General features: G+C 49.2%; 110 protein-coding genes, 2 tRNA genes, 1 pseudogene and 1 CRISPR repeat array (2 of these 114 running past the window's edge). Of the genes and pseudogenes, 83 read left to right on the top strand and 30 right to left on the bottom strand.

The features are described from left to right. From METTU_RS18430 to hypF, 19 genes and pseudogenes are all read left to right on the top strand, one after another. Positions 1-1,765: the 3' portion of a nickel-dependent hydrogenase large subunit gene (locus METTU_RS18430; protein WP_006893459.1), read on the top strand. 32 nt of this gene lie to the left of the window's left edge; the window shows 1,765 of its 1,797 coding nt (coding positions 33-1,797); the start codon falls outside the window, past its left edge; its stop codon occupies positions 1,763-1,765. Positions 1,766-1,776: 11 nt separating this feature from the next. Then, positions 1,777-2,469, top strand: coding sequence for a HupE/UreJ family protein (locus METTU_RS18425; RefSeq protein WP_006893458.1), 693 nt, complete (start codon positions 1,777-1,779; stop codon positions 2,467-2,469). Positions 2,470-2,478: 9 nt separating this feature from the next. Further along, positions 2,479-3,363 carry a Ni/Fe-hydrogenase, b-type cytochrome subunit gene (gene cybH / locus METTU_RS18420; protein WP_006893457.1) on the top strand — a complete coding sequence of 295 codons (885 nt, stop codon included), beginning with the start codon at positions 2,479-2,481 and terminating at the stop codon, positions 3,361-3,363. Positions 3,364-3,642: 279 nt separating this feature from the next. Further along, entirely contained in the window at positions 3,643-4,314 is a 672-nt protein-coding gene (locus METTU_RS18415; protein ID WP_006893456.1) for a HyaD/HybD family hydrogenase maturation endopeptidase, read from the top strand. Continuing rightward, on the top strand, positions 4,314-4,610 hold the full coding sequence (locus tag METTU_RS18410; RefSeq protein ID WP_006893452.1) for a HypC/HybG/HupF family hydrogenase formation chaperone: 297 nt from the start codon (positions 4,314-4,316) through the stop codon (positions 4,608-4,610). Before METTU_RS18415 ends, METTU_RS18410 begins: the two co-directional genes overlap by 1 nt. Further along, positions 4,607-5,026 (top strand): thioredoxin domain-containing protein, encoded by a 420-nt coding sequence (locus METTU_RS18405; protein WP_006893451.1) that lies wholly within the window; start codon positions 4,607-4,609, stop codon positions 5,024-5,026. The genes METTU_RS18410 and METTU_RS18405 overlap by 4 nt, the downstream gene beginning before the upstream one ends. 103 nt (positions 5,027-5,129) lie before the next feature. After that, positions 5,130-5,978 carry a hydrogenase expression/formation protein gene (locus tag METTU_RS18400; RefSeq protein ID WP_006893449.1) on the top strand — a complete coding sequence of 283 codons (849 nt, stop codon included), beginning with the start codon at positions 5,130-5,132 and terminating at the stop codon, positions 5,976-5,978. Then, positions 5,975-6,196: a rubredoxin gene (locus tag METTU_RS18395; protein ID WP_006893447.1), complete on the top strand. Its 222-nt coding sequence runs from the start codon at positions 5,975-5,977 to the stop codon at positions 6,194-6,196. Before METTU_RS18400 ends, METTU_RS18395 begins: the two co-directional genes overlap by 4 nt. A 269-nt stretch (positions 6,197-6,465) precedes the next feature. Continuing rightward, positions 6,466-6,933: a [NiFe]-hydrogenase assembly chaperone HybE gene (gene hybE / locus METTU_RS18385; RefSeq protein WP_006893446.1), complete on the top strand. Its 468-nt coding sequence runs from the start codon at positions 6,466-6,468 to the stop codon at positions 6,931-6,933. Next, a complete protein-coding gene (locus METTU_RS18380) occupies positions 6,934-8,139 on the top strand; it encodes a nickel-dependent hydrogenase large subunit (RefSeq protein ID WP_006893445.1) in 1,206 nt (401 codons plus the stop codon). Between the two features lie 183 nt (positions 8,140-8,322). Further along, complete coding sequence (gene hypA / locus METTU_RS18375; RefSeq protein WP_006893444.1) at positions 8,323-8,664, top strand: hydrogenase maturation nickel metallochaperone HypA; 342 nt, start codon at positions 8,323-8,325, stop codon at positions 8,662-8,664. Continuing rightward, positions 8,664-8,885, top strand: a complete 222-nt coding sequence (locus METTU_RS24675) for a hypothetical protein (protein ID WP_006893443.1) — start codon at positions 8,664-8,666, stop codon at positions 8,883-8,885. Before hypA ends, METTU_RS24675 begins: the two co-directional genes overlap by 1 nt. Further along, positions 8,870-9,559 (top strand): annotated as a pseudogene (hypB, locus tag METTU_RS18370) (hydrogenase nickel incorporation protein HypB); the annotation flags it as partial. The gene METTU_RS24675 and the pseudogene hypB, both read left to right, overlap by 16 nt. Positions 9,560-9,613: 54 nt before the next feature. Further along, positions 9,614-9,817, top strand: a complete 204-nt coding sequence (locus METTU_RS18365) for an addiction module protein (RefSeq protein ID WP_006893440.1) — start codon at positions 9,614-9,616, stop codon at positions 9,815-9,817. A gap of 254 nt (positions 9,818-10,071) precedes the next feature. Next, positions 10,072-10,302 (top strand): HypC/HybG/HupF family hydrogenase formation chaperone, encoded by a 231-nt coding sequence (locus METTU_RS18360; RefSeq protein ID WP_006893434.1) that lies wholly within the window; start codon positions 10,072-10,074, stop codon positions 10,300-10,302. Continuing rightward, the gene (gene hypD / locus METTU_RS18355; RefSeq protein ID WP_006893433.1) at positions 10,299-11,405 is read left to right on the top strand and encodes a hydrogenase formation protein HypD; all 1,107 of its coding nucleotides are present in this window, start codon (positions 10,299-10,301) and stop codon (positions 11,403-11,405) included. The genes METTU_RS18360 and hypD overlap by 4 nt, the downstream gene beginning before the upstream one ends. 221 nt (positions 11,406-11,626) lie before the next feature. Continuing rightward, entirely contained in the window at positions 11,627-12,238 is a 612-nt protein-coding gene (locus METTU_RS18350; protein ID WP_006893432.1) for a Uma2 family endonuclease, read from the top strand. Positions 12,239-12,302: 64 nt separating this feature from the next. Further along, complete coding sequence (hypE, locus tag METTU_RS18345) at positions 12,303-13,346, top strand: hydrogenase expression/formation protein HypE (RefSeq protein ID WP_006893431.1); 1,044 nt, start codon at positions 12,303-12,305, stop codon at positions 13,344-13,346. After that, positions 13,346-15,658 carry a carbamoyltransferase HypF gene (hypF, locus tag METTU_RS18340; protein ID WP_006893430.1) on the top strand — a complete coding sequence of 771 codons (2,313 nt, stop codon included), beginning with the start codon at positions 13,346-13,348 and terminating at the stop codon, positions 15,656-15,658. Before hypE ends, hypF begins: the two co-directional genes overlap by 1 nt. 24 nt (positions 15,659-15,682) lie before the next feature. Here the strand turns inward: hypF and METTU_RS18335 are convergent, their stop codons facing one another. From METTU_RS18335 to METTU_RS18325, 3 genes are all read right to left on the bottom strand, one after another. Further along, on the bottom strand, positions 15,683-17,212 hold the full coding sequence (locus tag METTU_RS18335; protein WP_006893429.1) for a carbon-nitrogen hydrolase family protein: 1,530 nt from the start codon (positions 17,210-17,212) through the stop codon (positions 15,683-15,685). Between the two features lie 55 nt (positions 17,213-17,267). After that, on the bottom strand, positions 17,268-17,705 hold the full coding sequence (locus METTU_RS18330; RefSeq protein WP_254258037.1) for a hypothetical protein: 438 nt from the start codon (positions 17,703-17,705) through the stop codon (positions 17,268-17,270). Between the two features lie 149 nt (positions 17,706-17,854). Then, on the bottom strand, positions 17,855-18,184 hold the full coding sequence (locus METTU_RS18325; RefSeq protein ID WP_006893425.1) for a cupin domain-containing protein: 330 nt from the start codon (positions 18,182-18,184) through the stop codon (positions 17,855-17,857). A 148-nt stretch (positions 18,185-18,332) separates the two neighbouring features. Here METTU_RS18325 and METTU_RS18320 point away from each other — a divergent pair, with 148 nt between their 5' ends. The 5 genes from METTU_RS18320 to METTU_RS18300 all read left to right on the top strand — a co-directional run bounded on the left by METTU_RS18320 (position 18,333) and on the right by METTU_RS18300 (position 21,602). After that, positions 18,333-19,610, top strand: coding sequence for a TIGR03862 family flavoprotein (locus METTU_RS18320; RefSeq protein ID WP_006893424.1), 1,278 nt, complete (start codon positions 18,333-18,335; stop codon positions 19,608-19,610). Between the two features lie 105 nt (positions 19,611-19,715). After that, positions 19,716-20,558 (top strand): PA4780 family RIO1-like protein kinase, encoded by an 843-nt coding sequence (locus tag METTU_RS18315; RefSeq protein ID WP_006893423.1) that lies wholly within the window; start codon positions 19,716-19,718, stop codon positions 20,556-20,558. Between the two features lie 3 nt (positions 20,559-20,561). Next, positions 20,562-20,783 (top strand): VF530 family protein, encoded by a 222-nt coding sequence (locus METTU_RS18310; protein ID WP_006893421.1) that lies wholly within the window; start codon positions 20,562-20,564, stop codon positions 20,781-20,783. Positions 20,784-21,024: 241 nt separating this feature from the next. Next, positions 21,025-21,306: a CopG family ribbon-helix-helix protein gene (locus METTU_RS21935; RefSeq protein ID WP_006893419.1), complete on the top strand. Its 282-nt coding sequence runs from the start codon at positions 21,025-21,027 to the stop codon at positions 21,304-21,306. A gap of 2 nt (positions 21,307-21,308) precedes the next feature. Next, positions 21,309-21,602 (top strand): type II toxin-antitoxin system RelE/ParE family toxin, encoded by a 294-nt coding sequence (locus tag METTU_RS18300; RefSeq protein WP_006893418.1) that lies wholly within the window; start codon positions 21,309-21,311, stop codon positions 21,600-21,602. A gap of 189 nt (positions 21,603-21,791) precedes the next feature. Here METTU_RS18300 and METTU_RS18295 read toward each other — a convergent pair whose 3' ends face one another. Continuing rightward, positions 21,792-24,080, bottom strand: a complete 2,289-nt coding sequence (locus METTU_RS18295) for an nSTAND3 domain-containing NTPase (RefSeq protein ID WP_006893414.1) — start codon at positions 24,078-24,080, stop codon at positions 21,792-21,794. Between the two features lie 347 nt (positions 24,081-24,427). On the opposite strand from METTU_RS18295, the gene msrP reads away from it, so the two are divergent. Both msrP and msrQ read left to right on the top strand, forming a co-directional pair. After that, a complete protein-coding gene (msrP, locus tag METTU_RS18290; protein WP_006893413.1) occupies positions 24,428-25,372 on the top strand; it encodes a protein-methionine-sulfoxide reductase catalytic subunit MsrP in 945 nt (314 codons plus the stop codon). Continuing rightward, positions 25,372-25,983 (top strand): protein-methionine-sulfoxide reductase heme-binding subunit MsrQ, encoded by a 612-nt coding sequence (gene msrQ / locus METTU_RS18285; protein ID WP_006893411.1) that lies wholly within the window; start codon positions 25,372-25,374, stop codon positions 25,981-25,983. The genes msrP and msrQ overlap by 1 nt, the downstream gene beginning before the upstream one ends. Positions 25,984-25,988: 5 nt before the next feature. On the opposite strand, the gene METTU_RS18280 is transcribed toward msrQ, so the two are convergent. From METTU_RS18280 to METTU_RS18265, 4 genes are all read right to left on the bottom strand, one after another. After that, a complete protein-coding gene (locus METTU_RS18280) occupies positions 25,989-26,258 on the bottom strand; it encodes an acylphosphatase (RefSeq protein ID WP_006893409.1) in 270 nt (89 codons plus the stop codon). Beyond that, a complete protein-coding gene (rlmKL, locus tag METTU_RS18275) occupies positions 26,258-28,582 on the bottom strand; it encodes a bifunctional 23S rRNA (guanine(2069)-N(7))-methyltransferase RlmK/23S rRNA (guanine(2445)-N(2))-methyltransferase RlmL (RefSeq protein ID WP_006893407.1) in 2,325 nt (774 codons plus the stop codon). Before rlmKL ends, METTU_RS18280 begins: the two co-directional genes overlap by 1 nt. A gap of 180 nt (positions 28,583-28,762) precedes the next feature. After that, positions 28,763-29,185 (bottom strand): BamJ family beta-barrel-assembly machinery protein, encoded by a 423-nt coding sequence (bamJ, locus tag METTU_RS18270; protein ID WP_302050598.1) that lies wholly within the window; start codon positions 29,183-29,185, stop codon positions 28,763-28,765. A 98-nt stretch (positions 29,186-29,283) separates the two neighbouring features. Further along, positions 29,284-29,880, bottom strand: coding sequence for a transglycosylase SLT domain-containing protein (locus METTU_RS18265; protein WP_006893405.1), 597 nt, complete (start codon positions 29,878-29,880; stop codon positions 29,284-29,286). Positions 29,881-30,023: 143 nt separating this feature from the next. On the opposite strand from METTU_RS18265, the gene METTU_RS18260 reads away from it, so the two are divergent. The 5 genes from METTU_RS18260 to METTU_RS18240 all read left to right on the top strand — a co-directional run bounded on the left by METTU_RS18260 (position 30,024) and on the right by METTU_RS18240 (position 35,989). Continuing rightward, positions 30,024-30,644, top strand: coding sequence for a PilZ domain-containing protein (locus tag METTU_RS18260; protein WP_006893404.1), 621 nt, complete (start codon positions 30,024-30,026; stop codon positions 30,642-30,644). 727 nt (positions 30,645-31,371) lie between these two features. After that, complete coding sequence (locus METTU_RS18255) at positions 31,372-31,845, top strand: (2Fe-2S)-binding protein (protein WP_006893402.1); 474 nt, start codon at positions 31,372-31,374, stop codon at positions 31,843-31,845. Next, positions 31,842-34,094, top strand: a complete 2,253-nt coding sequence (locus METTU_RS18250) for a xanthine dehydrogenase family protein molybdopterin-binding subunit (protein WP_006893400.1) — start codon at positions 31,842-31,844, stop codon at positions 34,092-34,094. Before METTU_RS18255 ends, METTU_RS18250 begins: the two co-directional genes overlap by 4 nt. Before the next feature lie 193 nt (positions 34,095-34,287). Further along, on the top strand, positions 34,288-35,400 hold the full coding sequence (locus METTU_RS18245) for an XdhC family protein (RefSeq protein ID WP_006893398.1): 1,113 nt from the start codon (positions 34,288-34,290) through the stop codon (positions 35,398-35,400). Next, positions 35,381-35,989 carry a nucleotidyltransferase family protein gene (locus tag METTU_RS18240; RefSeq protein WP_006893397.1) on the top strand — a complete coding sequence of 203 codons (609 nt, stop codon included), beginning with the start codon at positions 35,381-35,383 and terminating at the stop codon, positions 35,987-35,989. Before METTU_RS18245 ends, METTU_RS18240 begins: the two co-directional genes overlap by 20 nt. An 89-nt stretch (positions 35,990-36,078) precedes the next feature. On the opposite strand, the gene METTU_RS18235 is transcribed toward METTU_RS18240, so the two are convergent. From METTU_RS18235 to METTU_RS18220, 5 genes are all read right to left on the bottom strand, one after another. Then, positions 36,079-36,882: an alpha/beta hydrolase gene (locus METTU_RS18235; RefSeq protein WP_006893396.1), complete on the bottom strand. Its 804-nt coding sequence runs from the start codon at positions 36,880-36,882 to the stop codon at positions 36,079-36,081. A gap of 161 nt (positions 36,883-37,043) precedes the next feature. Next, entirely contained in the window at positions 37,044-37,346 is a 303-nt protein-coding gene (locus METTU_RS18230; RefSeq protein WP_006893395.1) for a type II toxin-antitoxin system RelE/ParE family toxin, read from the bottom strand. Then, positions 37,336-37,521: a hypothetical protein gene (locus METTU_RS18225; RefSeq protein ID WP_006893394.1), complete on the bottom strand. Its 186-nt coding sequence runs from the start codon at positions 37,519-37,521 to the stop codon at positions 37,336-37,338. Before METTU_RS18225 ends, METTU_RS18230 begins: the two co-directional genes overlap by 11 nt. A gap of 70 nt (positions 37,522-37,591) precedes the next feature. After that, the gene (locus tag METTU_RS23790) at positions 37,592-37,729 is read right to left on the bottom strand and encodes a hypothetical protein (protein WP_006893393.1); all 138 of its coding nucleotides are present in this window, start codon (positions 37,727-37,729) and stop codon (positions 37,592-37,594) included. Between the two features lie 72 nt (positions 37,730-37,801). After that, complete coding sequence (locus METTU_RS18220; protein WP_006893392.1) at positions 37,802-38,272, bottom strand: hypothetical protein; 471 nt, start codon at positions 38,270-38,272, stop codon at positions 37,802-37,804. 149 nt (positions 38,273-38,421) lie between these two features. Between METTU_RS18220 and METTU_RS18215 the strand changes: the two genes are divergently transcribed. The 3 genes from METTU_RS18215 to METTU_RS24665 all read left to right on the top strand — a co-directional run bounded on the left by METTU_RS18215 (position 38,422) and on the right by METTU_RS24665 (position 41,167). Beyond that, positions 38,422-39,780, top strand: a complete 1,359-nt coding sequence (locus METTU_RS18215; protein WP_006893391.1) for an IS1182 family transposase — start codon at positions 38,422-38,424, stop codon at positions 39,778-39,780. A 317-nt stretch (positions 39,781-40,097) separates the two neighbouring features. Beyond that, positions 40,098-40,571: a helix-turn-helix domain-containing protein gene (locus METTU_RS24670; RefSeq protein ID WP_006893918.1), complete on the top strand. Its 474-nt coding sequence runs from the start codon at positions 40,098-40,100 to the stop codon at positions 40,569-40,571. Beyond that, positions 40,568-41,167, top strand: a complete 600-nt coding sequence (locus tag METTU_RS24665; protein WP_006893919.1) for an IS630 family transposase — start codon at positions 40,568-40,570, stop codon at positions 41,165-41,167. The genes METTU_RS24670 and METTU_RS24665 overlap by 4 nt, the downstream gene beginning before the upstream one ends. Here the strand turns inward: METTU_RS24665 and METTU_RS18200 are convergent, their stop codons facing one another. From METTU_RS18200 to cyoE, 4 genes are all read right to left on the bottom strand, one after another. Next, positions 41,168-41,452: a helix-turn-helix domain-containing protein gene (locus tag METTU_RS18200; protein ID WP_006893390.1), complete on the bottom strand. Its 285-nt coding sequence runs from the start codon at positions 41,450-41,452 to the stop codon at positions 41,168-41,170. It abuts the gene before it with no gap. Beyond that, positions 41,449-41,796, bottom strand: a complete 348-nt coding sequence (locus METTU_RS18195) for a type II toxin-antitoxin system RelE/ParE family toxin (RefSeq protein WP_006893389.1) — start codon at positions 41,794-41,796, stop codon at positions 41,449-41,451. Before METTU_RS18195 ends, METTU_RS18200 begins: the two co-directional genes overlap by 4 nt. Before the next feature lie 108 nt (positions 41,797-41,904). Further along, positions 41,905-42,933 carry a glycosyl transferase family protein gene (locus METTU_RS18190; RefSeq protein WP_006893388.1) on the bottom strand — a complete coding sequence of 343 codons (1,029 nt, stop codon included), beginning with the start codon at positions 42,931-42,933 and terminating at the stop codon, positions 41,905-41,907. After that, positions 42,930-43,820: a heme o synthase gene (cyoE, locus tag METTU_RS18185; RefSeq protein WP_040581001.1), complete on the bottom strand. Its 891-nt coding sequence runs from the start codon at positions 43,818-43,820 to the stop codon at positions 42,930-42,932. Before cyoE ends, METTU_RS18190 begins: the two co-directional genes overlap by 4 nt. Before the next feature lie 442 nt (positions 43,821-44,262). Between cyoE and recA the strand changes: the two genes are divergently transcribed. The 17 genes from recA to mtaB all read left to right on the top strand — a co-directional run bounded on the left by recA (position 44,263) and on the right by mtaB (position 60,934). Then, entirely contained in the window at positions 44,263-45,300 is a 1,038-nt protein-coding gene (gene recA / locus METTU_RS18180) for a recombinase RecA (RefSeq protein WP_006893385.1), read from the top strand. A gap of 6 nt (positions 45,301-45,306) precedes the next feature. Then, positions 45,307-45,777 carry a regulatory protein RecX gene (locus METTU_RS18175; RefSeq protein ID WP_006893384.1) on the top strand — a complete coding sequence of 157 codons (471 nt, stop codon included), beginning with the start codon at positions 45,307-45,309 and terminating at the stop codon, positions 45,775-45,777. Positions 45,778-45,828: 51 nt separating this feature from the next. Beyond that, the gene (gene alaS, locus METTU_RS18170) at positions 45,829-48,441 is read left to right on the top strand and encodes an alanine--tRNA ligase (RefSeq protein WP_006893383.1); all 2,613 of its coding nucleotides are present in this window, start codon (positions 45,829-45,831) and stop codon (positions 48,439-48,441) included. Position 48,442: 1 nt separating this feature from the next. After that, complete coding sequence (locus METTU_RS18165) at positions 48,443-48,982, top strand: hypothetical protein (protein ID WP_006893382.1); 540 nt, start codon at positions 48,443-48,445, stop codon at positions 48,980-48,982. A 2-nt stretch (positions 48,983-48,984) separates the two neighbouring features. Beyond that, a complete protein-coding gene (locus METTU_RS18160; RefSeq protein ID WP_006893381.1) occupies positions 48,985-49,542 on the top strand; it encodes an ImmA/IrrE family metallo-endopeptidase in 558 nt (185 codons plus the stop codon). A 268-nt stretch (positions 49,543-49,810) separates the two neighbouring features. After that, on the top strand, positions 49,811-51,037 hold the full coding sequence (locus METTU_RS18150; protein WP_006893379.1) for an aspartate kinase: 1,227 nt from the start codon (positions 49,811-49,813) through the stop codon (positions 51,035-51,037). 92 nt (positions 51,038-51,129) lie between these two features. Continuing rightward, the gene (gene csrA / locus METTU_RS18145) at positions 51,130-51,330 is read left to right on the top strand and encodes a carbon storage regulator CsrA (RefSeq protein ID WP_006893378.1); all 201 of its coding nucleotides are present in this window, start codon (positions 51,130-51,132) and stop codon (positions 51,328-51,330) included. 226 nt (positions 51,331-51,556) lie between these two features. Continuing rightward, positions 51,557-51,648 (top strand) — tRNA-Ser (locus tag METTU_RS18140). A gap of 855 nt (positions 51,649-52,503) precedes the next feature. After that, complete coding sequence (locus METTU_RS18135; protein WP_006893377.1) at positions 52,504-53,481, top strand: hypothetical protein; 978 nt, start codon at positions 52,504-52,506, stop codon at positions 53,479-53,481. A gap of 539 nt (positions 53,482-54,020) precedes the next feature. Next, positions 54,021-54,392, top strand: a complete 372-nt coding sequence (locus METTU_RS18130) for an exosortase system-associated protein, TIGR04073 family (protein WP_254258034.1) — start codon at positions 54,021-54,023, stop codon at positions 54,390-54,392. Positions 54,393-54,552: 160 nt separating this feature from the next. After that, a complete protein-coding gene (locus tag METTU_RS18125) occupies positions 54,553-55,332 on the top strand; it encodes a Mut7-C RNAse domain-containing protein (protein ID WP_006893374.1) in 780 nt (259 codons plus the stop codon). Positions 55,333-55,573: 241 nt separating this feature from the next. After that, positions 55,574-56,167 (top strand): PilZ domain-containing protein, encoded by a 594-nt coding sequence (locus METTU_RS18120; protein WP_040581467.1) that lies wholly within the window; start codon positions 55,574-55,576, stop codon positions 56,165-56,167. A gap of 6 nt (positions 56,168-56,173) precedes the next feature. Then, positions 56,174-57,172: a bifunctional biotin--[acetyl-CoA-carboxylase] ligase/biotin operon repressor BirA gene (gene birA / locus METTU_RS18115; RefSeq protein ID WP_006893372.1), complete on the top strand. Its 999-nt coding sequence runs from the start codon at positions 56,174-56,176 to the stop codon at positions 57,170-57,172. Next, positions 57,169-57,900 (top strand): type III pantothenate kinase, encoded by a 732-nt coding sequence (locus METTU_RS18110; protein ID WP_006893371.1) that lies wholly within the window; start codon positions 57,169-57,171, stop codon positions 57,898-57,900. The genes birA and METTU_RS18110 overlap by 4 nt, the downstream gene beginning before the upstream one ends. Beyond that, positions 57,897-58,148, top strand: a complete 252-nt coding sequence (locus METTU_RS18105; RefSeq protein ID WP_006893370.1) for a hypothetical protein — start codon at positions 57,897-57,899, stop codon at positions 58,146-58,148. The genes METTU_RS18110 and METTU_RS18105 overlap by 4 nt, the downstream gene beginning before the upstream one ends. 153 nt (positions 58,149-58,301) lie before the next feature. Continuing rightward, entirely contained in the window at positions 58,302-59,531 is a 1,230-nt protein-coding gene (locus METTU_RS18100; protein WP_006893368.1) for a nucleoside recognition domain-containing protein, read from the top strand. 113 nt (positions 59,532-59,644) lie between these two features. Then, positions 59,645-60,934, top strand: coding sequence for a tRNA (N(6)-L-threonylcarbamoyladenosine(37)-C(2))-methylthiotransferase MtaB (gene mtaB / locus METTU_RS18095; protein WP_006893367.1), 1,290 nt, complete (start codon positions 59,645-59,647; stop codon positions 60,932-60,934). Positions 60,935-61,008: 74 nt separating this feature from the next. Here mtaB and METTU_RS18090 read toward each other — a convergent pair whose 3' ends face one another. Beyond that, entirely contained in the window at positions 61,009-61,326 is a 318-nt protein-coding gene (locus METTU_RS18090) for a hypothetical protein (RefSeq protein ID WP_006893366.1), read from the bottom strand. A gap of 360 nt (positions 61,327-61,686) precedes the next feature. Here METTU_RS18090 and METTU_RS18085 point away from each other — a divergent pair, with 360 nt between their 5' ends. The 3 genes from METTU_RS18085 to METTU_RS18075 are packed head-to-tail and all read left to right on the top strand — an operon-like array spanning position 61,687 to position 65,099. After that, positions 61,687-63,237: an ABC1 kinase family protein gene (locus METTU_RS18085; RefSeq protein ID WP_006893363.1), complete on the top strand. Its 1,551-nt coding sequence runs from the start codon at positions 61,687-61,689 to the stop codon at positions 63,235-63,237. 20 nt (positions 63,238-63,257) lie between these two features. Next, positions 63,258-64,742 carry a glycerol kinase GlpK gene (gene glpK / locus METTU_RS18080; RefSeq protein WP_006893361.1) on the top strand — a complete coding sequence of 495 codons (1,485 nt, stop codon included), beginning with the start codon at positions 63,258-63,260 and terminating at the stop codon, positions 64,740-64,742. 9 nt (positions 64,743-64,751) lie between these two features. Further along, positions 64,752-65,099 carry a hypothetical protein gene (locus METTU_RS18075; RefSeq protein ID WP_006893360.1) on the top strand — a complete coding sequence of 116 codons (348 nt, stop codon included), beginning with the start codon at positions 64,752-64,754 and terminating at the stop codon, positions 65,097-65,099. A 117-nt stretch (positions 65,100-65,216) separates the two neighbouring features. After that, positions 65,217-67,197: a CRISPR direct-repeat array (repeat unit 29 nt; unit sequence GTGTTCCCCACACCCGTGGGGATGAACCG). 775 nt (positions 67,198-67,972) lie between these two features. Here METTU_RS18075 and METTU_RS18070 read toward each other — a convergent pair. Further along, positions 67,973-69,322 (bottom strand): TolC family outer membrane protein, encoded by a 1,350-nt coding sequence (locus METTU_RS18070; RefSeq protein WP_006893358.1) that lies wholly within the window; start codon positions 69,320-69,322, stop codon positions 67,973-67,975. Positions 69,323-70,023: 701 nt separating this feature from the next. Here METTU_RS18070 and METTU_RS18065 point away from each other — a divergent pair. From METTU_RS18065 to METTU_RS18050, 4 genes are all read left to right on the top strand, one after another. Next, positions 70,024-71,754, top strand: coding sequence for a di-heme-cytochrome C peroxidase (locus METTU_RS18065; RefSeq protein WP_217182923.1), 1,731 nt, complete (start codon positions 70,024-70,026; stop codon positions 71,752-71,754). A 142-nt stretch (positions 71,755-71,896) separates the two neighbouring features. After that, positions 71,897-73,225, top strand: coding sequence for a cytochrome P450 (locus METTU_RS18060; protein WP_006893356.1), 1,329 nt, complete (start codon positions 71,897-71,899; stop codon positions 73,223-73,225). Positions 73,226-73,371: 146 nt separating this feature from the next. Next, positions 73,372-74,298, top strand: a complete 927-nt coding sequence (locus METTU_RS18055; protein WP_006893355.1) for a zinc dependent phospholipase C family protein — start codon at positions 73,372-73,374, stop codon at positions 74,296-74,298. A 4-nt stretch (positions 74,299-74,302) separates the two neighbouring features. Beyond that, positions 74,303-74,737, top strand: a complete 435-nt coding sequence (locus tag METTU_RS18050) for a hypothetical protein (RefSeq protein ID WP_006893352.1) — start codon at positions 74,303-74,305, stop codon at positions 74,735-74,737. Between the two features lie 568 nt (positions 74,738-75,305). On the opposite strand, the gene METTU_RS18045 is transcribed toward METTU_RS18050, so the two are convergent. Beyond that, a tRNA-Leu gene (locus METTU_RS18045) sits at positions 75,306-75,392 on the bottom strand. An 89-nt stretch (positions 75,393-75,481) separates the two neighbouring features. On the opposite strand from METTU_RS18045, the gene queA reads away from it, so the two are divergent. Next, positions 75,482-76,501 (top strand): tRNA preQ1(34) S-adenosylmethionine ribosyltransferase-isomerase QueA, encoded by a 1,020-nt coding sequence (queA, locus tag METTU_RS18040; protein ID WP_006893350.1) that lies wholly within the window; start codon positions 75,482-75,484, stop codon positions 76,499-76,501. 358 nt (positions 76,502-76,859) lie between these two features. Here the strand turns inward: queA and METTU_RS18035 are convergent, their stop codons facing one another. The 7 genes from METTU_RS18035 to METTU_RS18005 form a co-directional block, all read right to left on the bottom strand. Next, positions 76,860-77,267 (bottom strand): ketosteroid isomerase-related protein, encoded by a 408-nt coding sequence (locus tag METTU_RS18035; protein WP_006893348.1) that lies wholly within the window; start codon positions 77,265-77,267, stop codon positions 76,860-76,862. Positions 77,268-77,401: 134 nt separating this feature from the next. Then, positions 77,402-79,066, bottom strand: a complete 1,665-nt coding sequence (locus METTU_RS18030) for a glutamine--tRNA ligase/YqeY domain fusion protein (RefSeq protein ID WP_006893346.1) — start codon at positions 79,064-79,066, stop codon at positions 77,402-77,404. Positions 79,067-79,185: 119 nt separating this feature from the next. Continuing rightward, positions 79,186-80,031 carry a 23S rRNA (adenine(2030)-N(6))-methyltransferase RlmJ gene (locus tag METTU_RS18025; RefSeq protein WP_006893345.1) on the bottom strand — a complete coding sequence of 282 codons (846 nt, stop codon included), beginning with the start codon at positions 80,029-80,031 and terminating at the stop codon, positions 79,186-79,188. Between the two features lie 15 nt (positions 80,032-80,046). Beyond that, the gene (locus tag METTU_RS18020) at positions 80,047-80,841 is read right to left on the bottom strand and encodes an RMD1 family protein (RefSeq protein WP_006893343.1); all 795 of its coding nucleotides are present in this window, start codon (positions 80,839-80,841) and stop codon (positions 80,047-80,049) included. A gap of 79 nt (positions 80,842-80,920) precedes the next feature. Next, entirely contained in the window at positions 80,921-81,337 is a 417-nt protein-coding gene (locus METTU_RS18015; protein ID WP_006893341.1) for a hypothetical protein, read from the bottom strand. A 129-nt stretch (positions 81,338-81,466) separates the two neighbouring features. Further along, entirely contained in the window at positions 81,467-82,759 is a 1,293-nt protein-coding gene (locus METTU_RS18010) for a flavohemoglobin expression-modulating QEGLA motif protein (protein WP_006893339.1), read from the bottom strand. A gap of 161 nt (positions 82,760-82,920) precedes the next feature. Then, the gene (locus METTU_RS18005) at positions 82,921-84,162 is read right to left on the bottom strand and encodes an ArsB/NhaD family transporter (protein ID WP_006893337.1); all 1,242 of its coding nucleotides are present in this window, start codon (positions 84,160-84,162) and stop codon (positions 82,921-82,923) included. Between the two features lie 232 nt (positions 84,163-84,394). Between METTU_RS18005 and mepK the strand changes: the two genes are divergently transcribed. Further along, positions 84,395-85,051 (top strand): peptidoglycan L,D-endopeptidase MepK, encoded by a 657-nt coding sequence (gene mepK, locus METTU_RS18000; RefSeq protein ID WP_254258032.1) that lies wholly within the window; start codon positions 84,395-84,397, stop codon positions 85,049-85,051. A 476-nt stretch (positions 85,052-85,527) separates the two neighbouring features. Here mepK and METTU_RS17995 read toward each other — a convergent pair whose 3' ends face one another. After that, the gene (locus tag METTU_RS17995) at positions 85,528-87,252 is read right to left on the bottom strand and encodes a L,D-transpeptidase family protein (RefSeq protein WP_006893333.1); all 1,725 of its coding nucleotides are present in this window, start codon (positions 87,250-87,252) and stop codon (positions 85,528-85,530) included. Between the two features lie 241 nt (positions 87,253-87,493). On the opposite strand from METTU_RS17995, the gene METTU_RS17990 reads away from it, so the two are divergent. From METTU_RS17990 to METTU_RS17955, 8 genes are all read left to right on the top strand, one after another. Next, positions 87,494-88,894, top strand: coding sequence for an MBL fold metallo-hydrolase RNA specificity domain-containing protein (locus METTU_RS17990; protein WP_006893332.1), 1,401 nt, complete (start codon positions 87,494-87,496; stop codon positions 88,892-88,894). 363 nt (positions 88,895-89,257) lie between these two features. Further along, on the top strand, positions 89,258-89,557 hold the full coding sequence (locus METTU_RS17985; RefSeq protein ID WP_006893331.1) for a nucleotidyltransferase domain-containing protein: 300 nt from the start codon (positions 89,258-89,260) through the stop codon (positions 89,555-89,557). Next, positions 89,554-90,045, top strand: coding sequence for a hypothetical protein (locus METTU_RS17980; RefSeq protein ID WP_006893330.1), 492 nt, complete (start codon positions 89,554-89,556; stop codon positions 90,043-90,045). The genes METTU_RS17985 and METTU_RS17980 overlap by 4 nt, the downstream gene beginning before the upstream one ends. Positions 90,046-90,109: 64 nt before the next feature. Further along, entirely contained in the window at positions 90,110-91,060 is a 951-nt protein-coding gene (locus tag METTU_RS17975; RefSeq protein ID WP_006893329.1) for a DUF808 domain-containing protein, read from the top strand. 533 nt (positions 91,061-91,593) lie between these two features. Next, positions 91,594-95,004, top strand: coding sequence for a mechanosensitive ion channel domain-containing protein (locus METTU_RS17970; RefSeq protein WP_006893328.1), 3,411 nt, complete (start codon positions 91,594-91,596; stop codon positions 95,002-95,004). Between the two features lie 137 nt (positions 95,005-95,141). Then, on the top strand, positions 95,142-95,480 hold the full coding sequence (locus tag METTU_RS17965) for an STAS domain-containing protein (protein ID WP_006893323.1): 339 nt from the start codon (positions 95,142-95,144) through the stop codon (positions 95,478-95,480). A gap of 9 nt (positions 95,481-95,489) precedes the next feature. After that, entirely contained in the window at positions 95,490-95,915 is a 426-nt protein-coding gene (locus METTU_RS17960) for an ATP-binding protein (protein WP_006893322.1), read from the top strand. Positions 95,916-95,972: 57 nt separating this feature from the next. Next, complete coding sequence (locus METTU_RS17955) at positions 95,973-99,338, top strand: NAD-glutamate dehydrogenase domain-containing protein (RefSeq protein WP_006893321.1); 3,366 nt, start codon at positions 95,973-95,975, stop codon at positions 99,336-99,338. Positions 99,339-99,458: 120 nt separating this feature from the next. On the opposite strand, the gene METTU_RS17950 is transcribed toward METTU_RS17955, so the two are convergent. Both METTU_RS17950 and METTU_RS17945 read right to left on the bottom strand, forming a co-directional pair. Then, positions 99,459-100,505, bottom strand: a complete 1,047-nt coding sequence (locus METTU_RS17950; protein ID WP_006893320.1) for a DUF2278 family protein — start codon at positions 100,503-100,505, stop codon at positions 99,459-99,461. A gap of 262 nt (positions 100,506-100,767) precedes the next feature. Further along, the gene (locus tag METTU_RS17945) at positions 100,768-101,793 is read right to left on the bottom strand and encodes a zinc-dependent alcohol dehydrogenase family protein (protein WP_006893319.1); all 1,026 of its coding nucleotides are present in this window, start codon (positions 101,791-101,793) and stop codon (positions 100,768-100,770) included. Between the two features lie 198 nt (positions 101,794-101,991). Here METTU_RS17945 and METTU_RS17940 point away from each other — a divergent pair, with 198 nt between their 5' ends. The 15 genes from METTU_RS17940 to METTU_RS17865 all read left to right on the top strand — a co-directional run. Continuing rightward, positions 101,992-102,684: a protein-L-isoaspartate(D-aspartate) O-methyltransferase gene (locus METTU_RS17940; RefSeq protein WP_006893317.1), complete on the top strand. Its 693-nt coding sequence runs from the start codon at positions 101,992-101,994 to the stop codon at positions 102,682-102,684. Further along, entirely contained in the window at positions 102,677-103,939 is a 1,263-nt protein-coding gene (gene ahcY / locus METTU_RS17935) for an adenosylhomocysteinase (protein WP_006893316.1), read from the top strand. The genes METTU_RS17940 and ahcY overlap by 8 nt, the downstream gene beginning before the upstream one ends. Positions 103,940-104,101: 162 nt before the next feature. Then, positions 104,102-105,079, top strand: a complete 978-nt coding sequence (locus METTU_RS17930; protein WP_006893313.1) for a hypothetical protein — start codon at positions 104,102-104,104, stop codon at positions 105,077-105,079. A gap of 383 nt (positions 105,080-105,462) precedes the next feature. Then, positions 105,463-106,095, top strand: coding sequence for a DUF6781 family protein (locus METTU_RS17925; protein ID WP_006893312.1), 633 nt, complete (start codon positions 105,463-105,465; stop codon positions 106,093-106,095). A 3-nt stretch (positions 106,096-106,098) separates the two neighbouring features. Further along, positions 106,099-107,775, top strand: a complete 1,677-nt coding sequence (locus METTU_RS17920; RefSeq protein WP_040580991.1) for an ABC1 kinase family protein — start codon at positions 106,099-106,101, stop codon at positions 107,773-107,775. 66 nt (positions 107,776-107,841) lie between these two features. After that, complete coding sequence (locus METTU_RS17915; protein WP_006893309.1) at positions 107,842-108,336, top strand: macro domain-containing protein; 495 nt, start codon at positions 107,842-107,844, stop codon at positions 108,334-108,336. A 275-nt stretch (positions 108,337-108,611) separates the two neighbouring features. Then, positions 108,612-108,878 carry a hypothetical protein gene (locus tag METTU_RS17910; RefSeq protein WP_006893308.1) on the top strand — a complete coding sequence of 89 codons (267 nt, stop codon included), beginning with the start codon at positions 108,612-108,614 and terminating at the stop codon, positions 108,876-108,878. Between the two features lie 423 nt (positions 108,879-109,301). Beyond that, positions 109,302-110,234, top strand: a complete 933-nt coding sequence (locus METTU_RS17900) for a TIR domain-containing protein (RefSeq protein ID WP_150107889.1) — start codon at positions 109,302-109,304, stop codon at positions 110,232-110,234. A 393-nt stretch (positions 110,235-110,627) separates the two neighbouring features. Then, on the top strand, positions 110,628-111,059 hold the full coding sequence (locus tag METTU_RS17895; RefSeq protein ID WP_006893305.1) for a hypothetical protein: 432 nt from the start codon (positions 110,628-110,630) through the stop codon (positions 111,057-111,059). 142 nt (positions 111,060-111,201) lie between these two features. After that, complete coding sequence (locus tag METTU_RS17890; RefSeq protein WP_006893304.1) at positions 111,202-111,690, top strand: protein tyrosine phosphatase family protein; 489 nt, start codon at positions 111,202-111,204, stop codon at positions 111,688-111,690. A 423-nt stretch (positions 111,691-112,113) separates the two neighbouring features. Next, positions 112,114-112,416, top strand: coding sequence for a hypothetical protein (locus METTU_RS17885; RefSeq protein ID WP_006893303.1), 303 nt, complete (start codon positions 112,114-112,116; stop codon positions 112,414-112,416). Next, on the top strand, positions 112,413-112,949 hold the full coding sequence (locus METTU_RS17880) for a DUF4760 domain-containing protein (protein WP_006893302.1): 537 nt from the start codon (positions 112,413-112,415) through the stop codon (positions 112,947-112,949). The genes METTU_RS17885 and METTU_RS17880 overlap by 4 nt, the downstream gene beginning before the upstream one ends. A gap of 111 nt (positions 112,950-113,060) precedes the next feature. Continuing rightward, positions 113,061-113,843, top strand: coding sequence for a class I SAM-dependent methyltransferase (locus METTU_RS21930; RefSeq protein WP_006893301.1), 783 nt, complete (start codon positions 113,061-113,063; stop codon positions 113,841-113,843). Positions 113,844-113,922: 79 nt separating this feature from the next. Then, positions 113,923-114,483 (top strand): hypothetical protein, encoded by a 561-nt coding sequence (locus tag METTU_RS17870; RefSeq protein ID WP_006893298.1) that lies wholly within the window; start codon positions 113,923-113,925, stop codon positions 114,481-114,483. 535 nt (positions 114,484-115,018) lie between these two features. Continuing rightward, positions 115,019-115,343 carry the 5' portion of a glycine zipper family protein gene (locus METTU_RS17865; RefSeq protein WP_006893297.1) on the top strand. It continues 65 nt past the right edge of the window, so 325 of the gene's 390 nt are visible here — the first part of the coding sequence; it begins with the start codon at positions 115,019-115,021; its stop codon lies beyond the right edge, outside the window.

The raw sequence follows: 115,343 nt of genomic DNA, 5'->3' as shown, positions 1-115,343 counted from the left end.
CCTGAATGACGCAGGCCGCCGCGTCATCGTCGACCCGGTCACCCGTATCGAAGGCCACATGCGTTGCGAAGTCAATATCGACGAAGACAACATCATCCGTAACGCTATCTCCAGCGGCACCATGTGGCGTGGCCTTGAAGTCATCTTAAAAGGCCGCGACCCGCGCGATGCGTGGGCTTTCGTGCAACGCATCTGCGGCGTCTGCACCGGCACTCATGCGTTGACTTCGGTGCGCGCGGTCGAGGATGCGCTAAAAATCAAGATTCCTGAAAACGCCAATTCGATCCGCAACCTGATGCAGTTAAGCTTGCAGGTGCAGGATCACCTGGTGCATTTTTATCATTTGCATGCGCTGGACTGGGTTAATCCGGTCAATGCGCTGAAAGCCGATCCGGTCGCGACTTCGGCGTTGCAACAATCGATTTCGCCGCATAATCCCAAGTCGTCGCCCGGCTATTTTCGCGATACCCAAAACCGTTTAAAGAAATTTGTCGAGTCCGGCCAATTAGGCCCGTTCAAGAACGGCTATTGGACCAACCCGGCTTATTTATTACCGCCGGAAGCCGATCTGATGGCGGTGACCCATTACCTGGAAGCGCTGGATTTTCAAAAAGACATCATGAAAATACGTACTGTTTTCGGCGGCAAAGACCCGCATCCGAACTGGCTGGTCGGCGGCGTGCCATGCGCGATCAATATCGACGGCGTCGGCGCTAACGGTGCGATTAACATGGAGCGGCTGAACCTGGTATCGTCGATTATCGACCGCACCATCGATTTTATCGACCAAGTCTACATCCCCGATTTGCTGGCTATCGCCGGATTCTACAAAGGCTGGATGTACGGCGGCGGCATTTCCGGGCAAAGCCTGTTGTCTTACGGCGACATACCGGATAAAGCCAACGATTATTCGCCGTCGAATTTGCTGATGCCGCGCGGCGCGATTATCAACGGCGATTTGACTAAAGTGCATGAAGTCGACTTGACCGACCCTGAGCAAATCAAGGAATTCATCCCGCACTCCTGGTACAAATACCCGGACGAATCGTTGGGCTTGCATCCTTGGGACGGTGTTACCGAACCGAACTACAAGCTGGGGCCGAACACCAAAGGCGACCGCACCCACATCAAAGAACTGGACGAAGCGGCCAAATATTCATGGATCAAAGCCCCGCGTTGGCGCGGCCATGCAATGGAAGTGGGCCCGTTGGCTCGCTATGTGATCGGCTATGCGCAAGGCAACAAGGAAATTACCGAGCAAATCAATTTCGTGTTGAAGACGCTGGACGTTCCGGTCACCGCGTTGTTCTCGACCTTGGGCAGGACGGCTGCCAGAGGCTTGGAAGCGCAATGGGCGGCAGGCAAGATGCGCTATTTCATGGACAAGATGGTTGCCAATATCAAGTCAGGCGACTTGGCGACGGCGAATGTCGCCAAATGGGATCCGGAAACCTGGCCGAACAGCGTCAAAGGCGTCGGTTTTACCGAAGCGCCGCGCGGCGCGCTGGGGCATTGGCTGAAAATCGAAAATACCAAAATCGCCAATTATCAATGCGTGGTGCCGACAACCTGGAACGGTTCGCCACGTGACGAGCAAGGCAATATCGGCGCGTTCGAAGCCGCATTGATGAATACCAAGGTCGAACGCCCAGAAGAGCCGGTGGAAATTTTGCGCACCCTGCACAGCTTCGACCCTTGTCTGGCGTGTTCGACGCATATCATCAGCCCGGACGGCACCGAATTAACCCAAGTCAAAGTTCGCTGAGGAGCAGGTTTATGAAAAAAATTATAGTGGTTGCCGGTCTTATCGCGTTTTCCCAGGCCGCATTGGCCCATACCGGCTTGTTGCCTACCGATGGCTTCGGCCACGGTTTTCAGCATCCGTTTTTAGGTCTGGATCATTTTTTGGTGATGCTGGGTTTGGGCTTATGGGCGAGCAGCCAAAGCCGTTTGCTTGCCCAGCAGGCGATTGGCGTATTTTTGTTATTCATGACGGCTGGGGCTCTGCTCGGCTTAGCCGGGATTGGTTTCGCTTATGTCGAAACGGCAATTCTGGTCTCATTGTTGTTCGTCGGCATGGCGCTTAGCTTCGGTATGACTTCAATAGTTCCCACGCTCCGGCGTGGAAATTCAGTTTGCAACGCTCCAGCGTTGCGGTGGGACGCTGGAGCGTCTGACACTGCATTCCCATTTATGCCCCAGAGGGTACGCCGGAGCGTGGGAACGATAATTATCTTAACGTCTATTGCAGCTTTTGCTGCAATGCACGGACTGGCGCACGGCAGCGAAATGCCGCTTGATGCTTCGGCATACGCTTACACTGCAGGGATTATATCGGGCACTGCGGTTTTGCATTGTTCCGGTTTGGCTTTGGGCCTGATCGCACGGCGCATCAATGCAGCTGGTTTGCTCCGCGTTTACGGAACCCTGACCGGCGTAATCGGCGCTTGGTTGCTGTTCGCCGCATAAGGAGCCGACATGACTGAGCCAACTTTAATATCCAATGCCGTGGACGCAAGCAGTACAAAGCCCTCTCCAGAGGGAGAGGGTTGGGTGAGGGGAAATAAGAATTTATTTACTCCCCCTTATCCTGACCTAATCATGCCGGACTCTCCTGTCCGGCACCCTGCGGGCGAGTGCAAATCCGCTCCCGGCGAATTTGTCCCTGAGGGAGAAGGAGCACATGCCGTTTACGTCTACGAAAAACCGGTACGGCTCTGGCACAGCCTGAATGCCTTGGTCATCGTCGCCTTGACCGTAACCGGCTATTTAATCGCCTCGCCATTGGCCACGGTGGGCGGTGAAGCGTCCGATCATTTCGTAATGGGCTACGTCAGATTCCTGCATTTCGCCGCCGGATACCTATTGGCGATAGGCCTGCTGTTTCGGGCCTACTGGGCGTATGCCGGTAACGAGCATGCCCGGCAAATCTTCCTGCCGCCGTTATTATCGCGGGATTTTTGGCAAGGCGTCGGCCATGAAATACTGTGGTATGCCTTTCTGGTCAAAGAGCCCAAAAAATACATCGGCCATAATCCTTTGGCGGTGCTGTTTATGCATTTTGTGTTCGTTTGGGGCATGGTGTTCATGATCGTCACCGGCTTTGCGTTGTACGGAGAAGGCACAGGGCAGGGCAGCTGGCAACATGCACTGTTCAGCAGTTGGGTGCTGCCTATTTTCGGCGACAGCCAAAACCTGCACAGCTGGCATCACTTGATTATGTGGCTGATCGTTTGTTTTGTGCTGGCTCACATTTATGTCGCGGTGCGCGAGGATAAATTGTCCAGGCAAAGTATTTTGTCGTCGATAGTGACCGGTTGGCGCACTTTCAAGGATGATAAACCGGTAGACGACGTGCATTGATTTTGTCCACGAAAAGCACGAAAGCCAAAAGTAGGCGCCTCTAGGCGACACGAAAAAAAGCGTAATGATTTTGCGCGGAAAAGTGCAAGAAGTTTCCGCTAGTTCCCAAGCTCCAGCTTGGGAACTCAGTGCGGGAAGCTCCAGCTTCCCGTCTCGCGAAGCTGGAGCTTCGTTGACTGGGTTCCCAAGCGGGAGCTTGGGAACCAGCGTGACCAGTGTTCCATTTATGTTTCGTGATTTTCGTGCCTTTCGTGGACAAATAACTATCCAGGATCAACCATGAATATTTTACTGTTAGGCATAGGCAACGTACTTTGGGCTGACGAAGGCTTCGGCGTTCGCGTGATCGAACGCCTGCAAAAAAGCTACCGTTTCCCCGATCAGGTCAAAGTCATGGACGGCGGTACTCAAGGCGTTTATCTGGTCGAGCATGTTCAGGCGGCTGAGGTGTTGATCGTGTTCGATGCAATCGATTACGGTCTGCCGCCCGGAACATTAAAACGGATCGAAAACGATGACGTGCCGAATTTCCTCGGCGCAAAAAAAATGAGTCTGCATCAAACCGGGTTTCAGGAAGTGCTGGCAATGGCGCAAATGCTGGGCAGTTATCCGCAACATTTGCTGTTGATCGGCGTACAGCCCGAGGAGTTGGACGATTACGGCGGCAGCTTGCGGCCAATCGTTAAGGCGCAAATTCAACCGGCTATAGATATGGCAATCGATTATCTGCAAGTTTTCGGCATTAAAGCGGAAGCAATCAATAGGGATGGCGACTTGGCCGACCCGGTGCTGAACATACAGCGTTACGAACAGGAACGGCCCACTGCCGACGCGGCCTGCCGTATCGGAGACGACCGGGTTTTGCAGGTTGAGGGCTTTGAGTTGCGCCCACCGCAATCTTCTGACGAGCGCACCGTGCAAGTCGATGTCGATTACCGGGGCAAATACTGATGTGCATCGGCATCCCTATGCAAATTGTCGAGCAGCACGATGAATCGGCGCGCTGTCTTTATCGCGGTCAGGAAAGCCTGGTCGACACGATGCTGGTCGGCCCGCAACCGGTCGGCACTTGGCTGCTGGTTTTTCTGGACACTGCCCGAGAAGTGCTCAGCGAACAAAAAGCCCGGCAAATCGTCGATGCGCTGGAAGCCATGCGGCTGGCGATGCACGGAGATAATCGAATAGACCATTTGTTTGCCGACTTGGTCGGCAGGGAACCGACACTACCGGAGTTTTTAAAATCATGACATCACCGCTGCTCGAGCAATTGCAAACCCGCCACGGTTATCCGTTGTTGGATACGGACAGTTACGATCATTTTGTTTACGGCAATGAAACTGTCGTGCTGTTCTTCTGTAACGATCCCGTCCAGTTTCCTGAAAGCAACGATGTGGCAGTGATTTTACCGGAATTGAGCAAAGCGTTTAGCGGTCGGTTGCAAGCGGCAGTCATCGCCAAACCTATCGAACGCGAATTGCAGGCCCGGTTTCGCTTTACCGGCTGGCCGTCGCTGGTGTTTCTGCGTAACGGCGAGTATTTGGGCGTCATCACCGGCATCCGTAACTGGTATGAATACATACAGGAAACCGCCGAAATTTTGGCCGCCGCGCCCAGACAACCGCCCGGTTTCGATTTGGATAAAGTATGCGGCGGTGCGCATTGAATAATGTAGGGCGCGCCGCGCGCGCCAGAGATGCACAAAAAACCTTCAAACCTTGCAAAAGGCGCGCATGGCACGCCCTACTAAAATATAACCCACGACCATTATGACCTCTATATCACTCCCGATTTTCGGACAAGGCAGCCAACCGGCGGAACAAGACGGCGTCGCGTTGGAATACCTGCAAATGCCGCAGGAAATGACCACCTATGCGATGCCACAGATTTCGACCGATTTAAACGCGCAGGATTTGGCGCAGGCTAACAGTATCTTGCAGCAATTACAGCAGAATCTGGCCGCGTTTCCGTCGATTTCAGCGCCCATCGAATTGACGCAATTGGACGCAGGTAACCGGCGCTTTATCGACGAGCTGCTCGGCGAAGGCGAAGTCAGCGTGATTTGTTCCGGCGAACAAAACATCCGTATTCAGGAATCGGTGCTGGCCGGCGTTTGGCGTTTGCAAAAACTCAATGCCCGGCGGCAGATAATCAACGATACACTGGAAGTCGGCATTATCCCGCAACAGCTCTCGCAATCGGCTTTTAACGGCGCGGCCGGGCAAATCGATACCCATTGGACTGTTGTGCCGCCGGGCGTGATGAATGCACCGCCGCTGCTAACCGAACTCAACGCCAAAATCGCCGGATACCGGCCGGGCGGCGAGGCGCATACCATCAATTTGAGCCTGTTGCCGCAGACCGAACAGGATCTGGCGTTTTTGGCGAAACGCCTGGGCGGCGGCTCGGTGACGATATTGTCCCGTGGCTACGGCAACTGTCGGATCACCGCTACCGGCACCACCTTTGTTTGGTGGGTGCAGTATTTCAATTCGGAAGATACCTTGATCCTTAATACGCTGGAAGTCAGCGACGTGCCCAGCGTGGCCTGCGCCTCGCCGGAAGACATTATCGACAGTTGCGAGCGTTTGCAGGAGATACTTAAGGTGTATTTATGAATGACTCCTTTTTTGCCGGAGCCTTCGGCGGCGATGCTTCGAAGTTGCCGCCGCAAACCCGGCTGGAGTGCAAGATTTGTTGGTATGTATACGATCCGGCCGTTGGCGATGAAGTCTGGCAAATGCCGCCCGGCACGGCTTTTTCGCAGTTGCCGGAGCACTGGAGCTGCCCGGAGTGCGACAGCAAAAAACAGGATTTTTTGGTGCTGGATGACTGATTATGTTCCAGCTATCGAGTAGGGCGCGCCGTGCGCGCCTTTTTCGCAATTTGAGATTAAATCGGTGCATTCTCGTTCCTACGCAGCATGCCCATCGTTATGCTCAAGTATCTGAGGAATTCCGAGAGCTATGTTCATGAAAACGGCTTTATTGCAACGGGAGTGCAAGCTTTGCTTGCTCTTGCAGGCGAAGCCTGCACTCCAGCTATCAGCAAACGCCTGGGCCGCCTTCGACCTGTTGGCGCGCATGGCGCGCCCTACGCTAAATCATGATGTGGCTGGATAACAAACAGATCAAATATACGCTGGAAGCGACATTCAATGAAATACTGGACAAACGTATGCGCGATTTGCCGGTAGTCAACGCCTCGCTTTCGGTGCAGGCCGTCGGCTTCAATCGTTTTGGCGAAGATTGGCTGGGCGTATTAATTACGCCCTGGTTCATGAATCTGATGCTGTTACCGAGGCCGAATAGCCATTGGCGCACGCAACAACCCGGCACAAAAATAGAAAAGCATTTCCCGTATGGCGCATTCGAATTCACGCTGGGTAACGAACCTCAGCTAGGCACCTACGCGCTTTGTTCGCTGTTCTCGCCGATGTTCCAGTTCGAGAATCAAGCTGCCGCGCTTGCCGCGGCTCAATCCGCGTTACAAGGTTTGCTGGCCGAAGCAGCGCCGCGTAATGTCAGCCGCCGGGACTTGCTGCGCGGCGCTATAGGCAAAGGAAACCGTTGAATGACACCGGCCGGTTCTATCCTCATCGATCTGCATCACCGCTTCGGCAACGCAACCGGGGTGCAAATCGCATCCAGCCGACCTGATACAGTTGCACAAGTATTAATCGGCAAAACGCCGGAACAGGCACTCGACACCGTTCCGCTATTGTTTACGCTGTGCGGCAATGCCCAAGCCTATGCCGCGTTGCTGGCCTGCCGAGCGGCGCTGGGCATGGCAACCGAGCCTGACATTGATTCGGCCCGCGAGCTGCTGGTGCAACTGGAAACTTTGCGCGAGCATGCGTGGCGTATTCTGCTGGACTGGCCGCTTTTTATAGGACTTGCCCAGGATAAAACAGCCCTGGCGACGCTGCTTAAATTCGATGCGTTGTTCAAACGACATTTATTCCGGCACGGCGAGGCGTTCAAGCTCGACAGCCGTCTTGACGTCGACGCCGCGCAGCTAACAAAGCTGATCGACGCATTGGAAGCCCTGATCGACGTCTCGATTTTTAACGGTCGGCTTGCCGATTTTCAGGCGTTAACCTGTGAAGCACAGTTGCTTGATTGGTTATGGCGAAACGATGCATTACCAGCCAAGTTGCTGAACTACTTATATAGTCAAGATTGGGGGATGACCGGGCAAAACGATATTGCCTGCCTGCCCAAACTGGATGCCGAAGCATTGAACCGACAGATACTGCGGGAAGACTTAACAACGTTCACCCGAATACCACGCTGGCAAGGCCGCTGCTTTGAAGTAACGCTGTTGAACCGCCAATGGTCGCAACCTTTAATCTCCGAGATGCGCCGCCATTACGGCAACGGCCTGATCGTCCGAATGCTGGCCCGCTTGCTGGAAGTAGCCTTAATACCGTTCCAACTAAGACAGCTTTTAGCGCAGATAAAAAACGACGCGGCTTTACCGATAAATAACACCGCGAGCAACGGCATCGGTCTTGCCCAGGTCCAAGCGGCGCGAGGCCTATTGATTCATCGTCTGGCGTTACGGCAAGGACGGGTCCATGATTACCGCATCATCGCGCCCACCGAATGGAATTTTCATCCCGAAGGCGTCGTTGCCCAAGGCTTGAAACAATTGACAGCCCAAAGCCTAAACGATCTGCAACGGCAGGCGGAACTTTATATCAACGCGGTAGACCCTTGCGTACAATACGCGTTAAACTTGACGGACAGTCGAAACGAGATAGAAGCCCATGCATGACAAATTGGTTTGGAACAAATTTGCACTGGTCCGAAGGGTGCGTGGCAGGGATAGTCAGCATGACAAATCCGCCTGGAGCAGATTTGCACTGGCCCGAAGGGTGCATGGCAGGGATAGCCATGCATGACAAATCTGCCTGGAGCGGATTTGCACTAGCCCGAAGGGTGCATGGCAGGGACAGCCATGCATGAAATGTCGCTCTGCGAAAGCATTTTGCAGGTATTGGAACAGCAAGCCGAAGCCCAGCAATACAGCAAAGTCAAAACGGTTTGGCTGGAAATCGGCGCGTTGGCCAGCGTCGAGACTGAGGCGCTACGGTTCAGTTTCGATGTCGTGATGCAAGGCTCGCTGGCCGATCATGCCCAGCTTGAAATCATCGAAGTACCGGGCCAAGCCTGGTGCATGCCGTGCAGCCGCAATGTGGTTGTGCAGCAGTTATACGATCTATGCCCGCACTGCGGCAGCCATCAATTACAGGTCAACAGCGGAGATCAAATGCGAATCAAAGAACTGGAGGTAGAATAATGTGTGGCGTATGCGGCTGCGGCGAGGGCCATTCCCACTCGCACGATCATGACCACGAACATCCGCATGATCATGAACATCATGAACATGAACATGAACACGAACACGAACACGAACACGAACACGAACACGAACACGAACACGAACACGAACACGAACACGAACACGAACACGAACACGAACACGACGCGACGCGACGCATTCTCATGCGCCGGGTCTGAGCCAAAAGCGGATGGTGCAAATCGAACAGGATATTCTGGCCAAGAATAACCGTTATGCCGCCGAAAACCGCCGCTATTTCGGCGAGCGCGGCATGCTGGCGTTAAATCTGGTGTCCAGTCCCGGTTCCGGCAAGACCACGCTGCTGACCGAAACCATCGCCCGGTTGAAAGACGACTTCGACATCGCGGTCATCGAAGGCGACCAGCAAACCGCCCGCGACGCCGAGCGCATCCGCGCCACCGGCGTACCGGCATTGCAGATCAATACCGGCAAAGGTTGTCATCTTGATGCGCACCGGGTCGGTCACGCGCTGGAAACCCTGCAACCGAAAAATCACAGCCTGTTGTTCATCGAAAACGTCGGCAACCTGGTTTGCCCTTCGGCGTTCGATCTCGGCGAAGCGCATAAAGTGGTGATTTTGTCGGTCACCGAAGGCGAGGACAAACCGATTAAATACCCCGACATGTTCCATGCCGCCGACTTGATGATTTTGAACAAGACCGACCTGTTGCCGTACCTGGATTTCGACAGCGAGCAATGCATACAGTACGCAAAACAGGTTAATCCGCGCATCAAGATCTTGTCGTTGTCGGCCAAAACCGGCGAAGGGATGGACAGCTGGCTGCGCTGGCTGAAGGCCGAATTGGAGTTGCAGCGCATTGATTATGCGTAGCGACGTGCTGTAAAACGGTGCGCACAGCGCACCCTACAACCAAAAGGTAAGCCAATGACGATTACAGAAATAAAATCCCTGCCGGTTTCCGAACGGATCATGTTGATGGAAGAAATTTGGGATAGTCTTTGTCATGAACATGAGCCGGTAAAATCACCACTGTGGCAGCAGGATATACTGAATGACAGATTGGAACTGATCAATTCAAAGCAAGCAACCTTGATTTCTTTGCAAGAACTAAAAAACACTAACCGATGACAGCTAAAGAGCGGGTTGTCTTAGAGCATGTCTTAGAGCAAGTGGCTTTCGATTTGCGGCAAGGAAAGCTATTTTAACAGAGCCGGACTGGGCATGTTGCCCCGTCCGAAACGTTTAGCGTAACCACTTTGCTTTGGTATATAGCGGAAACGTTAGGAGCGGGGTTGCAAACCCCCGCCCCGCATAGTCCGCCCTTATAAACGAAAATAAGGTGCGCACAGAGCACCCTACAACACAACCGAGAATTAAAGTTTATGTGCCTAGCTCTTCCCGCCAAAATCGTCGCCCTCGATCCCGCCACCAACATGGCAACCGCATCGGTCGGCAATGTCAAAGTCGAAGTGTCGCTGGCCCTGGTCGATGATGTTGCGCTCGGCGATTACGTTCTGGTGCATGTCGGTTACGCGCTGAATAAAATCGACGAGGACGAAGCCTTAAAAACCCTGGCCTTGTTTGCCGAAGCCGGATTAATGTCAAACGCATGAAATACATCAGTGAATTCAGGCAGCAAGACCTTGCCCAGCAGTTATCCAGGGCGATTGTGCAAACCGTCGATCCCGACCGCCATTATCGGCTGATGGAGTTTTGCGGCGGCCATACCCATGCCATTTTTCGCTACGGCGTTCAGGATTTAATGCCGGACAATGTCGAATTCATTCACGGCCCAGGCTGCCCGGTCTGCGTATTACCGACCGGCCGCATCGACAATGCGATACAACTGGCCGAACGCCCGGATGTAATTCTTTGCACCTATGCCGACTTAATGCGGGTTCCAGCCACCGGTCGCAACAGCTTGTTGAAAGCCAAGGCAGGCGGCAGCGATATTCGGATGATTTATTCAACGCAAGACGCGTTGAAAATCGCCAGGGAAAATCCCGATAAACAGGTGGTGTTTTTCGCTATCGGCTTTGAAACGACCACGCCGCCGACCGCCGTCGCCATCAAGCAGGCACAGGCCGAAGGATTGGCTAATTTTTCGGTGTTCTGCAACCATGTGCTGACGCCCGCTGCGATGCAGGCGATACTGGATGCGCCGCAACCGGTCGCGATTGATGCTTTTCTCGGGCCCTCCCATGTCAGCACGGTAATCGGCAGCTGGCCTTATGAAATATTTGCCGAGCGTTATGCCAAACCGATAGTCATCGCCGGTTTCGAACCGCTGGACGTGATGCAGTCGGCCTTGATGCTGATCCGCCAACTCAACGAAGGCCGCCACGAAGTCGAAAACGAATACAGCCGCGCCGTCACCCGGCAAGGCAACCAGAAAGCGCAAGCTCTGGTGAATGAAGTGTTCGAATTGCGGCCGCAATTCGAATGGCGCGGCTTAGGGCTAATTGCCGACAGCGCATTAAAACTGAAAGCCGGTTATGCCGACTTTGACGCCGAACAACGCTTTAATATGCCTGCCATCCAGGCATCCGATGTCAAAGGCTGCGAATGCCCGGCCATCCTGCGCGGCGCGAAAAAGCCGCAGGATTGCAAGTTGCTCGGCACGGTTTGCACGCCGGAAAATCCGATGGGATCTTGTATGGTGTCTTCGGAGGGGGCTTGTGCTGCATATTGGTCTTATGGACGGGTGCGGGGTTGATTTTGAGTCGCTGCCGCGACGCCTTTTTAAGGTTCAGACTTTATTTGATTGAATAGCGTTTAACTCATGCAAGCTATCGAATTAGAAGCGACAATACCATAACAGTATCTTGTCGAGGGGGACGGTTAAGCCGTTCATGGTTCGTGAGCTCACCACGAACGGTTTTACCTTAAACGGCCTCGCCAAGTTGGTAGCTTTGAATAAACAGAGGATTAAACAAAATGCCTAAAATCACCCGATTATCGCAATTAGATTTAACCCAAACCTACAGTTATGCCGATTACTTGACCTGGCAACTGGATGAAGCCATTGAGTTAATTAAAGGCAAAATCATGCTGATGTCGCCTGCGCCGACTGTAAGGCATCAACGCATTGCAGGTAATTTATACGGCATATTTTATAACTCCTTCCGTCATAAAAAATGCCAATTTTTTCCTGCACCGTTTGATGTGCGCCTATACGACCGTAAAAAATCCATTTTAGCCAGTCAAGACATCCATACCGTTGTCCAGCCTGATTTGTCAGTTATTTGCAGCCCTGACATTTTGGACGAGCAAGGCTGCAATGGTGCGCCCGATTGGATTATTGAGATTTTATCCAAAGGCAATTCCAAGCGGGAGATGCAAATCAAATATGAACTCTATCGAGAAAGCGGCGTACAGGAATACTGGATTGTTTATCCCAATGACCAAGCGATTCATCAATTTGTCCTGGATGACAACGGGCATTATCAACTTAAGCACATGTACACGGACGATGACATCGCCACACCGCACTTATTCCCTGAGTTGGCTGTTGACTTGACTGAGGTGTTTGAAACTTGGCAAAAGTAGTAAATCATCGTGTATCAAATATTGACAGTCAGCATTTGCTGAGCAGTTACCAAAAATCATTCCTATGCCCAACTCTTATACAACCAAATTAAATACAGCTACCGGCAAAGTCGACCTAAGCCACGGTGGCGGCGGTCGCGCGATGGCTCAGCTGATCGACGAATTGTTTATCAAGCATTTCGACAACGATTTGCTGCGGCAGCGTAACGACCAAGCGCTGTTTACCGTGCCCGCCGGACGGCTGGTGATCAGCACCGACGGCCATGTCATTTCGCCGCTGTTTTTTCCGGGCGGCGACATCGGCTCGCTGGCGGTACATGGCACCGTCAATGATGTCGCGATGTCCGGCGCAAAGCCGCTTTATCTGGCGGCGGGCTTCATTCTGGAAGAAGGCTTTCCGCTGGCCGATCTGGAAAAAATCGTCATCAGCATGGCAGCGGCCGCCAAACGTAGCGGTACGCCTGTCGTCACCGGCGATACCAAGGTCGTGGAGCGCGGCAAGGGCGACGGGGTGTTCATTACCACTACCGGCGTCGGTATCGTGCCGGAGGGCGTCAATATCTCCGGCGACCGCGCGCAACCGGGCTGTGCGATTTTGCTCAGCGGCTCGATCGGCGATCACGGCGTCGCGATCATGGCCGGGCGGGAAAACCTGCAATTCGACACGACGATTGTTTCCGATTCCGCCGCGCTGAATTCGCTGGTCGCCGATATGGTCGCCGCTGCACCGGCCGACATCCATTGTTTGCGCGACCCGACCCGAGGCGGCTTGGCGACGGCGTTGAACGAGCTGGCTCAGCAATCCGGCGTCGGCATGATCATCGACGAGACGCAAATTCCGATCAAATCGGAAGTCAAAGCCGCCTGCGAAATTCTGGGATTAGACCCGCTGTATGTCGCCAACGAAGGCAAGCTGGTGTGCATTTGCACTGCTGATGCCGCCGAATCCCTGCTGGCGGTGATGCGGCAACATCCGTTGGGTCGCGATGCCGCGATTATCGGCGAAGTGATTAGCGATGAGCATGGATTTGTGCAAATGACCACGGCATTCGGCGGTCGCCGTATCGTCGACTGGCCGGTCGGCGAGCAGTTGCCTCGTATCTGCTGATGCCCGGCAGGGCGATTCGGGTTCGCGGCATTGTCCAAGGCGTAGGCTTCAGGCCGACGATCTGGCGCCTCGCTAGGCAACACCGGCTGACCGGGGAGGTCTGGAACGACGGACTGGGCGTGATGATTCATGCCTTCGGTAGCGACGAAGACCTTGAGGCGTTTATTGAGCAAATACCTCTGCAACTGCCGCCGCTGGCTCGGCTCGACAGTCTGGAGGCGCAATCGCTGGACGAGCAGTTACGGAGCGACGAATTTCGCATCGTCGCCAGCCGCCATAATGGCGTAGAGACGCCTGTCGCCGCCGATGCCGCCACTTGCGCCGATTGTCTTGCCGACATCGCCGCCCCCGGCAACCGCCGTTACCGCTATCCGTTCACCAACTGTACGCACTGCGGGCCGCGATTGTCGATCATCCGTAAAGTGCCTTACGATCGCTGCCATACCAGCATGGCGGAATTTGCGATGTGCTCGCAGTGCCAACGAGAATACGACAATCCCGCCGACCGCCGCTTCCACGCCCAGGCTAATTGTTGCCCGGACTGCGGGCCTAAGCTGTGGCTGGAAGATCGGCACCGAGTGCAACTGGATTGCGCCGATCCGCTAAAACATGCCGCCGAGCTGATCCGGCAAGGCTACATCATCGCTATCAAAGGCTTGGGCGGTTTTCATCTGGCCTGCAATGCGACCGATGCCGACGCTGTCAATCGGCTACGTGAGCGTAAACGTCGTTATGCCAAACCGTTGGCGTTAATGGCCGACGCAATCACGATCACCCGTTACGCGCTGATGGACGAAGAGGAAACGCGCGCCCTACACGACAAAGCTGCACCGATTGTGCTGCTGACAGCGCAGGGTGAAACGCTTGCACCCGGCGTCGCGCCGGATGATGACAAGCTCGGCTTCATGCTGCCCTACACACCGTTGCACACACTGTTGCTGCAAGAGTTGGATGAGCCGATCGTGCTGACCTCCGGCAATATCAGCGACGAACCGCAATGCACGGACAACGATGAGGCGCGGGAAAAGCTAACAGGCATTGCCGATTACCTGCTGCTGCATGACCGGGCCATCGTCAACCGGCTGGATGATTCGGTGGCGCGGTTGATGGACGGAAAAATACGTGTGCTGCGCCGGGCGCGAGGTTACAGCCCTGAGGCACTGTTATTGCCGCCCGGTTTCGAGCAAACCGACAGCATCCTGGCGATGGGCGCGGAGCTTAAGAACAGTTTTTGTTTGCTGAAAAACGGCCAGGCTGTCGTTTCCCAGCATATCGGCGATCTGGAAAATGCCGCTGTTCAGCGCGATTACCGCAATGCTATCGACCTGTACAAGAATCTTTACGGCTTCAAACCCCAGTGCACCGCCGTCGATAATCATCCGGGCTATTTATCGACGCAATACGGCCAAACTCTGGCCGAAACCGACGCGGCGGTTTTAGCACCGGTGCAGCATCATCATGCGCATCTGGCGGCTTGTCTGGCCGAGCACGGCGTCGCTTTGAATGCACCGCCGGTGTTGGCTGCCATCTTCGACGGTTTAGGACTGGGCGACGACGGCGCATTATGGGGCGGCGAATTTCTGTTGGGCGATTATAGAGGCTACACCCGGCTCGGCCATTTTCAGCCCATCGCCTTGCCCGGCGGCACACAGGCCATGCGCGAACCTTGGCGCAATACGTATGCGCAATTCTCGTATTATTTCGATTGGGAAACGCTGCAACGGGACTTTGCCGATCTGGACATCATCAAATTTCTGGCAAGCAAGCCGCTTGCGATGCTGACGACGATGATCTCCAAAAACCTCAATTCCCCGCCCAGTACCAGTTGCGGTCGCTGGTTCGATGCCTTCGCCGCTACGCTCGGCTTGCACAGCGAACAGGTTCATTACGAGGGCCAGGCTGCGATTGCGCTGGAAATTCTGGCTACGCCGTTGTTTGCGGATGAGCAAGCGTATCCGCAAGCCTGGGCAATCGACCGTAGCGGCGAGTTGTCGGTATTAAGTTGGCAAGGATTATGGCTGGCCGTACTGGCCGATCTTAAGCGCGGTGCCGATAAAGCCCGCATTGCCGCCCGCATTCATCATAGCTTGATTGCCGCGACAGTCGAGCTTCTGAGCGAGCTTAGCCGCCAAACCGGTATCGACAGGATAGTGCTTAGCGGCGGCGTCTTTCAAAACCGCTTGTTGCTGGAAGGGGTGTCGGGGGAGTTACGGCGGTACGGTAAAACGGTGCTGTCGCCGCAACGCTATCCGATGAACGACGGTGGATTGGCATTAGGGCAGGCGGTGATTGCCGCTGCGCGTAGTATTTGAGGAAGGACCGCTGTTAGTTGCGGTTTAAAACCACTCCAGGCGATACAAATCAGGACGCCGATTGGCAAGATTACGAGCGGCGCCGCGCGTACGGACTTGTTTTAATAAATCCAGGTTAACATCGGCAATCAAGGTCATTTCGGTGTTTGGCGTCGCTTCCGCTAAGATCGCATCATGCGGAAATGAAAAATCGCTGGGACTGAAAATGGCCGCTTGCGCGTATTGGATGTCCATATTCTCCGCATACGGTAAATTGCCGACACTACCGGTAATCGCTACAAAACATTCATTTTCAATGGCGCGGGCATGAGAGCAATAGCGTACCCGTTGGTAGGCATTCTTGGTGTCGGTCCAGAAGGGGACAAAAATGATTTGCGCGCCCTGAATGGTTGCCAAGCGGGCAAGTTCGGGGAATTCGGAATCGTAACAGATTAATACCGCGATTTTGCCGCAATCGGTATCGAACACCTTTAACGCATCGCCGCCTTTAACGCCCCAACAACTGACTTCGTCAATCGTGACATGGATTTTGTATTGGGCTTCAAAAGTGCCGTCGCGTCTGAGCAGCCACGACACGTTATAGAGTTCGTGGGCGCTATACTCCGGCATGGAGCCGGCAATAATATTGATATTGTAAGACATGGCCATTTCCAATAAGCCATTGCGGATTTCACTGGTAAAACCCGCCAAGGCGCGAATGGCATCGGGAGGGCTTTTATCATTAAACAAGCCCATCAGCGGTGCGCTCATATACTCGGGAAAGAGTACAAAGTCGGCGTGGTAACCCGCTACCGCATCAATGAAAAATTCGGCATGCTTGAGCAATTCTTCGACGCTGGTCAAGGTCCGCATCTGCCATTGTACAACGCCTAAGCGGATGACATTTTTGGAGCTGCCTAGCGATGGCGTTTTATCGACATAATCAAGATTGACCCATTCAAGCAGGGTAGCATAGCCCTTCGAATCGAGATCCACAGGAAGATAGCCGGTTAACAGCTTGCGTACATGGAAACCGTTAAACAGCTGAAACGAAAGTACCGGGTCATAAATTTCCCGATTCTTGACCTCTTCGATATAACGCACCGGCGTTAGCGTATCGGCGTATTTGGCATAGCCGGGAATTCGTCCACCGGCAATAAATCGACGTAAATTCAGGTTGCGGCATAACTCTTTGCGCGCATCGTACAACCGTCGGCCCAAGCGCAGGCCGCGATATTTTGGATGGACAAAAATATCGACGCCGTACAAGGTGTCGCCGTGCGGGTCGTGATGGGTCAGGTAACCATTGCTGGTAATTTGAGCGTAGGTGTGGACATCGCCAAAGCGGGCATAATCAACGACCATGCTTAATGCCGCGGCCACTAACAGGCCATTATCTTCAATGACAATCTGCCCTTGAGGGAAACGGGTAATTTGGGACGTATACTGGTCTTTCTTCCAGGCTCCGCCCAAATTACCGTAGACATGCTCCATTAAAACCGCAATATTATCGTAATCGTCAAGGGTCAGATGCCGAAGTAAAAGCTTATGTTTTTTGATCTTGTCTTTTTTCATAGTCAAAAAGTATAACTTTGCTTTTTGACGGCTTTATTACAATGTGATTAATCCATTATTTTTTTGAAGAATTCGGACGGCCTGTTTTAACTTTTTCAACCTGTTCGACGGCTTGTTTGAGTTCGGCAAGGCTCAATTGGGTAAGTAACTGGAGTCCCGCACGAAGAAGTTCGCCTTTTTTAACATGGATTCCCTCTGCCAGGCAGGTTTGCTTGAGTTCTGAAATTTTCAGGTAATCATGTTCCGGAAAAGAAAAACTATCCCTGATCACTTTTTCTTTAATGGATTTTCTTTTTTTAACCGACGTTTCCGCTTCTTTTTCAGGTATCTCAACGGCTTCTTTGACTTCAGCAGTATTGCCGGTTTTTACTGTTGATGGCTTTCTTAAGGGTTTTTGGGTTACTTTATGCTCTGTTAATGATTCGGTAATCGGTTGATTTTCCGGCTGTTCAGTTGCGGTTTTTTGGGATTTAGGTTGTCTTGGGGTCATCATTGTTCTCAATCATACTTAAATAAAAAAACAGTATATACCGTTTATACTGTTTTTATGATTGTATTTTGTTAAATGAATCTTGGTTGAGACAATGCCGGATCAGTGTTGCGCGGTGTGCCGAAAGTTCGAATGAGGCTGCTAATGTTACCTCAGCGCAGATGAGCTGCCAGCCAGATGGTGTGAAGGCCGGGCGGAGTCCATTCAACCCGATGTCGGGTATGTGCAGGAATCAACAGATAATCACCGGCAATTAAATGAAAGGTTTGACGGTCTTTTTCGTAAAGGAGTGTTGCCTCTCCTTGAAGCAGCATTATCCATTCATCCCAATCCTGATCGTACCATTGTCCTGCCGGGGTAATATGGCCCTGGGATATAATGCGTTCAATTTGAATGTTATCCCGCTTGAAAATGCATTCAATGAGCTCTTCCGGTAATTGATCCGGTATGTTTTTAAAAATGTTGGCGTTAACAGGATTCATCTGCTTTTTGGGGCGATAGTGGGGTTTATTTTATGAATTCAATGACAAAATGGTATTGTATAATAGTTGTTTTAGATACTCTGTAAGTAATGGAAACTTCGAGCTATGAATCAATTTAATTGTAGAGAGCAAGGCAATCAGTAATACATTGATAAGCCTAACGGTAGGGAACCAGGGTAACCACGGGACCGTTGCGATTATCGGCGGCGGCCCGGCCGGATTGATGGCAGCGGAAGTTTTAAGCCAAGCGGGTGTGAAGGTTGATCTTTACGATGCCATGCCTTCCGTGGGACGGAAGTTTTTGATGGCAGGGAAGGGCGGAATGAATATTACCCACTCCGAGCCGTTCGATAAGTTTTTGTCCCGCTACGGCTCCCGTCAATCCTATATTAAACCGATGCTTGATAGGTTTGGACCCGAGGCTTTAAGAGCATGGGTACAGGGTTTGGGCATTGCGACTTTCATCGGTTCGTCAGGAAAGGTGTTTCCTGTCGATATGAAAGCCGCGCCTTTGTTACGTGCATGGTTGCATCGATTGCGTGCAAACGGTGTCAATTTTTATATGCGCCATCAATGGTTAGGCTGGGATGATGATGGGATGCTGCGTTTTTTAACGCCGGAGGGTGAGAAGAAAGTCAGCGACGATGCCGTGGTTCTGGCTTTGGGCGGCGGTAGCTGGGCGCGACTGGGTTCTACAGGCGCGTGGGTGCCGCTGCTGGCACGGCGAGGAATTTCGGTTGAGCCGCTGCAGCCCTCGAATTGCGGGTTTGACGTGGTTTGGAGCGAGTTTTTTCGCAGTCGTTTTGCCGGACAGCCTTTGAAGTCAGTGCAAGCGTCTTTTTCCAATTCGACCGGCGCTGAATTTTGTCAGTTGGGCGAGTTGGTCGTCACTGCGGATGGTGTTGAGGGGAGTTTGATTTACAAGATGTCTGCACTGCTGCGTGAACAGATTGCGGTATCGGGAACGGCGTTGATTTATCTTGATCTCGCTCCCGGCAGGGATAAACAGTTTCTTATCGACAGGATTTCGCAGCCGCGCGGCAAGCACAGCATGGCAAATCACCTTCGTAAGCGAATCGGCATCGATAGCTTAAAGGCCGGCTTGCTGAGGGAAGCTTTATCGAAGGAGGATTTCGATGATCCGGTTCGTCTTTGCGAAGCTATCAAGGCGCTGCCGGTTAAACTGCTTGCCGCAAGGCCGATTGATGAGGCGATCAGTAGTGCGGGCGGCGTTACCTTTGAGGCGCTCGACGAGCGTTTAATGGTACGTTCCGCGCCGGGTGTATTCTGCGCCGGTGAAATGCTGGACTGGGAAGCGCCGACCGGCGGGTATTTGTTAACTGCCTGTTTTGCCGGCGGGCGTGTTGCAGGGGAGGGCGTGTTGGCTTGGTTGCAGAGCGAAGGCAAATCGCTGTCAGCATCATAAAATAAACTAAAATACTAACAAAAGAATTACCGGATCAAAGTCTATGTCGAAGAAAAAGGTCGCAAGTGTTTTTAACTTTTACCAGGGTAGCGTACAAGGGCGGCTATGAAAACTCCAAAAAGTATTGAACCGCTGGTGCGGGACGGCCTCGTTGATGAGGTACTTCGTCCGTTAAAGAGCGGTAAAGAGGCAGCTGTCTACGTGGTACTCTCCGAAGGCGAGATACGTTGCGCTAAAGTCTATAAAGATGTTAATCAACGCGGTTTCCACAAGCAGGCCCAGTACCAGGAAGGGCGCAAGGTGAGAAACAGCCGTCAGGCGCGCGCGATGGAGAAAAACAGCCGGTTTGGGCGGCAGCAGCAGGAAGAGGTGTGGCAAAACGCCGAAGTGGATGCGTTATACCGTCTCGCCGCCGCCGGTGTGCGCGTTCCGCAGCCCTACAATTTCGTCGAAGGCGTGTTGTTGATGGAATTGGTTACGGATGAACATGGCAACGCCGCGCCCAGATTGAACGATCTTGAATTGAGCCGGGAGCAAGCGCTTGAGTACCACGGCTTGCTGATTAAGGAAGTGGTCAGGATGCTTTGCGCCGGACTGGTGCATGGCGATCTTTCCGAATACAACATACTGGTTGACGCCAATGGCCCGGTCATCATCGATCTGCCTCAGGCGGTTGATGCGGCGGCGAACAATAATGCCGCCAGAATGCTGGAGCGCGATGTCGACAATCTGGCCGATTATTTTGGCCGTTTTGCGCCTGAGCTGCTCAAAACCGAATACGGTAAAGAGATCTGGAAGCTCTATGAAAGCGGCGATTTAACGCCGCAAGTTGAATTGACCGGTCGATTTAAGGCTAGTAATAAAATAGCCGATGTTCGCAGTATCATGCGGGAAATCAATGATGCGCGAGATGAAGCGATACAGCGACGTTATGAGCATGAAGATTAGGCTATGAGTGACAAACAACCGGGAAATCCATTGCATGGCGTTACTTTGGAAAGGATGCTTACCGAGTTGGTAGCGGATTACGGTTGGGCCGAACTGGGCAGGTTGATCGACATCCGATGTTTTAATAACGACCCAAGCATCAAATCGAGTTTGAAGTTTTTGAGAAAGACCGAGTGGGCTAGAAAACAGGTTGAAGAACTGTATCTCACTAAAAAAGACGGCTGAATATTATGTTTATAATAACTTATGAGCCGGATCGTCAGACTGTATAAAGCGTGGGTATCTTTTGCCAGTGTAGTATGCGCGCAATAATCAAGCTCCCATTGCTTAAGGCGTCTGTATGAATTTTCGATTTCCTGAGCTTTGCCTGAAAACACTCATTTAGAAAAATACAGTTGACTACGATAAAAAAAACGGACAGTGTAGGCGAGTGTCTTACAATTTAACCACATTCGGTATAAACGCTATGACTACTACGCAATTTTCAATCAGGCTTTCGGATGATCTAAAGAAAAGCCTTGAGACAATCAGTAAAATTTCTCATCGTTCGCAAGCGCAAATTGCAGCTAAAGCAATAGCCGAATATGTGAAAAAAACTGAATGGAAGCTTAAGTCCATACAAGAAGCCAAGAAAGAAGCGGACAATGGTATTTTTGTCTCTCAAGAAGCTACCCTGGATTGGTTGGATTCATGGGGGAATGAAAACGAACTGCCGGCACCGGATCCCGATATATTCCCTAACAAGTAAATATGAAGTTTGTTTTACTGCCATCCGCAAAAGAAGATTTAAAGGAAATCAGACAATATATTTCCAAGGAAAATCCTACCGCTTCAAAAATGGTTTCCGAAAGAATAAAAAAAGCTTTATTGATGCTAACTGAACAGCCGCTTATCGGGCATGTTACTGATGATGAAGAAGTTTTAGAGTGGCACATACCGGGACTTCCCTATACTTTACCCTATCGAATCGTTAACAACGAAATTCAAATACTTCGCGTTTTTCATGAGGCACAAAATAGGCCCGGTAAATGGGAATGCAATTAACATAATGATTATGAACTAAGGTTTAGGAGTTCAATAAGTGGGGTAGGTTGTGCAACATCTTGCCGTTGCACAATATTTTGGCGTCCGATTCCGATGATGCGATGGCGGTGGACAAAACCGGAATCCGTCGCCATTTTAAAGCATAGGAATGTTGGGCATAACATGGCCAATCTACAGCACTGCAACCCGTTACAAATCCACATCATCAAAAATAGATCGTCGGTTATTTTTATCATCCTCATGCCTATTTTGATTAAATAATTCTTCCTTGTCTTTTTTATCTTCGGGTAATTCGGATTTTAATTCCTCAACAATTAGGTCTATTTTTTTCAATGTGTTGTCGATTTTTTCGGTAATTGTTTTATCTTCTTCAAACTCATTTTTATATTCTTCTAGTGCATCTTTTAGTTCTTCGAAATATTCTTCTGGATCATCCCCGTAATTATAATTTCTTTTCCATTGAACAATTTCTTTATCTAAATTAGGAATTAATTTAGTTTTAACTTTATCAAGAAGGCTATTCAATTCATCAGGAGTCATTAAACTTTTGATTTCTGCTTTCAAAAATCCTGAATCAGGTATGTCAATTGCTAGCTCCGAAATAGCAGTTACAACTCGAAGTCTTTCTGCTTCTGGTAAGAGCCTGAAACTTAATAGACGAACAATAACATCAACTTCTGATGACCAATACAGATACGGATTTACACTTAATTTCTGAATAAATTGTCGATTGCTAGCAGTAAATGATTCTAAAAACTTACTATCACAGCGGCGCGAAAGAAAACGGTTTAAAGATAAATTATTGTGCCACTTTGAGGTACCAAGAGATTTAATACGAGTGATTAAAATGTCATAACGATTAATAGGGATAATAACTTTCACACCGTCAATACCAACATCTCCACACGATACCTCATTAAATAATTTTTCTAATGGTGAGCCAGCTAGGTAAATATCCATCAACTCCAAATCATCTGCTACTAATGAAGCAAAAGCATCACGAATAGTTGGATGTTTAAAGCGGTAGATGTGGTCACCATTTTCTAATGTTCGGATCAATAAACTTTCGTTAAGCGCAGTAAAAGCTCTGCGAACCCCATCACTTGAACCTCCTATTAAAGAAACAGCTTTATTCTCCTCTGGCGTTGGGTCAATCGGGCTTGGCAAAACACCTCCACGCATAAATACGAGTGCAACAGCCGAGAGACTTTCTTTATCAATTGTCTGAATGATTTCACGAAGAAACTCTTTAGGATGAACTATAAAATTATTCAGCCCCCAGTCTGAAATATGAAGTTCTTTTGTAAAAAAAGGGTTGCCTAACCGCCGCGCAATTTCAGGGGTAAATTGTGGAATACTTGGAACCTTAGAAAGGTATTGCTTAATTTCTTTTTTGAATTTATTTGGTTGAGAACCTAACTTAATATGATTATAAAGAATTTGCTCACGCTCTAACAAAGTAATGTTCTGTACATGAATTACAACTTGAGATTCTTTCATTACAGGTAGGGCAGATTCCTTGAAATGGTCTTTAGCTCTGTTATAAATATAGTCACGGGAAGTAAATAGTATTTTGGCCCCGCTTTTGATTGCAGCTTGAATATGAGGAAACACGCGATTCCAATCAAATGTACTAGACCAATCAATTTGTGTTGCTCCAAAAGCATCATCCACCCAAAAGAATTGTTTAGGCTCGTGGGGATTCCAATGGGTTTTAAAATGATTGGCGTCACAAATTTTAATGGTTGAACACCCCCATTCATCCAATGCGCCTACAGCTAATGCGGCGGCAATGGTAGATTTTCCACAAGCAGGTTCGCCAAGTAATAATACAAAACCATGATTGATTAGCGCCTGGGCACTTTTTTGATAAGCATCAGTTCTAACGAATTTTGACAAATCATCGCCTAATGCACTTAGAATTTCTCCGGCCTGTGCGTAAGCTCGTTGATCTAAAATTTGACTCAGATCGCCAAGTCCATAAACACGCGGAACCAACATTCTAAGGCGTGGCGAGTTACGAATGATTTGCGAAATACGCTCACATCCGTAAGCTGCAAAATGCTTTAAACCTGGAGTTTTTTCAAAAGCTGCTTTTATTTTTTCTTCGCTTACTCCGGTTAAACGGGCATTTGTAAATAGAATGTAATTATCTGCCAAACCACGAGAGGCAAGGCGTTCGGCTTTCGCTAGCTCATCTTTTAAATCAGAAAGAGTAAGGGTCTTGTCGCGTTTAGCAGTAAATTTACATTGCACGGTAAATGCACCGTGAAATGATTCTCCTTGTTTGCTGTTCCATGCTCCATGAAATGCTCCATCTCGTCCACCATCATGCGAGTCAAAAAAACTTTGAACAGTGTGCCCCCAAATGTCACTGATTATTGTTATACAAAGGTCTTGAAAAGCCTTCCAGCCTAAGGAATGAAGTTCATAAGTTATTTCTGTTGCTTGTACTTTTGATTGTTTAGGTTCTAGCATAATCTGGGTTCGAAATAGGAGTATTTGTAATCAATGGGGGGCTCGATTAATTTTGAATGCCAAGTTAGTGAAGTAATCACCTAAAGTCGAAAGGCGTATAAAAGAAGCTTATGTGGCGCGTTGTATAGTGGGTAGTCTACGGTGCTAAAGACGATTTGCCAATGATGATTGATTTTCAAACGATGAAGAAGTTATCGAAATTCCGGCTCATGTTGAGATGAATACGTTTTTAACAAAACCACGTTAACTGCAATTGATTCTCCGGTTGTCAATATTAACGATGTTAAAACGGTTTGATGTATTATTTAAGCTCCATAGGGTAAACGTCCGGAACAAAGGAGTTGAGCATGTTAATTAAAACCAAATCAAACATCTTAAGCAGCGAAATCACTGACCGGGCGGTTTTTGAATCCCGACGGGAGTTTATTAAAGCGGCAACTATATTTTCAGCGGGGATTATGTTGCCGAGTTCAGGACATGCAGAAACGGGAAAATATGCCGACGTGCCGATTGGGCCTTATTCCGCAAAGTTACCGGTCACCGGTCGCGAGGATGTTACCAGCTATACCAATTACTATGAGTTCTCCTCGAATAAAAAAGATTCGACGGTTTTAGCCAGGGCCTTAAAAACCAAGCCATGGAGTGTGGAAGTTGCAGGCGAGGTGGAAAAACCGGGCGTTTACAATCTGGAAGATATTCTAAAAGACAATCCTGTGCAGGAACGCATTTACCGGTTCCGCTGCGTGGAGGCTTGGTCTATGGTGGTGCCGTGGATAGGCTTTCCATTGGGCGAAATGCTGAAGCGGTTTAAGCCTACTTCAAAAGCAAAGTTTGTCGAATTTACCACGATTTATAATCCGGAAGTCATGATCGGTCAGCGCTCCGGTGGATTAGACTGGCCTTATGTGGAAGGTTTGCGTATCGATGAAGCCATGCATCCGTTAACGATGATGGTTACCGGCATGTATGGCGATGAGCTGCCCAATCAGAATGGTGCGCCGTTGCGCTTGATTGTGCCGTGGAAGTATGGATTCAAAAGTATCAAGGCGATTGTCAAAATCCGTTTTACCGAAAACATGCCTGAAACCGCTTGGCATAAAAACGCGCCTAATGAGTACGGCTTCTATGCCAACGTTAATCCTGAAGTGTCTCATCCACGATGGAGCCAAAGCCGTGAGCGGGTGCTGGGCAGCAGTCTTTTTACTCCGAAGCGCGATACCGAAAAGTTTAACGGCTATGGTGCGGAGGTCGCGGCGCTTTATTCCGATATGGATCTAAAGCAGTATTTTTGATGTTACCCGGCAAAAAAGGCTGGGCGGCCATAAAAATTATCGTTTTTTTACTGAGTTTAGTGCCTTTCGGCTTGCTGTTGAAGGATGCAATCAACGATCAACTTGGCGCGAATCCAATAGAAACCCTGCATTTCGGCTTTGGCGATTGGGCTTTACGGTTTTTGTGCATCGGTTTGGCGCTGTCGCCCAGTAAAACAGTAACGGGACAGAATTGGCCGATGCGCTTTAGGCGAATGATGGGCTTGTTCGCTTTTTTTTACGCCAGTCTGCATTTGCTGGTTTTTATCGTGCTTGATTTGTCGCTTTCCTGGGAAGCATTTAAGGACGAGGTGCCGAAAAGTCCTTATATACTGATGGGCTTGCTGACTTATTTGTTGCTGTTTCCTTTAGCTGTCACTTCAACAAAAAAAATGCAGAAAAGGTTGGGACGAAGCTGGATAAAACTGCACCAGCTAGTCTATGTGGCAGGGTTAACGGCTGTCGTACATTATTTTTGGCTGGTAAAAGCGGATTATACCGAGCCGTTGATTTATGCCGTGGTGATAGGCGCTGTACTGGGCATACGTGTTGCCGTTTATTACAGGAAGAGGGCTAAAGTTTTCGTTTCTTAAAATTGTTAGTGTATTTCAAAAGACGTTAACAATTCACCCGGTTGAAGTTCAGTGATTTCAACATGATCGACTCGGGCGGTTATAGGCCCTTTGTGGCACCATTTAATAAACTTTTCAATAGCCATGCTTCCTGCTTCGGCGATGATTTCAACCCGGCCATCCGGGAGGTTTTTGACGCTGCCTTTTATGGCGAAGTGTTTGGCCTTGTTCTGGGTAAAGAGGCGAAAATAAACGCCTTGAACTCGACCGGAAATCAGGATCTTAACTTTACGCATCACTCTTGAATTCTCCAGCAATAATGAATTTTTGGGTTACGGGCAAAATCTTCCGGAATAGTTGCCGCGCTAATGTCTTCTACAATTAAATCGGACAATGCCTGTTTGTCGATTTTAAAACGCCTGAAATTAGTGGAGAAGTATAGGACACCTCCCGGCGACAGCAAAGAAATTGCGTTGTTGATCAATTGCACATGGTCATTTTGTATATCGAACACGGCGTCCATCCGTTTCGAATTGGAAAACGTCGGTGGATCGAGGAAAATTAAGTCGTAGTGTCTGTTAGCCAGCTGAGCTTCGGCGGCTAGCCATTCCAGACAATCAGCTTGTATAAACTCATGCGCCCCTTCGTTGGCATTCAGTGCCATGTTCTTTTTTGCCCAGTTGATATAAGTATTGGACATATCGACGGTCGTCGTTGATTTGGCGCCACCCATGGCCGCATGGACCGTCGCGCTGCCGGTATAGGCAAACAGGTTTAAAAAGCTTTTATCTTTGGCTTGTTTTTGAATCAGCATCCGAATCGGCCGGTGATCAAGGAATAACCCGGTATCCAGATAATCTTCGAAATTTACCAGTAATTTGCAGCCGCCTTCTTCGATGATGTGGAAACGTCCCTGGTCATCGTGTTTTTCGTACTGATCGGTGCTTTTTTGCTTGCGGCGTATTTTCAGGAAAACCTGCTCGCGATTGACGCCAAGTACGCGGGGGATTTCGGCCAGCAGTCCCGCCAATCGCTGATCGGCTTTGTGTTGATCGATGCTTTTGGGCGGTTCGTATTCCTGTACATTGATCCAGGTTTGATCGCCTACAGGGATGTAGGCGAGGGGCGTGAGCTGGGAGCGGCAAGCTTCTCCTTGATAAATATCGACGGCAACCGCGTATTCCGGCAAATCGGCATCGTAGACCCGATAGCAGGTGATGCGATTTTGCTTGGCCCAATTGGACAGTTTTTTCAGGTTCTTTTTGAGCCGGTTGGCGAACATTTCCGCTCCCAATTCACTTACATCTTGCTCGGCAAGCGTGTCGGCGCTGGTAGTTTCGGGTTGCGGCGTGGTTTTAGTCTGAGTTGCTTGAGCAATCCGCTGTTCCTGAATTTTTCCGGTTTCAATCGCCTGAGCAATGCGCTCTTCCTGCGTCTTGGCTTTGGGGATGAAGAAATTGCTTTCTTCAATATCCAGCCGTAACAGTTTGCATTCAAGCGCGCCGTTGAACAGGGTGATCGGCTTTTGCGAGCGTAGCCCTAAGCGAAAGCCCAGTTCCGGGTTGCTGATAATCATTGCGGCCTTCCAGCCGATAAAATGCGCTTTCAGCGACTCGCCGAATTTTTTATATAACTCGGCCGTTTCCTGCTCGTCGCCCAAGCGTTCGCCATAAGGCGGGTTACAGATCAACAGGCCGGGTTTCCAGCTTTCGGCGGGTTCCGCGTCTTCAATGTCGCGGCGTTCGACATGGATTTTATTTTGCAGACCGGCATTGGCGATATGCGCCAGAGCGGTGTTGACGGTATGGCGATTTTGGTCGAAACCCACGATAACCGGCAGTTTTTCCAGGCCGATCTTTTTGCGTTGTTCGGCTTCCGCGCGTAATTTTTTCCAGCATTGCGCATCGTGTTTTTTCCAGCCGGTAAAGCCGAAATAATCGCGCAGCAAACCGGGGGCGTAATCGGCGGCGATCATTGCGCCTTCCAGCAACAGCGTTCCGGAACCGCACATCGGGTCGATTAATGAACCCTGTTGCTTGGCGATTTGGGGCCAGCCGCTACGCAGCAACATGGCTGCTGCAAGATTTTCCTTCATCGGAGCTTTGATGCTGACATCCCGATAACCGCGACGATGCAGGCTTTCGCCGGATAGGTCGAGGCTCAGTTGAGCATTTTCGCCATTCAAATACACATTGATGCGGATATTGGGCTGTTCGGTATTGATGCTGGGCCGGGTTTGAAACCTTGCCCGCATCTGATCGACGATGGCGTCTTTAACTTTTAATGCGCCAAAGTGGGTGTTGTTAATCGCCGCTGAGTTTTTCGCACTGAACGAGACGGCAAAGCTGTCTTCAGGATTAATATGCTCGAACCAGTCGATTTTTTGTACGCCGTTATAAAGGTCTTCCTGGGTTTTTACCTCGAAAGAGCTTAGCACCAGTAAAATCCGATTTGCAGTTCTTGACCACAGGCAGGCCCGGTAAGCGGTTTCCAAGTCTCCCTGAAAAGCGACGCCGGCTAGGGTGGCCTTGATATTGTTGACGCCGAGCGCTTGGAGTTCATCGGTCAGGATGGTTTCCATCGCCTTAGGTGTTGTAGCAAATAGTTGGTAAGTGGGCATAAGAGCTTAGGCAAAAGGCGAAAGGCAAAATGTCCAAAGCCGGCTTTGGACCCCTTTAACGCTGGAGTTCAAAGCCGGCTTTGAATAGTCGGAACGGATGATCGGGTACTGTTTAAGGCTGTGCAGTAGATGCAAAGCAACGGTTTTTTGCCCTTTGCCTTGCGCCTTTAGCCTGCTTTGTTACTGAATCTTGATCAGCTCAACATCGAAGATCAATGCGGCATTCGGGCCGATGGCGCGGCCTGCGCCTTGTTCGCCGTATGCGAGTTCTGATGGAATATAAAAGCGGTATTTTGCACCTTCTTTCATGAGTTGCACGCCTTCAGTCCATCCGGCGATGACTCTGTTTAGCGGGAATGTAGCCGGTTCGCCGCGGCTGTAAGAGCTGTCGAACTCTTCGCCGTCAATGGTTGTGCCCTTGTAATGTACGGTAACGTTATCGGTGGCTGAAGGTGAAGCGGTGCCGGTTCCGGGGGTTAATACTTCGTATTGCAAGCCGGTTGCAGTCGTTACGATATTGGCTTTTTTAGCGTTTTCTGCAAGGAAGGCTGTTCCTGCGGCTTTATTTTCTGCGGGGGTGGTGGCATTGGCCAGTGAAAACATAGTAAATCCTATAAGAAGAACGGTGACGATTGAAAGAACTTTAGTTTGAATTTTTCTCACGACTTATCCTTTATTGTTAACGTAGAATCGATAGTTTATCAAAAAAACCAGCCTTTGTTTCCTAAATCGTTTTGGCATTCGCCTAATTGGCTTTGGAAAAGTTTTGCCCGCTTGGCTACTTTGTTGGCAATCTGTACCAGCCCCGCTTTTTGCAAATAGCTTTTGCGTTGATAACCGCCATGTCCTTCATGGTAGGCGAGATATAAATTCTTGGCGTCCAGTTTCGATATGCCCAGCCGGGTGTGGCTGATGCTGCAATACCAGCCGATAAAATCGGCGGCATCGGCAAAGTCTTCCCGATCGGCTCCCCAGCTGCCTGCCTTGTCCTGATAGCTGTCCCAGGTTTCATCTTTGGCTTGGGCATAGCCATAGGCGCTGCTGGCTCGGGGCAGGGGAATAAACCCCAGCAACCAGGGGCGCGGCGGTTGTGCATCGGCGACAAAGTGCGACTCCTGATGCATGATCGCCATTTGAACGGGAATAGGCACGCCCCATTTCTCAAATGAGCTTTTAGCGTCATCATACCAGCCGTCTTTCTCCCTGAAAGTAGAGCATATATTGTCACCGTTTTTAGGCGTGAGGGCCGTGCAGGCCGTCAGGGACAGTAACAAGAGCGGGATGAATAGCTTTTTCATGATGCGGCGAGTCTGTGTGGGGTTCGGATATTGTAGGCGATAAAATAGAAAGAAAAATATAACACAGACACTATAATTGCACGAGATGGCCTTGCACGGTATTTGAACAATAAGGCAAATGGATAATTAGAGAGGAAAGTCAGATGAATTTAGATTTAAACCGGCCTTATCGAAAAAACTTAACGTCGCATGGTCTGATTTATATGGGAGGAGAAGAGCAGGAAATCATCATTAAAGATATTTCGTTAACCGGTGTGCTTGCAGAGTTAAAGTGCGACCAGGCGAGTCCCAAAGACGCCAAGGATATTTTTAATATGTTGTCCGCATCGACGACGATAGATTTGTATCTTCCGGAAATGCGTTTGGCCGGTGAGGCTGAGGTGGTCAGGGTTGATATGCTGAATAATCATATATTGCTGGCGCTGGAATTTAGAAATATTACTTATGACGTTGATAATCAACTGTATAAGAGAAAAGTGTATAGAAAAAACATGACGGTTCCAGGCAGAATCCTGCTAAATGGTGAATATCATGAGTTTCATACCGTCAATGCTTCAGTGGACGGGTTAATGATTAACCTTGCTGAATCCATCGCTGTGGATGCGGGTGAGATAACCGTGTTTGAAATTGAGCGGTTGGCGTTGGAAGGTGAGATAAAAGTGATATGGGCTGAGCGCACTGCCGATGGTGGAATATTGCTCGGCTTGCAATATGTGCATATGGAAAAAACAGTGATTAAGGGGGTACCCCGTTTTGCCCGCTAACAAGCTGCATAACCTCTTGCCACCAGGAAAGCCGGTAAGATGACACCCATCAATAGATGCTAAAGGCGACATTGCTTTTTTCGGTAATTGCGATACGCCGCGTATCCAGCGTAGATAGTGATATTCCATTTCTTAACCGGTTTGCTGCAAAAAAAGCTTCCAGCTGAACCTGCATTGCTTGTTATCCGAAAAGAACCAAAGCTTCGGTTTGAGCATGACCGGCAAGCCCCCATTTCTCTCATTGAACTCATTGAACTCATTCAACATTGCTATGTCGGTTAATACCGGACACTAAAAAATGACTGAGTAGTCGTGACAAATACCGAAAGTCCAAAGCTGACCCGGTGTTTCTATACAGACAGACGCTGCTGGTTAATCAGCATGGCCTGCTCGCATATCAACAGTCGAATCCAATCGCAATCCATTTGTCCGGTTTTATTCCAGCAGTCGTTTTGGCTAATTGTATTTAAATTCAGTTGGCTACAGTGCATCCGAACATGGATGCCAAGTCAGGCATTATTCGGTATAAATTTTGCTTTATCTAATAGATGGCTCCGTTCATCGTCTTCGGCATAAGGACGGGATGAGTCGATGAAAGCATCAGGTCTGGGCCTGATTATCGCGTCGAGGCAATAAGGCAAACTGCGGCTCACTTCATCGTCGACCTCTACAACGTCACCGGGGCGTAGTCTGACAAAAATAATTTATAACACACGAGAATCCACTTATGAGCAAATACAAACTCAACATAAACGGTGTGCAGAAAACCGTAGATGTTGCCGCTGAGACCCCTTTGTTGTGGGTGCTGCGCGATCATTTAAACCTGGTCGGGACTAAATTCGGCTGTGGCATCGGCCAGTGCGGTGCATGCACGGTGCATATTGACGGACAACCTACAAGGGCCTGTCTGACGCCGATCTCCAGTGTGGGTAAAAGTCAGATAACCACCATAGAAGGGCTGAATCCAAATGGCGAGCATCCTTTACAAAAAGTCTGGCAGGAACTCGATGTACCGCAATGCGGTTATTGTCAGGCCGGTCAAATCATGACCGCCGCCGCGCTGCTGAAAAAAAATCCGCGTCCCACGGATGCGGATATCGACACCGCCCTGGCCGGTAACCTGTGCCGCTGCGGCACCTATCTTCGTATTCGCGCGGGCATTCATCGTGCGGCAGAAATCGTTGCTAAGGAGTCAGTATGAACGCAGACCATTTGGAAAACTCAGGACGCCGCGATTTTTTGCGCAAGTCTGCGCTGGGCGGTGGCGGACTGATGCTCGGTTTTTATCTCAATGTGGCCGACAGTGCGGCGAAACGGGTCGCTAAACCGTCCACTGTTCCGGAAACCGGAGAGTTTAAACCCAATGCCTTTATTCACATTGCACCGAACGGCACGGTGACGCTGATCAGCAAACAGCCCGAAATCGGCCAAGGCATCAAAACCTCGCTACCGATGATCATCGCCGAAGAATTGGAGGTTAACTGGAAGGACGTTGTGATCGTTCAGGGCGATCTCGATCCGATTTACGGCAGTCAAAGCGCCGGAGGTTCGCGTTCAACGCCGACCAATTACGAGGAGTTTCACCGGCTCGGCGCAACCGCACGCACCATGCTCATCCAGGCGGCCGCAGAGACTTGGAAGGTTCCGGTATCCGAACTTATCGCCCATGACAGCGCCGTTCACCATTCGCTCAGCGGGCGTAAACTCGACTATGGTCAACTGGTTGCAAAAGCCGCCACCTTACCGGTTCCCGCTCCCGAATCGGTTCAGTTGAAGGACTCTAAAAATTATAAGCTGCTGGGTACGCGCATTGGTGGCGTCGATAACCCCGGCATTGTGACCGGCAAACCCTTGTTCGGCATCGACGTGCAACTGCCCGGAATGCTGTACGCCGTTTATGAGAAATCCCCGGTTTTCGGGGGTAAGGTCGTTAGCGCCAATCTGGACAAGATCAAGTCGCTACCCGGCGTGCGTAATGCCTTTATTATCCAGGGCGGTTCCGATCTTAAGGGTTTATTGCCGGGCATCGCTATCGTAGCCGACTCGACTTGGGCGGCATTCAGCGCGCGCAAACAACTGGAAGTCGTTTGGGATGAAGGGCAGGGCGCAGATCAAAGCTGGGCCGGTTTTGCCGCCAAAGCCAATGAATTATCGACGCAGCCGGGAATGGATATTCTGCGCAATGACGGCGATGCTAAGGCTGCGCTTGCGGCAGCGGAGAAAACCGTGGAAGCGGCTTACAGTTATCCCTTTATCTCGCACGCCAGTATAGAACCGCAGAATTGCACGGCCTGGTATAAGGATGGGGCGATTGAAATCTGGGCGCCCACGCAAAATCCCGAAGCCGGTCAGAAAGTTGTGACCGCAACACTCGGCATCCCCAAAGATAAAATTACCTTGCACATTACCCGTAGCGGCGGCGGGTTCGGTCGGCGCTTGATTCCGGATTATATTATCGAAGCGGCGGCCATCTCCCAACATCTGACAGTGCCGGTCAAGCTGACCTGGACGCGCGAAGACGACCTGCGCCATGATCAGTATCGGGCAGGCGGTTTCCACTTCCTGCGCGGCGGACTTGATGATAAAGGCAAGCTGGTCGCCTGGCACAACCATTTTGTGACCTTTGCCAACAAGGTCGTTAAAGACGGTAAGCCGAAACTGGAACTCGGTAGCGGTGCCAACCTGTCCGGCGACGAGTTTCCCGGTCGTTGGGTTGAAAACTGCCTGCTGGAGCAAACGCCGCTGGAATGCAATATTCCAATGGGGCCTTGGCGTGCGCCGCGCAGCAACGTGTTGGCTTGGGTGTTTCACAGTTTTATCGACGAATTGGCCCATGCCGCAGGCCGCGATCCGTTGGAATTCCGTCTGGAAATCCTCGGCGATAAAGGCTTTATCCCCGGCACCGGCGAGCAAGGCATACCTTATGATGTCAATCGCATGAAGCATGTGTTGCAGCATGTGGCGGAAAAAGCCGAGTGGGGCAAGAAAACCTTGCCGCGCGGTCAAGGCCAGGGGATCGCATTTCATTTCAGTCATCGCGGTTACATTGCGCAGGTCGCTGAGGTCACCGTGTCCAGGGACGGCAAGCTCAAGGTCGACCGCGTCGTGGTTTCGACCGACATCGGCGCGCAAATCGTTAATCTCAGCGGCGCGGAAAATCAGGTTCAGGGCTCGGTGGTCGACGGCTTCGGTGCGCTGACCTTTCAGGAATTGAATATCGAGAAGGGGCGTATCGTACAGAGCAATTTCGGCGATTATCCGATGCTTCGTATAGCCGATGCCCCGACGCGGGTGGATGTGCATTTCCTGAAGACCGATAATCCGGTGACCGGCCTGGGTGAACCGGCCTTGCCGCCGTTGGCGCCTGCCGTGTGCAATGCGATCTTCGCCGCCACCGGCAAACGTGTGCGTCAATTGCCGTTGCTGAGGACCGATCTGAGCTGGAGCTGATATTTCTGGAGTGCAGGCTTCGCCTGCAAGCACAAGCGAAGCTTGCACTCCCATTCTCAGTGCTACCCATAAACCTAGAAAAATCATTTGATCCACGAAAAGCACGAAAGACACGAAAAAAATGTTTTCGTGTCTTTCGTGCTTTTCGTGGACTAACTGCGGCTTTTAGGGCAAATCACTTACCGAATAATATATGGCAAATAAAATCAATCATCTGATCAATGCCTACCGGCGACTGAATCAGCAAACCGAAAATAGCGTGCTGGCTACCATTATCGAAACCTTCGGTTCGACTTATCAAAAAGCGGGCGCGCGCATGTTGATAACCCAACAAGGCGAATTAATCGGTCTGCTGGGCGGCGGCTGTTTCGAGCGGGATTTGGTCGAACAGGCCAGGTCGGTGTTCGAGACCGGAACAGCCAAGACGGCTTTTTACGATATGCGCTCCCCGGACGACGTCATTTGGGGATTAGGCCTGGGCTGCAACGGCGCGGTCAGGGTTTTGCTGCAATTATTGAAAGCCGAAGATCATTTCAGTCCATTGAATATCATCGCCGATGCGGCCGAAGCTAATGTGTCCGGGGTTCTGGTCACCGTCTATGAATCCGGGCATGCCGACTTTTCGCCCGGCCACAGCCTGTTTCTGCCTGCATCCGCTGACGAGTTGTTATCCGCCGCGCCTTATCCTTTTACGACAGCGGCGCTACAAACCGTATTGCAACAAAAGCCGCGCCTCGAAACGCATGCGATCGGCGACCAGGAAGTCATGGCGTTTTACGATCCGCTACAGTCGCCGTTGCACTTGCTGGTTTTGGGCGCGGGTACCGATGCGATGCCGCTCGTACAATGCGCCAAGGCGCTGGGCTGGCGCGTCACCATCGTAGATCACCGACCCGCTCACATCAAAAAAGAGCGTTTCCCGCAGGCCGACCAGCTGCTGCATATCATGCCGGAGGACATCAGCGATAACCTGGAATTAAATCAGTTCAGCGCGCTGGTATTGATGACGCATAATATCGAATATGACGGGCGCTACCTCAAGGCAATTGTGAACAGTCCTATCCCGTTTATCGGGCTATTGGGGCCAGCGCATCGTAAAGACAGGCTATTGCAAAACCTGGGTAGTGCAGCGTCACAAACCGCCGAACGGGTGTTCGGGCCGGTCGGCTTGGATATCGGCGCGGAAACGCCGGAAGAAATTGCGTTGTCGATTATGGCCGGGATTCATGCCGAGTTGGGCGGACGCAGCGGGCGACAATTGAGTACCAAATCCACATCCGATATACATGAATGCAGCCATCGATAACGTTTACGCCATTATTTTAGCCGCCGGTGCATCCAGCCGCATGGGCAACCCCAAGCAATTGCTCGAATGGCGCAACCGCCCGTTGCTGGAGCATACGGTTGCAAATGCGCGCGAAATTTTGAACGAACGGGTCATCGTCGTATTGGGAGCTCATGCCGAATCGATACAGACAACTATTGATCTTGGCGGCGTTAGCTCGGTTGTTAACCCGGACTGGCAGGAAGGCATGGCTTCTTCCATTCGTGCCGGCGTTCAAGCATTGCCGGAATCGGCTAGTGCAGCGCTGATCCTGCTGTGCGATCAACCGCTAATCAACGCAGCACATATGCAAAACCTGTTGAATGGCTGGCAAACTACGCCGAACCGTATCGTCGCCAGCCAATACCATCATTCCGTCGGTGTCCCTGCATTGTTTCCGTCCGAATTTTTTGAGCACTTGTTGACGCTCAAAGGCGATCGGGGCGCCAAGCCTGTTTTGATGAAATTCGAAGGCAGCTTGTTGAAAATTTCCTTGCCGGAGGCGGAGCTTGATATTGACTGTGTGGCAGATTTCGATCATTTGACAGGCCATTTTTCTGCCGATCAGTAAACCCTGCTCAAAACTGATAGGGAGTGAACGCACCGCCGATGTAGCTAAATTGCTTGACCTGCAAGATGTGCTTATGAAAAAAGCGGAGATTAAGGGGATACCCCGTTTTGTCCGCTAACAAACTGCATAACCTCCTGCCAGTAGGGAAGCTCATCCGCTAGTGGCAGGGTGTTGTGGTTTGCTCCCTTAAATGACCAGAGTTTCTTAGCGTGGTGCAATGAATCGAACAGCTTTAGGCTGAGTTTATTGGGGATGATTTCATCTTGTTCTGCCAGCAAAATTGCCGTGTTTCCCGCGTAATCTTTTAAGTTTTTAATGTTGTCGAATTTGTCTTTGATCAGCCATTTTGCCAGCAAAAACCAGTAATGGTGTTGGGCAACATCGGCCATGCTGCTAAACGGCGTGACCAGGACGATGCCTTTAACCGGAACCTGCCCGCTCTGCACGATGCCAGAGGCCACGCCGCCGCCGAGCGATTCGCCCCATAGGAAAACAGGGCCGCCAAAATCGTTCAAGGCCTGTTTTGCGGTCTGGATGCCGTCTGAAATCAACGCCTGCTCCGATGGCGCACCCTTTCTGGCTGCATAGCCGGGATATTCGGCCAGGATCACCCGGTAACTCAGTTTTTCCAATGCGTCTAAGTAATAAGTCCGGTCGGTTGCCGAACCTGCATTGCCGTGAAAAACTATAACCGTGCCCTTGTTGGTCGATTGGGGTGTTTTGGCGATCAGTCCCCGATAATCAACGGTTGACGGCCAGAGTTTCAGGTTTGCTTGATCGGCCCGTTGCTGCTGGTCTTCAATCGAATAGGTATCGGGGAAATAGATCATTTTTCGTTGGAATAGAAAAACGAGCAGCAGGAGCAGTAAGTAGGTTAGCAGTATTGAAAGCATGGGTTTAAATGTCGGCATTTTTTGTTTGCCCTACTCCCGTAGGCCGGAATAAGACCACCCAAGCATAGCGCGAGGTGGCGTTTCCGGCTTGGCGAGGAGGCGTATTGCCGGAAACGCTATTCCTCGCTGTCGCTCGGACCAGCTTATTCCCGCCTACGGAACTACCAAGGCTTACCTTCCATTCCGGCTAAATCCCGGCTGCCATGAATGACGGCGATAATAGTGATGTGCTCTGGCTGAGTCAGATAAATAATGCGGTGGCCTTGAAAAATTAATTCCCGAATATCAGTTCTTTCTTCGGCTTTCGGCACTCGTCGGCCTATCTCGGAAAAAGGTTCCAGTTTTGTTGCTGCATCAAAAATACGCTCAATAAACTGGCGGGCATAAAAGCTGGAGTCTTTGGCGATATAAGCTTGAATCGCTTCTAAATCCTCTAGTGCCGGTTCCGTCCAGTTAAACTTCATTGCCCAAGAGCCGTTTTTTAGCATCCTCATTGGATATTACGCGGCCTTCGTCAATAGCACTCAGTCCTTTCTCAATTTTCTGTTTGACATACAGCTCATACATGATGTCATCCCACGTTGCCTGGTCAGAAACATGATCAATAATCTGTTTTGCGGCTTGTTTAGCGGTTTGCATGTTTTTCTCCTTTAAGGATGTTGCTTTGTAGTTACGATGCCAAAAAGGGCCGTGAGACACTCCTACAGGTTTACGATTCTTTTGTAGACGTCTCCCCACGGGAGCCTGATTCAGGATTCTGGTGATATTTTTCCAGCCGCGCATCAATTATGCTTTTCTCCTCATCGGTCAGTTCGATAGGAGATGCTTTTGCGGTTATTTTACTCATGTTTGGGTGTCTTTTTCTTCATACAAAAAACAATAAAGTGGCGGCAGGTTAAAGAGCTAATATCCGTCTGAGCTACTTGTTATGTTTAATATAGCGATCCCATAACTCAACAAGATCAATGCCAATACCATGAAAGTTCGGACGCAACATAATTATTGCGTTGGTTCTATTCACTTTTGTTGTAGCTATTTCCTGAAACGCCAACCCAATGTATAGATTATTCTTTTTTATTCTGTCGTCCGTTGTAGATAAAAATCGGTCCTTAATCTCATTCTTCATACTTTCACTTAGTAATGATTCCGCTATGGATTTGGTTGAAGAATTATAAAGCACTTCCATTTTATTTCTTTCGGCAAAGGAGGTATTCTGAAACAAGCTTTTTGCTTCTGTCACAACATCCGAGTCACTTTCTTGATCTAATAGACTTGAATAAGACACGATAAAATCTTTTAGAAAATCACACCTAGCTAAAAACTCTGCTGAGAAGAAATCTGCCATTCTCTCTAAAGTGATTGTTGAATTCAGCAAACCTCTAGCGTTCATATCGCTCTTTCTTTGTGTGACAAGCCGTGGTATTTCTCGATTTCTCTCTGAAAATTCCAATTCAGATATTTTTTCTAGGAGACTGTCGGATTTAGCAGTGCAAAAAGTGTTAAAATAACCCTATCGAAACACCAAATCAAAAAACAAAAATGGCTACCCAATTCATCCTGATTGATCGCGATACCCCCTACATTCTGCCCCCGTGTGTTCAGGATTATTTGCCTGAAGATCATATGGCCCGTTTTGTTGTCGAGATTGTCGATCAACTGGATTTACGGACGCTATCAGCCGTCTATGCGGGCAAAGGAAAGCGCCCCTATCATCCGGCGATGCTGTTGGCGTTGCTGTTCTACGGTTACGCGACCGGCGTATTTTTCAGTCGCAAACTGGAGAAAGCCACTCATGACTCGATGGCCTTTAAATACATCTGCGCCAACGAAAACCCAGATCACGACACCATCAACAGCTTTCGCAAGCGCTTTGGCAAAGAGATCGAAAGCCTATTTGTCGAGATATTGGTACTTGCACAAACCTTGGGGCTGCTTAAGCTGGGTACGGTGAGCCTGGACGGCACCAAGATTAAAGCCAATGCCAGCAAGCATAAAGCCTTGAGCTGGGATTACGCCAATCAACTGGAAGCCCAGTTCAAACAGGAAGTTGAAACCTTGATGAAACTGGCTGAAGCCGCCGACAATTCCCCGCTTCCAGAAGACATGGATGTACCCAAGGAACTCAAACGCCGCCAAGACCGTTTAGCAGTGATTGCCAAAGCCAAACAGGAAATCCAGGCCCGTGCCAAGGCGCGTTACGCGCAAGAAAAGGCCGAGTATGACGAAAAGCAGGCTAAGCGTGAACAACACCTGAGTGAAACCGGCAAGAAAATGGGCGGCAAAGCCCCCCAAGCGCCTACCGATGCGCCTCAAGGTAAAGATCAAGTCAGCCTGACCGATGAAGAGTCCCGCATCATGCCGACCCCTAATGGTTTTGAACAAGCCTATAACGCCCAAGCCAGTGTTGATATTGCCACCCACCTGATCGTTGCTCATCACATCACCCAACACACCAACGACAAACAAGAAATCGAACCGGCCTTAGCCAAACTGGAACAGCTCCCGGAATGCTTGGGGAGTGTTGACAACCTGTTGGCCGACACCGGCTACTTCAGCCAAGCCAATGTAAAGGCGTGTGCTGATGCAAAGATAAAACCGTACATCGCCCAAAAGCGGCAAAGCCATAACCAAGCCCTTGACGCCCGGTTTCAGCATCAGCCGGAAATAGGCGAAAGCACCTTACCGCCGGTTGAGGCCATGACCCATCGCTTAACAACCAAAGCGGGCAAAGCACTCTACGGCAAGCGAAAATCTACTGTCGAAACCGTGTTTGGCATCATTAAACACGTCCAGGGATTCAGGCAATTCCAGCTTCGAGGCCTGGAATCCGTCCAAAGTGAATGGAATTTAGTCTGTATAGGCTGGAATTTAAAAAGAATGCATGTATTAAGAGGGTGAGAGAGGAAAAAGAGCATTGAGCTGCCCATAAAACAGAACTATGGGCATTAAAAATCCCAATAAACCACTTTTTTAAATTTTAATCGTGATTAAGTGGGGAGGCTCGCTCTATTAATCCGACAGCCTCCTAGGTAGTGTTTAAGCATCATGTCGTATCGCAGAGAAACATAACAAATGATTATTAGTCGTGTAAAATCAATGAGGTCGTACTCGATTGGTTTGCAATACTTATATTACAAAAGTTGCTGGACATCCGCGCTTTCACGGTGAGGACGAACAGTAAGTAGTAATGCGAAAGTTATTAGGAAGTAAATTTATTGTGTCAAACTGGAAACGATTGCAATAACAGACAAAAATTAGGAGTCCACCTGAAATTCATCGCCAAACTGACCCCGGAAGAGGAAGTAACGTTAACCGAAGCCTATCGTAACCACCCATTATTCCGGGTTAGACAACGGGCACATGCTATCTTATTGAATAATAGAAGGTATGTAATTGCACGGCTGAGCGAATTGTTTGAGTCCCAGCATGAGACTGTCAGCTCATGGTTAGACAAATGGGAAACAGAGGGATTAATAGGGCTTTACGATTGTCCACGAAGCGGTAGGCCTGTGCGCTTCACGGTTGAGGAACAAGCCGTTTTTCTGGGCTATATTGACAAAAACCCACACCAGCCCAAGGCCGCCGCAGCACGATTGCTGGAGGAGACGGGCAAGGAAGCCAGCCTTGACACCTTTAAACGAATTTTAAAAAAAGTGCCTATGCCTGGAAACGTTGTCGGCAATCAGTGAAGGGAAAGCGTAATGAAGCAGATTTCCAACGTGATAAGGCATATCTGAAGGCCTTGAAACAGCAAGAGGATGATGGGGAATTGAAGCTTTACTACTTTGACGAATCCGGATTTAGCACGACACCCTGTGTACCCTATGGATGGCAACGGATTGGCGAGACCCGACAAATACCCTGCTATCGTAGCAAGCGCATGAATGTGTTAGGTTTTTTGAGTCGCAGCAATGATCTGTTTTTCCACAGCTCCGAACAATCGGTGACAACGGATACGGTTGTCAATGCCTTTGATGCGTTTGTCGAAACGTATGCAGGCAAGTACGAAGAAACTAAAGTGCCGTGCTGTGTGGTGTTGGATAATGCTTCCATTCATCGTAGCGGCGTATTCAAAGAAAAGCTGGCGGGCTGGCAACAACGTGGTGTGTGCTTACATTTTCTTCCGCCTTACAGCCCGGAGCTGAACCTGATCGAAATACTCTGGCGTAAAGTTAAGTACGAATGGTTGCCGCTTGATGCCTATCAAAGTTACGGACACTTGAAAAAGTGGGTGTTGGAAATCCTGAGTGACGTCGGTAAAAAATTCCAAATAACTTTTGCGTAACTACTTAACATGCACGTCAACATCCTGATCGAGACGTTTAAGGATTGTCATAAGCCGGTCAATGGTGAAGCGGTCGAGCTTTGTTTTACGGATGCGTGAAAAATCAGCGGCAGCAATGCCGGTCAGCTCTTCGGCTTTACGCACTGTGTAAGCACGGTCATCAAGCACACCGATAATTTCTGCGGCCAATAATGCTTTCAGTTGTTCAACTTCCGCATTGGGGTGGCCGAAGTCGGCAAATACGTTGCCGCTACCACGGATAATTTCAAAAGGTTCGTCATTCATAGCAACATTTCCTTTAATCGTTTTAAACGGTCATGCACAAGGTCTATTTCATGTTTCGGTGTTTTAATGCCTTGCGTTGATTTCTTCTGAAAGGCATGGACAACCCATAATTCTTCACCGATTTGGACAGCATAAACAACGCGAAAAGCGTCGCCACGGTGACGCAGGACAATTTCCATAACACCTGTGTCGAAGCCCTTTAACGGTTTTACATGGTCGGCCATCCGGCCTTCCGCTACGACGGTCAGTGCGCGGATGGCATCCATCTGCACCGGTGCAGGAAAATCCTCAAAGTCTTTCCGCGCCGCTTTTATCCATGAAATAGACCGTGTCTTTTTAGCCATATGTTTGCCTTATTTGGGCAATATTGTCATATTTGACAACATACTGCAAGCAGATGCTTTTTGCTTAAGAATTGTTGGTGGGTTCTGCTAAGAGCTTGGTTTCAGGTATTAGATAACCCCTGCATATTTTTGCTTATCTCGACCCAGCCAGTAATCACTCGCCAACTGCTGGGCCTGCTCCTGCGTATCAGCCTTACCCAACAACTTAAGCGCAACTGCAGCCGTGCCGATGATGGAGGCTTGCGCAAACTCGTCTTCCACTTTTCCCTGCCAAATCAGCGCCAGTTGCTCCGGCTCAAGCAGCTCGGGTTTGACGTGGCGGTGGGTAAATAAAGCGGGCCAGTTTTCGTCGGATAATTCGCCGTCATGTACGCTTTGCACCAGGCATTCCATATCGGGATTGCGTTCGGTCTCGCCGCCTTCGCCTTTTAATACCGACATGTGCGGCTGGTTTAAAAGGGCAGCGGCTTGCTGATGCACAGGACGGTAACCGGGATGGAATATGCCCTGAATGCTGTATTGCGCATTAAATGGATTCAACAAACGCACCAGGGTGTGAACCGGTGAGCGCAAGCCCAGTACCGGGCGCAGTTCTATAATTTCATGCAGCTTGGGGCAAAAATGCTCCAGCGATAAATAACTGAAATGCTGTTGTTCAAGTTGCAGTTTGGCGTCGCTAATAGAGCTTGCGCATTTAAGCCCCAAATAACCCAGCATGTTTTCAGTGTACAGCCTGCCTGCGGTATGACCGCTGGCACCGTGCATAAAAACGGTAATGCCGTTTTCAGCCAACAGCAAAGCCGACAGCAAAAACCAGGGCAAATGCCGACGTTTCCCTGCATAAGATGACCAGTCCAGATCGACTTTTACGGCATTGTCTGCAACATTAAATGATTCCCGCGCCGCCTGTGCGAAACCGGCCAATTCCTCCGGGGTTTCTTCCTTGACGCGCATCAACACGAGGAATGCGCCCAGCTGAATGGGTTGAACCTGGTCGGCCATGATCATGCTCATGGCCCGATAGGCTTCTTCCTGCGTTAGCGGCCTTGAGCCTTTTTTGCCTTTGCCCAGGATACGGATGAATTCTGCAAATGGGTGTTCGGGGTACGGCGTTTGTTCGTGATGAGTGAATGTCATAAGGTAAATTTAAAATAATGGTCGATTAACAAGGCGATAAACAGGACGGTCAGATACATCAGCGAATAAAAGAAAGTTCGCATCGCGGTTTTGTCGTCTTTTCTGCGCATCATCAAAATGGCGAAATAAATAAAGCCAAGACCTAACGGCACCACCGCAGACAGATAAATCAGGCCGCTCATGCCGGTCAGGTAGGGCAGCAAGGTAACAATGAACAGCAGCAGGGAATACAGCAGAATATGCAGCCGGGTATATTCTACGCCGTGCGTGACCGGCAACATCGGTATGCCGACTTTGGCGAATTCTTTACGTTTGGCGATAGACAGAGGCCAGAAATGCGGCGGTGTCCAGGCGAAAATAATTAAAAACAACAACAGTGAGTAAGGATGCAACTCGCCGGTCATCGCGCACCAGCCCAGCATCGGCGGCGTGGCTCCGAAAGCGCCGGCAATAACGATATTTTGCGGTGTTGCTCGTTTGAGGTAAACCGTATAGATAATCGCGTAGCCCAGCGCCGACAAGAAAGTCAGTAATGCGGTCAAGGCGTTGACCATGACGAGCAGTAATGCCATCGAGATAACACCCAGCGCCAACGCAAAAGTGATGACATTGGTAGAGCTTAATTCGCCTTTGGGCAATGGGCGGTTTTTGTTGCGATCCATCAGCGCATCGGCTTCACGGTCGATATAATGGTTAATCGCGGCGGCCGAGGCGGCGGCCAATGCAATTCCCAGGCTACTGTAGATAAACAGGCCGATAGGCGGCATTCCCGGCACGGCTAATAACATTCCCGCAATAGCTGTAAAAACGATCAAGGCGACCACTTTGGGTTTGCATAACTCAAGATAACTTTTCCAGGAGGGCCTAGGAGATTGGCTAGTCATTATTTAATAGATTCCAACTTTTAGTTTAGGGTACGGTTCCCATGGAAACCGCAGGAATGGCGTTGTGATGTCCCATCCAGCGCTGCCGGAGCAGGGTATGGGAACGATGATCAGTTACTGTATAGAATACAGTGAACTATTGATTATTGAAATAGTTCAGCTTGCCGACGCTTTCATAAAGAGGGCGTTATGATCAATCCATTTCAGAGCGGCCCGGATATATCTTGTCCCTGTTTTATCAGAATTAGTCAGTGTCACAACCTTAAAAATAGAACAAAATTTTTAAGGGCTGCATATCCGGCGACGCAAGGGTTGCGGTATTTGAATCTTTTCCGGCAAATCAACACTATCCGAAGCCCTGTCTGTATGTGATAATAAATGATTTGATTTTCGGCGATATTTCTTTCTAACCAACATAGCCGCAGGGCATAAAGGGCACTACATAATGGATGAGAACAAAAAGAAAGCGCTAGGCGCGGCGCTGATGCAGATAGAAAAGCAATTCGGCAAGGGCTCGGTGATGCGCATGGGCGATGTGGCGGCTTCGCGTGACATCGACGTGGTTTCTACGGGTTCTTTAGGCTTGGATATTGCGCTGGGCTGCGGCGGTTTGCCCCGCGGTCGTGTTATTGAAATCTATGGCCCTGAATCATCCGGTAAAACCACATTGACGCTGCAAGTGATCGCCGAAATGCAAAAACTCGGCGGCACCGCGGCATTTGTCGATGCCGAGCATGCTTTGGATCCCAGTTATGCCGAAAAAATCGGTGTTAATGTCGATGACTTGCTGGTTTCCCAGCCGGATACCGGCGAGCAGGCACTGGAAATTACCGACATGTTGGTGCGTTCCGGTGCGGTTGATGTGGTCGTGATTGATTCGGTTGCGGCGTTAACGCCTAAAGCCGAGATTGAAGGCGATATGGGCGATTCCCATATGGGTTTGCAGGCGCGTTTGATGTCTCAGGCTTTGCGGAAGTTGACCGGTAATATCAAGCGATCCAATACGCTGGTTATTTTTATTAACCAGATCAGAATGAAAATCGGCGTCATGTTCGGCAGTCCTGAAACCACCACCGGCGGTAATGCGCTTAAGTTTTACGCTTCGGTGCGCCTGGATATTCGGCGTATCGGTTCGATTAAAAAGGGCGAAGAAGTTATCGGCAATGAAACCCGGGTAAAAGTCGTCAAGAACAAAGTCGCGCCGCCTTTTAGACAGGCCGAGTTTGAGATTTTATACGGTGAGGGTATTTCCTTTCTGGGCGAGCTGGTTGACTTGGGCGTAAGTTACGGTTTTATTCAGAAAGCGGGTTCCTGGTACAGCTACGGCGATGAAAAGATCGGGCAGGGCAAGGATAACGTAAAGGCCTTCTTAAGAGAGCATCCTGAAAAAGCAAAAGAAATTGAAGCCAAAATAAGAGCCGAGGCTTTCGGTAAGAAAGTTGCTCCTTTGATTGAAGCGCCTGTGGTTGATGAGGACGAGTAGTCCGTTTTGATTGAAGAGGCTCAGGTCGCCAAGGAAATCGAGGGCGTTTGTTTGCGCCTTTTGGCGCGCAGAGAACACAGCCGGCAGGAATTGCTGGCTAAATTGGCTTTAAGAGGTTTTGACAGGGATGACGTGCTGCCGGTCATTGATGAACTGGCCGAGCACGGCTGGCAGGATGATTCAAGGTACGCTGAAAGCTACGCCCGGTTCCGAATCCAGAAGGGCTACGGGCCGATTCGAGTGAGCTATGAGCTTAAACAAAACGGCATAGCGGCGTTTGACCTTGAAGGCATCGTGCAAGAAGAGGCCGGTAGCTGGATGGCACTGCTGGAGCAGGTTTACAGTAAAAAATACAGCCATGACACGGTGTTGGAACGCAATGAGTGGGCAAAACGCAGCCGTTTTTTATTGCATCGCGGGTTTTCCGGCGCAATGATCAGTGCGTTATTTGATGAGTTGAATATTAGATTTCTCTAGGTTTTGGGTAAGCCTCGCGCAACCCGATTTTTTTAAAAGCATTTATTTATTATGAAAAAGATGACTAGCGCCCAGTTGCGCACCGCCTTTCTGGAATTTTTTCGCGAGCGAGGGCATGCTATACAGCCTTCAAGTTCGCTGATTCCGGGCAATGATCCGACCTTATTGTTCACCAATGCCGGTATGGTGCAGTTCAAGGATGTGTTTTTAGGTCGAGATCATCGCGACTATAACAAGGCCGCGACCAGCCAGCGCTGTGTCCGGGCGGGCGGCAAGCATAACGACCTTGAAAACGTCGGTTATACCGCAAGGCATCATACTTTTTTTGAAATGCTGGGTAATTTCAGCTTCGGCGATTATTTTAAAAAAGAAGCAATCCATTTCGCCTGGGATTTTTTAACCAAGGAGCTGGAAATCCCGGCGGAAAAATTATGGATTACCGTTTTTGACGAAGATTCGGAAGCGGAAAAAATCTGGCTGGATGACGTCGGCGTTTCGCCGGTTCGGTTCTCAAGAATCGGCGCCAAGGATAACTTCTGGTCGATGGGCGATGTCGGGCCTTGCGGGCCATGTACCGAAATATTCTACGATCACGGTGCGGACATTGCCGGTGGACCTCCCGGATCACCGGATGAAGACGGCGACCGCTATATCGAAATCTGGAACCTAGTGTTCATGCAATACGACCGTTCCGCTGACGGCTCGTTAACGCCGCTGCCGAAACCTTCGGTCGATACCGGCATGGGGCTGGAACGCATCGCGGCGGTGTTGCAGGGCGTACATAGCAATTACGAAATCGATTTGTTCCAAAAACTGTTGAAAGCGGCGGCCGAGCTGGCCGGTACCAGTGATTTGACGCAAAGTTCATTGCGGGTGATTGCCGATCACATCCGCTCTTGTGCATTTTTGATCGCCGATGGTGTGATGCCGTCCAACGAAGGACGTGGTTATGTGGTGCGCCGCATTATTCGTCGCGCGATTCGGCACGGTTATCGTTTGGGTATCCGTGACGTGTTCTTTTACAAACTGGTCGCGCCGCTGGCCGAAGAAATGGGCGAAGCTTTTCCTGAACTTAAAGCCGCACAAGAACAAGTTGAGCGGGTGCTGAAAAAAGAAGAAGAGCGTTTTGCCGAAACATTAGAGCAAGGCATGAAGATTCTGGAAGCCTGTGTCGCCAAGATGGAAGGTTCGGTAATTCCCGGCGATACCGTATTCCAGCTTTATGATACCTATGGTTTCCCCGTTGACTTGACCGCTGATTTTGCCCGCGAAAATAACCTGACTGTCGATCATGCCGGATTTGAAACCGCGATGTCGGCTCAGCGGGAAAGGGCGAGGTCTGCCAGCAGTTTTGGTGCCGATTACGACCAGGATATAAAGCTCGATGCGCAAACCGAATTTACCGGTTATGATCATCTTGACGATCAAGTACATATCATCGGTCTTTACAAAAAAGGCCAGCCGGTAGACAGCTTGGAAGACGGTGAAGAGGGCGTTGTTATTTTAGATAAAACGCCGTTCTATGCCGAGTCCGGCGGCCAAATCGGCGATTGCGGCAAAATCGAAGCGGATGGCGCGGTGTTTGAAGTCACCGATACTCAAAAACAGGGCGGTAACCTGTTCTTGCATAAAGGTAAATTACTTACCGGAACCTTGACCAATGGCCAGTTGTGCGATGCCCGTGTCAGCGCCGCAGACAGAACGGCCACCGAGCTTAACCATTCGGCGACCCATTTGCTGCACGCCGCATTGAGGCAGGTTCTGGGAGATCATGTCGCGCAGAAAGGGTCGCTGGTTAATCCTGAACGTTTGCGTTTTGACTTTTCGCATTTTGAGCCGGTGACGGCTTCTGAAATCAGCACCGTTGAACGGATCGTTAATGAGCAGATTCGGGCAAACAATCCCGTTAGCGCACAGGTCATGGCAAAAGACGATGCGGTTAAAGCCGGTGCGATGGCGTTGTTCGGCGAAAAATACGGCGATGAAGTAAGGGTTTTGAAAATCGGCGAATTTTCAACCGAGCTTTGCGGCGGTACGCATGTCGAGCGGGCAGGGGACATCGGCTGCTTTAAAATTATTAACGAAACCGGTGTTGCGGCTGGCGTTAGGCGTATCGAGGCGGTAACCGGCGGTGGCTGTATCGAATGGATAGCCGGTCGGGACCATGCGCTTGCCAGTATTGCCGGATTAGTCAAAAGCGCGCCTGAAAAAACGCCTGAAAAAGTCGAGCAGTTAATAGAGAAAAACCGGCTGTTGGAAAAGCAGCTGGAACGCTTGAATGCAAAACTCGCCAGTTCTGCGGGTAACGAACTGGGCGCTCAGGCTGTCGATGTCGGAGGCATTAAAGTATTGGCGGTCAAGCTCGATGGCGTTGATCCCAAATCCCTGAAAGACATGGTCGATCAGTTAAAAAATAAATTAGGCAGCGCCGCAATTGTGTTGGCGGTCGTCGATGGTGACAAGGTCAGTCTGATTGCCGGTGTCACTAAAGACCAGATGGGGCGGATAAAAGCCGGTGATCTGGTGAATTTCGTCGCCACCAAAGTCGGCGGAAAAGGCGGCGGCAGGCCCGATATGGCTCAGGCCGGGGGCAATGATCCGTCCGGCTTGGCTGACGCATTGGCTCAGGTTCCGGCCTGGGTGAAAGAGCAGTTAAATAAGTAGCATGTGGTTGGGCAGAATTAGTTACACTGAGTTTTTTACCAAGCTGGAGGAAAAATTGCTAAAGACAATATACAAAATCTTAGCCGTGTTTTTGATTGGTTTTGCAGGTGGGGCAATTACACCTTGGGCATTGGGATGGATTAAAAGCGCTACTGTAGGAACGCCTTCGGATGCTGTAGCTATTGCAAACACCTACATTGTTTTCACGACTATTATTTTTGTTGGAGTGACTGTGATTCTTGCGATTGTCGGATATGTATTTACCCAGCAATTTTCCGCAACAAAAGAATCTCAGCTAAGTCAATTAGTTGAGGAATTAAAATCAGCCGCTAAAACTGATGAAAAACTTGGTATAGCATTGATAAATGCCATGTTAGAAAATAATGATGTTAAAAGGCATGTTGATAAGAAGCTACAAGAAAAAACAGATGAACTAATTTTGGAACTTAAGACTACCTCGAAGCAAGCTTTAGACAAAGCTACTGAAGACGCAAACGCTATAGAGAATCTTACATCTCAAATTAAAAGAAATGGGGAATAGTTATGAATGAAAATTTCAACAACGCTCCAGATTTACTGGACTATCTTAAGGAAAGCAAGGCTTTTGAATTAAAAGCTTCTGTTGATGTTGATCAAATTGCAACGATGTTAGGCATTAGGGTTGAGGAAGATTTTTCTCTTGAATTGAGGGGGGTTGTGGGGGAAATATCCTTCAATAATGAAATACCCACTGTAAGAATAAACCCAGTCAAAAATTCGTATGCTCCAAGAAGAAGATTTACGCTTGCACATGAAATAGGTCATTACTGTTTGCATAGTGCGCAATCAAAAACAGGATTTACCGACTCAATGAAATCAATGAGTCGAACTGAATCTTATTGGGATGTGCGCGAATCAGAAGCGAATAATTTTGCCGCGCAACTTTTGATGCCAAAAGATTTAATTATTGCCGAGGGTAAAAAGTGCATTGATTCATATAAAGAAAGAACTGGAGAAAAAGGAATTTCAGCAGGTGTGTTTATCGAAGCTATGGCAGATACATTTGAGGTTTCAAGTAAGGCAATGGAATATCGTCTTAAAAATATTGGTATTGTGAAGTAATGGTCTCGCTTGTATTTCAGCTCGGGTTTGTCAGAAAAGCCGTAAAGTCATCGCTTCAACAAGATGATTTTGCTACAGATAAGGCTCTGTGCCTGAATGTATTGAAAAAAATAGCACAAGGTGACTTCTCAAGTTTTAGTGAAATCAATGATGTGGATGCGCATATTCAGAGTCTAAGAAATGAGTTAGACAAGTAATGTTGAATTCGCGATTCATAGCTTTGGCGTGAAAGGATGAGATTTATATTTAAAATACAAGGTTTTATTAAATGGCATTATATGTATACAAATTCGGCGGCACCTCGGTAGGCACTGTCGAGCGCATTAAGGCGGTCGCCGAAAAAGTTAAACAAGCCCACGATCTGGGCGATCAAATTATCGTCGTGGTTTCCGCGATGAGCGGCGAAACCAATCGCCTGGTTGCATTGGCAAAAGACATGCAGCAACACCCTAACGAGCGGGAAATGGACGTGTTGCTGTCAACCGGCGAGCAGGTCACCGTTTCGCTGTTAAGCATGGCTTTGCATGAACTGGGTTGCGATGCCTGTTCTTATACCGGCAGTCAGGTCAAAATCCTGACCGACAGCAGCCACACCAAAGCGCGAATCCGCAAGATAGACGACTCACGCATCCAAGCCCATCTTAACGAAGGCAAGGTGGTTGTTGTCGCAGGTTTTCAGGGCGCGGATGAACACGGCAATATCACTACGCTGGGGCGCGGCGGGTCTGATACCACCGCAGTGGCGCTGGCGGCAGCCTTAAAGGCCGACGAATGTCATATTTATACCGATGTTGACGGCGTTTACACTACGGATCCCCGAGTGGAGCCGAAAGCCCGCAGGCTTGATAAAATCACTTTTGAAGAAATGCTGGAAATGGCCAGCCTGGGCTCGAAAGTATTGCAGATCAGATCGGTAGAATTTGCCGGAAAATATAACGTTGCGTTACGCGTATTATCATCATTTAAAGAAGGTAAGGGTACGCTCATTACCTACGAGGAATCACAAGTGGAAAGTGCTTTAATTTCAGGAATCGCATTTAATCGGGATGAAGCTAAATTAACCATCACCGGCGTGCCTGATTTGCCGGGAGTTGCGTTTAAAATTTTGGGGCCGATTGCCGATGCCAATATCGAAATTGACATGATCATCCAAAATATCGCCGATGATGCGACGACTGATTTCACCTTTACGGTGCATCGCAATGATTATCAGCGGGCGAAAACCTTGCTGGATAAAACCTGCGCCGAACTGGGGGCCAGAAACGTTACCGGCGACGACAGCATCGTCAAAGTGTCGATAGTCGGCGTAGGCATGCGTTCCCACGCAGGCATTGCCAGCACCATGTTTAAGGCATTGGCTGATGAAGGCATTAATATTCGAATGATTTCAACATCCGAGATTAAAATATCGGTTGTGGTCGATGAAAAATATCTAGAGCTTGCAGTCAGGGCGCTGCATGCTGCGTTTAAATTAGATCAAGAAATAGAATCTTAGGCTTTATTTATAAGAAAAACCTGCTATAATTGCCCGTCTTGGTTGGATGCTGTTTAAGAACAGTACGTTTTTAACATATATAGGGAGTAGCCATGCTTATCTTGACTCGTCGGGTAGGGGAGACTTTGATGATCGGTGATGAAGTTACAGTCACTGTTCTTGGAGTTAAAGGAAATCAGGTTCGCATAGGTGTTAACGCACCAAAAGAAGTTTCTGTACACAGGGAAGAGATCTACGAAAGGATCAAAAAAGAACAGAATGGGCCTGCTGGCTTGACTGGATCTGAAGAGTAAAATCGTAGCAGGAATTTATGAGTGCCATAGGCACTCAGCAGCTAATGGATGTGAGCTTAGTATTAAGTGGGTGTGAATATTTCGCAGAATATTTTTTGTGAAGTAGTTTAGCGATTGCACCTTAACATCGTTAGCTAAAAGGAATTATGTTAGTTTTTTGAGAGGTTCCCTCTTAAAATGATCTCTGGGCACAGGACCGTAGCTTAAAGAGATATATCATCTATTTGGAGAGTTGGCCGAGAGGCTGAAGGCGCTCCCCTGCTAAGGGAGTATGGGTTTTATCGCCCATCGAGGGTTCGAATCCCTCACTCTCCGCCATTTAGATCTTTTATTCATAAAGATATTCAAATTATTATTTGGTCGGTGACTGTAAGGTGTCTGTTGATAGACTGCATTAATCACCAAATCAGCTCAAAATTCCCATTTTCATTTGTTACTCGCTAGACATGTAGTAATTCTGTTGTCTCATCAATACTTCTTGTTTCAAAATTTATTTCACTGCGATTTTTTTATAAAAACCGCACGGATGAGGAAGAGTGATGTCAATCAGCGTCCAGCATTTACCCGTAAACAGCGTCATAATTGACTATGTAAATTACTATTGCATTGTTTTTTAATGTTTTTCATTGGGAAATCTGGTAAAAACTGATGCTGAAAGTGGTAACTTTTGCACGCTGATTTGCACATTATGACACTTGGGGGTGGGGAGGAGTCCATGTCATCAGCCTGGGTCGTTATCGGTCATTCCGCTGATCCAAAATAGCACTATTTGTGTTTGTCATACTGATCCACGCCATCACGCCTATGATTCACTACTCACCGCTAACCAGACCGCTAAAAAAACATCCTAAGCGACACAAAGCAGTTATGTCTGGGATGTGCTTGATTAATAACGGATTGATTATTTTAAAATAATTCTATGTGCTTTATTTTGGCTCAGTGCTAAAACGTTACATATGATTGCGCTGTTTCCACCGCTGACTATTCCTCTAAAAACACGAATATCGCACATTATCCAATGAATAAATAACTTATAAATGAAACCATCTTCATTAATAACGGAATCTTTGATTGATTGTCAAAATCCAACGTTGATTGAAGTTGACCGTAAGAACCATTATGCGAAATCGATAATATGTAAATAACCTTTTCAGTTATAGTCGGAGCTTTTTTATGAAAAAAATATTATTTTTACTAACCACAGTATTTTGTAGTCCTGTGTTTTCGGGGCCATTACCAACGGATGATGTTTTTGATCTCTCCAGTTTTTGGTATACCCCCATACCGACTTCTGCACCACTACACCCCAATTCCGTCAATTTAGTCACAGAACTCCTAAGACAGAAAGCCACCTACTACGGGACGGTAAACATTAATACCAGTTCCTATTCTGCCCCTGTTTATTACACGACAGGAACGGAAACAGTACAAAAAGTAACACAATGGGATTGTCAAAAAAAGGGCTACCTGGATGCTGGATTAAAAACCCAGTGGGCCGCTGTGCCTATTCCAGATTATGCTGTGCAATCCGCAGGTACGGATGGCGAGATGGCGGTCTATGATGTAGCTACAGATACTTATTATGAATTCTGGCAAGCACGAAAGGTTAATGGCGCATGGCAGGCATGTTGGGGCGGCAGAATAACTGCTGCCTCATTCAATACAGGTGTTTTTGATAGCTACTACGGGACAACAGCGACCAGCTTGCCTTTTATTGGTGGACAAATAACTGCCGAGGAACTACAACGTGGAGAAATTAAGCATGCCATTGGCATTGCTTTGGTTGACGTTGCTAATTTTGATGTATTTTCTTGGCCTGCCAATCGTTCAGATGGCCAAAACCCGACTAATGTGGCTAACCGTATACCGGAAGGTTTGCGCTTTAGACTTGACCCAACTATTAATGTAAATGCGCTAAGTATGTCAGCGGCAGGTAAAGTGATTGCAAAAGCTGCCCAAATTTATGGGTTTGTTGTTTGGGATAGGGCGGGGGCCTTATCTATCCGCGCACAGAACTCGGCTTCCTATACTGCACAAGGATTACCTAACCCATACCCAGTATTATTCGGAGGCTTGCCTACCTACCAAGTTCTGAACGGCTTACCTTTTAACAAAATGCAATTCTTACCAATGGACTACGGAAGGCCATGATCGGCCTCGAATTACCAAAATATCCAAACAATGGAGCCGCTTCTGAGTAATTGGTAAGCGCTTAGCGCATCCGGCATTACAGAAATAATTATGTTACTCACCCCAATTCCTGAGCTGAAACGAACAGTTATCCCAACCTCAATTCCTATTTTCGCAGGGGAGTGAATAGTCCAGTAGGTCGAGCAACTGCGTTTCGTTGCCCGACAATAGAAGCTGTAATCGGCGTTGTGCATGTAAGGCGGTTTGCTGCGAGAAACCATATATGGACTCCCTACAAACAATCAACCTTACAGCCCCTTTTATTTAACCCATGCCAATTCATTCCGGCTTGTTGTATAGCATTGTGAAATCCGTTCCGTTTTCGGCTTCCCTGTACTTTGTTAATCGACGGCTAAAGCTGCGGGAACACACCCTTACGCATTCGATGAGATAGATTGGCTTCTTGATTTTGTTATTCAGCGTCGAATAGTTACCAGTTAACAGCATTAAAACCGAACAGCAAAAAATCAATTATTAATATTTTTGTCATCGGTTAAAATATGATTTCATTTAAGAAAAATAAAGGAGAGTCGATCATGAAAAAGTTACGTATTTATATATTGGCAGCTTTTACGGTTTTAGCACTTCCCAATGCTTACGCGCATACAACAACGGCACATATATCGGCGCAGAAATTCGGTAGAGGTTTGGCGGGAATGACCTGCGGTTTTCTTGAAATACCGGGCAATATCGTTAAGGAGACAAAGGCTAAAGGGGCAATTGGTTTTCCTATCGGTCTTGCTACCGGCTTGGGGATGACGGTAACCCGTGAATTGGTTGGCGTTTATGAATTTCTTTCCGCGCCTTTTCCGGTTCCGGCAGGTTTTCAGCCCATTTTAGCTCCGGAGTATCCGTGGGATTATTTTGAATAAATTCCTTTAGGTCGCCAAGTGTAACAAGTCAGAGGGGTTTCGGCTCGGTTAATGTGTGTTGATTGATGACTATATCAATTGAGTCCGATCCCGATGATTTGTGCATCCAAGAATTTTGATTTACTGTTCGCCAAATGGCTGTCATCGACAGGCGGACAATATGAAACCAGAATATACTGCTGAATTTCGTTTCTACGCGGAACTGAACGATTTTCTTCCACCGGAACAACGCAAGCAGACGATGCACTATCGTTTCAGCGGCCATCCGGGAATCAAGGACCCCATTGAAGTTTTCGGTGTGCCTCACACCGAGGTAGACCTGATTGTCATCAATGGTCGGTCGGTGGGATTCGACTATCAACTGCAAGCCGGCGATCGTGTCGCGGTCTACCCGGTTTTCGAAACGCTGGACATCTCCTCTTTGGTCAGGTTGCGCGAAAAGCCCTTGCGCACCCCCCGCTTCATCCTGGACGTGAATGTGGGCAAGCTCGCCAAACGCATGCGTTTGTTGGGTTTCGACAGTCTCTATCGTAACGACTACAGGGATGCCGATATAGTAAAAAGCGCAGTGAACGAACGGCGCATCGTGCTGACCCGTGATCGTCGCCTTTTGTACATCAAGCAAATCGATCACGGCTACTGGGTGCGTGCAGTCGACGTGGAAGTCCAAGTCGATGAAGTCCTGCGCCGTTTCGATCTGTACGACTCGATTCATCCCTTTGTCCGATGCCTGATTTGCAACGGTGTGCTAACGCCGGTCGCCAAAGCGGATATTTGGGATTGTCTCGAAGCCAAGACGAGGCTCTACTATGAGGATTTTTATCAATGCGCCGATTGTCAGCGGATCTATTGGCAAGGCTCGCACATGAAGAACATGCTGCAACGCTTGACCGATTTGGATTATCCAGGCTTTAAACGATTAAACCAAAAAATAAAATAACCAAACTGTTTAACGTATAATTTGACAAGCTGCGGCGGAGGGGGCGGTTCCTATAAAAGCTCTTAAAAACCTCAAATATCAGTCGCAATCGCACAAGTTATTTCCCAGAATGAGACGTTAAAAAGAATTTATATTCCGGATAGACGGTCAGTCTTGGATAAGGTCCGTTATTAGCGCTGATTCATTAACTAAATCATGACAATAAAAAGTTTAGAGGTTGTAGATTATGGATAAGATCAACATGACGAAAACTGAAGATCGAAGAGGTTTTTTTCGAATTGATGATGAAGTTAATCTGTTTTACAAAAAAATAGATGAAAAGCTGGTCAACGAACCGCACCATGTTTCCGACAACATTTTGAATAGCTGTTCATTGTCTACCGCACTTGAAATGGTATCGCAGGAATCGATATTGTTATTGCACCGGCTGGATAAAAACCTGCCGGATGTAGCGGAGTACTTAAGGTTAATTGACAGAAAAATCGATCTTCTTGCCCAGGCTATTACGATGCAGGGCTTTCAATTTAAGGAAAACGACACTCGCAACGTTAACATGAGTGCAACCGGCATCGCTTTTAATTGCGAAGAAGCGCTTAAAGAAAACGATTATCTGGAAATCAAAATACTGCTGGTATCTTGTATGACGGTCATCGTGACTTACGGCAGGGTTGTTTATTGTAAAAATAGCCCATCAAACGATAGTCAGTATCCTTATTTTGTGGGTGTTAATTTTATTAATATGAAGGATGAGGATCGGGAAATGTTGATTAAATATGTGGTAAAGGAGCAATTGCAACAGATCAGGGATAAAAAACAGGTTGGCAATAAAGCTTGAGCGGTTGTGAATATTTCAGATAAGCAAAAAAAAATCCTTACCCTCTTGGCTGACGGAGCGTTTCATTCCGGCACTGAATTGGCCGATGCGCTGGGCATCAGTCGTTCAGCGGTTTGGAAACAGCTGAACGGCTTGGCCGAATTGGGGCTGCAACACTCGGCAGTCAGCGGTAAAGGTTACCGGCTGGATAACTCGCTGGAGTTGTTGGAAGCGTCACAAATCAATGCAGTTGTTGGCGACCGGGTCGGCGCATTAATTTCATCGTTTGAAATTCATGATCAAATCGATTCCACCAACCGCTATTTAGTGGAACGCTCGCAAAATAATGCGCTTTCAGGCTCTGTGTGTTTTGCGGAGTATCAAACAGCCGGGAAAGGCAGGCGAGGGCGGCAATGGGTTTCGCCTTACGGGAGTAATATTTACCTGTCGATACTCTGGCGCTTTCAGCAGGGGCCTGCCGCCATTTCAGGCTTAAGTCTGGCTATCGGCGTGGCGGTGATCAGGGCTTTAAAACAGCATCAAATCAATGATATTGGCCTCAAGTGGCCTAATGATATTTACAGTCAGGGTAAAAAACTGGGCGGTATTCTGGTTGAAGTCTCTGGCGAGACTGACGGGCCGTGCAGCGCCGTTATCGGTTTGGGCTTGAATTTATTCTTGCCGGAAACGGAAGCCGAAAGCATCACTCAAGCCTGGACCGATTTAAGCAAAATCACCGGGCAAAACCAACTGTTCAGGAATAAATTGGCAGGCACGCTGTTAAACCATCTGCTGCCGGTTATTGCCGAGTATGAAGGTGTCGGCATTCAAGCCTATCTCGACGAATGGCGCTCCTATGATTGCCTGACCGGAAAATCTGCGACCTTGTTTATCGGTCAGCAACAATTTGAAGGCATAGTGCGAGGCATCGACGATAACGGCATGTTATTGATTGAACGTCCGGATGGCCATGTGCAGACCTTTGCCTCCGGCGAAGTCAGTTTTAATGGTTCGGCACCGCAATGAATTTGTTGATTGATATGGGTAATACTCGCCTGAAGTGGGGGATTACCACAGGCGGTCAAATCATTACCGGCCAGTCCCTGCTTAATACCCGGATTAATCGGCATGAACTTATTGAACTCTGGAAAGGCATCCGTCCGCCCAGACGGCTTGCGGTTTCCTGCGTGAGCGCAAACCGGCTGCTTGAACTTGTCCAGTCGGTAGCCTTTGAACTTTGGCTTGATGTGGATGTTATCCTGGTTAAGCCTCAAGCGCAGGCGTTCGGCGTGATTAACGCTTACCAACAACCGGAAAAGCTGGGCGTTGACCGCTGGCTATCGTTAGTTGCCGTTTGGCAGCAATTTCACCAGCCGGCTTGCATAGTCGATTGCGGAACGGCCATTACCGTGGATTTAATCGATGCCGACGGCAGGCATCAAGGCGGCCTGATTAGTCCCGGTTTGACGCTGATGAAAAAGTCCTTGGGCCAAGGGACCGAGGCGTTGCCTGTTAGCGAAGCAAGCTATGCATTCGGTCTGGCTAATTTTACCGAGGCCGCAATCTACAACGGCACCTTAACGGCGGCTATCGGCTTGATCGAGCATGTGCTGGCAAAACACCCTGAAAATACGCAATTGATTTTAACCGGCGGAGATGCCGAACTTATCGCCGGACAGCTTGGTGTTGCATCCATTGTTGATCCTGATGTGGTGTTGCGAGGATTGCTGTGTGTTCTGGAAGGACATGCATGAAGATTTTATTTTTTCTGGCGATATTGGCTAATGTTGTGCTGTTTATGTGGGAGTTCAGACACGGTGCGTTTGAGCGGGAAGTCAAAACCTCACAACAACCGCTTCGGGAGCCGATTGTATTGGTCGGCGAATTGAAAGCCAAGTTAGCGGTTTCAGCGGATGTCGATTTCATTTCGTTATTTCCGTGCGGCTTGGATCCGCGATCCGATAATTTATTAACTGAACAACCTGATCTTGCAGATTTTTAAGGATGGAATGCAGGCTTTTTCTAGCTGCCAGTTCCCAAGCTCCAGCTTCCCGTTTCGCGAAGCTGGAGCTTCGCCTTCGGGGTTCCCAATCTGGAGATTGGGAACCAGCGCAAGACGCGCCTAACCCAACGATCTCAACTTAATACATCTACCGTGCTAAACATCATCTGGATCAGCTTTTTCCTCGCCGCCTTTTGCACCGCGCTGTTCAAGCTGGTTTTCTTGGGCGACCAACAGGTTTTTGCGCAAATCATGGAAGCCATGTTTGCGTTGTCGAAATCGGCTTTTGAAATAGCCTTAGGCCTGACCGGGGTGCTGGCCTTATGGCTGGGCATTATGCGCATCGGCGAAAAAAGCGGTTTTATCCTGCTATTAACCCAAAGCCTCACGCCGTTATTCAGCCGGTTAATGCCTGATGTGCCCAAAGGGCATCCCGCGTTAGGCGCAATCGTGATGAATATTTCCGCCAATGCGCTGGGCCTGGACAATGCCGCCACGCCGTTGGGCATCAAAGCGATGCAGGAATTGCAAACGCTTAATCCGAATCCCGAAACCGCCAGCAACGCGCAAATCCTGTTTCTGGTGATCAACACCTCAGGCATTACGCTGTTTCCGGTAACGATTTTTACCTACCGCGCCCAGTTGGGGGCAGCCAATCCGACCGACGTATTCATCCCGATCCTGATAGCCACGTATATGTCCACGCTGGCCGGTTTGCTTGCCGTTGCGTTCGTACAAAAAATCAACCTGCTGGATAAGGTGATCGTGGCCTATCTCGGCGGTTTTACGCTGGTGGTCGGCGGCATACTGGCGTATTTTTCAAGCCTCCCGCAACAGCAGATGCTTGAGCAATCCGCGATTATCAGCAATTTCATCCTGTTCTCGCTGGTCATCACCTTTATTCTCGGCGCGATCAACAAGGAGATTAACGCTTATGACGCCTTCATTGAAGGCGCCAAAGAAGGTTTTCATACCGCCACCACCATCATCCCTTATTTGGTCGCGATGCTGGTTGCGATCGGCGTATTCAGGGCCAGCGGCGCGTTGGATTTGCTGGCCGATTTGGCGCGTTACGTCGTGCATTACTTCATGCTCGACGACCGCTTTGTCGATGCGCTGCCTACCGCATTGATGAAGCCGTTCAGCGGCAGCGGGGCCAGGGCGATGATGATTGATACCATGAAGACGATGGGCGCGGATTCGTTTGCCGGGCGCTTATCGTCGATCGTGCAAGGCAGCACCGAAACCACCTTTTATGTACTGGCGATTTACTTCGGCTCGGTCGGCATCAAACATATTCGTCATGCCGCCGCGTGTGGGATAATAGCCGACTTTGCGGGCATTGTTGCGTCCATATTTGTCGCCTACTGGTTCTTTGGCTAAAGGCAAAGGGCGAAAGGGGAAAAAAACCATCTTTTGCCCTTTGTCTTTCGCCTATAAAATTTTTATGAAGAAGTTCGTGTCATCCGTATTCTATTTTTTACTATTATCCCTTAATGAAAGTTCACCTTAAAACCCTAGGCTGCCGTCTTAACGAAGCCGAACTGGAAACCTGGGCTCAGGCTTTCCAAAAATCCGGCCATCAAATCACCAAACAAGCCGAAGCCGCGCACCTTATCGTGATCAATTCCTGCGCGGTGACGCAAGATGCCGCCAGAAAATCGCGCCAGCTGATCCGCCGCATCCATCGAGATAACCCGCAAGCCAAGCTCGTGGTCAGCGGCTGTTACGCGACCTTGAATGAGGATGAGGCCGCGTCTTTACTGGGCGTTGACCTGATAGTCAGTAACAAGGACAAGGATCAACTGGTCGAAAAAACCCTGGCTGAACTGAACATGGACAGCATGCCCGTCCTGTCCACCGAGCCGGGGGAAATATCGTTGTTCACTCGCGGCAGGCAACGCGCTTTCGTTAAAGTACAGGACGGTTGCCGTTACCGCTGCACATTTTGCATCGTCACCGTGGCGCGCGGCGAAGAAAACAGCCGCCCCGTGCAGGCGGTCATCGACGAAATCAATGCGCTGCACCGGCAAGGCATCACCGAAGTCATTTTGACCGGCGTGCATTTGGGCGGCTACGGCAGCGATCTGGGTAACAATCTGTCCGACTTGATCAAAGCTATTTTGGCGGAAACCGACATCCCGCGACTCAGATTAGGCTCGTTGGAACCTTGGGAATTGCCGGGTGACTTTTTCAAGCTGTTCGATAATCCGCGCCTGATGCCGCATTTGCATCTGCCCTTGCAAAGCGGCTCGGACACCGTGCTGCGCCGTATGGCAAGGCGCTGTAAAACCGAAGAGTTTGCCTCTATCGTCAATCAGTTACGCGCGCAAATCCCCAACTTTAATGTCACCACCGATATTATCGTCGGCTTCCCCGGCGAAACCGAGCAGGAATGGCAGGAGAGCTTTAACTTCATTAAGCAAACCGGTTTCGGTCATATCCATATCTTCACCTATTCAAGCAGGGAAGGCACCAAAGCCGCAAGCCTGCCTGGCCAGCTGAGCAATGACATCAAAAAACAGCGCAGCAGGCAGTTGCATGAGTTGGCTGAGGAGATGAAGCTGAAGTTTTTTGCCGATAACGTAGGCAATCAATTTCCGGTGTTATGGGAAGGTTACAGCGAAGCGTTGGCAGATGATAAACAACGGGTGTTCGGTTATACGCCGAATTATCTTCGGGTTGGCTGCGTGATTGGCAGTGATGTGTCGGTGGAAAATCGGACGATTAGCTGTATGGTGACAGCGGTTGAGGAAGGTTATGTTGTTGGGGAAATAGAGGAATAACGCGTTGCGTTATTTCCACATATGCTAGCTCCCACGATCCAGACTGTGGGAACCAGAGCAATATAGTTAAAGCACTATACTGTAATTTGCACCGACGGCGACCACACAACCCCGACGGCGGAGCTGCTTGCCCCAGGAGTAACGGGCGTTGTAACGCCATTAGTTGTCAATGATACATCGAACCGAGCTGGCCCGCCCCAGTTGATGCCGACAAAGCTCAAAGTGTAGCTTCCTGCTGGAAGGACATGTTGAGGAATGATTTTTACGTTCATTGTGTCATTATAGCCAGAGATGTAGTGAAGCAGATTTACACTCGCCAATCCGTTGGATGGGATGGCAATAATGTCCAGTTCATTGTCTACAAAGGTAACATTGATAGCGGTTGTTGTCATTTTAGATACTCTTGGTATTTTGATTATTAATTAAAAACATAAGTACTCTGTGTACGGTCACGACAAGGCTTTAGATAGTGCAAAAAATCAATGTAATTCATGATGTTGAACATAGTTAATGGCCGGCAGCATAACCGAGAGAATGATTGTACATGTTAGCAGATCATTTTGCACGTTAATGCATGGGTTGCTTAAACTTAAATGTAACCGAAAAGCTTCGTAAAAATAGTTGCGGTCGGGTATGCTCTTTTTATGTTCGATCATAGCTGATGAATACGAAGTCAATATGGGGCTATTTTGGGTTCCCCTTACTCGCATCAATGCCTAACCCGATCTTACAACCCGAAAAAACCAATCAACGTGACTATCCTCAACACAGCAAAACGCGCCCTGCAATTTTTCCGTATCGGGCTGGCGGCCAAAAAACTCCAACGCACTCAGAACGAGACCGAACGCCTGCTCGCCAAACAGGCGCTTGCCGGGTTGTTTGCCGATGCGCGCGGCATTACTATGAAAGTCGGTCAGCTGTTTGCAGGCACCGACGGCACGACTCCGTTCCAGGAACTTGTCGAAGGCATAGAGCCTTTGCCGCTCAAAATCATGATCCCGCTGCTCGAAACGGAACTCGGGCAAAAAACCAAAAGCGTTTTCCGCTCCATTGATAAAGCCATCGCGGCGGCCTCTCTCGGACAAGTGCATCTCGCAGAGCTTAAAAACGGCGACAAGGTCGCGGTAAAAATCCGCTATCCCGATATTAGCGATGCGGTCGATGCCGAATTGCGCCTGGTCGGCCTGATGCCCGGCGTGGGGCCGGTCAACCGCTGGGGCTTCGATCTTGATGCCTATAAAAAAAGCCTGCGCGACAATATGCACCGCGAGCTTGATTACCGCTCGGAGGCCCAAAGGCAGGACTATTTCGGCCGCACCGTACAAGTTCCGGGGCTGAAAGTTCCCGGAGTGTATCGGGATTTATGCAGCGAACGGGTGTTGGTGCAAAGCAGGGCGGAGGGCGTGTTGATCGACAAGGCCGGTGACTGGTCGGAGCAGGATCGTCTGGCTATCGGCCAAACGCTGATGATGACCTTATTTAAAAGCTTGTTTGTGGCGGGCGAAGTGCATGGCGACCCGCATCCCGGCAACGTCTTTTACAGCCACGACGAAAACGGCCAACCGTTAGTCATATTACTCGACTACGGCTGCACCCTTAGCATTGCCGAACCACGCAGACTGGCGCTGCTCAAATTGATCGTCGGTTGCCGCGAACGAAACCCTACCAAACCGTTGGATTGCTTTGCGGCGCTGGGTTTCGACAGCAAAAAACTGACGCCCATCAGCGGTTCTTTGCCTGCCTTATGCCAGATATTATTCCGGCCTTTTTTATTGAACCATGCGTTTAGTCCCGAGCAGTGGCAGTTAGGCGAGGAAGTTAACGATCTGCTCGGCGATTATCGCTGGTGGTTTCGATCGGCCGGGCCTTCCGACCTGTTTTTACTGATGCGCGCGTTTCAGGGGCTAATCCAGCAATTACAACAGTTGGATGTTAGGCTGCCGTGGTGGTCGCTACTGCAACAAGCGGTCGGCCCGGAACTCATTCGCCAGGCCATGGCCTATGAACTGCCTGCAATTGAACATGAGCCGACAGTCATGACCCTGAGTTTCGATCAGCAAGCAACCCTGCTCTGCGTGCGCGTCACCGAAGGCGGCGAGCAGCGTGTTTCGGTTAAAATGCCCGCCGAAGCGGTGCTGGACTTGGAGCACCTTATTCCTGAAGATGTATTGGCGCGCATCATAAGTTCGGGAACAATCGACCTCAAACAGTTGGGCGAATCTATCCGCGCCAACGGTATTACTCCCCAGCAACTGTTTGTTTTTGAAGACGGTAGGAAAACATACAAGGTATGGCTGGAGTAAGGTAACTCAAGGTGAAAACGATGCGTTATATTTTAGCGATAGACCAAGGCACCAGCAGTTCGCGGTGTGTACTTTATGACCGGCAGGCAAACCCGGTTGCGATGGCCCAGCAGGCGTTTACACAACACTTTCCGTATCCTGGCTGGGTAGAGCACGATGCCGAAGAAATATGGACATCGCAATCCGGGGTTGTCCGACAAGTGATGCAGGACGCACAGCTTCAGCCGGATGATATTGCCGGAATCGGCATCACCAACCAACGCGAGACGACGGTCATCTGGGAGCGCAGCAGCGGCAAACCGATTTACAACGCCATCGTCTGGCAGGACAGGCGCACGGCTGAGGACTGTATCCGGCTGAAACAAGCCGGAGCGGAAGCGATGGTTAAGGCCAAAACCGGTCTGTTGCTGGATGCTTATTTTTCGGCGACGAAAATCAGCTGGCTGTTGGACCATGTCGAGGGCGCGCGAGTAAAAGCCGAGCGCGGGGAATTGGCCTTCGGGACGATAGATTCATGGCTGGTCTGGAAACTGACCTGCGGCGAGTTGCATATCACCGATGTGTCCAATGCCGCCCGAACCTTGTTGTTCAACATCGATACGATGCAGTGGGATGATGACTTGCTGGCGTTATTCGACATACCCGCATCCTTGTTGCCCACCGTCAAATCGTCCAGCGAGATTTATGGGCAAACGCGTAACCCGGAAATAGGGGCGGGAATTCCAATTGCCGCTATTGCCGGTGACCAGCAGGCGGGGTTATTCGGTCAGCTGTGCATCAACGCGGGGATGGCTAAATGCACTTATGGCACCGGTTCGTTTTTAATGATGAATACCGGAGCGAAAAGGGTCGCATCGAGTCATGGCCTGTTAACCACGATTGCCTGGCAAATCGGCGATCAAATCCATTATGCGCTTGAAGGCGGCGTGTTTGTCGGCGGCGCGGTCATTCAATGGCTGCGCGATGGTTTGGGGTTGTTCGAGCAGGCAGCGGATAGCGAACGGCTGGCCGGTAGCGTTGACGATAATGGCGGCGTTTATTTCGTGCCCGCACTCACCGGCCTCGGCGCGCCGCATTGGGACCCGCATGCGCGCGGCGCGATCTTCGGCATCACGCGCGGCACAACCTCGGCGCATCTTACCCGGGCGGCGCTGGAGAGCATTTGTTTTCAGGTCGATGAGGTATTGCAGCTGCTTTCAGCCGAAAGCGGTACGCCGATCGTCCAATTAAGGATCGATGGCGGCGCGTCGGCTAATAATATGCTGGCGCAATTTCAGGCCGACATCTCGGCTGTTGAAGTTGTCCGTCCCGCGAATCTTGAAACCACGGCTTTGGGTGCGGCTTATCTTGCCGGTATTGCCATTGGATTATGGACTATCGACGAACTCAATCAGAAATGGCGGATTGATCGGTCATTCCACGAAACCATGCCGCCGTTGGAAGTTGAATTGTTGAAGCGGCATTGGCTTAAAGCCGTGGAAAGAGCAAAAGATTGGGCTGAATAAGGTTGCCGAATGAGTGAGATAAAACTTCGCGAATATGAAAACTTTCATATTGTGTTATGGCTTTTGAAGGATACGTGTTGGTTGATGGAATGGAGGCTTGAAGGCATTTTCATGATCGTGCCGACGATTGCGGCGGCTTTTCACATTACCTGGCTGGGACGAAAAAACACCGCAAACCTGTTTCATAATTTGGCGGTCAGTAGCTGGATATGCGGTAATGCGGTTTGGATGATTGGGGAGTTCTTTTTCAACGATAGCTTTAGGTCGTTTGCTAAGGTATTTTTCAGCATCGGTGTGGTGTTTCTTGCAGTGTATTATTTTGGCGTGTTGCCGAAAGAAAAACGCGCCAGGCGATGAGAAATGTCATGCTGAACTACTTTGCTCTTTAACAAATTAATGACAAAAAGCGGCTGTTTTTTCGGTGGAAAAATTGGAGTGGTTATTTCGTTTTATTAACAACATGTTATGATTAGTGTGTTCCCCACACCCGTGGGGATGAACCGGACCAAAAGCGATACTGCTTTACTGCCGTAGCGTGTTCCCCACACCCGTGGGGATGAACCGTATGAAAGCAAACAGACCCAACATAAACCCCTGTGTTCCCCACACCCGTGGGGATGAACCGCGCAATTCCGACGAGTCCATTATGCTCAAACCGTGTTCCCCACACCCGTGGGGATGAACCGCGGTGATGGTGCGCGTTCCAAAATCCATAAATGTGTTCCCCACACCCGTGGGGATGAACCGCCAATATATGATCGTTTTGAATAGCGATGTAAGTGTTCCCCACACCCGTGGGGATGAACCGATCAGCAATCAGCGTATCAATATCTGTTTTTAGTGTTCCCCACACCCGTGGGGATGAACCGTGGCGTGCACCTTCTTTAACAATTCAATCCTGGTGTTCCCCACACCCGTGGGGATGAACCGAATCCCGTTCCAACTATCCCCCGGCGGCACTGGTGTTCCCCACACCCGTGGGGATGAACCGATTCAAATTTGCACATCGATTTATTTATGCAAGTGTTCCCCACACCCGTGGGGATGAACCGAAAACCGGCGATGACATTATCAAAATGGTTCAGTGTTCCCCACACCCGTGGGGATGAACCGCAATAGTTAAAATTTTTGGTAGAAATGATTAAGTGTTCCCCACACCCGTGGGGATGAACCGACAAGGACAAGCCTTAAATACAACGACCATATGTGTTCCCCACACCCGTGGGGATGAACCGCGCTTGTGCGCCTGCTCGACAATCTTTTTATCGTGTTCCCCACACCCGTGGGGATGAACCGGTCGCATTAAGACGAGCAAGTATCAAAAGGACGTGTTCCCCACACCCGTGGGGATGAACCGGAGGGTGAGCTACTGAGTTATTGATGGCAGGCGTGTTCCCCACACCCGTGGGGATGAACCGTATTGGGTCGCCATCCTTGGCGGGGATAAATAGTGTTCCCCACACCCGTGGGGATGAACCGCTATCGCATCCAACGCTTCATAAGCCACAAAAGTGTTCCCCACACCCGTGGGGATGAACCGCAGGAAAAACGCGTTCCGTTGAGTCTTTATGCGTGTTCCCCACACCCGTGGGGATGAACCGCGTGATTCTGACGAGTCCATTATGCTCAAACCGTGTTCCCCACACCCGTGGGGATGAACCGATCGCTCCGATTGTCATCGCGTTGGCGCTGTTGTGTTCCCCACACCCGTGGGGATGAACCGTTTAGTGTTACTAACAGGTTGCCGTTTGCTGAGTGTTCCCCACACCCGTGGGGATGAACCGCAGCCGACCCTTGTGCACCCATTCGCGTAAAGGTGTTCCCCACACCCGTGGGGATGAACCGAGTCCAGACTGAGGCTAATTGTACCGGGTATAGTGTTCCCCACACCCGTGGGGATGAACCGTAATAAAGTTGAGTCGTTGGGCGGTACATGGAGTGTTCCCCACACCCGTGGGGATGAACCGCAAAATAAGGCCGTTTTCAGGCTGTTTAAGCGGTGTTCCCCACACCCGTGGGGATGAACCGGCGACGGCGCATCGTTAGCAATGCACTTATAGGTGTTCCCCACACCCGTGGGGATGAACCGCTCAGCTAAATAGCATGTAAACACCAAGATAAGTGTTCCCCACACCCGTGGGGATGAACCGGCCGCAATAACCTCTTGCGGCTGTTCGCCTTGGTGTTCCCCACACCCGTGGGGATGAACCGCCGGACAGACCAATGACCCGGTATGGGAAAGGGTGTTCCCCACACCCGTGGGGATGAACCGTAACCGACTGGCAGCCATATCTTGCCAAGTGTGTGTTCCCCACACCCGTGGGGATGAACCGTGTCGGCAAAGTCCATGGGCTTCACTTTATATGTGTTCCCCACACCCGTGGGGATGAACCGGCTGATAACGATGCGAAAAACGCTTATTTAAAGTGTTCCCCACACCCGTGGGGATGAACCGCGGATAATGACGCAAAGAACGCTTATTTATGAAAGTGCCGCTATTTTTGCGAAAGCTTGTTTTGGGCATCCCAGCCCAAGCAAGCGGCAAAAATTACGCGGCAGCCAATGCCTCCGGCGGCCCCAGCCGTCCTGCTTCATTCGTTGGATACCCAGCAAGGGGTATCCAACATCATTCTCGCAATGACTCGACGCGATGTCGGAAAGCCTGCATTTTCACTACGCAAAAAGCGCTTCGTGAAAACACATGCGCTATCGCTTCTGCGGACTAAAAATCTTCGCTACGCGGTGCTCCGCTTCCAAGATTTTCAGCGAAGGTGTTCCCCACACCCGTGGGGATGAACCGCACACGCTGAAATATAACCGGCCGACTAAAAACGTGTTCCCCACACCCGTGGGGATGAACCGAATTCGCGGGTGATCGTCGTAGCTGTGGAATAGTGTTCCCCACACCCGTGGGGATGAACCGAAAAAGAAGATGCTAAGGCGCTTGGGGCGAAAGTGTTCCCCACACCCGTGGGGATATGAACCAATTTCAGATTATTTTAGAGTGTGTCCTGTCAGCGCATCCACTTCAGTTACCAAGGCATGCCATGAATTTAGCAATGAGGGGATGGGTTCTTGCTGGATTAAAGCATCGCTTTTAAGCCTCATTTCTTTTTGAGGTTTTTGGATGCAGCGGATTAGCTGTATGGCTATTTTGTACTGTTTACGTTGAGAAAATGAAAAGCATCATCGCAATCTCTCCCGTCCCCCCAGTTATTTCTACAATATTTTTACTCGGGCTGTTTGTTCCCGGCATTCGCCACCAACAACCGGTTAACCTGTTCAAGATCATCTTGGCTAAGGCTGCTGGCCGCTTGTTTTAACTTGAGGCTGTTGATCAGGTAATCATAACGGGTGCGTGCAAAATCCCGTTTTGCCTTGTATAGATTCCTTTGTTCGTTCAGCACATCGACCATGGTTCGGGTGCCTGCGCCAAAGCCTGCTTCGGTCGCTTCCAAGGCGCTGGTCGCGGATGTCACCGTGGCTTTTAGGGCGGTAACGCGGCTGATGTTGGACATGACGCCGCGATAGGCATCTTTCACCTGACGTTTGACCGCCCGCTTTTTCGCGGTCAAATCCTCTTTGGCGGCTTGGTATTCATAGCTGGCTTGACGGGTTCGGGAATTTACCGCGCCGCCTTCAAACAGCGGCACCTCCAGTTGTACGCCGACGCTTTGGGTATCGCCCCGAAAACCAAAGCTGCTGGTGTTGTCGGATGCTCCGTAGGAGGCGACCAAATCCAGGCGGGGCAGGTGGTCGTTGCGTTGCAGGTCTATGGCTTTGCGCGACACTTCGGTCTGGTTAAATGCCGAAATGATGCTGAAGTTATTGAGTTCGGCGGTATCGCTCCATGCCGAAATATCCGCCGGTTCTGGCTTGAGTAAGGGCAGTTGGTCGCCCAGTCCGTTAAGCGAGGCATCGTTTTCGCCGATGATTTCCCTTAACGCTTCTTTTTGATTATCCAGATTATTGGCCGCCTCTATTTCATTGGCGATGGCTTGGTCGAAACCGGCTTGCGCCTCGTTAACATCGGTTATTGCAAGAACGCCCACTTCAAATCGTTGCTGGGCTTGCTCCAGTTGTCGGGCGATAGCCTGCTTTTCTGCCGAGGCAAATTGCAGATTATCCTGGGCATAAAGCACATTGAAATAGGCTTCGGTTGTGTTAACCATCAGGTTTTGCAGTTCGGCCAGATATGCAGCTTCGGCCTGGGCGATTTGATTGTCGGACTGGCTTAATTGTATCCAGTGATCCCAGTGGAACAGGGGCTGAGTTAAGTTGACATTGAAGGTATTGTCCCAGAATTCCTGATTGGGGTCAGGGCCTCGAAAACTACCGGTTTTTTTGTTATGCAGATGATTTTTGCTGCTGGCTCCGGTGGCCGAGATGTTAGGCAAAAATCGCGCAATGCTTTGATCTTTCGATTCGTCGATGGCAGATTGCTTGGCCTGAACCTGCTTTAAAGCAGGTGAGTTTTGTAAAGCAAGCTCATAGGTTTCTGATAAGTTTTGCGCTTGCAGTGGCGAAATCCCCGTTAACAAGCTGACAATAACGACGGATAGTTTTACTTGTGGTTTCATGGGTGAAAATCAATAAATCGTTTAAGTGACGGCTTCAATTAGGCGCTTGATTATCGATTAAAACCACATATTTTACTAACACTTGGCAGTTCTTTGAAAAATCGGTAACTCACTATAACAGCGGCGATTCATTGATGGGAAGGTCAAATCCGGTGTTGGGCATAAAATTCGGGCAATATAAAAAGTCTTACCGGAGGCGGATTTTTACATTGACGCATTTTCTATAGTTGATGCAAACACTCGATCTAATATTCCAGATACGATCTGACTGCGTTTTATACGTAAGCAAAAAGCTTACAACTAAATAATCTTTGGCTTGCATACATCGGTTTTTGTTTGAGCTACATTACCCCGGTTCGTAACGGCATCGGTTTCGACTGGTGGCGTCGTCCGTGTAGCGCGTATTTATAGCGTTTTACTCAAGATGCTTTGCGTACGATGCAATAATGCCGTCCCCTTTTGCGGGTGCGTTAATTCAAGTTTTGAGTGCGGCGGATAAACGCTATTTGTTAAGCCTATAAAAATAAATCGTTTGGCTTACTGATTAGTGTTTCTTTTGGGGTGATTACCTTTTAGACGTATGTTGCAAAACTGGCGGATGGCAGGCGATCAATAATATGTTGTAAATTTTGAGGAAGGGATAAATGAAAAAAATTGAATCTGTATTGAGGATCAGATGCCTTGTGGGCACAGTTCTCACCATGGCTATGCTTGCACCGCTGTCATCGACAGCCGCTACGTCGCCCGTGCTGACCGATCAGGGGAAAAAATGGACTGCTTCCACCCGGGAAAAATTCTATACCCAGGATCAGGGTTCGCGAATCATGCCGTTGAAATGGATCAACGCGTTGAAACAAGCGAACGGAGCCCCTTTCATGGCGGACAGTCTCGGCCGGTACGGTTATCTGCCTAATCCCAAAAGCCCGGAGCCAGGCCTGCCGGTCGGTTTTATCGCTGCCAAGGAGAATGGCGACAAATTCATCGGTATGACTTGCTCCGCCTGTCACACGCGTCAGATCGATGTTTCCGGCATCTCCTACCGGCTCGATGGCGGCCCGGCCATCACCGACATGCAAGGCTTTATGGGGGATCTCGACAAGGCGGTCAATACCGTGTTAACTGACCCCGCTGCCTTTACGGAGTTTGCCCGCGCCGTACTCGGCCCATTTTCGAAGAAACAGGACGAAGAAAGATTGCGCGCCGATGTTGCGACTTGGTTCATTCCCTATGACACGATCGTAAAAGGTTCCTTGCCGACGGAATCCCCTTGGGGCCCGTCTCGACTCGACGCCGTATCAATGATCTTTAACCGGGTGTCGGGGCTTGATATTGGACCTGCTCCAAGTTACATGATTCCAGAGAACATCAAACGTGCCGACGCACCGGCCCGCTATCCGTTTGTCTGGAATGCGTCGATTCAAGATATTACGCAATGGCCCGGCTTTGCTCCAAACGGCAACCGCATACTGGGACTATCCAGAAATATCGGCGAAGTTTTCGGCGTATTCGCGGTTCTCCACCCCAAAAAGGACGATTCGAGATTACTTAAAATCAACTATGTCGAAAACAACTCGGCCAACTTTCATGGCTTGAATAAGCTGGAAAGCTTAATCAAGAAGATCGGTCCGCCAAAATGGCCCTGGAAGCTGGACAAGGCGCTTGCCGCCGAAGGGGAGAAAGTGTTCTACAAGAAAGACCCGGCAGAAAACAATGAAAGTTGCGCCGATTGTCACGGCATCAAGAAAGGCAAAATGCGCTCTTTTACTCACGAAACTTGGGCTACGCCTATCCTGGACGTTGGTACGGACTCCAGAGAAGTAAACCTGCTGGGCTCTCAGGTCAAAACCGGAGTACTTGAAGGTGCAGTGATTTTTCCGGAAAAACCACCGCTCAAAGCTGTCGACTCGGCCTTTTCGGTTTTGGGAACGGTAGTCGGCGGGTCTATTATTCAGCATTATCTTCCGGTCGAACTCAGCAGGAAAGACCAGAAATTGCTAAGTAAAATTGATCGGTTGAAATCGGCGTTTAAAACGGAAATCGATAAGCTCGAAGATATGGACGATTTGAGTAGTTTGGATGACCTTAAGGAAACCTTCCCATTGCAAAAGCCCGCTACCCCCTCGTTTCCTTACGAGTCTCGCGTACTTCAAGGAATTTGGGCAGCGGCGCCATACCTGCATAATGGATCGGTGCAGTCTTTGGCCGAGTTATTGACGCCATCTGAAAAACGGCTTGCAGAGTTCAAGGTCGGCCCGGCGTATGATCCGGATAAAGTCGGACTGGCTGTAGAGCAGACCAAGTTCAATTTCACTCTGAAAACGACGGATTGCAGCGATAGAAACTCCGGTAACAGCCGCTGTGGTCACGATTACGGCACCGGTTTTACCGATATAGAGAAGAAAGCGCTTCTCGAATACCTGAAGAGCCTGTAATTCCCGACAACTGTTGAGTAGCGCGGCGGAGCTTATGCTTCGTCCCGTTATTTATAGGGCACAATATATTTCGTTACGAGTAGTTCCCGATTCCCCCTGTGGGCGGTGACAACCGGAATGACGTATTTAAGAGGAAATGACCATGAGTAACACGACTAATTATTTGGAGCAGTACGATGCGGCGGCCGATGCGGATAAATATCCGCTGGTTCGAGGTTGGATGTACAGCGAACCGTTGCCGTTTTTCAAGGAACTGCGTGAAAAGCGGCCCATACTCGTCACGCCGGAATGTACCTTATTGGCATTATTCGACGATATTACCGATGTACTGAATATGCCCAAGGTATTCACCGTTGAGCTTTATGTGGCGAAGATGGCCGATTACCTGATGGCCCATGACGACGATGCCCTGCATACCCGCGAAAAGTCCATCATGATGGGTTTGCTGAATCGCGACGATTTACCGCAGGTCAGGGCGATGGTCGCCAATATCGGCAAAGAGATACTCGACAAAGCCAATGGGCGGATAGAAGTGGTAAACGATTACTGCCGGATGGCGCCGGCGACCTTGGTGCAGGATTATTTCGGGCTGACCGGTGCAGACCGCAAAGACTTGATCGAATGGTCCTACTGGAATCAGTACAACACCTTTCATAACCAATCTTTCGATCTTCTTCCTGAGGCGTTAGCCAAAAGCGTCTCTGACCATCAAAAAGAAGTCTCGGATAAGTTGGGTAAATACATAGCGGGTTTAATTCTACGCCGCTTGCCGGTAGCCAAGGTAAAGCAAGCATTAAGCACTTTGCTAACGCCTTTGTGCTTATTGAAAAAACTGCTGGGTCAGTCCAGCGAGACGGATAAAAAACTGACCGACGACATCGTCTCCAGAATGCTGCGTTCCACTTACCCGCATGCCGTGGATTTCGACATCAAACGCTTGGGCGTAAATGCAGGCGGCTTGTTGATCGGCGCTATCGAGACCACTTCCCAAGCCGTTTCGCAGGTCATTCAATTTTTGCTGGAGCGGCCTGAGTTGCTTGCCAAGGCGGTCGATGCCGCGAAAATGGATGATCCAAAGGCATTCGATAACATAGTTTGGGAAGCCCTGCGATTTGTGCCTATCGCCCCCTACATGTTCCGTAAAACAGCCAGCGAATATACCGTCGCCAAGGGTACGGCGCATGCAACCACCATTAGTCCGGGAACCATTGTACTTACACTGACCCAGTCCGCGATGTTCGACCCCAAAGCATTTGAATCGCCGGATGAATTCATCGCCGAACGCAACTGGTATCACTACTTCCATTTCGGCTTCGGCAGTCATGAATGCCTCGGTAAATATGTCGGCATGGTATTAATCCCGGAGATGGTTCGCCAAGTGTTGTTAAGGCCCGGTATTAAGGCGGCTGGCAGTATTGATTATAAATTCGGCCCTTTCCCTGAACAATACGACCTTTCCTGGGGTAAGTAGTCGGTGTTATTGAAGCAGCGCGGGATGTCCAAATACGGCGAATCATGTTGGGAAAATGGCTTTTTATAGGCTTGGGTTTAAAGGCAGTGCCGAGTGAGAGGCATGCAATGACCCAACTGGTTATCACATAATAAGGAGAAAATACTATGTCCGGTGGATATACCCATATTACCTTGGCGCAATTGGCCATCGAAAAGGTCCGCAATCGTCGCGAAGGCTTGTTGCATAGCGATGCCAAGCGAGCCTTGGGAAATTGGAAAAAGTTTTGCATCGTCGGGGCGGTAGCCCCCGATTACCCGTATCTCGACGTACTGGACAGTAATTCCAGCGCTTGGGCCGATGCCATGCACAAAGGGCAGGCGGTGGCATTATTGCGCAATGGGGCTGCCAAGATACGCAACATAACGGATGACAATGTGCGCCAAAAATGCATGGCTTGGCTGTTCGGTTTTGCCGCTCACGTCGCTACCGACGGCACCATACATCCGATAGTCAACCTGAAGGTAGGGGTCTACGAGCAACATAAAACCGAACACCGGCGTTGCGAAATGTCTCAGGATGTTTATGCTCATGGTCGACTCAATATGGGGGCGCTTGAGTTCAACAGGCAAATATCAACCAACGTGGACGATAGCTCCGACATGAACGACGATGATCGCATGGATCCAGATGTAGCTCTGCTGTGGCAAGAGCTGTTGACCGGCGTTTATTCAGGTCTTTATTCCAATCTTAAAGCGCCCAAGGTACACGACTGGCATAGGGCCATGCGCCGCATGATGAAGTTAGGTGAAAGCGGCAACGTATTATTCGCTTTTGCCCGCCACGTAGCCGCCAATCAGGGCTTGGTTTATCCGGTGGTTCCCGAACCTCAATATATCTATGGTCTTAATGTTCCAGGTGGAAGCGCTATGGATTTTGAGGAGCTATTCCAAAAAGCTTTAAGCAATATACTGGAGTTGTGGGGTTGGCTGGCGTTGTCGCTGCAAAACCGAAAGTCTCCACTGGACACTCTGGCAAGCTGGAGTTTGGATACGGGTATTGACGAAAACAACCACATGATTTACTGGAGCTGATACCATGAAACACCGCATATTGATTAGTCTTGTCACCGCTTTGCTTGTGGGGGCTTGTGCGGCTCCCACTGTCGCAGCTCCCGACGCCAAAGAGCGGGGGCGTTTGTCCGCCAAAATGGTAAATCTCAGTTCGGCGGTAGATACCTATTTCGCCGATTTAGCCGAGGCGCCCATCGACAGTGATACCTCCATTTTGCAAAACGCAACTCGGCATGATCCCCGCCTGTTGGCCCCTGAATTTGAGCCCTATTTACTGAAAGTGCAGTACCAAAAATCGTACGCAGTGCTGTTGTTGTGCAGTAAAGACGCCAGTCGCGCGATTATGGAAGACGCGGGTTGTTCCGCCCGACTGGATCGCCAGCTAACCCATGCTGCACCTTGCGAATTTACCTTGCTCGTTAAGCAGGGGTGTCAAGTGGAGGGAGCAGATCCGCAGTAGGGTGATGTAAAAAGTTGTTTGCAGGCATTACCTATCCACGCCCGATCACCCTATGTCACCGAAAGTTGACATAGCTTCTCCGTGACGATAAACCATGCGTAGCCCCTTTTTTACGTAACTGGGGCATTCAAGTAAAAATAAACTACTTAGACAAACTCAGTACGAGCGGACCCTTATGTTATTGATCGGTTGCGTTCGTGGCGGGCTTGTAGAACCTCAACGTGATCGATTTTTAATGCTCAAATAAGAAGTCTTGAAAGGGGAGAGAGGGCTAAAAAAGGCGTTTTTTAATTTAAGGCTAAAAGCTTCAGGCAATAACAAAGGGCTTACAAAGCCTTTGTTATTTTTTGCGATGCCCTGTTCTCAATTACCGCGAAATTCTTTAGTCATTGCAGTAAGTAACTTCCACGCAGAAAAAGGTAGTAAATTTTGTACCGGTCGAAAATGACTGTAAATGTTACTGCGCAAGGTGTCGAGTGTTACTGCATTTCGTTGGGCAATAAAAAACCCGCGAAGCCTTGCGACTTGCGGGTTTTTATAGTTCTTTGCACGGCTCTGAACCAATGTTTGGTACCGAGGGCCGGAATCGAACCGGCACTGAGTCACCCCAACCGGATTTTGAATCCGGCGCGTCTACCAGTTCCGCCACCCCGGCAAAGAACGTGCATTATAGGCAACGTTTATCAATAATGCTAGTTTTATTTAAGGTGTATTTGGACGCTTAACCTGATAATATCGCCCGCTATGAAAAAAAGTGATTTTAACTACCAGTTACCCGACGCGTTAATTGCGCAAAAACCCTTGGCAGAACGCGATGCAAGTCGTTTGTTATGTATGGATCGTAATATCGGAGGGATAGTCGATCGGCAATTTACCGATTTCATCGATTTGATCAATGAACGTGATCTGCTGATTTTTAATGACACCAAAGTGATTCCGGCCAGGCTGTTCGGCACAAAACAAAGCGGCGGTAAGGTCGAGATTCTTATCGAGCGCATTCTGGATGAACACCATGCCATTGCTCATGTCAGAGCGAGCAAATCGTCGAAAGCCGGTACCTTGATAGAGTTGGATAAGGGCTATTGCTGTGAAGTGTTGGGCAGGGTGGACGATCTGTTTCAGTTGGAATTTAAGGGCGATAACAGTTTGCTCTCTATATTGGAGCAAATCGGCCATATTCCATTACCGCCTTATATTACCCGTGAAGATGATCAATCCGATTTGACTCGCTATCAGACGGTTTTTGCCAGAGAGGCGGGAGCCGTTGCCGCGCCCACCGCAGGTCTGCATTTCGATCAAGCCATGATGGAAAAGCTTAAAGCCAGAGGTGTGCAAAGCGCTTTTGTGACCTTGCACGTCGGCAGCGGTACTTTTCAGCCGGTCAGGGTGGAAAATTTATCCGAACATTTAATGCACAAGGAATATTTTGTCGTACTGCCGGAGACGGTAGCGGCCGTTCAGCAAGCCAAAGCAAGGGGAGGGCGGGTTATCGCCATAGGCACGACGGCGGTCAGGGCGTTGGAATCGGCGTCCAAAAGCGGCCTGCTTGAAGCCGGTTTTGGTGATACCGATTTGTTTATTACTCCCGGCTATCAATTCAGGTCGGTCGATGCGATGCTGACCAACTTTCATTTGCCCGAGTCTACCTTGCTGATGCTGGTCTCAGCGTTTGCCGGTTACGAGCATATTATGAACGCCTATAGCCATGCTATAGATCAATCTTACCGATTCTTCAGTTACGGCGATGCGATGTTTTTGGGGTAGTTTATAAAGGGCTTGGGCTGAACGGATTGCTGAAAACGCCGGTCCGACCGGTTTGTTATTGTGTTGAAAAATGCTCCGCAATTGGAGAGGTAATCGTTAAACACGCTGTTTCCGCATCATTGACGTCGTGTGCGATAAAGATATTATTTCCTGCCTATGAATATCTGTTGTAGGGCGTGCCGTGCGCGCCTTGGTTTACAAGGCGCGCACGGTACGCCCTACGTTTTCACGGACAATACGCAACATTAGATAATATTTATTTTAGACTCCCCTTATTTCACAATAATGGCTTGGTACGACCTTCCACTTTGGTACATTGCGATCCCTGAGGGAGGAGTCCGCATCTTATTCTGCAGTCCTATTTGCTAACCTGGGCAATCCAGTCTTGCAGGTTGTAATAGTTGGTGATGCGGGCCACTTTGTCGTCACGGATTTCAAAAAAAGCACCGGCAGGCAAGCGGTATTTTTGCCCCTGTGCGGCAGGCAAGCCCTCGTCGGTTTTAATGTACTCACCCAATACCACAAATTCGGCGGCTGCGCGTTTGCCGTCGGCTGTCGCCATGACGACCATGTCGACCAGCTGTTCCTTGTAATTGTTGTTCATGCAAGCCATAAACTGCGTGAATGCTTCTTTGCCGATTTCCCGTTTGCCTTGGTTGATGTCGTGGATAACATCGTCGGTCAGCAGATTAAGAAAAGTATCCATGTCACCGCCGTTGAATGCGGCATAGTATTGTTCTATCAGGTTGATACTGTCTTGGTTCATAGTGAATTCGCGGTTAAGTTTAAAATAAAAAATGTTAGCCGAGTAGGGCGTACACGGCACACCCTACGCTAAGTAACGTGGATAAAACAAGTTAGTCAGCATTGCTTATTTAAAAATAATACTGTCATATTTTATCAATCTTTTTCCCAATTATCCCGCAAGGTCACGGTGCGGTTAAATACCAGTTTGCCGTTAACGCTGTCTATCGCATCAAAGCAAAAATAGCCTGTTCGTTCGAATTGGTAGCGGCTTTCCGGTTGCGGATTAGCCAGACTGGCTTCAACTCTGCAATCGGTCAGGACTTCCAATGACTCGGGGTTTATCGCGTCCAGGAAGTTTTCTTCATTGTCCGGGTTGGGCACGCTGAATAAGCGGTTATACAGGCGCAGTTCCGCCGGTTGCGAGTGCTGTTCGGAAACCCAGTGGATCACGCCTTTGACTTTACGGCCTTCGGGATTTTTTCCCAGCGTGTCGGGGTCGTAGCTGCAACGCAGTTCGGTGATGTTGCCGTCGGCATCCTTGATGATTTCATTGCACTGGATAACATAAGAACCGCGCAAACGGACTTCGCCGCCTGCTACCAAACGCTTGAATTTCGGCGGTGGGATTTCGGCAAAATCATCCCGTTCGATCAATATGACTTTGGAAAACGGCACGATGCGTTTGCCCAGCTCAGGTTTTTGCGGATGATTGCCGACTTCCAGCTGTTCCGTTTGGTCTTCCGGATAATTGTCGATAACCACGCGCAACGGCTGTAAAACCGCCATGGCTCTGGGCGCGTTGTCGTTTAAATCTTCGCGGATACAGTATTCCAGCACCCCCATTTCTATCCATGAGTTTTGTTTGGTCAGGCCGATGCGCTCGCAAAAATCGCGTATCGATTTAGGCGTAAAGCCTGCGCGGCGCAAACCGGCGATGGTCGGCATACGCGGGTCGTCCCAGCCGCCCACGTGTTTTTCGGTAACCAACTGGTTCAGTTTGCGTTTGCTGACGATGGTGTATTCCAGCTGCAAACGGGCAAATTCGATTTGTTGCGGATGGGACGGTGTTTTAACTTGATCCAGCACCCAGTCGTAAAGCGGGCGGTGATCTTCAAACTCCAGCGTACACAGCGAATGGGTGATGCCTTCCAGCGCGTCGGAAATGCAGTGGGTGTAATCATACATCGGGTAGATGCACCAGTCGTTGCCGGTGCGTTGGTGATGCACGCGGCGAATCCGGTACAACGCCGGGTCGCGCATGTTAATGTTGGGCGAGGCCATGTCGATTTTAGCGCGCAGCACATATTGGCCGTCGGCAAATTCGCCGGCGCGCATGCGTTTAAATAAATCGAGATTTTCCGCTATCGGACGGCTACGGTCAGGGCTCTCCTTGCCGGGTTCGGTCAAGGTGCCGCGATATTCCCTGATTTGTTCGGCGGACAAGCTGTCAACATAGGCCTGGCCTTGTTCGATCAGTTGTACGGCGTAGTCGTAAAGCTGCTCGAAATAATCCGACGCATGGTGCAATTCCGACCATTCAAAGCCCAGCCACTGTACATCGCGTTTGATCGCTTCCACATATTCGTCGCTTTCTTTCTCGGGGTTGGTATCGTCAAAACGCAGATTGCAGCGGCCGTTGTTTTCGGCGGCGATGCCGAAATTCAGGCAGATCGATTTGGCGTGACCGATATGCAGATAGCCGTTAGGTTCAGGAGGAAAGCGAGTGACAACTTTACCGTTGTTTTTGTTGTCTTTAAGATCATTGGCAATGATCTGACGGATAAAGTTTGACGCAGGTTGGTTATCGTTTGTGGACATTGTCTATGTTGGATGCGTTATTGAAGAGGATTTGTGTCAAAAGGCGTGATTATACATTGAATGATTGCTGTGGAGCTATTCGGCAACTGCTCCTGCGTTGCTCTACCTCCTGAGTCCATTCAGTCGTCGGAAACCAGCGTCTCTATCCGGTAAAAGCCTTCATTGTTATTACCCAGAACCTCGGCCAGCCAAGGCAAGACCTGTTTCATTTCAGCCGCTAGAGTCCAGGGTGGATTGATCACGATCATGCCGCTGGCGGTCATGCCGTGTTCGTTGCTGTCCGCGCGTATGCCCAGCTCAAATAACTGCACATTGTTGATGCCGCCGGCTTTTATGGCGCGCTCCAGTTTCTGGTTGCGGCTGCGTTCGATGACCGGATACCAGAGGGCGTAAGTGCCTGTAGCGAAGCGTTTGTGCATGGCGACCAGCGTTTCAACAACTTGCTGGTAATCGCTTTTTATTTCATAAGAAGGATCAATCAATACCAGTCCCCTGCGCTCGAACGGTGGCAATAATTTTAAGCAGTCTGTTAAACCGTCAGCATGAAAGACATTGATGCGCTTGTCTTTATTGGCTTCGGCGGTTAATAGCTTTATTTCGGTATTATGCAATTCGAATAAACACAGGCGGTCTTTGTCGCGCAGTAATTGTTTGGTAATTAACGGCGAGCCGGGGTAACGGGTTAATTTGTCCGGGCTGTTAAAGCGTTTGATAAGGCTGACATAGCGGGCAACGCATTCAGGTAAGTCCTTGCGTTGCCACAACTTGGCGATACCGTTTTCAAATTCACGGGTTTTTAAGGCGTATTCACCATCCAGTTCGTATTTTCCGGGGCCTGCGTGGGTATCGATACAGCAGAAAGGCTTGTCTTTTTTTGTTAAGTATTCAAGGTTTTGTATCAGGATGATATGTTTTAAAACATCGGCAAAATTGCCTGCATGAAAGGAGTGTCGGTAGCTGAGCATGGTGGGTTTAATTATTTAGAGTACTTTGTCGAATATCGTCATGCCTATTTCAAAAGCAATCAGCCAGATAATGATCCATTCCAGTATTGTTGAGTGTCTATGTTTTTGCTCATCTGCCAGCATTTCAAATAATTCATGGATGGTTTCCAGCTTTTTTGACAATACGGCAGTTCGTTGAGCTATTTCCAGGTATTTTGCGGTGATCCCGTAAAAGGCTTCATATTCAGGATATTCCCAAAAGAAATCAGGCGTATCCAGCAAATCATAATTCAAAATAATGTCGCTTTTGGTTAAAAACAGCTGTCCGCGGATTTTCGCGATTTTATGACGGCTTAATTTGATTCTTCCGTTTTCAGCCAATGACTTGGGAATGTAGTTGGTATTGTTGATGGTGGTTATGGCATTGGTTTCAAAAGAGGCCAGCTTAATTGATTGCGCCATGCCTTGGGATAACGCAAATATCAGGATAGGGTCCGAAGACTCGATTTCAATATGATCTTCAATAATGCGGGTGCTTGGGCAATCGAGAGTAAAAGTGAAGTGATCTTCCTCCGGGGAGGTCAGCGGATTTTCCGCATGATCCAATAATAACTGATGGAGTTTGGCCTGCTGTTCCGAGCTGACATTCCAATGCACAACAGCGCCATAAGCAAAGACAATCGACCAGGATTGATTGTCCTCAATCAGTAATGCGCCTTTAATAATCCTTATCAGCGTTGAGTCCGAGAGCAGTTTGGCCAAGGCGCTAATATCAAAACTCTGCGCCAGGCAATAAGCTACACAATTTTTAATGGACTGATTCTCAGACATAAAGTGCTCTCAAAAGTTAAGGTTAGTGTAACGGCGAGGTGAGTAAGGCGTGCCATGCGCGCCCCACACAAGCTGACTATTACTCGGAAATCTTTACCAGCCAGCCGTTTTCGCCATTACATCTTGGATTTTTGGCATTAACCTTGATATTGATTCTTGCTGTCGTGTTAACTAAATTGGCGGGTAAGTTACCTTTTACCAGGTAGAAAGACTCTTTATCTTCCGTAGTCACTTCAACGGGGATTGCTTTTACGGTGACTTCAATCTGTTCAGGCTTACTGACATTAAAAGCCAAAAAAGAGAACGTTGATCCGGGAACTACGGTTGCTAAATTGGCGGGCAAAAACTTGGTCAGCTGCGGTTTTAAACAGCCGCTTTCACCACCGCCGCCACCGCTGCTTGCGCCGTGTCCGCTATGATGCTCTGCGGCATTAACTGCACTGACATTAAAGCAAGAAACTATAAAAAAGAGGGCTAGTAGTCTTGGTGTTTTCATCGGATTACCTTTTAATTATTATTTTGTCGTGATCAGTACAAGGCGAGCTTTTGTTATGCGGCTGAAGCAGGAAAGTCGCCAGGCTAAATCGCCTCTACACGGCTAATTATATGCATAAATGACGTTTCATCATAAAACATTGGAATAGTCCTGTTCCAGTTGCCGGAAGTTCATTGACGACATGAAGCGGCTGAAACTCATCCAGGATGAAAGTCCCATCAGGTCTTTAAACTGCGGCGGCAGAAAGCGCGGCGCAATCACCGTGCCTTCTTCAACCAGATCGACCAACACTTTCATATCTTCGATCATGGTTTTGCCGCAAAACAGCAACGGGATACGATCCGGTTTGCCCTTGCTGACAGCCAAGCGCATAAAGTTATAGGTCAGCACAAAGCCTTTGATGTAGGTCAGGTCCTTGGTAAACGGCATGCCGTCGGAGCTGCTGCCCCTGAATACCCGGCTGCTGAGCGTATAACTTTCTTCCTTGTCCAAGCCTTTATCTCTAAAGAAATCGAATATGTCCATGAAGTCCGCGCCTTCTTCGGCCAGCGTGATGGCGCGCACCCGGTTGATCAGGCGCATCAGCCGGTTAGGCGTGGAACTGAAGGTTAAGATTTCCATCAATACCGCCAGTCCTTCCTGGGTAATAGTCGCGGACGGCGGCCCTTTACCGAGAAAAGTGCAGTAAGGCTGGGCCAGACCGTTCAGGGTAGTGCCCAAGTGTACCCATATTTCGTGAACTTCTAGCACGCGCAGATCACGCATGTTGAACAACGCATCGGCGCGTAATTTAATGTAATCGGTACCGGCTGCGGCATCGGCGATGATACCGTCGCTCAACATGGCGCGCAGGCCATCGCCGGGAAATACGGCCTCTATTTTTTCGTTAAGGATTGCGACAGCATCCTTGGCGTTGATGGTTTTGGGCTCTTCGACCAAGAAGTCCAGTTTCAGCAGTTGTGACAGGGTCCCCTCCATCATGCTGCCCAGGTCGGCAATGGTCGGGTCGCCGACATGAAAAACGTCCTGGGATGAGCCGTATAATTCCTGGGAAATATTGGAGAAGGTCGGTTTTCCTCTGGCCTCCAGCATGCGCACTACGTCCAGGTATTCCTTGCAAATCCGGCGCATGATTACGCTGAGCGGGTTGAGCTGGCCGAGTTTACGCATTAAATCGCGCTCAATCTGGAAAAACTCTTGTTTCTTTTCGTTCGGATCAAAGCCTAGCGGGCGATTTTGATAATAATCCGGCGTGACTATCGGCGATTTTTTGCAGTTGCCGTCAAAAAAAGCCTGTTTGATATTATCATCCCATTTGATCGCATCGAGTATGCGGATTGGCTGTTGAGCTTTGACGATCCGATCCGAGAGCGTTTTGACTTCGGTCAGATAAGCGGAGGGTTTAATGGCTTTTTTGCGCATGAGTGTCGTCCGTTAGCGGTGCAGCGTTGTAGGTAAGAAAAAATCATTCACCACGAAGGACACGAAGATCACGAAGTTTTATGTTCTTCGTGGTAAATGAGAAATCTACACTTTTTTATTTTGTTACAAGGCTTTTGGCCGATTATTTACCTTACTAGGGATCAGTCGTACCAGCAGCGAAACCACACCCAGTATATCAATAGATTGGTAAAGCCCAAGGGAATTCCGACACGGGCAAACTCAAAAAAACCGAGGGTAGCTTCATGCTTTTCGGCATGCTGAATAATAATCACATTACTGGCGGCGCCCAAAATCAGCAGATTACCGGCGATAGTGCTGCCGGCCGCCAGGGCCATCAGCGATTCGGGACTCGGATTAGTCAGCATCGGCAGATACAGCGCGACCAGCGGCACATTGGAAATCAACTGACTGAGCGAAGCGCTGAGCAGCATGATAGCCGGAATGGTCGTCAGGTCTATGTGCAATTCATTAACCTGTTGCTGCATGATGCCGGTTTGCCAGACGCTGGACATCAACACAAACATGGCTGCAAAAAACAGCAAGGTTGACCAGTCCAGGCTTTTTAATAAGTGCAAGCGGGCAGAGCTGAACAAGATCGGCGGTAACGCGGCGATAAGGGCGATATGGCTTAATTTAAGCTGCATCGTGCTGTGCATGGCGGACAGAATGATGTTAAGTGTTATTAATCCGATCAATAAAAATAAGGAGGCTTGGGCCAGTTTGGCCAGTTTTTTATCCAATAATTCGACCGGGTTATGGGTAAGCGGCATGGCGGTGATGAATTGCTGCCGATAAGCCAGACGTAAAACCAGGTAAGTGACAGCCAAATTAATCAGCGTAGGAACGGCGAGTGCCTTAAAAAAAGTCAGAAAAGGCGCGGGTAATCCGCCTTGACTGGCGATCAGGAAATTTTGGGGGTTGCCGAGAGGGCTCATCACGCTGCCGATAGTAATGGCGTAAGCCAGAGTCAATAACAGCAGCTTGCTGTTGATGTTGTGTTCCCGAGCCAGGCGCAACACCAGCGGTGTGCCTATAATGGCGAGCGTATCGTTCATCAGCAGCGCAGAACTCAAGGCCGCACCGAACAAAATGCCGCAAACCAGTTGCGGCACGGATGTCATCCGGTTAAATAAATGATAGGCGAGGGCGTACAGGTAGCCGCTGGCGACCAGCGCCTGGCCGACGACAAACATGCCGAATAGAAACAGCATGACATTAAGATCTATGGACTTTAGTGCATCGAGTCCGCTAATCTCGCCGGTAGCCAATACCACCGCTGCGCCGCAGGTCATGGATTGCCAGATCCTGATATTAAAATGGCCGATTTTACGCACGGCGATTAATACAAATACCGCAAACAGAGTCAGTACCGATAGGTTCATTTTGTTCCTGATGATGGGGCGGTTTTAAAAAATATTAATAGTTTCATAATGCTACACACGCAGCACCGGAAAGATATTTATGTATGAAATATTTAAGGATACTTAAGATTAGTTTAAGATTAAATGACGAAAATAGCGCATCTGTATTAACACGTATAATGTATGAGCGCGAGTGCAACCGACCATGAATGAAAGTGACATCATTTCATCACGACGAAAGTTTCTGAAAAATATGGCTTATGGCTCCTTGCTGATGGCTGGAGGAATCGGAGTCGCAAACGCTAAAGTCAAACATATAGCCTCTCACACAGTACTTCCCCCACGCTCGGCTAACCATAAGGCACGTGTTCATGACACGCTGCATCAGCACCACCAGCTGTCCTCCTACAAGCCTTCATCCACGATAGATACCCATAGCCTGTTTGATCGGAACTCGCCTTCACATAAGATGCTGGCTTTCCATAATACCCATACCGGCGACCAGTTAAACCTGACTTATTTTGAGGAAGGTCGTTATATCAAAGACGCGCTTCACGAAATTAATCATTTGTTTCGCGACTACCATGACGGCACAGTCCACCCGATTGATCCGGCATTGTTGGACCAGTTGTATGATTTAAAACATACTCTCGAAGTCAGAAAGCCCTTTCATATCGTCTCCGGTTATCGGTCACCGGCTACCAATGCCGATTTGCGTAAGCACAGCGATGGCGTCGCCAAAAACAGTCTGCACATGGAGGGCAGGGCGATTGATATACGCATTGAGGGTTTAGATACCCGAAGGATTAGAAATGCAGCGCTCGCCATGCAGCGTGGCGGTGTCGGCTATTACGGAAGATCCGATTTTGTGCATTTGGATACCGGTAGCATAAGAACCTGGGCCGGCTAGGCTCTATCCGGAAGACCCGAAAAATAGGATATAAGCTTTCGTATCAACTGAAGGCATAAAACCCGCGAAGTTCAGGAATAAAACTGCGCGTCCTCGTTAATTTCCCCTGCTCCATTTTCGCCAATAGATCCTACCGTTATATAGTGTCGTAAAGCGCTCGCTTTGGGTGTTCTCGGCAACTGCTCCCTGCGTCGCCTACTTTGGGTGCGCTACCTCCTGTATTCATGCAGTCTCGGCACATCGCTTACTGCTCCTCATACCGCTCGTCTGTGCTCCTTAAATCAAACTGTTAGCGTCCCAATTGATGTTTATCAAGTAGATATAGTGCTCCTCCTTCCTTGGGTTGTACCTCCTGCATGGACATGGTGAATGTATCTATCGCACGGCTGCATGGGAGCAGGAGCAATTACCGAGGGGCAAATATCTGTCTGTGCAGTCGTCGGCAATCACCACGTTTCTTGTAACAAATGTTGTGTCTATTTGATTGCCGCTTCCGGCGTCGAATTGGTGCTGATAAAAAGCGCTTGGTCAGACAAGTCATCCGGTTTGCTCAGGGCTCCCAGCAATACCGCATCATGACCATAAATATCCGGGTAAAACTCTAAATTATCATATTGATCAAAAAAAGCCGTGGTATAAAAAAACAACACCGGTATCGGCTTTTTCAATATGACCCGCTGCATTTTTGGCGTGTTCATGGCCAGTTGTATCGTCTCGGCGTTCCAGTTGTCCTGATTTTTAAGTGCAAACTCAGCCAGTTTTTGAGGATTCGCAACCCGTACGCAGCCATGGCTAAAATCTCTCCGCGACTTGCTAAACAAGGCATTTGCCGGCGTATCATGTAAATACACGTCATCCTTATTGGGGAAAATAAATTTCACCTTGCCCAAGGCATTCTTTCCTCCCGGACGCTGCCTGATTCTTAACTTTCCTTCTTTAAGAAGATTCATGGTTTCCTGGTTAAGCGCTGTAGGCTTTTCTCCGTCTCGGAAAACAGACACCATCTCCATATTTTCCTTATCAAGGTAATTGCTGTTTTGAATCAACTTGGGCAATATCTCATTTTTTATGATGCTGTAGGGCACATTCCAGTAAGGCATGAAATCGATAAAGTGCATTTCCGCCATCAACACCGGGGTCTGGGTTTTCAGCGCATTGCCGACAACGACCCGCATATTGACTATATTGGCATCCGGCTGATCAATCGAATCAAATGCCCATAGTTGAAAGGCCGGAATATTAACAATAATTGAGGCGCCGACATTGAGCTCCGGTAACCAGCGCAGCCTTTCCATAGCCAATTCAAGTTGTGTTACTCGGTAGTTTAAAGGTACGTTGAGTGCGGCCACCGAGCCTTTTCCGATATTACCGTCAGCAGTCAATCCATGCCGCTTTTGAAACGCCTTAACGCCGGTAACAATGGCGTCAGTGTATAACGATGATTTTTCAGCGCTGATAACCGTTTTATCGTCAGGCAAGTCGCCTACGGTGGTTAAAAACCGGCGCAGCTCGGCAATTTGCGGATGAGATTCACCGGGGTGTAACGTTTCTTTAACGTCCAGTTTAAAAGGCACCGCGATTGCGGCAAGTTGGCGGTAATTAGCCAATGCCTGTTTTAACTTTTGATATTGTTTGAACTGAGGTTCAAGCGATAGCGGTAATTGAGCCAGATTGTTTTGCGCCAGACTGTCTTTAATTAACAAAGGTAAATCAATCAGCTTTTTTTCTCTTAACTTCAAGTTAAAATTTATGCCCTGCGGATTGACCCGGCCATAATGCAGATCATGCAGAAAGCGTAGTAACGATATACTAAGCGCCGTATCATATAGCGCTAATTCCTTGTAGGAATCCGGCTTGAGCTTTAAGGCAGGTTGTAGCTTTTGCCGTAGCGTTTCAGTATCGTAATTTTTAGGCTTTAATCCGTGAACTGTCGCAGTTGCCAATAGATCAAGAGCATCGGTGATGTTCTTTTCTGCATTAGCATTGCCCAGCCACAGCAACTGGTGGTTCGACATCTTGTAGAGGGACTCAAGATCGTCGGTACGATTGGGAAAATTGGACAGCATCAGGTAAGGATGCTGTTTTGCCGCAATAATGGCGGTAATTTCCTGAGCTATGCCGGGTTCTTGATTGACGGTTTCTTCAGCAAGCAACGCCTGCATGGGGAGGCCCATGAAAAGAAATATTAGCAATCGGGGCATATAGTGTCTTATGGTCTTTTTCAATTTATTTCTTCGCTGAATGTTCGTGATGTTAAGTTTTGCAGTTGGGTTACCACAAACCTCTTTTTAATAAGACAATCAGTCTTTTGGTATGTGTCTCGGTAATAATATGATTTTAACATCAACTACATCGTTCGAGGAAATTTGACAACGGCCAAACGGGCCGTTTATCTATATGGCGACATCATTTACTGAGTTTTACACACTATAAGGCAAGGCAATGACAAATCTCACTTTTTTAGGCGCAACAGGCCAAGTTACCGGTTCCTGTTATTTATTGGAAACCGGCTCCAGCCGCATATTGCTTGATTGCGGGCTATTTCAGGGGTCGAGAGAAACAGAAAAACAAAATGAAGCCGAGTTTCCCTTTGATCCCGCCGGCATTGATGCCGTGGTTTTGTCTCACGCCCATCTCGACCATTGCGGACGCTTGCCCAAACTGGCTAAAGACGGTTTCAAGGGGCCGGTATTTCTGACCGAGGCCAGTTTTCCACTGCTGGAATTGATGCTGATGGATGCCGCTCATCTGCAATTACGAGATACCGAATGGGAAAACAAGCGCCGGGAACGCGCCGGTAAGCCGCTGCTTGAACCTTTATATACCGAGGCGGATGTAAAGATGTTACTGGCGCTACGTCAGCCGATAGCCTATGGCGTGGAAACCAAAATACTGCCCGAGTTAAGTGTTTCATTTCATGAGGCCGGGCATATACTCGGTTCGTCGATCGTGCGATTGCGTATCAACGATAAAGATAAAACCAAAACACTGGTTTTCTCCGGCGATTTGGGTAACCTGAATTCGCCGTTACTGCGTGATCCGACTGTTTTAACCGAAGCCGACGTCTTGTTGCTTGAATCCACTTACGGCGACCGCGACCATAAACCGCTGGGAAACACGCTGGATGAATTGCGCGAAACATTGGCGGAAGCCGCAGAAAGCGGCGGCAACGTCATTATTCCGGCTTTTGCCGTGGGCAGGACCCAGGATCTGATTTACTGGTTGGGTAAAATTCAGCGACAGGGCGGACTGCCGCAGCAACAGATTTACCTGGATAGCCCGATGGCGATCAGCGCCAGCAATATCTACGCTGAAAATACCCATTTATTCAATGTTGATGATCCCGAATTTACCAAAATCGCGCCCGGCGGCTGGCAAGCCTGGTTGCCGGGCTTGATCTATTCACAGACAGCCGAAGAATCAATGGCCGTTAACCGCATTGCCGGCGGCGCGATTATCATTGCCGGGAGCGGCATGTGTAACGGCGGGCGGATTCGCCACCATCTTAAATACAACTTGTGGCGGCGCAATGCGCATATCATCATCGCAGGCTTTCAGGCTGAAGGCACATTAGGCCGGGCTATCGTTGACGGTAAAAAGTCGCATTTGAAAATCCTGGGCGCTGATGTTAATGTCGCGGCCAAAGTGCATACCTTGGGCGCGTTAAGCGCCCATGCCGATCAAAGCCAGTTGTTGCAGTGGGCGGGACATTTTAAAGCACCCAAGCCGAGACTTTACCTGATTCATGGCGAGAAGTCGGCGACTTTATCGTTGCAGACTTGTTTCAAGCGTACCGGCTGGGAGGCGAATATTCCCAAAGTCGGGGAGAGGATTACTATTTAAATGAGGCACAGGTGATTTTTTAATTGCAAAAAGCTTTGCTGATACAATGCCTCATCCATAGGAAAACGCCAGTAAAGGATTCCCAACAAATGAGAACTACCGACGCTGCGAGACAGGAGTCGAGTAGTCCCCAGAAGCGATAGAGCATGTGTTTTCACGAAGCGTGTTTTTGCGTAGTGAAAATGCAGGCTTTCCGAAATCGCGTCGAGTCATTGCGAGAATGATGTTGGATACCCCTTGTTGGGTATCCAACGAAAGAAGCAGGACGGCTGGGGCAGCCGCAGGCATTAGCGGTCGCGTAGCTTTTGCCGCTTGTTGGGCAGGGATGCCCATAAAAGCTTTCGCAAAAATAGCGACTCCCCGGTGCGCCTTAGCGCCCAAAACATCGCCGCCTTACGCGAAGCAATCGGTTCCATTGCACCGGATGCGGCAGCCATACGCTTGTTCGGCTCCCGATTGGATGATGACGCGCGCGGCGGCGATGTCGATTTGATGATTGATTTCGACCATCCTGTTGAACATCCCGCAGCGCTTTCGGCGCGTCTGTCCGTACGGGCCTCGCGTGCGATCGGCGGCAGAAAAGTCGATGTCATGTTACGTGCGCCCAATCTCACGCAAAGCGCCATACACCGAATTGCTCAGGAAGAAGGCATACTCCTATGACCAAGTTCACCCCGCAGCAAGAAAGACTGCTATTTCTTGCCAAAGTCGTCAGGCGCGAGATCAAACATTTACAAAGTACCGATAACCGGTTATTTGCCCAGCCATTGACGGTGACGCTTGTTGCCGAACTGAATAACGACGAAGATTTGGCCGAAAGAGTGGAAGCCTTTATCAGCCGGTTCGGGCGGCTCCAGGACACCTTAGGCGACAAGCTTCTGCCCAATTTGCTGGCGTTCGTTGGCGAACGTACCGCCACGGCAGTCGACAACCTGGACCGTGCCGAACGCCTGGGTTGGATCAAGTCCAGCGATAATTGGCTGGAAACCCGAAAGCTCAGGAGCCAAATGGTGCGTGAATATATCGAAGCCCCGGAGGTGCTCGCCGACGCGATCAACTTAGGACATGAGCGTGTAGCGGATTTGATTTATGCAGCCACTCAGATGTTAACGGAAATCGTGAACCGTATATCAGGCAATACCCTTATTTAATTAAAATGCAGGCAGTAAAAAGCCCGGCATCTCTTCAATCAACCTCTACCCAAAAGAACCCAATATGGCCGGTGCAAGCCTTTTAGCTTTACTTGATGACATAGCCTCGGTCCTTGATGACGTGGCCCTGATGACCAAGGTTGCGGCGAAAAAAACCGCCGGCGTCCTGGGCGACGATCTGGCGCTGAATGCCGAGCAAGTGTCCGGCATTCAGGCTGATCGGGAGCTGCCGGTGGTGTGGGCGGTAGCGAAAGGCTCACTGAAAAACAAATTGATTTTAGTGCCGACGGCGTTGGCGATCAGCTGGATTGCGCCTTGGTTGATTATGCCGCTGCTGATGCTCGGCGGCGCTTATCTGTGTTTTGAGGGCTTTGAAAAACTGGCGCACTCGTTGCTGCATGCGCATGCCGAAGATGAAGCCCGTCATGCCGAACTGGCTGCGGCAGTAGCCAATGCTGGGATCGACCTAGTGGCGTTTGAGCAGGACAAGATCAAGGGGGCCGTTCGTACCGACTTTGTGCTGTCGGCAGAAATTATCGTCATCACGCTGGGCGCAGTAACAACTGCGGCTTTTGCGATCAAAGTGGCGGTGGTTTCCGGCATCGCGCTGATTATGACAATCGGTGTATACGGCTTGGTGGCAGTCATTGTTAAGCTCGATGACGCGGGACTTTACCTGTGCCAACAGCCGGGTGTCGGTCTATGGACAAAAATACAGCATAAAATCGGCCGAGCCTGTCTGCATGGCGCACCTTACTTGATGAAGTTGCTGGCAGTTGTCGGCACTGCGGCGATGTTTATGGTGGGCGGCGGGATTATCACTCACGGCATTCCCGTAGCGCACCACTTCATCGAGTATCTTGCTCAAAGCGCCAGCGCTTTGTCCGGCATCGGCGGCATATTGGAAACACTGACTTCTTCGCTGCTTAATGCTCTGGCGGGTATCGTTTCCGGTGCGCTTGCGTTGGCCGGTGTGACGATAGCGGGGCGTGTTTATGCTCGCTTTAATCATTAGTTAAGTACCTACATGATTTGAAGTAACACGTAATGACAGGATAAATCGCCCCTGGCTTTGTCTATTTAGAGAATTCAATGGATGGAGGAAAAAACAGATTACAACCCTTCTTGTTTATCCGGCTGCTTGCGTCGGGAAATACCTTGTATCGTTCCTGCGCCGGAGCTTGGGAACTCGCGTAAAAGTTGCTGATAGCTGGAGTGCAGGCTTCGCCTGCAAGCGCAAGCAAAGCCTGCACTCCTGTTGCAATATAGGTAACGATGTATCGAGTTAAAAATGCGGTCGAACCATGAAGCGGCTTAATCGAGTATCCTTGACAATGCCTTTAATTCTGGGCACAGTCGAAGGATAAGGACGAACGGTTAAGCCTTAATTAATGTCATTGAGCTTAAATTAATAATATTGAACTTGAATAGCGGGTAGCCAAAAAACCGCATTTTTAATCACACACGTCCCAAGCTTCCTGCTTCGGAACCGGCAAAAACAGTTTACAATGTCGCTGTAAACTCATTCCTCGTTGTACTATTTAATCTATGAAAATCATTAATTTCCCTGCCGCTCAATCGAAGATTCATCCCTTGCTGTTTTTATTGCTTATTATCGCTTTAGGTTCAACCGGGGCGTGGGCTAAAAGCGCGACGCCGGGTGTCGGGCAAAAAAGCGTAGCGTTTGAAATAAATCAAGACACGCTAAAGGCCAAAATCGACGCCATCAATACCCGGGGAGGCATTGATGAAGCGACAAAATCCAAGCTGCTGTCTATTTATCAGGCGGCTGAAGATAATTTGAGCAATATCGAAAAGCTTAACGCGCAGACAGCGGACTTTAAGGCGGCTCTCAAGCAAGCGCCGGAGCAAACCAAAAAACTGCAAAAGGAACTTGAGCAGACCCTGCTGAAAGTTTCCAAACAAAAACTGGAGGATTTTAGCCGGATACCGGTTGAGGAGCTTGAACAACGGCTTATTCTTGAAAAAGGGAAGATTAGTAATCTGGATGAGCAGATAAGGAAACTTGAAAGCGAGCTGGCTGTGCAAAATAGCCGTCCTCAGCTGATTCGCGAAGAAATGGTCGCGGCACAGCAAGATATGGAAGCGGCACAGAAAAAATTGGAAGTTCCGATCGGTAAAGCCGATGCAAAATTGGAAGCCGAAGCCAGGCAAGTGCAGCTGAAAACCTTGATTGACGCACGCGCTGCCGAACTGAAAATGCTCGATGTTGAAGCCATCAGCAATCCGGCCAGAGTCGAATTGCTTAAAACCCAGTTTCAGTTGCTGGATAGTCAAAAGGCGGCGTTAAATCCGGTTGTTGCGGCAATCGAAAACCTTACTTTCGATCTGCGGCAGCAGGAAGCGAAGCAAATGCAGGATGCACTCAGTCAGGCGGAAAAAGCGGTTTCCGGCAAGCATCCCCTTATTCAGGAAAGTACGCGGGAGAATATTCAATACAGCCGCGATTTGCAGGACATTACGGCCAAAATTGAACAGTATACCGAACAAAAAACTCAGGTTGAGGCTCAAGCCGGGGAAATTGAAACCGACTTTAAAAGCGCTGAAAAGAAAATCAGTCTGGCTGGCTTAAGTCCGGCTTTGGGCAAAATCCTGCGTGAGCAGCGGCGTAATTTATCGATCCAGGATGAGTTTAAGCAGCAGTCCCAGGCTATTCAGAATGAAACCGCAGTAACCAGTCTTGCGCAATTCAAGGTTGAGGACCAGTTGAAACGGCTGATGGATGTTGACGCTGTGCTAAACGACATGATGAAACAGCAGGTCGATCAAGCCTTGCCGGCGGATCAACGGATGATGATACAGGCTGAGTTACGGGTGTTGCTGAACAATCAGAAAGAGCTGCTCAATAAGCTGTCGGTTGCTTACACCACGTATCTGCGCACCTTGGGCGACTTTGATTTTGCCAGACAACAGATGAGTACTCAGGCCGGTAAATTCGCTATCTATTTGGACGAGCGTTTGTTATGGGTGCCCAGTTCCGAGCCGATTAACTTGAGTTATATAGCCGATTTGTATCATTCCACGCAATGGCTGTTGTCGCCGTTTAACTGGATGGCGGTGGTTACAGATGCGGCTAAGCTGACCCTTTATCATCTGTTTTTGACCTTTATTGCGATACTGTGCTTTGTCGGCCTACAGTTGAGCAGAAATTGGGCAAAATTGCAGTTAACGGCTATCGCGGGAAAAACGGATAGTTTTTATTACACTTTAAGAGCGCTGGCCTACAACTTAATACTGGTTTTGTCGCTACCGATGCTTCTCTATTATTTGGGCTGGTTTTTGAGTAGCAGCATTCAGGTTGCCGACTTCACTAAAGCCGTCGGGGAAGGGTTACGGGGGGCTGCACTGCCTTTGTTTTTTATACAATTTTTTTATCGCCTGTTTGCAGTCGATGGCATAGCGAGTAAGCATTTCCAATGGCAAAAAACGACAGTCAGTCTTTTGCGCGAGCAGATCTCCTGGATACGTTTTATTGTGGTGCCGGGGGTGTTTATTATCAGCAGTACCGGTGCATCGAAATTTTCGGCGCATAGCGACAGTGTCGGCCGTCTGGCGTTGATCATTATCATGATTGTAATGGCCGTGTTTGCGGGCCGGGTGTTAAAGCCATCCACCGGGTTATTGCAGGACTATATCAACAAAAATCCAGAAGGGTGGATCGCTAAACTGCGCTATGTCTGGTATGTGGCAGTCATCTGCATGCCGTTGGTTATCATCGGTTTTGCTGTCGCAGGCTATTATTTGAGCGCATTGGAGTTGCAGCAAAAACTCATTATTACCCTGCGCTTGATTTTTTTGACTGTTATTGTTCATGCTCTGGTGTTTCGTTGGCTAACCTTGGTTAACCGGCAATTAGCTATTGCAAATGCCATACAAAAGCGCAAAGCTGCGACGGTTACCGAAAAGCATCTGGCAGGATCGGAAGATCCTGTGTTGCCGGTTGATGAACAACAAATCGACATTCCTAAAATAAACGCCCAAACCATAAAGCTGCTCAATGTCTTTATCGGTTTTACGCTGGCGATCGGTTTCTGGATGATCTGGAAAAACATTTTGCCCGCTTTTTCATTTCTGGATCGTATTGTGCTCTGGCAGCATCTGGTTAATATCGATAATCAGGACAGTTATCAACCGATAACCCTGACCAATCTCTTTCTGGCCGGGTTATATGTTTTTATTGCGGTGGTCGCGGTACGAAATTTCTCCGGCGTGATGGAATTACTGGTTTTCAGACGCTTGTCGATAGAGGCGGGCGGTCGTTATGCGGTTAATCAGCTGGCTAAATATGTTTTATTTTCGATAGGCTTTATCAGCGTCGCCAACGAGCTGGGCGGCAGCTGGTCGCAGGTGCAGTGGCTGGTTGCAGCGCTCAGTGTCGGGTTGGGTTTCGGTTTGCAGGAAATTTTCGCCAATCTGGTATCGGGCATTATCCTGTTGTTTGAACGGCCGATCCGGGTCGGCGATACCGTCACCATCGGCACGGTCACCGGCAAAGTCAGTCGCATCCAGATGCGCGCGACTACATTGATAGACATGGACCAGAAAGACCTGATTGTGCCGAATAAAACCTTTATTACCAGTCAGCTGATCAACTGGACGTTAAGCGATCCAATAACCAGGGTGGTAATTCCTGTGGGTATCGCTTACGGTTCCGATATTGAGCTGGCGCATAAAGTTATGATCGATACGGTAAGATCAACGCCTCTGGTGCTTGCAGAACCTGAGCCAAGCGTATTGCTGGTCGGTTTTGGCGAGAGCTCACTGAATTTTTCTATTCGTGTCTATGTCAGCGAACTGTCAAATCGACTGCCGGCGGCTAATGATTTACTTATTCGGCTTGAAAAAGCCTTGCGTGAGCATAACATAGGAATACCTTTTCCAGCGGAGCGAGGCATTCATGTTCTTTCTGTCTCGCCTGGACACGATAAGGTCAATTAGGTCATTCACCCAATTACCGGCGGTAAAATAAGGAATCTAAACCAGTTTTTAGGTTAATAGATTTGTAATGCAGCTTATGATGCTATGATTTGACTACAGGGTTTGTTTTAAATATTCACCACACTTAAGAAAAGCCAATGAATTTAAATCTGGAAAAAATAAATGGCTGTACCGTCCTGTTTATCAAGGAAGAAAGGATCGACGCGCATAATTCCGGCGAATTAAAGGAAGCCGTTTTGCATTTGATAGAGCAGGGCGAGGTCAATATTATTGTCCAGCTCGAGCATGTGCGTTTTATTGATAGCTCCGGTTTGGGCGCTTTGCTGTCAGGCTATAAAAATGCCGCGGCCAAGTCAGGCAAGCTGGCTTTAGCCAACATGCAGCAGCAGGTGTTATCGATGTTCGAGTTAACCCGCTTGAACAGGGTTTTTGATATTTACGCGGATTTAAATGAGGCTTTTGACAGCGAAACCTAGAGGTTTTATATGTGTAATTCGATTATTCAGATAGAGGTAATCATTCCGACGCAGACCAAATATCTGGATTTGATCGGAAGTATCGGCGAGCATATAGCGAAAGAACTGGACGAATTTTCCGGCGATCGGGAGGCGTTGGCTTATCATTTAAATCTGGTATTAACGGAAGCGACCGTTAACGCCATCAAACACGGGACACTGACGAATCCGGGCGATACCGTCAGAATCACCATCAATATTCAGGAAAACGAACTGAACATCAAGGTCTATGATCACGGCCAGGGCTTTGATCTGGAGTCTGTGCCGTTACCTGATTTCGATCAGCCCAAAGAAGGCGGCATGGGTATATTTTTCATCCGTACCTTAATGGATTCGGTGACCTATACCCGGCAGGGCGACTGCAATGTTTTGGAAATCATAAAACATCTGAGCTGAAAACGATCCCGCTAACAAATAATCATGTTGTAAACCTTCAATAAGGCGGATAAGCAATTGAACAGATCTACCAAAACATGGCCGATTGCCTTGCAGCGTATCGCTGAAAGGGCTTTGGGCAAACAAGCCGGTCAGTCATTGTGGCAAAAATATCATGCCGCGTTTTCAGCCGAATATCGGGCGCTGGTTTCGCCGCGGTATGCGCTAAAAGATATGCTGAATCTTGAACAGATTACGTCCTCAAACAATCAATGCATCAGCCTGCTTAATCCCGGCAGACAAGTCGAACACTACCGGCTGCATTTTTACAGCCGACAGCCGCGTTATCTGGACGAATATATTCCGGTCCTGGAAAATATGCATTTAAGGGTAATGGATCAGGTGCAATTTTCGATTACGGTTGATGGCATTACCCTGTTTATTAAAAGCTTCACCATTAAGGCAAAAAGCCAGTGCGCTTCTTTCGCCAAGTTAAGAAGCCGGATGCTGGAAACCATCCGAGTGATGATGGATGGGCAAGTGGAAAATGACGCGCTCAACAAGCTGTGTGTCCTGACCGGAATGGCCTGGCAGGAAATCGACGTGCTCAGGGCTTACCGGAATTATTATTTGCAACTGGGTCATCGAACTACTCGAGCCAGCATTCATCATGCCTTGATCAACAACCCGCAAGTTGCGCTCTGCCTGTTTAATAAATTCGAAGCCCGTTTTAGACCGAATCCTGAGTGGGATGATCCCGTAATCAGGGAAGAGCAGATATTATTTCCGTTACGTTTGCAATTGATGGAGAGCATCGCATCGGTTTCCGATATTAATGATGACCGGATTTTACGCACCTTGTTTAACCTGATTAATGCAACGATGCGCTGTAATTTTCATGTGCGTCGAGGCTTGGCGGATTATTTCATCGCCTTCAAAATTAACAGTTTGGGGATTATCGACATGCCCGCTCCCAAACCGCAAAACGAGATTTATGTCCACGCGGTCGATATGGAAGGCATCCATTTACGCAGCGGCAAGATTTCCCGTGGCGGTATCCGGTGGTCGGATCGTCCCGATGATTTCAGGGCTGAAATTCTGGGGCTGATGCAAACCCAGATCAGCAAAAACGCCCTGATTATCCCGACAGGAGCCAAGGGCGGGTTTGTCGTTAAAAGAAACAACTCAAAACTCGGCTTGGGAATCAAAGAAGCAGGAAAAAAAGCCTACCTTACCTTGATACACGGTTTGCTTGATTTAACCGACAATTATATCGACGACAAGGTCGTCAAGCCGCAGAACATCGTCTGTTACGATGATCCCGATCCCTATCTGGTGGTGGCTGCCGATAAAGGCACGGCGCAGTTCTCGGATATTGCCAATGCGGTTTCGGCAGAATATCAATTCTGGCTGGGCGATGCCTTTGCCAGCGGCGGCTCCCGCGGTTATGACCACAAAGCGCTGGGTATTACGGCTCGCGGTGCCTGGGAATGTATAAAACGCCATTTTCGCGAGTTAGGTAAAGACATACAAAGCGAAGCCTTTACCGTAGTCGGTATCGGCAGCATGGACGGCGATGTGTTCGGCAACGGCATGTTGCAGTCGCCGTGTATCAAACTATTGGCGGCTTTTAGCGGCCAGCATATTTTTATCGATCCGAATCCGTCCGATAGCGATGCCGCATTTAATGAACGCAAGCGCTTGTTCGAGTTGCCCGGCTCCAGTTGGGATGATTACGACCGGACGCTTATTTCTGCGGGCGGCGGCGTTTATCCACGATCGGCCAAAGATATTCCGGTTTCCGCCGAGTTGAAAAAATGGTTAGGCCTACGCTACAAATTGCTGGATGGCGAATCCCTGATCCGCTACTTGCTGACGGCTCCGGTGGAATTGTTATGGCTGGGCGGTATCGGCACTTACGTAAAAGCGAGTACCGAAAAACACGAAGATGTCGGCGATAGGGCTAACGATAACGTGCGGGTGGATGCGGCCGATCTGAGCGCCAGTGTCGTTGGCGAAGGCGCCAATTTGGGGTTTACCCAAAAAGCGCGCATTGAATACAGTCTGGGGGGAGGGCGCATTAACACCGATGCGGTCGATAACTCGGCAGGCGTCGATACCTCCGATCATGAAGTGAATTTAAAAATCTTCCTGGTCGGTCTGCAAAAGAAAAAGCTGATTGCCGATTACCAACCGTTGTTTATCAGCATGACCCAGGATGTGTGCCGATTGGCTTTGGCCGATAATATCGCCCAAAGCCTTTGTTTATCCCTGGAACAGCTGCGTTGCGTCGAAACTCCGGCGGTTTTTTTGCAACTGGCCGAACGTTTGGAAACCGTCGGATTTTTCGATAGAGCGGTTGAATGCTTTTCACCAACCAAAGAAGTCATGTTCCGGCCCGGACAAGTCATTACCCGGCCTGAGCTTGCGGTATTAATGGCCGCAAGCAAAATGTACCTGACCCAAGTGATACAGGATCAATCCGCCTTGCTACAGGAAGAGTGTTGCAGCTGTTATCTGCATGCCTACTTTCCCGAGCAGATCAGCAAACAGTACGCAAGCTATCTGTCCGCGCACCCCTTGGCTCATGAAATTAAAGCCACCCTGATCAGCAATAAAATCATCAATCAGGCCGGTTGCGGTTTTTTAAGCCTGGATGCCGATAGCGAAAACACTCTGGATCATGTCACCTGTTATCTGACTTTCGACCGGGTTTTAAATAGCGATGCTTTGCGGCAGGCAATTAGTGCGCTGGACAATAAAATAGCGGCCGACAAGCAATATCGGTTATTGATGCAACTGGAAAATACCTTGACCGGTTTTTGTCGGTGGGCCTTAATGCAAGACAGAAAAATCCGGCCGAATGCACAGACCATTGAGTGCTATAGCCGTCATTTAAAGGATTATGAACACTATTTTAAAAGCGACTACGCCGAGTTTAGCGAGCAGCTGGAGCAATATCGGCAAGACGGCATTCCCGGGCAACTGGCGCTCAGTATGGCGTTTCTATCCAGTCTCAATGATTTTCCTCTGATCGTCTCATTGGCCGCCGAAACCGAGCAGAATTTTGTCGCGACCTTGAAGCTATTTAATGAAATCACCCGTTATCTGGGCTTGAATGAAGTCAACGAACAGTTGACGAAAATACCCATGCACGATGTTTGGGAACGAAAAGTGCTGAATGAATTGCAAGAGGACATGAAGCGGGTGATCGGTCGGGTGATTAAAGGCATCCTAGCAAGCAAAGCTGAAACGTGTGCCGACTACTTTGAGCAGCCGGATGAACACTATAAAATCAACCGATACCGGCGTATTTATCAGGAAATTAACAGCGCGGTGCCGGTGAACCTGTTTCCCTATATTGCGTTAACCAAGGAGCTAGAGCATTTGGTTGATGGTACAGCGGGTGTAGGGCGTGCCGTGCGCGCCTTTCCCGATGCCTGAAAAACTTTGCTATCCTTTTGGCGCGCACGGCGCGCCCTACTCGATTAACATTTTGTTACATATTTTTCTTAACTTAATGACAGTGGTGAGCTACGTGGGAACGAGGAATCTACTGCGCACTTAAAACAAAACCGTCCAGCCGCTGAGGGCTTGTTCTTTGGTATAGGATACGCCGTGGTGTTTAAGGCCTTCAGGATCAAGCAAGGTAATGATCCCGCCGTTGTTGCCTAACTGCGCGCCCTGTCCATCCAAGTTCACTACACCGGTTGCGCCCGGTTTAATCCGCATATCCGCGATAGGCGAGCGGTTTTTATTGTTATCCGCAATAAACCAACCGGATAAATCAACCGCGTCTGGAGCGAGATTAATCAAGGTAACAGTTTCATGCCCTGAATCTTCGCCTTCGGGATTGACCAGCGCCGCTACAATTTGGACGCTGTGTTCTTTTTCAGGAGGAATAATAGTCCCTTCGCACTGCGGCAGCCGATGGCCGGTGTGATCGTCGGTATGCCGGCACTGCGACTGAAAAGCCAGAAAAACGGCGACCCATTGTTCCGGCCAAACCTCCGCACCGACACCGACAATCACTTTATCGACACTTGGAAAATGAAAAAGTAACGCGCCGTCCTGCCAAACGCCGTCATCCTTGATAAACTCACCGACGTTACCTTGATTCATGTGAATATCATGAATTCCGTTTCCAGGCTTAAAACCGAAATATTTATCTTTTAGGCCGTTTTCAGGTCCCCAGCGTTCGCCGAAAGCATAGACGCTCGCCCGTTCGTCGCCGATGGCGCGTTGCACATAAACATCTATTTTTTCGTTGAGATCATTATCCGGGCCGGGAACGTTATAGGGCAAAGGGCGTATTTGTCTTGGATCGAACAGATTGCCGCGTATGAAATCCAGCGCCATTTTGTTTGGCGCACTCTGTAGCGGGGTAAAACCTTTATCCAGGCGTGCCAGCTTTTCCAGGACAGGATGCTGAAAATCATCGATGATAAGATACATCAGCTCGGAAGGCGCGAGATTGGACTTTACATTAACGGCAATACGATAGTCTGTCGTATCGTCGATAAGATGCACTTGATAATGCGGGCTTGATCTTTGCCCGATTATTTTATTGATGGCCTTGCCTTTAAGAACACCATATTGTTTAAGCGCCATGACGCCTCCTCACGAATGTATCATTGGAAAATTGGAAATGACATGTCCGCCCATCGGAACGGTTAAATGCACGCTTGCCATGTTTCATGATGAATGGCCGTTTCAATACGATTGAATGGAATCACGGAGCTTTCCCTCAGTATCACGAGAACCTTGAAAGGATGGATTATTGTGTTTTTGCTATCCTCAAATATCTATAAGCATGAGTACCATCAGTGCTATTAGTAAGCGCTTGCTTTGCAGAGGATAGTCCATAGATTGATCAAGCCATTTTCAGCACCTTGGCTCCGCGAATCTTTCCTGTCTTCAGTTCGATCAGCGCCTCGTTGGCCTGTTCCAATGCAAACACCTGAACCTCGGGCCGGAGATTCATTTCAGCCGCCAGACTCAAAAATTTCTTCACATCGCTTCGGGTGATGTTGGCGACGCTCTTTAGCTCTTTTTCCTGCCAAAGATGCAGCGGATAATCCAGCTTCAGCAGGCTGCGATTGTCGCCTTCCTTGCGAATCGCATTAATCACCAGTCTGCCGCCGGATTCCAGATTAGCCAATGCTTCAACGACAGGTTCCCATGCCGGAGTGGTATCGATGATACTGTTCAGTTTAAAGGGCGCGCGCTCATGGGTAGCTCCTGCCCACACCGCCCCCAGTTCCTTGGCAAATACTCTTTCCTGTAGGCTTCGGGCAAAAACATAAATTTCGCTATTCGGATAGCGGTGTTGCGCCATTTTTAATACCAAATGCGCCGATGCCCCAAAGCCGGTCAGTCCCAGTCGTTGCCCGTCCTTTAGGCCGGTCAAGCGCAATGACCGATAGCCGATTGCACCGGCGCAAAGCAACGGGGCGGCCTGTAGGTCGGAAAATCTCTCCGGAATTGCATAAGCGAAATCTTCCGCAACCGTCATATATTCGGCATAGCCGCCATTGGCATCACGTCCTGTCGCTGCGAAAGCCGGGCACAGGTTTTCATTGTCTGCCAGACAAAACTTACATGAGCCGCAAGCGGAGAAAATCCAGGCAACGCCTACTCGGTCGCCTGTTTTGACAGTCTTTACTTTACTGCCGACAGCTTTGACCCGGCCGACCACTTGATGGCCGGGAATTATCGGTAAGCGTGGCGGCGGAGTGCGGCCTTCAATTTCATCCAGTTCGGTATGACAAACCCCGCAAGCCGAAACCTTCAGCAGGATTTCCTGTTCACGCGGAATCGGAACAGGCAGTTCCGTCAATTCCAGCGGCATTTGATTTTCTTTAAGATTACATAACGCTTTTAATACCATGGCTTTCATTAATTCACCCTCGCTTGATTTTAATTTTGCTACGGCTTTTTGCGCAAAGCTATAAGTAATGTCCCCAATTGAAACCCTATCGGAGTTATGTTGGAATCAACAGTCCGTGTTGTTGGAGATAACTACCCATGTTGTGATTTCCTAATAGAGCCTTCCCACGAAGACCGTGAGAACGATAAAACACCTGGAGCATATTTAATGAGCGGTCTGCAACGCATGTTGGACGATATTGAAATGGAAGTTAACCTGACCCGGCACCTGATCGGTAAGGATGCATTGGATGACAGGGTCATGGCGGCCATAAAACAAGTGCCTCGACATAAGTTTTTGCCTGCGGATTTTCGCTTTCTTGCCTACGATAACGGCCCTGCGCCCATTGGCTCCGGGCAGACTATTTCCCAGCCGTATATGGTTGCCTTGATGACCGACTTATTGAATACCCAGCCTACCGATACCGTTCTGGAAATCGGCACGGGTTCCGGTTATCAGGCGGCCATCCTGTCGAAACTGGTTAAACAGGTTTATTCGCTTGAAATAATAGAAGAGCTGTCTACCAAGGCGCGCCGCCGACTTGAAAAACTGGGCTACAACAATGTAACGGTATACACCGGCGACGGCCACTTCGGCTGGCCGGAGCATGCGCCTTTTGACGGCATCATCGTGACCGCCGCGACGCCTTATATTCCCCAAGCCCTGATCGATCAACTGCGCCCGGGCGCTCGCCTGGTTATACCGGTGGGTTTTCCCTTCAACTATCAGGAGTTGATGGTGGTAGAAAAAAAGGCCGACGGCAAAGTCGAGACCCGTAATATTCTCGGTGTCAGTTTTGTACCGCTTACCGGCGAGTGCGACACGGAAACAAAAGACGTAGGTGATCAGCGCTATGAATAACAACTATGACATAAAAGATTTTGCTCTGGCCGACCAGGGGCGCGAGCGCATTGAATGGGCGTTGACCGAAATGCCGGTATTGCGCGCCATCCACGATCGTTTTGCCAAACAGCGGCCATTGGCGGGTGCGCGGATCAGCGCTTGCCTGCACATCACTACGGAAACCGCCAACCTGGCCCGCACCCTGAAAGCGGGCGGTGCGGAGCTGGTGTTATGCGCCAGCAATCCTCTCAGCACCCAGGACGATGTCGCTGCCGCACTGGTGCAGCATTATCAGATCCCCACCTTTGCTATTCGTGGCGAAGACGACGGCACCTATTACCGGCATATCGCCAAGGCATTGGATCATCGGCCGCAACTGACTATGGACGACGGCGCCGATCTGGTCAGCGAGTTGCACAAAAACCGCAGCGATTTGTTGGCCGAGGTGATCGGCGGCACCGAAGAAACCACCACCGGCGTGATTCGGTTGCGTGCCATGGCGGCAGATGGTGCGCTCAAATTTCCGGTGATTGCGGTCAACGATGCGATGACCAAACACCTGTTCGATAACCGTTACGGCACCGGCCAAAGCACGCTGGACGGTATTATTCGCGCCACCAACATACTGCTGGCCGGTAAAACCTTCACGGTTGCAGGCTACGGCTGGTGCGGACGCGGCATCGCGATGCGCGCCAAAGGCCACGGGGCGCAAGTCATCATCACCGAAGTCGAGCCGCTTAGGGCGCTGGAAGCCGCGATGGATGGATTTCGCGTCATGCCCATGCTGGAAGCTGCCGCTATTTCGGATTTTATTGTTACCGCAACCGGCGACAAGCATGTGCTGGATAAAGCGCATTTCGAGGTCATTAAAGACGGCTGCGTGATCGCCAATTCAGGACATTTCAATGTTGAAATCAATATTCCGGCGTTGGAAAAGTTGGCCGTAACAAAACACCGTCCACGGACCGGCGTTGAAGCCTATCAGCTTAAAGACGGACGTATCGTAAGGCTGCTGGCCGAAGGACGGCTGGTCAATCTGGCCGCCGCAGAAGGTCATCCGGCAACCGTCATGGATATGAGTTTTGCCAATCAGGCCTTGAGCATTGCCTATTTGTGGGAGCAGGGGAGGAATCTTGAACACGCAGTACATCCGGTGCCGGTCGATATTGATCAACAGGTCGCGGTGATGAAGCTGGCGGCGATGCGCCTTAGTATCGACAGTTTAAGTCCGGAACAGCAGGCGTATCTGTCATCATGGAAAGAAGGCACATGAAGCTAAAAAGCGCATTTTATACACGAAAATGACCAAGAGATACCGAGCTGTGAAGAGTTATCGAAGAGGAATGGTTTTGTCGATATTGCGTATCTTTTCGTGTCTTTCTTGGACGACTGATTTTTCTCTTATCGCCCTATTAAACGGGCGGGAGCAATAGATATGTCATCAAATCTTAACATCCTGAAATGGCTATTCGCGCTGGTGCTTATTTTCGGCGGGTTTACCGTTTACAAGGTTTTTGGGGTGCTGGCAACTGACGTCGGCAATAAAGAATACGTATGGCTGTTAAAAATTATCTCCGAGTTCGGTTTGTTTACGTCGGTGGTGATTTCAGTGGGTTTTTTTCATCACTGGATCATCGCTACCGAAGAGCGCAAAGAAACCGAAAAGATATTTCAGAACGTACTGACCAAGTATATCGATAAAACGGTCATCAACGCCAAGAAGCGGGGCTTTTTAGGAATAACCGAGAAAGAATTGGATTTTTCCGAGATCATGCACAGCCTGTATCCCGGCGATTATGTGTATTGGTTAATCACCTTCGATCCGCGCTATCGGCATTATTGCCGGGAGTTTGAACTCGCGATTAAAAAAGGGGCTCATTTCAGGATGCTTGTTTTGAAGGACGGCCCGGCTTCAGAACTCCACGCGAAGGAAATTATCGGCTTTGGCGCTGAGGAATTCCGTCAATATAACCGCTTGTTTTTATCATCGCTCGAAGATATAGCGGGACACATCACTGAAAAGGATGGCGGGACGCTGGGCGTATTCGCCTACGATTACGACAACTTGCCCAGCACGCCTTTGTTTATGGTTCTTCGCAAAAAAACCAAAGTCCTGGAAATATTTAACAGCTTTTACTTGTCCGAGCCGATAGGCAGAATGCCTTATTTACATTGGCAGGCTGAACTGAAAAACGACACCAGTAACTTTTTTGAATCGGAACAGTGGAGCATGCCGGATCTTTTTATAGACTATTTTCACCGGCGCTGGATGGTAGAAAGACATAAATTAACCACGGTCGATAAAGAAAAATCCTCCTACAACGATTTTATCTATGCGCCTGCTTCGGCCAGGAAAAAATGCTTCAGCCTGAATGGTGAATCGGATACGGTGAGTAACTTAGAGAGCATATAATCGTGATAACCGGTTTTGTTGTTCACCACGAACGACTGTATGGAGGCAAGAGGTAGAGTAATGCAGGAGCCATTGCCGAGACACGAAGGACACGAAGTTTATTTTTCTTAGTGCTCTTCGTGTCTTCGTGGTGAAAAATGCGTAACGTTGGGTGTTCTTTCATGGAATTATAGATCCCGAAGTTGGTAAAGAGACACAAAGCCCTCTCCAGCGGGAGAGGGTTGGGTGAGGGGAATCTAAAATAAGGAAAATGCTTATTTATATCCCCTCATCCCAACCTTCTCCCTGAGGGAGAAGGAGCAAATGTCGCCTTACTAACTCCGGACTCTATACCTACTCCGCACCCTACCGCTAATTTTTTTATATTGATTTGGAGAACGACCATGACTGAAGCACACCAACAAGACGTTAAAAATGCAGTCCGGGCAGCGGTTAAATCGGGAACCGATGTTCATCAGCAAGTTAAGGATATAACCCTGAAAGCGCTGACAGCACATCAATTGGATATGGACAATATCAAAAGTGTTACTGAAACGGTCATTAATGGCATTAATGAGGGCATGACCAGCCACGGTGAGCATGGCAAAGAGGTCTTTAATCAGGCTGCCACTGCATTGGATGATGCGTTGGCGATTGCGGCGGAAGCCTCAACATTGGCCATTGAAGAGGCGGCTGCCAAGGTCAATGAGTATTCCGAACATGATTTTAATGACGCCATCAAAGACATACGGGACATGGAGGGATTGTTTCTCGATACCTTTGAGAAAGTCGCCAAAAGCAGTGGTCAGGTCGTTAGCGGCATCGTCAATGATTTTATTGCCCATTCGCGGCAAAGCGGAACGGCCGTTGGCGAACAGACTTTAATCGCCCTGGACGCATTGAAAGACTTGCCGAAGATCAGTGCGGACGTAATCGTTTCAAGTACGGTTGCCACTGCTTCGGCTTTGGCGAAAATAGGCAGCGGTATTTTATTGGGCATCGCTGAAAGCTTACAGTCGTCGCATTCCAGAAAATAAAGCATGTTATGGGAAATGCTAAACGCAGCCAGGGATCTGGGCCGGGTTCATGATATTGCCTCGGTATTAATCCGCTATGGATTCGGCAGCTTTGTTCGCGGCTTGGGGATGGGCAAGGCATTGGAACGCGCGGGCAGGGTGCTGCACTGGCAGCATGTGGAAGACTATGTGCAACTCGACACGCCGCAACGTGTGCGTCGCGTACTGGAAGAGTTGGGGCCTACCTTCATTAAGTTAGGGCAAATCCTTGCGACACGCGTTGATTTATTCTCGCCCCAATATATTGCCGAGTTTGAAAAGCTTCAGGACCAGGTGCCTCCGATGCACTTTGATGAGCTGCTGCCGCAGCTTGAAGAAGATCTTGGCGGCCGCATTGATGAGTTTTTTTCACACGTCGAGACACAACCGCTTGCCGCCGCATCAATTGCCCAGGTACATAAAGCCGCACTCAAGGACGGCACGCCGGTTATCTTAAAGATTCGCAGACCCGGCCTGCGCAAAATCATTGAAGCCGATTTGCGCCTTTTACATCGCCTTGTCGATATTGCCGAATCGGAATCGCCGGAGTTTCGAAGGTTTCATCCGAAAGAAGTCCTGCGTCAGTTTAACCAGTCATTACGCCGGGAACTCGACCTGGCCGCCGAGTGCAGGAATGCGGAACGGGTAGCCGCCAACCTGGCCGACGATCTCAATATCAAGATTCCAAGCGTCTATTGGCAATGGACCTGCGAACGGCTCAATGTACAGGAGTATATCCAAGGCATTCAGGGCAGGGATCTTGCGGCAGTCGACCAAGCGGGGCTGGACAGGAAACTGCTGGCCGACCGCGGCACTCAGGCCGTCATCAAGATGATCATGGAGGACGGCTTTTTTCATGCCGACCCGCATGCGGGCAATGTGTTTTATCTGGAAGATAACAAACTGGCCTTTATCGATTTCGGCATGGTCGGCCGTTTAACCGAAGAGCGCCGGGAGCAGGTGGTCAGCCTGTTGTACGGCATGACCAATCACCTGCCCACTAAAGTCGCCGAGATACTTGAAGACTGGTCGGACAATATTCATACCGATGAACAAATGCTGACCATTGATCTGGAAGCCTTTGTCGATCAATACAGCTCGCTGGCGCTGAAGGATTTAAGTCTCACCGGCATGATGAGCGATCTGATGGCCATATTAAGGGATCATAAGTTGATATTGCCTGCCGATCTCGCCTTGTTAGTCAAGGCTTACATTACTCTGGACGGTCTCGGCAGACATCTTAATCCGGAATTCAACACGCTGGTGTTTACCGCCCCCTATCTCCATAAAATCATGATGGAGCGCTACCGGCCGGAGGCTATCGCCAAACGGGGCTGGCGGAACCTGGTCAGCATCGCGGATCTTTTATCCAGCCTGCCGAAAGACCTGCGCAAACTATTGCGCGCCTCCAGAAAAGGCGCCATTCAGGTCGATATTACCGTCCGGCGGCTTGATCACTATGTCAGTACTATGGATAACGCCATTAGCCGTTTAACCATGGGTATCGTGACCGCGGCGTTGATTATCGGCTCGTCCATTATCATGACCGTAAAAGGCGGGCCGGAAATATTCGGCCTGCCTGCATTCGGGTTTTTGGGCTACTCGTTTGCGACTATCGGGGGAATTTGGTTGCTGTTTTCTATTTGGAAGAGTGGGCAGTGATTATTACTGGTTGTGCAGTCGGAGAACGAAATTGCATGTTCAATAAAACTGTAAAAGGAGAACGCTATGATTTACAAGGTTGAAGGTGATATTTTACTAAGCAAAGCCAACGCCATCGTTCAGGGAGTGGGCATTAACGATCCGATGGATAAAGGACTGGCGCTAGCTCTGCGCAATCGATATCCCGAGATGTGCAAAGATTTCAATCGCTGGTGCCATCAACACAATACCCGGCCCGGCGAAGCTTGGCTCTGGGTCGGAACAAATAATATTCGTATTGTTAACCTGATTGTTCAGGATGCCATTGATAGCCATGATTATCGTCTTGGCAAAGCGACACTCAGTAATATCAAGCATGCTTTAGATGCCTTAGTTAGTATTATCTTAAAAGAGAAAATCACCTCAATTGCCATACCGAAACTGGCAACCGGATCGGGCGATTTGGACTGGGATGACGTATGGCCGTTGATAGAGAGCTGTTTAATGGACATTGATATTCCCGTTTATGTCTATTCCGGCTATCGTCCTGGTCAAAAGGCGCAAGAGCCGGGAATGGCTTGAGGAGTTACCGAATCGCCCGATGGCAGATCCCTTACAAACGTGAGTTCTTAAGAATACAAGATTGGTTATGCAAAACTTAGAATCCGATCCCTGCATTCTATTGCGGTGTATTTTCATTTTGCATAATAAAGGTTGCTATCAATATTGCTATTGTTATAGCATCTGGCCTAACGGATTTTCGGGGTGGCGTTATACACCGCTGTACTCTGGCAATTTAAATTTAATATACACCTTAAAAGGTGTCTACTTAACGTTAGGCCGCAAGGAGAAACTCCATGAAATCCGAGTATGCGTTGGCAGTTGTTCCACTGGAGGCCGCGCTAGTTGTGTTCGGAGCCTTGGTATTAGCGGCGATTGTAGTTTTACTGCTTGCGTCCTTGAAGGCGCTGTTTCAGGCAAAGTCTTTGTCGCAAGCTATCCTAAAAATTCCAGGCATCAATTTCACAATCAAGGGCAGCGGATTCCTGGTTCTCTTCTTAGTGTTGTTCGTTTTGATTGTTGCCTCATATATGGCGCTCCGTGTTATTCCTGGCTCTCCATGAGGCGCTTGCACCCTAACCCTGCGTTCAACCCGGACTGCGCAAAAGCGCGCAGCCGGTTAACTTCACGTTAGGCATTCTGGAATGAATGTGTTGGCTTTGTCCTGCTTACGTCAATGGTTGCGGTAAGGTTTCGTTTGTGAGCGGTTCGTCTATTGTCAGCGATGCGTTTGCGTCATGCGCGGTTTGGCTTTTGGGTTTTTATCTGTTTTTAACGTGCCGCGCACGACGCAAGCCGCGAACTCAGTGTTTTGGCAAAGGTTGGCGTATAGTTTTAGCGCTTTTGTCTGTGCCGTTTTGGGCTACGGTGTGTTACTTGAGCCTAACATGGCGCTCAACCGGAGCGCGGTTACAATGCGGTTTTATTTTTTCAGCTTTCCGTGCCGCGCCCGGTTAGCTCTACGTTAGCCATACAAGCGAGGTTCTGTGTCAGCAATCCAATTTATAACATCTGGTGGTATGGCGAGTATCGGAGGGGACTTACCGGAAGATGAGAAGAAAACGGCCAATGAAATCGTTAAGAGCTTCGGCGAAAAAGTCAGAGCATATGCGCTTGCGTTGCAGGTTCCTGCATCCCTATTAAAAGTTCAACAATGCACCTTTCTGTTTGTTGCAAAAGATACGGCAAGCTTTCATTTTGTCTTTGCTGATGCCCCAGGCGGAAATTCGCTCAATTATCGTAACTTGTCAGCGCATGGCCGGCTTGAACTTCAGAGCCTTGTTCATCAAGTCCGAATCGAGGTTGGCGAAGTGGCGTGGGCATTTTCCTGTCCGTTGAACGTGGCACTGCCTGAGTTAGAAGACTACATCCAATCTATCGTTGAGCAGTATGTCAATACGGCACTTCAATCACAGCAAAAACCGAACAAGAATATTTCTAGTGAGGCTGTCTCTATGCCTGAAATAGCATCTGGGCTTGAGAAATTCAGAGCCGACTACCCAATCGGTATCAAAACTGCTTTCATCATTATGCAGTTTGGCAACACCAAACCTCATCAGGCAATCGTGGACTGTATTAAGGACACCTTAAAAAAGCACGGCATCACTGCTTTGCGAGCTGATGACAAAGAGTACATGGATGATTTGTTTCCAAACATCAAAACATACATGCACGCTTGTGACTTTGGAGTCGCCGTTTATGACCGCATTACAGAAGATGACTTCAATCCGAATGTATCACTTGAGGTTGGCTATATGCTCGGCATGGGGAAGAATGTCCTCCTTTTAAAAGACAAGACACTGAAGTCATTACAAACAGATTTAACAGGGAAGCTATACAAACCCTTTGATACGACTGACATTGACAACACCATGCCTCAGCATATTGAGAAGTGGCTGTCTGATAGAGGCTTGAGGTAAGTATGGCTAACCCTACGCTCAAGCGGGACTGCGCAAAAGCGGCGCAGCCCCTTAGCTCCACGTTAAGCCCCACGATTGGAAAATCGTGTTGATTTTAAACAAAAATTTGCCAATCTCCGCAAAAAATGCTATTAGTTTAGCGAAGCAGACGCGGTGTATAACTGAAGTTGATACACCGCGTCTGCTTCGCTAAACAAGCCGGTGTTTTGCAAATCTTGGCGGCTTTTTGTGTATCAGAGATTGTCCAGTCGCGTGGCCTAACGCCTCGTTCAAGCACACGCTTCATCTGGGCTTGATTTTTTTAAAGAGGGTTAAGATGACCAAAAAACCGTGAGACTTCAAAGCTCACGGAGAAGCGGTGCTTAACTCGAAACGTTGGGCCTCTTGAAACCTATGCGTCTTACCTACTTTCTGATTGTCTTACTGGGAGCAGTACTTACTGGTTGTGAACGAACTAATGGATCTTTTATTTGCCATTTTGGCGTTCCTGGCGGCGATCAATATGCGCTTGCTGAGACCATCGCTCAACACATAATGAAAAATTACCCCGTTCTAGCCGACAGATCAGCGGACAAAACTAAACAGGGAAAAATCTATTACGTCGCCCCTGGCTGCGTCCCTTCGTTTACCTTCTATGAAATTGTTGAGCCAAGTGATATTCAGCGGATTGAGGAGTTGGCAAAACAGTCTCTTGATATTGCCGGTATAGAAAGAGTCCACCTCACTTTTTACGAAAAGCAAAACTGGGTTATGTCAGCCAACGGGGGTGGCCACAGAGGACACGAAAATACCATTCAGTCTCTTACCGTCACGAAAGCAAAATAGCTATGCACTTTCTTTTGCACAACGATATCCGCAACCGCAGCACTGGCCCAACCCGGCGCTCAACCTCGCTCCCTTTGGTCGCTGGACGCTTGCGCGATAAAGCCGCGCAGCGCCGGTTAGCTTTACGTTAGAGCGCATACGCATGGACGCTGAAAACACTCATCAAGTATTTGACTGGCTTTGGACTTCCGGCCAACTGTCTGAGAAGGATATTTCGTGCCTGCCTGCGCTCGGAATCGAGGCGGTTATCAACCTGGCTCTTCCAACGGCATCAAACGCCTTGCCCGGTGAGGCTGAGTTCATTACACGGCAAGGAATTGCCTACATTCATATTCCTGTGGAATGGGAACGACCTGAGCTTCATCAATTAGTGCAGTTCTTCGGCACGCTCAAGGCCTTCGAGGGTCGTAAAATCTGGGTACATTGTGCAAAGAATATGCGAGTGTCTGCTTTCATCTATCTCTATCGGAGGTTGTGCATGACAGAGAGTGAGGAAGCTTCAGTCCATCCAATGCAGGAGGTTTGGGTGCCAAACGAAATATGGCAAGCATTCATTCGTAGTGCTTTGAGTATGCGCTCTAACCCTGCATTCGAGAGGGTCAGGCCAGAAGCGGCCTGCCCCTCAATTTAACGTTAGGCGCTTTTAGTTTGATGTTTTGTAATGGTTGCTTATTTGAAGGTCGCTGGTGTTTGCAATGGCGTTCGTATGAGCGGTTCGGGCTGCGTAGTTTCATGCGTTTGCGTCATGCGCGGACCGGGGCTGTTATGCTTTTATCCCGGTTGGTTTGCCGCACATGATGCAAGCCGCAAAGTCGGTGTTTTTATCGGTTATCGGCATAATTTTTAAGCTTTTGGGTTGGTCTCGGTTTGGGCTGCGGTAGTTCTGCTTGTCGGCCTAACCCGGCGCTCAACCGGAGCGCGGTTATACTACGGTTTTATTTTTTCAGCTTTCCGTGCCGCGCCCGGTTAGCTCTACGTTAGACGTTCAATCATTGGAGTCTGCTCCCTCATTGATTGTTGATTCGATGGCGCCAGGTCTGCAACGAGGAGAAAAATGAATATTAATAAAACTAAATTTTATCTTTATTGTTTCTTATTGATTATTAACTTTTCAGATAGTTTTGCAGAAGGGGTTGAAATTAAAAATATAGAATCAAAAACCACTGTCAATGGTGCAGTGACAAATGCTGCCATAGGCGACAAGAATAAAACTAGTCTCAATATTGGAGGTGTTAGCGGTAAAAATGAACCTAATAATTTAAATCTTAGGGTTAATCTATGCAATTATAATCCACCGCCAGATTGGTGCTCAGGTATAAAAACAAAAAATACAATTGGCAGTGTTGTAGCACAATGAATATAGATAATTTGAAAAAATGGTCGGAGTTGTTAATTGCATGGTTGACTATATTAGGAACCTTTATTGGTGCTGGATATGCATTATTCCAATACAATAGCAACATTAATGCTGAACGAGTAAAGGAGACTTTGGTATTTGTTGATAAATTTGATAATGAACAAAACACAAAATCAAAACAATATATTGAACAACTTTTTGAAAAAATAGATAAAAAAGTTTATCTTTTAAATAAAGATGGATACGGTAACTATAATAAATTTTTATCTAAAACAATAAATAATACATATAAACACCATTTAAATAATATTTTAGATTTTTATGATGGATTATATATATGCGCCACTTCAAAATTGTGCAGCAATGAAGTCGCAGTAACTTTTTTCGGGAAGTATGCGTATGATATTGTTGGTACATTATATCCTTATATAGAAGAGCAGCAAATTAAGTATAGAGATATTAAATATGGAGAAGGTGTCATATATTTTTTCAATTCATATTTACCGATAAAAAAGCGCGGTATGTTAGGGTGAGGTACGAACCTCAACAAATTACAACCCCGTCTAACTCAACGCTCAAGCGGAACTGCGCAAAAAGCGCACAGCCCGCTTAGCTTTACGTTAGGCCACAAGAGAAAATAGAATATGAACTCATCTTCCTCAAAGCGTTTCAATGCAATCGCTGGCGGCTACGCCAGCAGCGAAGTTCATACGGGTAGCCCTACCCTCGACCGCCTGCACACACTCCTGCCGCGCGTCGATTCGGTTTGCGACTTAGCCTGCGGTGCGGGGCACTCGGGTCTTGGGTTCGCGGGCATCGCCTCGCGGATCGTCGCGGTCGATCCAGCGCCGAACATGCTCGCGCAGGTGCAGCGTCTGGCGGCAGAACGCGACGTGGCCGTCGAAACAGTTGAGGCGTTTGCGGAGTCGATCCCGTTGGCATCTGCGTCGTTCGATTTAGTCGTTTGCCGGTTGGCAGCGCACCATTTCTCCGATCTTCCCAAAGCCATGACTGAAATGACCCGCCTGGCGAAGCCGGGTGGCTACGTAGCAATTATCGATATGGAAGGTGATGAGAACCCTACTCTCGACGCCCTCAATCACGAGATCGAAGTGCTCCATGACCCGACGCACGTACGTTCTTACACAGCAATGTACTGGCGGGAGCTTTTCGCGGCGAATGGGCTGAAAGTGGAAGCGTGCGAAAACCGCTGCTGGGAGGTTCCCGGCGGCCTGACGGTCAAGCGTTGGTGTGAACTGGGCGATTCTGGCGCTGAAGCATTGCAAGCCATTCAAGATCGATTAGCATCCGTCTTGCCGGAGTGGCTGTCGGAACTCGAAATTACACGGGACAGCGACGGAGGGTTCCGCATTCCAGTGCGCACGCTGCTTGTCCTTGGGCGCAAACCTTCTGATTCCAGAGCCTAACCTAACGTTCGAGCGGGACTGCCGCGAAGCAGCCCGCGTCAGCCCCTCAACTTAACGTTATGCATCTTAGGAGGTTCGTATGTTGAAACGTCTATTGCTTGTCGGCATATTTTGCGCTCCTGTCGCTGCCTGGGCATTCTTTAAGCCTGTTCGAGTGGTTGCACTTGAACTGACTGGGGTTTCCTGCATCAATGACACATTGTGTACAGATGATGTGTCCCGATATCAGGAAGCTGCCAAGCTGTACGATGAGGCTTTGCATTTTGTCGATTTATCTGTTGGATCGATTGAGAATAAACCCCGCGTCATTTTCTGCAGTTCTGACACCTGTTCTCAATTCTTTGAAATGGGGCAACGTGCGGGCGTGAATGTAGGCACATTTGGTATTGTCATCAGCCCTCGCGCATGGAAACCGTACTATGTTCGCCATGAAATGATTCACCACCTTCAGAATGAGAAACTTGGCATGATACAAGCGTGGCGTGAACCCAAATGGTTTATGGAGGGTATGGCGTACTCTCTCAGCGAAGATCCCCGCCAAAAGCTATCCGAGCCTTTTGAGCAGTACCGCTCTCAATTTGAGGGTTGGTATAGTCTGGTAGGCAAAGAGCGGCTATGGACAGAGGCCAGTAACTTATGAAATCGCATAACATGGCGCTCAACCGGAGCGCGGTTACAATGCGGTTTTATTTTTTCAGCCTTCCGGGCCGCGCCCGGTTAGCTTTACGTTAGAGCCATTTTTAATTATGGAAGGGGAAGTGCAAAGTGAGTGACGTTAATAATGAGCAACAAATTGTTGGGAGCCCACCTATTGATTCAGAAGCCCGGTAGGGTACGCTGTGCGTACCATTACTTCAATCACCACAAAAAATAAAGGTACGCACAGCGTACCCTACAAAGCTTAAAGCTGTAAGGCGGTTTCGCGCTAGCAAACCGCCACATTCGCACAACGCTGATGACAACCAGTCGAAATTGTGGCGGATTGCCTGCGGCGAATCCGCCATACAGCACAACGTGCTGAAACTCTGTTAAGCCCCCATTCATTTCATACAGGGATAATCGTAGCCAACCATAATTGCTTAGGAAATAGCCAGTTGGCTTCAAGTATCCAGGGTCAAAGCTTATGAGCAAGTTTATTGTATTAATTCAAATGATTGCCTTTTTTGGGAAAAAAAATGAAAAAAAATAGTTTATTAACACTGTTGGTGCTTTCTGTATTAGCCACAGGGTGCGCATCGATGAGTGGCTGGCGTCCGATTGTCGATCCGCGCATGGACCAACATCCGGAAACCGCTCAGCGCGACATGCTGGAGTGCAAGACACTGGCAGATCGAGCATCGGATATCACCAAAGAAATCGGTATGGGTGCAGGTGTTGGTGCTGTTACGGGTGCAGCTGGCGGCGCAGCTGTTGGCGCTATAGCGGGCAGTGCTGCCACAGGTGCCGCGGGTGGTGCTATTTTGGCCATTCCCGCTGGCGTGTGGAAAGGTTATGAAGCCA

This window comes from Methylobacter tundripaludum SV96 (assembly GCF_000190755.2).
Lineage (GTDB): Bacteria > Pseudomonadota > Gammaproteobacteria > Methylococcales > Methylomonadaceae > Methylobacter_A > Methylobacter_A tundripaludum.
Note: the sequence above shows the minus strand (reverse complement) of the source record. Positions and strands in the feature narration are given on the sequence as shown.

Coding starts and splice junctions, on each gene's coding strand:
- METTU_RS18425 (WP_006893458.1), top strand. CDS start 1,777: ATGAAAAAAATTATAGTGGTTGCCGGTCTTATCGCGTTTTCCCAGGCC.
- cybH (WP_006893457.1), top strand. CDS start 2,479: ATGACTGAGCCAACTTTAATATCCAATGCCGTGGACGCAAGCAGTACA.
- METTU_RS18415 (WP_006893456.1), top strand. CDS start 3,643: ATGAATATTTTACTGTTAGGCATAGGCAACGTACTTTGGGCTGACGAA.
- METTU_RS18410 (WP_006893452.1), top strand. CDS start 4,314: ATGTGCATCGGCATCCCTATGCAAATTGTCGAGCAGCACGATGAATCG.
- METTU_RS18405 (WP_006893451.1), top strand. CDS start 4,607: ATGACATCACCGCTGCTCGAGCAATTGCAAACCCGCCACGGTTATCCG.
- METTU_RS18400 (WP_006893449.1), top strand. CDS start 5,130: ATGACCTCTATATCACTCCCGATTTTCGGACAAGGCAGCCAACCGGCG.
- METTU_RS18395 (WP_006893447.1), top strand. CDS start 5,975: ATGAATGACTCCTTTTTTGCCGGAGCCTTCGGCGGCGATGCTTCGAAG.
- hybE (WP_006893446.1), top strand. CDS start 6,466: ATGATGTGGCTGGATAACAAACAGATCAAATATACGCTGGAAGCGACA.
- METTU_RS18380 (WP_006893445.1), top strand. CDS start 6,934: ATGACACCGGCCGGTTCTATCCTCATCGATCTGCATCACCGCTTCGGC.
- hypA (WP_006893444.1), top strand. CDS start 8,323: ATGCATGAAATGTCGCTCTGCGAAAGCATTTTGCAGGTATTGGAACAG.
- METTU_RS24675 (WP_006893443.1), top strand. CDS start 8,664: ATGTGTGGCGTATGCGGCTGCGGCGAGGGCCATTCCCACTCGCACGAT.
- METTU_RS18365 (WP_006893440.1), top strand. CDS start 9,614: ATGACGATTACAGAAATAAAATCCCTGCCGGTTTCCGAACGGATCATG.
- METTU_RS18360 (WP_006893434.1), top strand. CDS start 10,072: ATGTGCCTAGCTCTTCCCGCCAAAATCGTCGCCCTCGATCCCGCCACC.
- hypD (WP_006893433.1), top strand. CDS start 10,299: ATGAAATACATCAGTGAATTCAGGCAGCAAGACCTTGCCCAGCAGTTA.
- METTU_RS18350 (WP_006893432.1), top strand. CDS start 11,627: ATGCCTAAAATCACCCGATTATCGCAATTAGATTTAACCCAAACCTAC.
- hypE (WP_006893431.1), top strand. CDS start 12,303: ATGCCCAACTCTTATACAACCAAATTAAATACAGCTACCGGCAAAGTC.
- hypF (WP_006893430.1), top strand. CDS start 13,346: ATGCCCGGCAGGGCGATTCGGGTTCGCGGCATTGTCCAAGGCGTAGGC.
- METTU_RS18335 (WP_006893429.1), bottom strand. CDS start 17,212: ATGAAAAAAGACAAGATCAAAAAACATAAGCTTTTACTTCGGCATCTG.
- METTU_RS18330 (WP_254258037.1), bottom strand. CDS start 17,705: ATGATGACCCCAAGACAACCTAAATCCCAAAAAACCGCAACTGAACAG.
- METTU_RS18325 (WP_006893425.1), bottom strand. CDS start 18,184: ATGAATCCTGTTAACGCCAACATTTTTAAAAACATACCGGATCAATTA.
- METTU_RS18315 (WP_006893423.1), top strand. CDS start 19,716: ATGAAAACTCCAAAAAGTATTGAACCGCTGGTGCGGGACGGCCTCGTT.
- METTU_RS18310 (WP_006893421.1), top strand. CDS start 20,562: ATGAGTGACAAACAACCGGGAAATCCATTGCATGGCGTTACTTTGGAA.
- METTU_RS21935 (WP_006893419.1), top strand. CDS start 21,025: ATGACTACTACGCAATTTTCAATCAGGCTTTCGGATGATCTAAAGAAA.
- METTU_RS18300 (WP_006893418.1), top strand. CDS start 21,309: ATGAAGTTTGTTTTACTGCCATCCGCAAAAGAAGATTTAAAGGAAATC.
- METTU_RS18295 (WP_006893414.1), bottom strand. CDS start 24,080: ATGCTAGAACCTAAACAATCAAAAGTACAAGCAACAGAAATAACTTAT.
- msrP (WP_006893413.1), top strand. CDS start 24,428: ATGTTAATTAAAACCAAATCAAACATCTTAAGCAGCGAAATCACTGAC.
- msrQ (WP_006893411.1), top strand. CDS start 25,372: ATGTTACCCGGCAAAAAAGGCTGGGCGGCCATAAAAATTATCGTTTTT.
- METTU_RS18280 (WP_006893409.1), bottom strand. CDS start 26,258: ATGCGTAAAGTTAAGATCCTGATTTCCGGTCGAGTTCAAGGCGTTTAT.
- rlmKL (WP_006893407.1), bottom strand. CDS start 28,582: ATGCCCACTTACCAACTATTTGCTACAACACCTAAGGCGATGGAAACC.
- bamJ (WP_302050598.1), bottom strand. CDS start 29,185: ATGTTTTCACTGGCCAATGCCACCACCCCCGCAGAAAATAAAGCCGCA.
- METTU_RS18265 (WP_006893405.1), bottom strand. CDS start 29,880: ATGAAAAAGCTATTCATCCCGCTCTTGTTACTGTCCCTGACGGCCTGC.
- METTU_RS18260 (WP_006893404.1), top strand. CDS start 30,024: ATGAATTTAGATTTAAACCGGCCTTATCGAAAAAACTTAACGTCGCAT.
- METTU_RS18255 (WP_006893402.1), top strand. CDS start 31,372: ATGAGCAAATACAAACTCAACATAAACGGTGTGCAGAAAACCGTAGAT.
- METTU_RS18250 (WP_006893400.1), top strand. CDS start 31,842: ATGAACGCAGACCATTTGGAAAACTCAGGACGCCGCGATTTTTTGCGC.
- METTU_RS18245 (WP_006893398.1), top strand. CDS start 34,288: ATGGCAAATAAAATCAATCATCTGATCAATGCCTACCGGCGACTGAAT.
- METTU_RS18240 (WP_006893397.1), top strand. CDS start 35,381: ATGAATGCAGCCATCGATAACGTTTACGCCATTATTTTAGCCGCCGGT.
- METTU_RS18235 (WP_006893396.1), bottom strand. CDS start 36,882: ATGCTTTCAATACTGCTAACCTACTTACTGCTCCTGCTGCTCGTTTTT.
- METTU_RS18230 (WP_006893395.1), bottom strand. CDS start 37,346: ATGAAGTTTAACTGGACGGAACCGGCACTAGAGGATTTAGAAGCGATT.
- METTU_RS18225 (WP_006893394.1), bottom strand. CDS start 37,521: ATGCAAACCGCTAAACAAGCCGCAAAACAGATTATTGATCATGTTTCT.
- METTU_RS23790 (WP_006893393.1), bottom strand. CDS start 37,729: ATGAGTAAAATAACCGCAAAAGCATCTCCTATCGAACTGACCGATGAG.
- METTU_RS18220 (WP_006893392.1), bottom strand. CDS start 38,272: ATGAACGCTAGAGGTTTGCTGAATTCAACAATCACTTTAGAGAGAATG.
- METTU_RS18215 (WP_006893391.1), top strand. CDS start 38,422: ATGGCTACCCAATTCATCCTGATTGATCGCGATACCCCCTACATTCTG.
- METTU_RS18200 (WP_006893390.1), bottom strand. CDS start 41,452: ATGAATGACGAACCTTTTGAAATTATCCGTGGTAGCGGCAACGTATTT.
- METTU_RS18195 (WP_006893389.1), bottom strand. CDS start 41,796: ATGGCTAAAAAGACACGGTCTATTTCATGGATAAAAGCGGCGCGGAAA.
- METTU_RS18190 (WP_006893388.1), bottom strand. CDS start 42,933: ATGACATTCACTCATCACGAACAAACGCCGTACCCCGAACACCCATTT.
- recA (WP_006893385.1), top strand. CDS start 44,263: ATGGATGAGAACAAAAAGAAAGCGCTAGGCGCGGCGCTGATGCAGATA.
- alaS (WP_006893383.1), top strand. CDS start 45,829: ATGAAAAAGATGACTAGCGCCCAGTTGCGCACCGCCTTTCTGGAATTT.
- METTU_RS18165 (WP_006893382.1), top strand. CDS start 48,443: ATGTGGTTGGGCAGAATTAGTTACACTGAGTTTTTTACCAAGCTGGAG.
- METTU_RS18160 (WP_006893381.1), top strand. CDS start 48,985: ATGAATGAAAATTTCAACAACGCTCCAGATTTACTGGACTATCTTAAG.
- METTU_RS18150 (WP_006893379.1), top strand. CDS start 49,811: ATGGCATTATATGTATACAAATTCGGCGGCACCTCGGTAGGCACTGTC.
- csrA (WP_006893378.1), top strand. CDS start 51,130: ATGCTTATCTTGACTCGTCGGGTAGGGGAGACTTTGATGATCGGTGAT.
- METTU_RS18135 (WP_006893377.1), top strand. CDS start 52,504: ATGAAAAAAATATTATTTTTACTAACCACAGTATTTTGTAGTCCTGTG.
- METTU_RS18130 (WP_254258034.1), top strand. CDS start 54,021: ATGATTTCATTTAAGAAAAATAAAGGAGAGTCGATCATGAAAAAGTTA.
- METTU_RS18125 (WP_006893374.1), top strand. CDS start 54,553: ATGAAACCAGAATATACTGCTGAATTTCGTTTCTACGCGGAACTGAAC.
- METTU_RS18120 (WP_040581467.1), top strand. CDS start 55,574: ATGACGAAAACTGAAGATCGAAGAGGTTTTTTTCGAATTGATGATGAA.
- METTU_RS18110 (WP_006893371.1), top strand. CDS start 57,169: ATGAATTTGTTGATTGATATGGGTAATACTCGCCTGAAGTGGGGGATT.
- METTU_RS18105 (WP_006893370.1), top strand. CDS start 57,897: ATGAAGATTTTATTTTTTCTGGCGATATTGGCTAATGTTGTGCTGTTT.
- mtaB (WP_006893367.1), top strand. CDS start 59,645: ATGAAAGTTCACCTTAAAACCCTAGGCTGCCGTCTTAACGAAGCCGAA.
- METTU_RS18090 (WP_006893366.1), bottom strand. CDS start 61,326: ATGACAACAACCGCTATCAATGTTACCTTTGTAGACAATGAACTGGAC.
- glpK (WP_006893361.1), top strand. CDS start 63,258: ATGCGTTATATTTTAGCGATAGACCAAGGCACCAGCAGTTCGCGGTGT.
- METTU_RS18075 (WP_006893360.1), top strand. CDS start 64,752: ATGAGTGAGATAAAACTTCGCGAATATGAAAACTTTCATATTGTGTTA.
- METTU_RS18070 (WP_006893358.1), bottom strand. CDS start 69,322: ATGAAACCACAAGTAAAACTATCCGTCGTTATTGTCAGCTTGTTAACG.
- METTU_RS18065 (WP_217182923.1), top strand. CDS start 70,024: ATGGCTATGCTTGCACCGCTGTCATCGACAGCCGCTACGTCGCCCGTG.
- METTU_RS18060 (WP_006893356.1), top strand. CDS start 71,897: ATGAGTAACACGACTAATTATTTGGAGCAGTACGATGCGGCGGCCGAT.
- METTU_RS18055 (WP_006893355.1), top strand. CDS start 73,372: ATGTCCGGTGGATATACCCATATTACCTTGGCGCAATTGGCCATCGAA.
- METTU_RS18050 (WP_006893352.1), top strand. CDS start 74,303: ATGAAACACCGCATATTGATTAGTCTTGTCACCGCTTTGCTTGTGGGG.
- queA (WP_006893350.1), top strand. CDS start 75,482: ATGAAAAAAAGTGATTTTAACTACCAGTTACCCGACGCGTTAATTGCG.
- METTU_RS18035 (WP_006893348.1), bottom strand. CDS start 77,267: ATGAACCAAGACAGTATCAACCTGATAGAACAATACTATGCCGCATTC.
- METTU_RS18030 (WP_006893346.1), bottom strand. CDS start 79,066: ATGTCCACAAACGATAACCAACCTGCGTCAAACTTTATCCGTCAGATC.
- METTU_RS18025 (WP_006893345.1), bottom strand. CDS start 80,031: ATGCTCAGCTACCGACACTCCTTTCATGCAGGCAATTTTGCCGATGTT.
- METTU_RS18020 (WP_006893343.1), bottom strand. CDS start 80,841: ATGTCTGAGAATCAGTCCATTAAAAATTGTGTAGCTTATTGCCTGGCG.
- METTU_RS18015 (WP_006893341.1), bottom strand. CDS start 81,337: ATGAAAACACCAAGACTACTAGCCCTCTTTTTTATAGTTTCTTGCTTT.
- METTU_RS18010 (WP_006893339.1), bottom strand. CDS start 82,759: ATGCGCAAAAAAGCCATTAAACCCTCCGCTTATCTGACCGAAGTCAAA.
- METTU_RS18005 (WP_006893337.1), bottom strand. CDS start 84,162: ATGAACCTATCGGTACTGACTCTGTTTGCGGTATTTGTATTAATCGCC.
- mepK (WP_254258032.1), top strand. CDS start 84,395: ATGGCTTATGGCTCCTTGCTGATGGCTGGAGGAATCGGAGTCGCAAAC.
- METTU_RS17995 (WP_006893333.1), bottom strand. CDS start 87,252: ATGCCCCGATTGCTAATATTTCTTTTCATGGGCCTCCCCATGCAGGCG.
- METTU_RS17990 (WP_006893332.1), top strand. CDS start 87,494: ATGACAAATCTCACTTTTTTAGGCGCAACAGGCCAAGTTACCGGTTCC.
- METTU_RS17980 (WP_006893330.1), top strand. CDS start 89,554: ATGACCAAGTTCACCCCGCAGCAAGAAAGACTGCTATTTCTTGCCAAA.
- METTU_RS17975 (WP_006893329.1), top strand. CDS start 90,110: ATGGCCGGTGCAAGCCTTTTAGCTTTACTTGATGACATAGCCTCGGTC.
- METTU_RS17970 (WP_006893328.1), top strand. CDS start 91,594: ATGAAAATCATTAATTTCCCTGCCGCTCAATCGAAGATTCATCCCTTG.
- METTU_RS17965 (WP_006893323.1), top strand. CDS start 95,142: ATGAATTTAAATCTGGAAAAAATAAATGGCTGTACCGTCCTGTTTATC.
- METTU_RS17960 (WP_006893322.1), top strand. CDS start 95,490: ATGTGTAATTCGATTATTCAGATAGAGGTAATCATTCCGACGCAGACC.
- METTU_RS17950 (WP_006893320.1), bottom strand. CDS start 100,505: ATGGCGCTTAAACAATATGGTGTTCTTAAAGGCAAGGCCATCAATAAA.
- METTU_RS17945 (WP_006893319.1), bottom strand. CDS start 101,793: ATGAAAGCCATGGTATTAAAAGCGTTATGTAATCTTAAAGAAAATCAA.
- METTU_RS17940 (WP_006893317.1), top strand. CDS start 101,992: ATGAGCGGTCTGCAACGCATGTTGGACGATATTGAAATGGAAGTTAAC.
- ahcY (WP_006893316.1), top strand. CDS start 102,677: ATGAATAACAACTATGACATAAAAGATTTTGCTCTGGCCGACCAGGGG.
- METTU_RS17930 (WP_006893313.1), top strand. CDS start 104,102: ATGTCATCAAATCTTAACATCCTGAAATGGCTATTCGCGCTGGTGCTT.
- METTU_RS17925 (WP_006893312.1), top strand. CDS start 105,463: ATGACTGAAGCACACCAACAAGACGTTAAAAATGCAGTCCGGGCAGCG.
- METTU_RS17920 (WP_040580991.1), top strand. CDS start 106,099: ATGTTATGGGAAATGCTAAACGCAGCCAGGGATCTGGGCCGGGTTCAT.
- METTU_RS17915 (WP_006893309.1), top strand. CDS start 107,842: ATGATTTACAAGGTTGAAGGTGATATTTTACTAAGCAAAGCCAACGCC.
- METTU_RS17910 (WP_006893308.1), top strand. CDS start 108,612: ATGAAATCCGAGTATGCGTTGGCAGTTGTTCCACTGGAGGCCGCGCTA.
- METTU_RS17895 (WP_006893305.1), top strand. CDS start 110,628: ATGCGTCTTACCTACTTTCTGATTGTCTTACTGGGAGCAGTACTTACT.
- METTU_RS17890 (WP_006893304.1), top strand. CDS start 111,202: ATGGACGCTGAAAACACTCATCAAGTATTTGACTGGCTTTGGACTTCC.
- METTU_RS17885 (WP_006893303.1), top strand. CDS start 112,114: ATGAATATTAATAAAACTAAATTTTATCTTTATTGTTTCTTATTGATT.
- METTU_RS17880 (WP_006893302.1), top strand. CDS start 112,413: ATGAATATAGATAATTTGAAAAAATGGTCGGAGTTGTTAATTGCATGG.
- METTU_RS21930 (WP_006893301.1), top strand. CDS start 113,061: ATGAACTCATCTTCCTCAAAGCGTTTCAATGCAATCGCTGGCGGCTAC.
- METTU_RS17870 (WP_006893298.1), top strand. CDS start 113,923: ATGTTGAAACGTCTATTGCTTGTCGGCATATTTTGCGCTCCTGTCGCT.